Origin of the sequence: Streptomyces sp. Da 82-17, assembly GCF_046098215.1 — a bacterium.
Taxonomy (GTDB): Bacteria; Actinomycetota; Actinomycetes; order Streptomycetales; family Streptomycetaceae; genus Streptomyces.
The window spans coordinates 169,473-279,548 of the sequence record NZ_JBJURH010000005.1 but is presented as its reverse complement, the minus strand read 5'-3'; the positions used below and the strand labels follow the sequence as shown (position 1 = coordinate 279,548).

General features: G+C 72.8%; 109 protein-coding genes (2 of these 109 running past the window's edge). 54 read left to right on the top strand and 55 right to left on the bottom strand.

Translation table 11 applies throughout. From position 1 onward, the window contains the following. Together ACIDOF_RS11090 and ACIDOF_RS11085 are read left to right on the top strand one after the other, a co-directional pair. A protein-coding gene (locus tag ACIDOF_RS11090) for a fatty acyl-AMP ligase (protein ID WP_409005616.1) crosses the window boundary here: on the top strand, nt 1–882 show its 3' end. Its footprint begins 885 nt before the window's first position; the window shows 882 of its 1,767 coding nt (coding positions 886–1,767); its start codon lies beyond the left edge, outside the window; the stop codon is at nt 880–882. Between the two features lie 81 nt (nt 883–963). Further along, nucleotides 964–2,553, top strand: coding sequence for an acyl-CoA carboxylase subunit beta (locus ACIDOF_RS11085; RefSeq protein ID WP_409005615.1), 1,590 nt, complete (start codon nt 964–966; stop codon nt 2,551–2,553). A gap of 139 nt (nt 2,554–2,692) precedes the next feature. Here the strand turns inward: ACIDOF_RS11085 and ACIDOF_RS11080 are convergent, their stop codons facing one another. Beyond that, nucleotides 2,693–3,511: a BTAD domain-containing putative transcriptional regulator gene (locus ACIDOF_RS11080; protein WP_409005614.1), complete on the bottom strand. Its 819-nt coding sequence runs from the start codon at nt 3,509–3,511 to the stop codon at nt 2,693–2,695. A 405-nt stretch (nt 3,512–3,916) separates the two neighbouring features. On the opposite strand from ACIDOF_RS11080, the gene ACIDOF_RS11075 reads away from it, so the two are divergent. Next, nucleotides 3,917–4,528, top strand: a complete 612-nt coding sequence (locus tag ACIDOF_RS11075) for a DNA-binding response regulator (protein WP_409005613.1) — start codon at nt 3,917–3,919, stop codon at nt 4,526–4,528. A 147-nt stretch (nt 4,529–4,675) separates the two neighbouring features. Further along, complete coding sequence (locus ACIDOF_RS11070) at nt 4,676–4,924, top strand: DUF6059 family protein (RefSeq protein ID WP_409005612.1); 249 nt, start codon at nt 4,676–4,678, stop codon at nt 4,922–4,924. Between the two features lie 62 nt (nt 4,925–4,986). Here the strand turns inward: ACIDOF_RS11070 and ACIDOF_RS11065 are convergent, their stop codons facing one another. Beyond that, on the bottom strand, nt 4,987–6,306 hold the full coding sequence (locus ACIDOF_RS11065; protein ID WP_409005611.1) for a PP2C family protein-serine/threonine phosphatase: 1,320 nt from the start codon (nt 6,304–6,306) through the stop codon (nt 4,987–4,989). Between the two features lie 570 nt (nt 6,307–6,876). Between ACIDOF_RS11065 and ACIDOF_RS11060 the strand changes: the two genes are divergently transcribed. Both ACIDOF_RS11060 and ACIDOF_RS11055 read left to right on the top strand, forming a co-directional pair. Then, entirely contained in the window at nt 6,877–7,692 is an 816-nt protein-coding gene (locus tag ACIDOF_RS11060) for a YhjD/YihY/BrkB family envelope integrity protein (RefSeq protein ID WP_409005750.1), read from the top strand. Nucleotides 7,693–7,893: 201 nt separating this feature from the next. After that, nucleotides 7,894–8,976 (top strand): DUF2278 family protein, encoded by a 1,083-nt coding sequence (locus ACIDOF_RS11055; RefSeq protein WP_409005610.1) that lies wholly within the window; start codon nt 7,894–7,896, stop codon nt 8,974–8,976. A 93-nt stretch (nt 8,977–9,069) separates the two neighbouring features. Here ACIDOF_RS11055 and ACIDOF_RS11050 read toward each other — a convergent pair whose 3' ends face one another. Further along, the gene (locus tag ACIDOF_RS11050; RefSeq protein WP_409005609.1) at nt 9,070–9,741 is read right to left on the bottom strand and encodes a ScbR family autoregulator-binding transcription factor; all 672 of its coding nucleotides are present in this window, start codon (nt 9,739–9,741) and stop codon (nt 9,070–9,072) included. A 169-nt stretch (nt 9,742–9,910) separates the two neighbouring features. On the opposite strand from ACIDOF_RS11050, the gene ACIDOF_RS11045 reads away from it, so the two are divergent. Continuing rightward, the gene (locus ACIDOF_RS11045) at nt 9,911–10,780 is read left to right on the top strand and encodes an SDR family oxidoreductase (RefSeq protein ID WP_409005608.1); all 870 of its coding nucleotides are present in this window, start codon (nt 9,911–9,913) and stop codon (nt 10,778–10,780) included. Nucleotides 10,781–10,901: 121 nt separating this feature from the next. On the opposite strand, the gene ACIDOF_RS11040 is transcribed toward ACIDOF_RS11045, so the two are convergent. Next, complete coding sequence (locus ACIDOF_RS11040) at nt 10,902–11,897, bottom strand: ScbA/BarX family gamma-butyrolactone biosynthesis protein (protein WP_409005607.1); 996 nt, start codon at nt 11,895–11,897, stop codon at nt 10,902–10,904. Nucleotides 11,898–12,458: 561 nt separating this feature from the next. On the opposite strand from ACIDOF_RS11040, the gene ACIDOF_RS11035 reads away from it, so the two are divergent. The 3 genes from ACIDOF_RS11035 to ACIDOF_RS11025 all read left to right on the top strand — a co-directional run bounded on the left by ACIDOF_RS11035 (nt 12,459) and on the right by ACIDOF_RS11025 (nt 14,964). After that, nucleotides 12,459–13,094: a ScbR family autoregulator-binding transcription factor gene (locus ACIDOF_RS11035; RefSeq protein ID WP_409005606.1), complete on the top strand. Its 636-nt coding sequence runs from the start codon at nt 12,459–12,461 to the stop codon at nt 13,092–13,094. Between the two features lie 265 nt (nt 13,095–13,359). Then, nucleotides 13,360–14,202, top strand: coding sequence for a BTAD domain-containing putative transcriptional regulator (locus ACIDOF_RS11030; protein WP_409005605.1), 843 nt, complete (start codon nt 13,360–13,362; stop codon nt 14,200–14,202). 72 nt (nt 14,203–14,274) lie between these two features. Continuing rightward, nucleotides 14,275–14,964 carry a ScbR family autoregulator-binding transcription factor gene (locus tag ACIDOF_RS11025; RefSeq protein WP_409005604.1) on the top strand — a complete coding sequence of 230 codons (690 nt, stop codon included), beginning with the start codon at nt 14,275–14,277 and terminating at the stop codon, nt 14,962–14,964. Between the two features lie 80 nt (nt 14,965–15,044). Here the strand turns inward: ACIDOF_RS11025 and ACIDOF_RS11020 are convergent, their stop codons facing one another. Genes ACIDOF_RS11020 through ACIDOF_RS11005 form a run of 4 tightly spaced genes read right to left on the bottom strand, consistent with a single transcriptional unit; the run spans nt 15,045 to nt 18,941 of the window. Continuing rightward, on the bottom strand, nt 15,045–16,598 hold the full coding sequence (locus tag ACIDOF_RS11020) for an FAD-dependent monooxygenase (RefSeq protein ID WP_409005603.1): 1,554 nt from the start codon (nt 16,596–16,598) through the stop codon (nt 15,045–15,047). Between the two features lie 55 nt (nt 16,599–16,653). After that, nucleotides 16,654–17,562 (bottom strand): NAD(P)-dependent oxidoreductase, encoded by a 909-nt coding sequence (locus ACIDOF_RS11015; protein ID WP_409005602.1) that lies wholly within the window; start codon nt 17,560–17,562, stop codon nt 16,654–16,656. A 39-nt stretch (nt 17,563–17,601) separates the two neighbouring features. Next, entirely contained in the window at nt 17,602–18,114 is a 513-nt protein-coding gene (locus tag ACIDOF_RS11010; RefSeq protein WP_409005601.1) for a cupin domain-containing protein, read from the bottom strand. A gap of 44 nt (nt 18,115–18,158) precedes the next feature. Continuing rightward, nucleotides 18,159–18,941: an alpha/beta fold hydrolase gene (locus tag ACIDOF_RS11005; RefSeq protein WP_409005600.1), complete on the bottom strand. Its 783-nt coding sequence runs from the start codon at nt 18,939–18,941 to the stop codon at nt 18,159–18,161. A 128-nt stretch (nt 18,942–19,069) separates the two neighbouring features. Between ACIDOF_RS11005 and ACIDOF_RS11000 the strand changes: the two genes are divergently transcribed. From ACIDOF_RS11000 to ACIDOF_RS10980, 5 genes are all read left to right on the top strand, one after another. Beyond that, the gene (locus tag ACIDOF_RS11000; protein WP_409005599.1) at nt 19,070–19,600 is read left to right on the top strand and encodes a MarR family winged helix-turn-helix transcriptional regulator; all 531 of its coding nucleotides are present in this window, start codon (nt 19,070–19,072) and stop codon (nt 19,598–19,600) included. Between the two features lie 72 nt (nt 19,601–19,672). After that, on the top strand, nt 19,673–20,071 hold the full coding sequence (locus ACIDOF_RS10995) for a hypothetical protein (protein WP_409005598.1): 399 nt from the start codon (nt 19,673–19,675) through the stop codon (nt 20,069–20,071). 51 nt (nt 20,072–20,122) lie between these two features. After that, nucleotides 20,123–21,022: an arylamine N-acetyltransferase family protein gene (locus ACIDOF_RS10990; protein WP_409005597.1), complete on the top strand. Its 900-nt coding sequence runs from the start codon at nt 20,123–20,125 to the stop codon at nt 21,020–21,022. A gap of 150 nt (nt 21,023–21,172) precedes the next feature. Further along, nucleotides 21,173–21,424 carry a hypothetical protein gene (locus ACIDOF_RS10985; protein WP_409005596.1) on the top strand — a complete coding sequence of 84 codons (252 nt, stop codon included), beginning with the start codon at nt 21,173–21,175 and terminating at the stop codon, nt 21,422–21,424. A 3-nt stretch (nt 21,425–21,427) separates the two neighbouring features. After that, nucleotides 21,428–21,805, top strand: coding sequence for a toxin Doc (locus ACIDOF_RS10980; RefSeq protein WP_409005595.1), 378 nt, complete (start codon nt 21,428–21,430; stop codon nt 21,803–21,805). 6 nt (nt 21,806–21,811) lie between these two features. On the opposite strand, the gene ACIDOF_RS10975 is transcribed toward ACIDOF_RS10980, so the two are convergent. Beyond that, nucleotides 21,812–23,611, bottom strand: coding sequence for a pectate lyase (locus tag ACIDOF_RS10975; RefSeq protein WP_409005594.1), 1,800 nt, complete (start codon nt 23,609–23,611; stop codon nt 21,812–21,814). A 144-nt stretch (nt 23,612–23,755) separates the two neighbouring features. Beyond that, nucleotides 23,756–24,280: a GNAT family N-acetyltransferase gene (locus tag ACIDOF_RS10970; protein WP_409005593.1), complete on the bottom strand. Its 525-nt coding sequence runs from the start codon at nt 24,278–24,280 to the stop codon at nt 23,756–23,758. Between the two features lie 46 nt (nt 24,281–24,326). Between ACIDOF_RS10970 and ACIDOF_RS10965 the strand changes: the two genes are divergently transcribed. Next, on the top strand, nt 24,327–24,671 hold the full coding sequence (locus ACIDOF_RS10965; protein WP_409005592.1) for a hypothetical protein: 345 nt from the start codon (nt 24,327–24,329) through the stop codon (nt 24,669–24,671). Nucleotides 24,672–24,834: 163 nt separating this feature from the next. Here the strand turns inward: ACIDOF_RS10965 and ACIDOF_RS10960 are convergent, their stop codons facing one another. Together ACIDOF_RS10960 and ACIDOF_RS10955 are read right to left on the bottom strand one after the other, a co-directional pair. Then, entirely contained in the window at nt 24,835–25,434 is a 600-nt protein-coding gene (locus ACIDOF_RS10960; RefSeq protein ID WP_409005591.1) for a dihydrofolate reductase family protein, read from the bottom strand. Beyond that, a complete protein-coding gene (locus ACIDOF_RS10955; protein ID WP_409005590.1) occupies nt 25,431–26,291 on the bottom strand; it encodes a metalloregulator ArsR/SmtB family transcription factor in 861 nt (286 codons plus the stop codon). Before ACIDOF_RS10955 ends, ACIDOF_RS10960 begins: the two co-directional genes overlap by 4 nt. Before the next feature lie 270 nt (nt 26,292–26,561). Here ACIDOF_RS10955 and ACIDOF_RS10950 point away from each other — a divergent pair, with 270 nt between their 5' ends. Next, on the top strand, nt 26,562–26,897 hold the full coding sequence (locus ACIDOF_RS10950; RefSeq protein ID WP_409005589.1) for an HAD family acid phosphatase: 336 nt from the start codon (nt 26,562–26,564) through the stop codon (nt 26,895–26,897). 119 nt (nt 26,898–27,016) lie between these two features. After that, nucleotides 27,017–27,322, top strand: a complete 306-nt coding sequence (locus ACIDOF_RS10945) for a hypothetical protein (RefSeq protein WP_409005588.1) — start codon at nt 27,017–27,019, stop codon at nt 27,320–27,322. 61 nt (nt 27,323–27,383) lie between these two features. Here ACIDOF_RS10945 and ACIDOF_RS10940 read toward each other — a convergent pair whose 3' ends face one another. Then, a complete protein-coding gene (locus ACIDOF_RS10940; protein ID WP_409005587.1) occupies nt 27,384–28,712 on the bottom strand; it encodes a phytase in 1,329 nt (442 codons plus the stop codon). 213 nt (nt 28,713–28,925) lie between these two features. Here ACIDOF_RS10940 and ACIDOF_RS10935 point away from each other — a divergent pair, with 213 nt between their 5' ends. Both ACIDOF_RS10935 and ACIDOF_RS10930 read left to right on the top strand, forming a co-directional pair. Further along, the gene (locus ACIDOF_RS10935; protein ID WP_409005586.1) at nt 28,926–30,479 is read left to right on the top strand and encodes a glycosyltransferase family 2 protein; all 1,554 of its coding nucleotides are present in this window, start codon (nt 28,926–28,928) and stop codon (nt 30,477–30,479) included. A gap of 124 nt (nt 30,480–30,603) precedes the next feature. Further along, nucleotides 30,604–31,281 carry a DUF4232 domain-containing protein gene (locus ACIDOF_RS10930; protein ID WP_409005585.1) on the top strand — a complete coding sequence of 226 codons (678 nt, stop codon included), beginning with the start codon at nt 30,604–30,606 and terminating at the stop codon, nt 31,279–31,281. A gap of 55 nt (nt 31,282–31,336) precedes the next feature. Here ACIDOF_RS10930 and ACIDOF_RS10925 read toward each other — a convergent pair whose 3' ends face one another. The 3 genes from ACIDOF_RS10925 to ACIDOF_RS10915 all read right to left on the bottom strand — a co-directional run bounded on the left by ACIDOF_RS10925 (nt 31,337) and on the right by ACIDOF_RS10915 (nt 34,005). Continuing rightward, complete coding sequence (locus tag ACIDOF_RS10925) at nt 31,337–31,906, bottom strand: NlpC/P60 family protein (RefSeq protein ID WP_409005584.1); 570 nt, start codon at nt 31,904–31,906, stop codon at nt 31,337–31,339. Nucleotides 31,907–32,097: 191 nt separating this feature from the next. Continuing rightward, complete coding sequence (locus tag ACIDOF_RS10920; protein ID WP_409005583.1) at nt 32,098–33,267, bottom strand: serine hydrolase domain-containing protein; 1,170 nt, start codon at nt 33,265–33,267, stop codon at nt 32,098–32,100. 117 nt (nt 33,268–33,384) lie between these two features. Next, nucleotides 33,385–34,005: a TetR/AcrR family transcriptional regulator gene (locus tag ACIDOF_RS10915; protein WP_409005582.1), complete on the bottom strand. Its 621-nt coding sequence runs from the start codon at nt 34,003–34,005 to the stop codon at nt 33,385–33,387. Between the two features lie 214 nt (nt 34,006–34,219). On the opposite strand from ACIDOF_RS10915, the gene ACIDOF_RS10910 reads away from it, so the two are divergent. The 4 genes from ACIDOF_RS10910 (at nt 34,220) to ACIDOF_RS10895 (ending at nt 37,037) form a co-directional block, all read left to right on the top strand. After that, a complete protein-coding gene (locus tag ACIDOF_RS10910; protein WP_409005581.1) occupies nt 34,220–35,818 on the top strand; it encodes an APC family permease in 1,599 nt (532 codons plus the stop codon). A 49-nt stretch (nt 35,819–35,867) separates the two neighbouring features. Then, nucleotides 35,868–36,086 carry a hypothetical protein gene (locus ACIDOF_RS10905; RefSeq protein WP_409005580.1) on the top strand — a complete coding sequence of 73 codons (219 nt, stop codon included), beginning with the start codon at nt 35,868–35,870 and terminating at the stop codon, nt 36,084–36,086. Between the two features lie 57 nt (nt 36,087–36,143). After that, the gene (locus ACIDOF_RS10900; RefSeq protein WP_409005579.1) at nt 36,144–36,374 is read left to right on the top strand and encodes a hypothetical protein; all 231 of its coding nucleotides are present in this window, start codon (nt 36,144–36,146) and stop codon (nt 36,372–36,374) included. 66 nt (nt 36,375–36,440) lie between these two features. Further along, nucleotides 36,441–37,037 (top strand): hypothetical protein, encoded by a 597-nt coding sequence (locus ACIDOF_RS10895; protein ID WP_409005578.1) that lies wholly within the window; start codon nt 36,441–36,443, stop codon nt 37,035–37,037. 177 nt (nt 37,038–37,214) lie between these two features. Here the strand turns inward: ACIDOF_RS10895 and ACIDOF_RS10890 are convergent, their stop codons facing one another. Further along, entirely contained in the window at nt 37,215–37,424 is a 210-nt protein-coding gene (locus ACIDOF_RS10890; protein ID WP_409005577.1) for a DUF397 domain-containing protein, read from the bottom strand. Continuing rightward, nucleotides 37,421–38,251, bottom strand: a complete 831-nt coding sequence (locus ACIDOF_RS10885; RefSeq protein WP_409005576.1) for a helix-turn-helix domain-containing protein — start codon at nt 38,249–38,251, stop codon at nt 37,421–37,423. Before ACIDOF_RS10885 ends, ACIDOF_RS10890 begins: the two co-directional genes overlap by 4 nt. 339 nt (nt 38,252–38,590) lie before the next feature. Here ACIDOF_RS10885 and ACIDOF_RS10880 point away from each other — a divergent pair, with 339 nt between their 5' ends. Then, the gene (locus tag ACIDOF_RS10880) at nt 38,591–38,806 is read left to right on the top strand and encodes a hypothetical protein (protein WP_409005575.1); all 216 of its coding nucleotides are present in this window, start codon (nt 38,591–38,593) and stop codon (nt 38,804–38,806) included. A 2-nt stretch (nt 38,807–38,808) separates the two neighbouring features. Beyond that, nucleotides 38,809–39,189: a hypothetical protein gene (locus ACIDOF_RS10875; RefSeq protein WP_409005574.1), complete on the top strand. Its 381-nt coding sequence runs from the start codon at nt 38,809–38,811 to the stop codon at nt 39,187–39,189. 19 nt (nt 39,190–39,208) lie between these two features. Here the strand turns inward: ACIDOF_RS10875 and ACIDOF_RS10870 are convergent, their stop codons facing one another. The 9 genes from ACIDOF_RS10870 to ACIDOF_RS10830 form a co-directional block, all read right to left on the bottom strand. Then, nucleotides 39,209–40,039, bottom strand: coding sequence for a glucose 1-dehydrogenase (locus tag ACIDOF_RS10870; protein ID WP_409005573.1), 831 nt, complete (start codon nt 40,037–40,039; stop codon nt 39,209–39,211). Then, nucleotides 40,036–42,144 carry an acetate--CoA ligase family protein gene (locus tag ACIDOF_RS10865; RefSeq protein WP_409005572.1) on the bottom strand — a complete coding sequence of 703 codons (2,109 nt, stop codon included), beginning with the start codon at nt 42,142–42,144 and terminating at the stop codon, nt 40,036–40,038. The genes ACIDOF_RS10870 and ACIDOF_RS10865 overlap by 4 nt, the downstream gene beginning before the upstream one ends. Beyond that, nucleotides 42,141–43,346: a Glu/Leu/Phe/Val dehydrogenase dimerization domain-containing protein gene (locus ACIDOF_RS10860; RefSeq protein WP_409005571.1), complete on the bottom strand. Its 1,206-nt coding sequence runs from the start codon at nt 43,344–43,346 to the stop codon at nt 42,141–42,143. The genes ACIDOF_RS10865 and ACIDOF_RS10860 overlap by 4 nt, the downstream gene beginning before the upstream one ends. Beyond that, nucleotides 43,343–44,995, bottom strand: coding sequence for a thiamine pyrophosphate-binding protein (locus ACIDOF_RS10855; RefSeq protein ID WP_409005570.1), 1,653 nt, complete (start codon nt 44,993–44,995; stop codon nt 43,343–43,345). The genes ACIDOF_RS10860 and ACIDOF_RS10855 overlap by 4 nt, the downstream gene beginning before the upstream one ends. Continuing rightward, a complete protein-coding gene (locus ACIDOF_RS10850; protein WP_409005569.1) occupies nt 44,995–46,152 on the bottom strand; it encodes an acyl-CoA dehydrogenase family protein in 1,158 nt (385 codons plus the stop codon). Before ACIDOF_RS10850 ends, ACIDOF_RS10855 begins: the two co-directional genes overlap by 1 nt. Nucleotides 46,153–46,245: 93 nt before the next feature. Continuing rightward, nucleotides 46,246–47,604 carry an MFS transporter gene (locus ACIDOF_RS10845; RefSeq protein WP_409005568.1) on the bottom strand — a complete coding sequence of 453 codons (1,359 nt, stop codon included), beginning with the start codon at nt 47,602–47,604 and terminating at the stop codon, nt 46,246–46,248. Between the two features lie 7 nt (nt 47,605–47,611). Then, nucleotides 47,612–48,760, bottom strand: a complete 1,149-nt coding sequence (gene dgoD, locus ACIDOF_RS10840; protein WP_409005567.1) for a galactonate dehydratase — start codon at nt 48,758–48,760, stop codon at nt 47,612–47,614. Next, the gene (locus ACIDOF_RS10835; RefSeq protein ID WP_409005566.1) at nt 48,757–49,497 is read right to left on the bottom strand and encodes a 2-dehydro-3-deoxy-6-phosphogalactonate aldolase; all 741 of its coding nucleotides are present in this window, start codon (nt 49,495–49,497) and stop codon (nt 48,757–48,759) included. Before ACIDOF_RS10835 ends, dgoD begins: the two co-directional genes overlap by 4 nt. Continuing rightward, nucleotides 49,494–50,540: a 2-dehydro-3-deoxygalactonokinase gene (locus ACIDOF_RS10830; RefSeq protein ID WP_409005565.1), complete on the bottom strand. Its 1,047-nt coding sequence runs from the start codon at nt 50,538–50,540 to the stop codon at nt 49,494–49,496. The genes ACIDOF_RS10835 and ACIDOF_RS10830 overlap by 4 nt, the downstream gene beginning before the upstream one ends. Before the next feature lie 64 nt (nt 50,541–50,604). Between ACIDOF_RS10830 and ACIDOF_RS10825 the strand changes: the two genes are divergently transcribed. Beyond that, nucleotides 50,605–51,378, top strand: coding sequence for an IclR family transcriptional regulator (locus ACIDOF_RS10825; protein ID WP_409005564.1), 774 nt, complete (start codon nt 50,605–50,607; stop codon nt 51,376–51,378). 234 nt (nt 51,379–51,612) lie between these two features. Here the strand turns inward: ACIDOF_RS10825 and ACIDOF_RS10820 are convergent, their stop codons facing one another. Next, nucleotides 51,613–52,194 carry a TetR/AcrR family transcriptional regulator gene (locus ACIDOF_RS10820; protein WP_409005563.1) on the bottom strand — a complete coding sequence of 194 codons (582 nt, stop codon included), beginning with the start codon at nt 52,192–52,194 and terminating at the stop codon, nt 51,613–51,615. 286 nt (nt 52,195–52,480) lie between these two features. Here ACIDOF_RS10820 and ACIDOF_RS10815 point away from each other — a divergent pair, with 286 nt between their 5' ends. Then, a complete protein-coding gene (locus ACIDOF_RS10815; protein ID WP_409005562.1) occupies nt 52,481–52,981 on the top strand; it encodes a spore germination protein GerW family protein in 501 nt (166 codons plus the stop codon). Nucleotides 52,982–53,050: 69 nt separating this feature from the next. On the opposite strand, the gene ACIDOF_RS10810 is transcribed toward ACIDOF_RS10815, so the two are convergent. The 7 genes from ACIDOF_RS10810 to ACIDOF_RS10780 form a co-directional block, all read right to left on the bottom strand. Beyond that, nucleotides 53,051–53,656 (bottom strand): hypothetical protein, encoded by a 606-nt coding sequence (locus ACIDOF_RS10810; RefSeq protein WP_409005561.1) that lies wholly within the window; start codon nt 53,654–53,656, stop codon nt 53,051–53,053. A gap of 206 nt (nt 53,657–53,862) precedes the next feature. Next, entirely contained in the window at nt 53,863–55,446 is a 1,584-nt protein-coding gene (locus ACIDOF_RS10805) for a class I adenylate-forming enzyme family protein (protein WP_409005560.1), read from the bottom strand. Continuing rightward, complete coding sequence (locus tag ACIDOF_RS10800; protein ID WP_409005559.1) at nt 55,443–57,179, bottom strand: CoA transferase; 1,737 nt, start codon at nt 57,177–57,179, stop codon at nt 55,443–55,445. Before ACIDOF_RS10800 ends, ACIDOF_RS10805 begins: the two co-directional genes overlap by 4 nt. After that, a complete protein-coding gene (locus ACIDOF_RS10795) occupies nt 57,176–58,000 on the bottom strand; it encodes a class I SAM-dependent methyltransferase (protein WP_409005558.1) in 825 nt (274 codons plus the stop codon). The genes ACIDOF_RS10800 and ACIDOF_RS10795 overlap by 4 nt, the downstream gene beginning before the upstream one ends. 72 nt (nt 58,001–58,072) lie before the next feature. Further along, nucleotides 58,073–59,650 carry an AMP-binding protein gene (locus ACIDOF_RS10790; RefSeq protein ID WP_409005749.1) on the bottom strand — a complete coding sequence of 526 codons (1,578 nt, stop codon included), beginning with the start codon at nt 59,648–59,650 and terminating at the stop codon, nt 58,073–58,075. Between the two features lies 1 nt (nt 59,651). Further along, nucleotides 59,652–61,043: a protoporphyrinogen/coproporphyrinogen oxidase gene (locus ACIDOF_RS10785; protein ID WP_409005557.1), complete on the bottom strand. Its 1,392-nt coding sequence runs from the start codon at nt 61,041–61,043 to the stop codon at nt 59,652–59,654. Next, on the bottom strand, nt 61,040–62,020 hold the full coding sequence (locus ACIDOF_RS10780; RefSeq protein WP_409005556.1) for a UbiA family prenyltransferase: 981 nt from the start codon (nt 62,018–62,020) through the stop codon (nt 61,040–61,042). Before ACIDOF_RS10780 ends, ACIDOF_RS10785 begins: the two co-directional genes overlap by 4 nt. Before the next feature lie 396 nt (nt 62,021–62,416). On the opposite strand from ACIDOF_RS10780, the gene ACIDOF_RS10775 reads away from it, so the two are divergent. Genes ACIDOF_RS10775 through ACIDOF_RS10735 form a run of 9 tightly spaced genes read left to right on the top strand, consistent with a single transcriptional unit; the run spans nt 62,417 to nt 71,195 of the window. Next, nucleotides 62,417–62,947: a hypothetical protein gene (locus ACIDOF_RS10775; protein ID WP_409005555.1), complete on the top strand. Its 531-nt coding sequence runs from the start codon at nt 62,417–62,419 to the stop codon at nt 62,945–62,947. Then, nucleotides 62,947–64,158: a DegT/DnrJ/EryC1/StrS family aminotransferase gene (locus ACIDOF_RS10770; RefSeq protein WP_409005554.1), complete on the top strand. Its 1,212-nt coding sequence runs from the start codon at nt 62,947–62,949 to the stop codon at nt 64,156–64,158. The genes ACIDOF_RS10775 and ACIDOF_RS10770 overlap by 1 nt, the downstream gene beginning before the upstream one ends. Beyond that, on the top strand, nt 64,155–65,282 hold the full coding sequence (locus tag ACIDOF_RS10765) for a DegT/DnrJ/EryC1/StrS family aminotransferase (RefSeq protein ID WP_409005553.1): 1,128 nt from the start codon (nt 64,155–64,157) through the stop codon (nt 65,280–65,282). The genes ACIDOF_RS10770 and ACIDOF_RS10765 overlap by 4 nt, the downstream gene beginning before the upstream one ends. Continuing rightward, nucleotides 65,261–66,355 (top strand): Gfo/Idh/MocA family oxidoreductase, encoded by a 1,095-nt coding sequence (locus tag ACIDOF_RS10760; protein ID WP_409005552.1) that lies wholly within the window; start codon nt 65,261–65,263, stop codon nt 66,353–66,355. The genes ACIDOF_RS10765 and ACIDOF_RS10760 overlap by 22 nt, the downstream gene beginning before the upstream one ends. Then, nucleotides 66,345–67,262 (top strand): sugar phosphate isomerase/epimerase family protein, encoded by a 918-nt coding sequence (locus tag ACIDOF_RS10755; protein WP_409005551.1) that lies wholly within the window; start codon nt 66,345–66,347, stop codon nt 67,260–67,262. The genes ACIDOF_RS10760 and ACIDOF_RS10755 overlap by 11 nt, the downstream gene beginning before the upstream one ends. After that, nucleotides 67,255–68,589, top strand: coding sequence for a M20/M25/M40 family metallo-hydrolase (locus ACIDOF_RS10750; protein ID WP_409005550.1), 1,335 nt, complete (start codon nt 67,255–67,257; stop codon nt 68,587–68,589). The genes ACIDOF_RS10755 and ACIDOF_RS10750 overlap by 8 nt, the downstream gene beginning before the upstream one ends. 28 nt (nt 68,590–68,617) lie before the next feature. Next, nucleotides 68,618–69,781 (top strand): Ldh family oxidoreductase, encoded by a 1,164-nt coding sequence (locus ACIDOF_RS10745; protein WP_409005549.1) that lies wholly within the window; start codon nt 68,618–68,620, stop codon nt 69,779–69,781. Next, nucleotides 69,778–70,785: a Gfo/Idh/MocA family protein gene (locus tag ACIDOF_RS10740; RefSeq protein WP_409005548.1), complete on the top strand. Its 1,008-nt coding sequence runs from the start codon at nt 69,778–69,780 to the stop codon at nt 70,783–70,785. The genes ACIDOF_RS10745 and ACIDOF_RS10740 overlap by 4 nt, the downstream gene beginning before the upstream one ends. After that, the gene (locus tag ACIDOF_RS10735; RefSeq protein WP_409005547.1) at nt 70,782–71,195 is read left to right on the top strand and encodes a DUF6917 domain-containing protein; all 414 of its coding nucleotides are present in this window, start codon (nt 70,782–70,784) and stop codon (nt 71,193–71,195) included. The genes ACIDOF_RS10740 and ACIDOF_RS10735 overlap by 4 nt, the downstream gene beginning before the upstream one ends. A gap of 6 nt (nt 71,196–71,201) precedes the next feature. On the opposite strand, the gene ACIDOF_RS10730 is transcribed toward ACIDOF_RS10735, so the two are convergent. Both ACIDOF_RS10730 and pucL read right to left on the bottom strand, forming a co-directional pair. Continuing rightward, the gene (locus ACIDOF_RS10730; RefSeq protein WP_409005546.1) at nt 71,202–72,461 is read right to left on the bottom strand and encodes a nucleotide sugar dehydrogenase; all 1,260 of its coding nucleotides are present in this window, start codon (nt 72,459–72,461) and stop codon (nt 71,202–71,204) included. Nucleotides 72,462–72,625: 164 nt separating this feature from the next. Further along, nucleotides 72,626–73,546, bottom strand: coding sequence for a factor-independent urate hydroxylase (gene pucL / locus ACIDOF_RS10725; protein WP_409005545.1), 921 nt, complete (start codon nt 73,544–73,546; stop codon nt 72,626–72,628). A gap of 308 nt (nt 73,547–73,854) precedes the next feature. On the opposite strand from pucL, the gene ACIDOF_RS10720 reads away from it, so the two are divergent. After that, a complete protein-coding gene (locus ACIDOF_RS10720; protein ID WP_409005544.1) occupies nt 73,855–74,061 on the top strand; it encodes a DUF5988 family protein in 207 nt (68 codons plus the stop codon). 20 nt (nt 74,062–74,081) lie between these two features. On the opposite strand, the gene ACIDOF_RS10715 is transcribed toward ACIDOF_RS10720, so the two are convergent. Beyond that, a complete protein-coding gene (locus ACIDOF_RS10715) occupies nt 74,082–74,732 on the bottom strand; it encodes a 2'-5' RNA ligase family protein (RefSeq protein ID WP_409005543.1) in 651 nt (216 codons plus the stop codon). Nucleotides 74,733–74,970: 238 nt separating this feature from the next. On the opposite strand from ACIDOF_RS10715, the gene ACIDOF_RS10710 reads away from it, so the two are divergent. Beyond that, a complete protein-coding gene (locus ACIDOF_RS10710) occupies nt 74,971–76,047 on the top strand; it encodes a metallophosphoesterase (protein WP_409005542.1) in 1,077 nt (358 codons plus the stop codon). Nucleotides 76,048–76,187: 140 nt separating this feature from the next. On the opposite strand, the gene ACIDOF_RS10705 is transcribed toward ACIDOF_RS10710, so the two are convergent. The 6 genes from ACIDOF_RS10705 to ACIDOF_RS10680 form a co-directional block, all read right to left on the bottom strand. Further along, nucleotides 76,188–77,051, bottom strand: coding sequence for an LLM class flavin-dependent oxidoreductase (locus ACIDOF_RS10705; protein WP_409005541.1), 864 nt, complete (start codon nt 77,049–77,051; stop codon nt 76,188–76,190). Between the two features lie 66 nt (nt 77,052–77,117). Beyond that, entirely contained in the window at nt 77,118–77,708 is a 591-nt protein-coding gene (locus tag ACIDOF_RS10700; protein WP_409005540.1) for a dihydrofolate reductase family protein, read from the bottom strand. A gap of 83 nt (nt 77,709–77,791) precedes the next feature. Next, nucleotides 77,792–78,292 (bottom strand): hypothetical protein, encoded by a 501-nt coding sequence (locus tag ACIDOF_RS10695; RefSeq protein ID WP_409005539.1) that lies wholly within the window; start codon nt 78,290–78,292, stop codon nt 77,792–77,794. 29 nt (nt 78,293–78,321) lie between these two features. Continuing rightward, nucleotides 78,322–79,128: a DUF899 family protein gene (locus tag ACIDOF_RS10690; RefSeq protein WP_409005538.1), complete on the bottom strand. Its 807-nt coding sequence runs from the start codon at nt 79,126–79,128 to the stop codon at nt 78,322–78,324. Between the two features lie 24 nt (nt 79,129–79,152). Further along, entirely contained in the window at nt 79,153–79,515 is a 363-nt protein-coding gene (locus ACIDOF_RS10685; protein ID WP_409005537.1) for an ArsR/SmtB family transcription factor, read from the bottom strand. After that, nucleotides 79,512–80,015: an ATPase gene (locus ACIDOF_RS10680; RefSeq protein ID WP_409005536.1), complete on the bottom strand. Its 504-nt coding sequence runs from the start codon at nt 80,013–80,015 to the stop codon at nt 79,512–79,514. The genes ACIDOF_RS10685 and ACIDOF_RS10680 overlap by 4 nt, the downstream gene beginning before the upstream one ends. Before the next feature lie 246 nt (nt 80,016–80,261). On the opposite strand from ACIDOF_RS10680, the gene ACIDOF_RS10675 reads away from it, so the two are divergent. Genes ACIDOF_RS10675 through ACIDOF_RS10665 form a run of 3 tightly spaced genes read left to right on the top strand, consistent with a single transcriptional unit; the run spans nt 80,262 to nt 82,767 of the window. Continuing rightward, nucleotides 80,262–81,116 (top strand): ABC transporter substrate-binding protein, encoded by an 855-nt coding sequence (locus tag ACIDOF_RS10675; RefSeq protein WP_409005535.1) that lies wholly within the window; start codon nt 80,262–80,264, stop codon nt 81,114–81,116. Beyond that, nucleotides 81,113–81,958: an amino acid ABC transporter permease gene (locus ACIDOF_RS10670; protein WP_409005534.1), complete on the top strand. Its 846-nt coding sequence runs from the start codon at nt 81,113–81,115 to the stop codon at nt 81,956–81,958. Before ACIDOF_RS10675 ends, ACIDOF_RS10670 begins: the two co-directional genes overlap by 4 nt. Next, nucleotides 81,955–82,767 carry an amino acid ABC transporter ATP-binding protein gene (locus ACIDOF_RS10665; protein WP_409005533.1) on the top strand — a complete coding sequence of 271 codons (813 nt, stop codon included), beginning with the start codon at nt 81,955–81,957 and terminating at the stop codon, nt 82,765–82,767. The genes ACIDOF_RS10670 and ACIDOF_RS10665 overlap by 4 nt, the downstream gene beginning before the upstream one ends. Nucleotides 82,768–82,931: 164 nt before the next feature. Here the strand turns inward: ACIDOF_RS10665 and ACIDOF_RS10660 are convergent, their stop codons facing one another. Further along, complete coding sequence (locus ACIDOF_RS10660; RefSeq protein WP_409005532.1) at nt 82,932–83,132, bottom strand: hypothetical protein; 201 nt, start codon at nt 83,130–83,132, stop codon at nt 82,932–82,934. A 335-nt stretch (nt 83,133–83,467) separates the two neighbouring features. Here ACIDOF_RS10660 and ACIDOF_RS10655 point away from each other — a divergent pair, with 335 nt between their 5' ends. Continuing rightward, entirely contained in the window at nt 83,468–85,459 is a 1,992-nt protein-coding gene (locus tag ACIDOF_RS10655; protein ID WP_409005531.1) for an ATP-binding protein, read from the top strand. Nucleotides 85,460–86,080: 621 nt separating this feature from the next. On the opposite strand, the gene ACIDOF_RS10650 is transcribed toward ACIDOF_RS10655, so the two are convergent. Then, nucleotides 86,081–86,533: a phospholipase gene (locus ACIDOF_RS10650; RefSeq protein WP_409005530.1), complete on the bottom strand. Its 453-nt coding sequence runs from the start codon at nt 86,531–86,533 to the stop codon at nt 86,081–86,083. Between the two features lie 555 nt (nt 86,534–87,088). Between ACIDOF_RS10650 and ACIDOF_RS10645 the strand changes: the two genes are divergently transcribed. Then, on the top strand, nt 87,089–87,544 hold the full coding sequence (locus ACIDOF_RS10645) for an SSI family serine proteinase inhibitor (RefSeq protein WP_409005529.1): 456 nt from the start codon (nt 87,089–87,091) through the stop codon (nt 87,542–87,544). A 123-nt stretch (nt 87,545–87,667) separates the two neighbouring features. Here ACIDOF_RS10645 and ACIDOF_RS10640 read toward each other — a convergent pair whose 3' ends face one another. Then, nucleotides 87,668–88,075 carry a hypothetical protein gene (locus ACIDOF_RS10640; RefSeq protein ID WP_409005528.1) on the bottom strand — a complete coding sequence of 136 codons (408 nt, stop codon included), beginning with the start codon at nt 88,073–88,075 and terminating at the stop codon, nt 87,668–87,670. A gap of 186 nt (nt 88,076–88,261) precedes the next feature. Here ACIDOF_RS10640 and ACIDOF_RS10635 point away from each other — a divergent pair, with 186 nt between their 5' ends. The 3 genes from ACIDOF_RS10635 to ACIDOF_RS10625 all read left to right on the top strand — a co-directional run bounded on the left by ACIDOF_RS10635 (nt 88,262) and on the right by ACIDOF_RS10625 (nt 93,242). Further along, nucleotides 88,262–90,322, top strand: coding sequence for a neutral/alkaline ceramidase (locus tag ACIDOF_RS10635; protein ID WP_409005527.1), 2,061 nt, complete (start codon nt 88,262–88,264; stop codon nt 90,320–90,322). 159 nt (nt 90,323–90,481) lie between these two features. Next, nucleotides 90,482–92,275 carry a bifunctional metallophosphatase/5'-nucleotidase gene (locus ACIDOF_RS10630; RefSeq protein WP_409005526.1) on the top strand — a complete coding sequence of 598 codons (1,794 nt, stop codon included), beginning with the start codon at nt 90,482–90,484 and terminating at the stop codon, nt 92,273–92,275. A 178-nt stretch (nt 92,276–92,453) separates the two neighbouring features. Further along, the gene (locus tag ACIDOF_RS10625) at nt 92,454–93,242 is read left to right on the top strand and encodes a mechanosensitive ion channel family protein (protein ID WP_409005525.1); all 789 of its coding nucleotides are present in this window, start codon (nt 92,454–92,456) and stop codon (nt 93,240–93,242) included. A 61-nt stretch (nt 93,243–93,303) separates the two neighbouring features. Here the strand turns inward: ACIDOF_RS10625 and ACIDOF_RS10620 are convergent, their stop codons facing one another. The 3 genes from ACIDOF_RS10620 to ACIDOF_RS10610 all read right to left on the bottom strand — a co-directional run bounded on the left by ACIDOF_RS10620 (nt 93,304) and on the right by ACIDOF_RS10610 (nt 95,904). Continuing rightward, nucleotides 93,304–93,612, bottom strand: coding sequence for a hypothetical protein (locus tag ACIDOF_RS10620; protein ID WP_409005524.1), 309 nt, complete (start codon nt 93,610–93,612; stop codon nt 93,304–93,306). A gap of 213 nt (nt 93,613–93,825) precedes the next feature. Next, a complete protein-coding gene (locus tag ACIDOF_RS10615) occupies nt 93,826–94,476 on the bottom strand; it encodes a DUF4360 domain-containing protein (protein ID WP_409005523.1) in 651 nt (216 codons plus the stop codon). 717 nt (nt 94,477–95,193) lie between these two features. Next, on the bottom strand, nt 95,194–95,904 hold the full coding sequence (locus ACIDOF_RS10610) for an NAD(P)H oxidoreductase (protein ID WP_409005522.1): 711 nt from the start codon (nt 95,902–95,904) through the stop codon (nt 95,194–95,196). Nucleotides 95,905–96,009: 105 nt separating this feature from the next. On the opposite strand from ACIDOF_RS10610, the gene ACIDOF_RS10605 reads away from it, so the two are divergent. After that, complete coding sequence (locus ACIDOF_RS10605) at nt 96,010–97,011, top strand: AraC family transcriptional regulator (RefSeq protein WP_409005521.1); 1,002 nt, start codon at nt 96,010–96,012, stop codon at nt 97,009–97,011. A gap of 25 nt (nt 97,012–97,036) precedes the next feature. Here the strand turns inward: ACIDOF_RS10605 and ACIDOF_RS10600 are convergent, their stop codons facing one another. Together ACIDOF_RS10600 and ACIDOF_RS10595 are read right to left on the bottom strand one after the other, a co-directional pair. Further along, a complete protein-coding gene (locus tag ACIDOF_RS10600) occupies nt 97,037–98,050 on the bottom strand; it encodes a peptidoglycan-binding protein (RefSeq protein WP_409005520.1) in 1,014 nt (337 codons plus the stop codon). Between the two features lie 188 nt (nt 98,051–98,238). Beyond that, nucleotides 98,239–99,162: a DUF2690 domain-containing protein gene (locus ACIDOF_RS10595; RefSeq protein ID WP_409005519.1), complete on the bottom strand. Its 924-nt coding sequence runs from the start codon at nt 99,160–99,162 to the stop codon at nt 98,239–98,241. A gap of 316 nt (nt 99,163–99,478) precedes the next feature. Between ACIDOF_RS10595 and ACIDOF_RS10590 the strand changes: the two genes are divergently transcribed. From ACIDOF_RS10590 to ACIDOF_RS10575, 4 genes are all read left to right on the top strand, one after another. Beyond that, the gene (locus ACIDOF_RS10590) at nt 99,479–100,678 is read left to right on the top strand and encodes a GH25 family lysozyme (protein ID WP_409005518.1); all 1,200 of its coding nucleotides are present in this window, start codon (nt 99,479–99,481) and stop codon (nt 100,676–100,678) included. A gap of 96 nt (nt 100,679–100,774) precedes the next feature. Next, nucleotides 100,775–101,446 (top strand): DUF4303 domain-containing protein, encoded by a 672-nt coding sequence (locus ACIDOF_RS10585; RefSeq protein WP_409005517.1) that lies wholly within the window; start codon nt 100,775–100,777, stop codon nt 101,444–101,446. 177 nt (nt 101,447–101,623) lie between these two features. Then, nucleotides 101,624–102,823 (top strand): S1 family peptidase, encoded by a 1,200-nt coding sequence (locus ACIDOF_RS10580; protein WP_409005516.1) that lies wholly within the window; start codon nt 101,624–101,626, stop codon nt 102,821–102,823. Nucleotides 102,824–103,060: 237 nt separating this feature from the next. Continuing rightward, nucleotides 103,061–104,554: a DUF4246 domain-containing protein gene (locus ACIDOF_RS10575; protein WP_409005515.1), complete on the top strand. Its 1,494-nt coding sequence runs from the start codon at nt 103,061–103,063 to the stop codon at nt 104,552–104,554. Nucleotides 104,555–104,658: 104 nt separating this feature from the next. On the opposite strand, the gene ACIDOF_RS10570 is transcribed toward ACIDOF_RS10575, so the two are convergent. Beyond that, nucleotides 104,659–106,473: an FAD-dependent oxidoreductase gene (locus ACIDOF_RS10570; RefSeq protein WP_409005514.1), complete on the bottom strand. Its 1,815-nt coding sequence runs from the start codon at nt 106,471–106,473 to the stop codon at nt 104,659–104,661. 143 nt (nt 106,474–106,616) lie between these two features. Here ACIDOF_RS10570 and ACIDOF_RS10565 point away from each other — a divergent pair, with 143 nt between their 5' ends. Next, entirely contained in the window at nt 106,617–107,126 is a 510-nt protein-coding gene (locus tag ACIDOF_RS10565; protein WP_409005513.1) for a hypothetical protein, read from the top strand. A 111-nt stretch (nt 107,127–107,237) separates the two neighbouring features. Further along, entirely contained in the window at nt 107,238–108,101 is an 864-nt protein-coding gene (locus ACIDOF_RS10560; protein ID WP_409005512.1) for a lysozyme, read from the top strand. 65 nt (nt 108,102–108,166) lie between these two features. Here the strand turns inward: ACIDOF_RS10560 and ACIDOF_RS10555 are convergent, their stop codons facing one another. Together ACIDOF_RS10555 and ACIDOF_RS10550 are read right to left on the bottom strand one after the other, a co-directional pair. Further along, nucleotides 108,167–109,831: an ABC-F family ATP-binding cassette domain-containing protein gene (locus ACIDOF_RS10555; RefSeq protein ID WP_409005511.1), complete on the bottom strand. Its 1,665-nt coding sequence runs from the start codon at nt 109,829–109,831 to the stop codon at nt 108,167–108,169. Continuing rightward, a protein-coding gene (locus ACIDOF_RS10550) for an ABC-F family ATP-binding cassette domain-containing protein (RefSeq protein ID WP_409005510.1) crosses the window boundary here: on the bottom strand, nt 109,828–110,076 show its 3' end. The gene runs 1,389 nt beyond the window's last position; the window shows 249 of its 1,638 coding nt (coding positions 1,390–1,638); its start codon lies beyond the right edge, outside the window; its stop codon occupies nt 109,828–109,830. Before ACIDOF_RS10550 ends, ACIDOF_RS10555 begins: the two co-directional genes overlap by 4 nt.

Sequence of the window (110,076 nt, the reverse complement as noted above, 5' to 3'; positions counted from 1 at the left end):
GGTGAGCCGGTACGCGCCGGGACGGCCCGCGCGTTCGCCGAGCGCTTCGCCCCGGCCGGCCTCGACGCGGAGGCGCTCACCTCGGGGTACGGGCTCGCCGAGGCCACCCTCCTGGTCACCGCCGCCCCCACGGGCCGGGGCCGCGCCGAGTGCACCGTGGACCCCGAGTGGCTGAGCTGCAACCGGCTGCGCGACCCGCTCCCCGGCGGCCCGGCCCGCACCCTGGTCTCCTCGGGCCCGGCGCCCGACACGGTGCGCATCGTCGACCCGGAGACCCGGCAGGCCCTGCCGGACGGCTCCATCGGGGAGATCTGGGTGCGCGGGCCGAGCGTCGCCGCCGGCTACTGGCGCGACCGCGCGGAGACCGCGCGGACCTTCGCCGCGTGCACCGCGGACGGCGAGCCGGGCTTCCTGCGCACCGGGGACCTGGGCGCGCTGCGGGACGGCCGGCTGTACGTCACGGGCCGCCTCAAGGACGTGATCGTGGTGGCCGGGCGCAACCTCTACCCGCAGGACCTGGAGCACACCGTGCAGCGGGTGAGCTCCCTGCTCGGCGTCGGCACCGCGTTCTCGGTGCCCGGCGAGCGGGAGCGGATCGTCGTGGTGCAGGAGCTGCGCACCCATCACCACTACGACCTGGACCTGGCCGGTCTCACCGGGAACGTGGAACGCCGCCTGGCCGACGAGTTCCAGGTGGCCGTCGGCGGGGTGCTCCTCGTACGGCCCGGCACGGTGCGCCGCACCACCAGCGGAAAGGTCGAACGCGCCACGATGCGCAGGCTGTTCCTGAGCGGGGCGATCGAGCCGGTGCACCAGCTCCTCGACGCCGAGCTCCTCGACCCCGGGCCGCTGGGCCGTGAGGAGTGCACGACGGCGGGCTGACCCGGCCGGGCCGCCTCGCCTCGATCGCCGTGCGGGCCGTTCCTGGAGCGGCGCTCGAGGGGCGCTCCCTACGGTGACGCGATGACGACCTTCGACGAGCTGCTCTCCGACGTCTCCGTCCCCGATCTGCGCCGCTCGACCGACGAGTTGAACCGTCTCAAGGCCGGCACGGGCCCCGCCGCCGACCCGGCGGCCACCGACCGCCAGCACGCGAAGGGCAAGCTCACCGCGTACGAGCGCCTCGATCTGCTCTTCGACCAGGGCACGTTCACCGAGCTGGAGCCGCTGCGCCGGCACCGGGCCACCGGCTTCGGCCTGGACGAGCGCAAGCCGTACGGCGACGGCGTGGTGGCCGGCTGGGGCCTGGTGCACGGGCGCACCGTCTTCGCGTACGCCCACGACTTCCGGGTCTTCGCCGGCGCCCTCGGCGAGGCGCACGCCGCCAAGGTGCACAAGGTGATGGACCTCGCCGAGGCGGCGGGCGCCCCGCTCGTGTCCCTCAACGACGGTGCGGGCGCCCGCATCCAGGAGGGGGTCACGGCACTCGCCGGGTACGGCGGGATCTTCCGCCGCAACACCCGCTCGTCCGGGGTGATCCCGCAGATCAGCGTGATCATGGGGCCGTGCGCGGGCGGCGCCGCGTACTCGCCCGCGCTGACCGACTTCGTCTTCATGGTCCGCGAGACCTCCCAGATGTTCCTCACGGGCCCGGACGTGGTCCAGGCCGTGACCGGCGAGAAGATCAGCCAGAACGGCCTGGGCGGCGCCGATGTGCACGCGGGCGTCTCGGGGGTGGCGGGCTTCGCGTACGACGACGAGGCCGAGTGCCTGGAGGACGTACGCCATCTGCTGTCGCTGCTGCCGCAGAACAACCGCGAACTGCCGCCCGCGGAACGGCCGTTCGACCAGCCGGACCGACGTACCGACGCGCTCGTCTCCCTCGTGCCCGCCGAGCCGGGCCGGGCCTACGACATGCGCGACGTGATCACCGAACTCGTCGACGACGGCGAGTACTTCGAGCTGCACGCGGCCTGGGCGCCCAATGTGGTGTGCGCCCTGGCGCGGCTCGACGGGCAGGTCGTCGGCATCGTCGCCAACCAGCCCGCGGCGCTCGCCGGCGTCCTGGACATCCACGGCTCGGAGAAGGCCGCCCGCCACGTCTCCACCTGCGACGCGTTCAACATCCCGCTGGTCACCCTGGTCGACGTGCCCGGGTTCCTGCCCGGCGTGGACCAGGAGCACGGCGGCATCATCCGGCACGGCGCCAAGCTGCTCTACGCCTACTGCAACGCGACCGTGCCGCGGATCTCGGTGGTGCTGCGCAAGGCGTACGGCGGCGCGTACATCGTGATGGACTCCCGCTCGATCGGCGCCGACCTGTCCTTCGCCTGGCCGACCAACGAGATCGCCGTGATGGGCGCCGAGGGCGCCGCCAACGTGGTGTTCCGCCGGGAGATCGCCGCCTCCGACGACCCGGACGCCACCCGCGACCGGCTGGTCAAGGAGTACAAGTCGCAGCTGATGCACCCCTATTACGCGGCCGAGCGCGGCCTGGTCGACGACGTCATCGACCCGGGGGAGACCCGCTCGGTGCTGGTCCGCTCGCTCGCGATGCTGCGGCACAAGCACGCGCCCCTGCCGGAGCGGAAGCACGGCAACCCCCCGCTGTAGCGGCCCGCCGCGGGGGCGCGGGCGAAGCGGCGCGGCGTCGGGTCGCTTCGCCCAGGCCCCTCCCGTCCACCTGGGCTGATCCCGTACCCGGCCGAGCCGCCCGTCCGTCCATCTCAGCTGCCCGACGTCTGCTGACCGCTCAGCCCGGATACCGGTCGAGCATCCGGCCCGCCGCCCGCTCCGCGAGCAGCCCCGGATCGTCGAGGAGCACGGCCTGGTGCAGCCGCTGCAGCCGTGCGGACGGTTCGATGCCGAGCTCCTCGACGAGCGCGGTGCGCAGCGTCTGGAACACCCGGAGCGCCGCCGACGGCCGCCCCGACCGGTAGTGGGCCACGATCAGCTGGGCGTGCAGGTTCTCGTGCAGCGGATGCTGCGCGGTGAGCGCCGCCAGCTCCGTGACCAGTTCGGCGTGCAGCCCGAGCCGCAGCTCGACCTCGATCCGCCGCTCGACGAGGCCGAGTCTGCTCTCCTCCAGCCGCATCCGCTCCACGGCCAGCAGCGGGCCGGTGCGCAGATCGGCCAGGGCGTGCCCGCGCCACAGGGCGAGCGCGGCACGATAGCGGCGGGCGGCCGCCTCGTCGTCGCCCAGGTCCTCGGCCCGCCGCCCCTCGGCGGTCAGCAGGTTGTACACGTGCAGATCGAACCTGTCCGGTTCGAGCCGCAGTTGATAGCCCTCGTGCCGGGTCGTCAGCAGCTCCTTGGCGCACGCGCCGGCCCGGGGGCCGCCCATGGCCTCGTCGACGCGGCGCCGGATCTGCAGGATGTACGTCTGCAGCGTGGTCGGCGCGCTGCGCGGAGGCGCGTCGGACCAGATCTCCTCCATCAGCCGGGAGACCGGCACCACTTGATTGCTGTGGAACGCGAGCAGTGCGAGCAGCTGGCGTGGCTTGCCGGCCGTCGGCAGAATCGAGCGGCCGTTCAACTCGGCCTCGATGGCTCCTAGAACACGAATGTGCATTCCAACGCCTCCCCCAGTCCTGTCTGGGTCGAACCTCGCACGAGGCCCGTTCCTGCGCCAGTGCCCCGATACCGGTTTCGAGGGGTGTTGATCACGGGTGCAACCGTGAAGAATTCATGGGTCGGACCGGGATTTCCGCACGGGCGTCACCGGTCGATGAAGGAGCGATGAAATGCGTGTGACCGAGCCTCGCCGGCCGAATCCGGAAGTTCGATTCCAGACTTCTCCGGCGGGGTGATGTGCAGTGCACCTGACGTTCTCGGAGTGCTCCCCGGCGCAGCCACTTCGCCAACTTGACGTCGACAAAGGCGAGTTGAGTGGCTGAAATCGGATGGGGTTTCGAGGCCCGGGTATCATTCCGCGGGCAGTTCAACTGAGTACGTCGAGCAAAGGCAATGGGGGATTGTGTTGATCCGAGTCCTGCTGGCTGAGGATCTGCATCTGGTGCGCGGCGCGTTAGGTGCCTTGTTGGCGTTGGAGAGCGACATCGAGGTCGTCGCAAGTGTGAAGCGCGGCGACGCGATCCTGCCCGCGGCAGTGGAGCACAAGCCGGACGTCGCGGTCATCGACATCAATCTGCCCGGGCTCGACGGGCTGAGCGCGGCCGCACTCGTCAACGAGCGGATGCCCGGCACCGGAACCCTCATCCTCGACAACGTCGGCCGCCCCGCGACGCTGCGCCGGGCGATGGCCGCCCGCGTCTCCGGCTACCTGCTGAAGGACGCCCCGCCGGAGGAGCTCGCCGGCACCATCCGGAAGATCGCCTCCGGCCACCGGGTGATCGACCCCGAACTGGCCCTGGCCGCCTGGGACAGCTCGGACACCCCGCTGACCACCCGCGAGTCGGAGGTCCTCACCCTGGCCGCGGGCGGGCACGGGGCGGGCGACATCGCGGCCCGGCTGCGGCTCGCCCCCGGGACCGTACGCAACTATCTCGCAGCCGCGGTCGGAAAGCTCCAGGCGCGGAACCGGGTGGACGCCATCCGCATCGCCCGCGAGTCCGGCTGGATCCTCTGAAGCGCCCCCGCGCCGACCACGCCGACCGGTACTTACCCGTACCCGTACCCGTACCCGTACCCGCCCCCGTCCGCCCCGTCCGCCGCCCGGTCCGCCCCGAGTCGCCTTCGACCGGGGCGCGAGCGGCGCCGGGCACCCTCGGCTCCCATGTCTCCACGAGGGCTCCGCCGTCTGCTGGCCGACCGCATCCTGCACCCCCTCTGGGAGGGCCTGGTGTCCCTCGGGGCGGTCTACCTGGCCGGCGACACGGCACGCGCCGACCACGACCGCACCGCACCACGGCCCACGGGACCCGCCGCGCACCACCCGGAACGCCTCCGCCCCGACCTCCCCCTCACCCCTCAGGAACGCCGACTGTCCCGCCACCTGACCCGGCACGGGACACGCCTCGACTGACGCCCCGCCCGCGAGGCGCCGCACCGACCGGACGTCTGCCGGGTACGGGACGGACGCGGCGGTCAGGCGTCCGGCATCCGCAGAGCCAGGACCGCAAGGTCGTCGTGGCCGTCGCTCGGGTGGTGGTCGGCGAGGGTGTCGACGAACTCCTGCAGAGGCAGGCCGATGTACGCGGTGGCGAGTTCGGCGAGTCTGGACAGGTCGGCGTCGACGGTGTGACCGGGCTGTTCGACGAGTCCGTCGGTGTAGAAGACCACGGTGGCTCCTGGCGGCAGCGGGTGGGTGTGGTCGGGCCTGGCCTCGTCGGGGCTCACCGCGAGCGGGAGGCCGGGCTCGGCGTGCAGAAAGCGGGTCGCGCCGGCCGGCGTGACGACCAGCGGGGGCAGGTGGCCGGCGGTGGACCAGCGCAACAGCCAGCCGTCCGGGCCGGGTTCGATCCGGGCGAGGCAGGCCGTGGTGACGGGCAGGTCGGTGATGGCGTTCAGGGTGCGGTCGAGCTGGTGCAGGACCGCGCTGGGCGGGGTCAGCCGGTCGTACAGGAGGGCGCGGAGCATGCTGCGGGTCTGCGCCATGGCCGCGGCGGCGTGCAGATCGTGGCCGACGACGTCGCCGATGACGACCGCGCAGGCGTCGTCGGGCAGCCAGATCGCGTCGTACCAGTCGCCGCCGAGGTGGCCCGGCGCGGCCGCGGGGCGGTAGACGGCGGCGCCGCGGAAGGGGTGCAGGTCGGGCAGGGTGGGCAGGAGCAGCCGCTGGAAGCGTTCGGCGCTGTCCCGTACCTGTTCGAGCAGGCGGATGTTCTCGATCGCGATACCGGCCGCGCCCGCCAGGGTCACGACGACCTCCTCGTCCTCACGGTCGAAGGGCTCGCCGTCCCGGCGCTCGGACAGGTAGAGGTCGCCGTAGATCGTGCCGCGCACGCTGATCGCCACGCCGAGGAGCGTCCGCATCGGCGGATGGCCGGGCGGGAACCCGACCGACGCGGGATGCGCCCCGATGTCGTTCACGCGCAGCGGCTCGGGGTTGCGGATGACGTGCCCGAGCACGCCGCGCCCGTGCGGGAAGTCGGTCCCGGCCAGGTCGGCGCGCTCGGCGTCCGACAGGCCGGCGGTGATGAACTGCTCCAGCTCCTCCCCGGACTCGTCGAGCACGCCCAACGCCCCGTACCGGGCGCCGGTCAGGTCCATCGCCGTGGTGACGACGCGGTGCAGCACCGCGGGCAGCCCGTCCTCCCGGCTCAGCGCCAGGACCGCGTCGAGCAGCCCGTGCAGCCGGTCCCTGGACGCGGCCAACTCCCGCAGTCCGCCCGCGATCTCGTCGAGCTGGGCGTCCAGCCGAAACCGCAGACCGGGCAACGCCCGCTCGCCCTCGCCCCCGGCCATCAGATCCACCCGAGGCTGCGACGTACGAGGAGCAGGCAGCGGTGCGACAGCGGCGGCAGGGACGGCGGTGGCGGCAGCGGCATGACAGGCATCGTGCCAGCCCACCCACCCGCGCCCGGGCGATGACACAGGAGGCTCGTGCATATGCCGAACCCGTACGGGAGCCTCGGCAGGTCAGAGGCGTACGGGAGAGGCCGGCCGACGTCGGACGACCATTCGGGGCGGAAGCGCCGGGCGAAGTCGGCGAAGTCGCCCCGCAGACACCGCGCGCCGCACGGCTTCAGCCGGATCTGCCGCCGGCCGTCGGCCCACCAGACCTCGAACCGGACGACGGCGCCCTCCACCGGCCGGTCGCCGCTGTGCGACCGGCAAGCCCCCGACCCCGTGGAGCGCCCAAGCCAATCCGGGTGATCGCGTCCCGTGTGCGGCGAGCGGTCCGGGCTCGGCGGGTAGGGCACCCGCATGCGTGAGAAGTCTTCCGGGGCCGACGGGGCTGGTGGGGCCGACGGGGCCGGTGGGGCCGACGGGGCCCCGGGTGAGGGGGCGGCTTCGGTGTCCGTGTGGCGGCGGATGTACCGGGCCACGGTGCGGTCCGCCGCCGCGCGGGGCTGGCGGCGGGCCGGCGAGCTGGAGTTGATGCACCGGTCGATGGGCCTCGCCGCCCTCGGATTCCTCACCCTCGTCCCGCTCCTGATCGTCGTCGCGGCGGTCGACCCGGCGCAGGGGCAGGGCTTCGCCCAATGGCTCGGCCGGGGCCTGGGCGTGTCGGTGAGCGCCCGCGAGGAGGTCGACGAGCTGTTCGCGTCACCGCGCAAGGCCCTGGAGACGACCACCGCGTACGGCCTCGCCGCGCTCGCCGTGTTCGGGCTGACCTTCGGCTCGGCGCTGCAGACCGGCTACGAGAAGGTGTGGGAGCTGACCGCCGCCCGCTGGCACACCATGTGGCGGCACGCCGTGTGGCTGGCCGCGCTGATCGGCTACCTCTTCGCCTCCGCACAGATCACCCAGGACCGCCCGGTCGAGGGCACCGCGTTCGTCACGTCGCTGTGGCACTTCGCGACCGCCGTGCTGAGCGCCGTGCTGTTCTTCTGGTGGTCGCAGCGGCTGCTCCTCGGCGGCCGCGTCGGCTGGCGCGCGCTGCTGCCCGGCGCGGTGGTGACGGCGCTCGGCCTCGTCGGCCTGCGCGTCTTCTCGCAGCTGGTGTTCTCCCCGCTGATCGCCTCCAACGCCGTCACGTACGGGCCGTACGGCACGGTCCTCGTCGTCCAGTCCTGGCTGGTCGGCGTGGCGGTCGTGGTGCACGGCGGCGCCGTCGTCGGCCGGCTGCTGCACGAGGAGCGCCCGCGCCTCGCGCCCTTCCTGCGCCGCCGTCGACGTACCCGCTGAACAGGCGTACGACGCGCGGGAGTTGAGGCCCGCAACCCCCTCCGACCTGGCCCCTTCCGGCCGTTCGCAAGAGCTGCACGCGCAATTCACCGGGCCGACAGCGTGTCAACTCGCGTACGCGGTGCGTCACCGATGTACTCCGGACGGCGCATTCCCGACCCGGAACGCCGCCCGCCCAGACCTCCGGAGGAACCACACCACATGCCGCTGAAGAGCTACGGCGTGCTCGCCGCCCGTGCCGTCGACCGCCGCCGCGAGGGCACCGCCGACGACACTCCCCACTTCCAGATCCACCTCGTCGACGAGGCCGGCACGCACTACCGCGCCGCCGTCAACGTCAAGTCGCAGGAGTCCCCGTCGGAGCTGCTCTACCTCGTCGACGAGAGCTTCGCCCACGCCCTGCTCGACAAGCTCCCCGCCGCGGGCAGCGGCTGGACGGACCTGCCGACGGACGCGGGCGGCGCTGCGCTCGACTACGTACGCGGTGAGATGCTCGCCCGCCCCGACATGAAGAAGCTCCCGGCGGACAAGCCCGGCCCGGACAACGACCTGGCCGACGTCCTCGACGAGCACGTCCAGCGCGCCATCGCCGACGAGAACGCGGCCCTGTACGTCTTCGGTGAGCGCTGGGGCCCCGAGGACGGCACGCCGGACAAGATCTTCGGCTTCGAGCCCGGCAACGGCGTCCACGACGTCCACATGAACCAGGGCAACAGCGAGCGCTTCAAGGACCAGGACGGGGTGTGGCAGGACGGCGCCCTGCTGATCCACCTGCCCGCGGACGAGCAGTGGATCGCCGTCTTCCTCGCCTTCCAGTCCCAGTCCTGGAACACCGACGACTCGACGGGCCACGCCGAGGACGCCGCAGACCGCCCGGGCGAGCCGACAGAACCGACCGAGCCGTCGGAACCGACCGAGCCGTCCGATCCCGCGGGCCCCACGGATCCGCCCCGCCTCCCCGCCGTGCGCATCCACTCGGCCCTCGTCAACCCGCAGGGCCCGGCGCCCGAGCGCGAGACCATCACCCTGGTCAACGCCTCCCAGGCCGCGGTCGACCTCGGCGGCTGGCACCTCGCGGACCGGAACGAGCGCCGCGTACCGCTGCCCGCCCAGCGCCTCGAACCCGGCGCCACCTTCACGTTCGCCGCCGCCGACGGCCTGCAGCTCGGCAACCGCGGCGGCACGATCACCCTCTTCGACCAGGCGGGCACGACGGTCCACACCGTCACGTACTCCGAGAACCAGGCCCGCCAGGAGGGCAGCCCGGTCGTCTTCGACGCGTAGGAGACGGGCGGGAAGGGGCCCGAATCCCTTGGCCCGGCGGGGAGTTCGGTCACGCTCCCGCCGGGCTGCCGCAACCCCGCCGGGCTGCCGCGGTCAGCCGTCGACCTTCTCCAGGACCTTCTCCGGCTCCGCCCGCAGGATCTCCTCCTGGACCAGCCGGCCCCGCTGCGGGCTGATGTCCATCGACGCGAGCGTCGACGAGATCACCACGCTCGGCAGCACGTGACGCAGCAGTTCGGCGATGCGCTCGCCCAGGTCCTCGTAGTTGCTGAGGGCCTGCGACATGGCCTGCACCCCGGCGAACGAACCGACGACCACCCGCGCGGTCTCCTCGGACTTCACGTGCGGGAGGAGTTCGCCCTGCTCCCGGGCGGACTCCAGCAGGTCGATCATCACGCCGCCCCAGCGCTCGAACGGGCCGCTGCGGTCCAGGTCGACGGCCTGCTGGTTCAGCGTCAGCCACACGCTGGCCCGCACGATCGCGTCGGTCTGCAGCCGGTGCACGTGCAGCATGATCACGTCGACGAGCTCCTGCATCTTGCAGGCGCGTGGGGGCACCGGCGCCTGCTGGGCCTGTGCGCCGAGCACGCCGAGGGCCAGGTGCTCCTTGGACTCGAAGTGGAAGTAGAGGGCGCCCTTGGTGACGCCTGCGACGGACAGAATCTCGGAGATGGTCGCTGCCTGGTAACCGCGCTTCTCGAAGACCGAGGCCGCAGCTTCGAGGATCCTCTGGCGGGTACGAATGGCACGATCCTGCTTCGCCATGTCTCCTCCCTCTCCCGTTTGTGCGTCTGTTCTCGTCCGTCGTTGTCCTGTCGTTCGGCGGATCGATCCGGTGAGAACCCTAGAAATAAACCGACGAGTTTGTATCTTACTGCCTCGGAGGGGCGTTCCCTAGAGCCCCGGACCAAGATCGCGACGATTTGGGGTGGACATGACTCGATCAGCTCCGACGATCCTGGTGACCGGAGCGACCGGCACGGTCGGCCGCGAAGTGGCACAGCGCATCCCCGCCCGGTACCGGGTCCGGCTGCTCACGCGCAGGCCGGAGGCGGTCGGCCGCACGGCGGACCACATCGAGGTCGTGGCCGGTGAGTACGCCGACCCGGAGTCCCTCGACCGCGCGCTGCACGGCGTGGACCGGGCCCTTCTCGTCACCGCCGACGTCGGCGGCGACCACGACACCCGCTTTCTGCACGCCGCCCGCTCCGCCGGCGTACGCCACATCGTGAAGCTGTCCGGTGCCTCCGTGAGCGACCCCGGCGCGGACGACCTCATCACCCGCTGGCAGCGCGACTGCGAACGGCAGTTGTGCGCCTCGGGGATGGCGTGGACACTGCTGCGCCCCCGCTCGTTCATGTCCAACACCCTGGCGTGGGCGCCGACGATCAGCTCCGAAGGGCGCGTCCGCGCGCTGTACGGCGACTCCGTCAACGCCTGCGTGGACCCGCGTGACATCGCCGACGTCGCCGTACGCGCCCTGACCGAGGTCGGCCACGAGGGTGAGGCGCATGTGCTGACCGGGCCGAACCCCATCAGCGCCGTCCAACAGACCAAGCTGCTCGCCGAGTTGCTGGGCCAGCAGCTCACCTTCGAGGAACTCGCGGAGGACGAGGTCAGGGCGCAGTACCGGCGCAGACACCCCGGCCCGCTCGCCGACGCCCTGCTGCGCAGCGCCGAACGGCAGCGGGCCGGCGCCAAGTCCCGGGTGGAGAACACGGTGTTGCGCGTCACCGGCCACCCGCCGCGCTCCTACGCCCAGTGGGCCGCCGACCACCTGACCGCCTTCGTGCAGGCGGCCTGACGGCGACGTCGGTGCCGGTGCCGGTGCCGGCACCGACGTCGGCGGGAACGCGAAGGGGCCGGGTTCAGCTCACCTGAACCCGGCCCCTTCCGTGTTCCCGCCGGACGCGCCCGTCGAAGGCTCAGCCCAGTCTTCGGCCCACAGGGTCGACGAGGACCGTGGTGCTGAAGACGGGCTCGCCCTCCTGCTCCCCGGTCACCAGGACGGACACCGGCGCGTTCCCCTCGGCGGGCAGGGCCTCGGCGCGGATGAGACAGGGCGCGTCCAGCTCCGCGTACCGCGAGAACTCGCTGACCATCGTGACCGGCAGGACGGACTCCCGCCCGAGGAGGAGGTGCGCCGCCTGCCGTGCGGCCTCGATCAGGACCATGCCCGGGATGTGGTCCTGGGGGTGGTCGAAGAGGACCGGGTGCCGGGTGTCCGCCCGCAGCTGCCAGCAGTTCTCCTCGCCGATGGGCGAGAGCACCACATCGGTGGGGGAGGTGCGGCCCACGTGCTGCGGCGGCACCGGCGCGGTGAGCGCCAGCGGGGGCCGGTCGCTGTGCGGCCGGTTGCGGCGCAGCCGCTCGTAGGCCTGCGGCGAGGCGCAGGTGTACGAGGCTCCGCCGGTCGCGACGACCTGGCCGTCCCGGCGGAGCACCGTCTCGTACCGCAGTTTCGCGAGCGCCGGGCCGCGCCTGCGCACCTCGACGCAGGTCACGTCGATGTCGATGTTGGCCGGTGCGCCGGACACCTTCAGGTGCTCCGGTACGACGGTGAGCCGCAGGTCCCACATCAGGAACTTCTGGTCCAGCGGCACGTCGAATTCGGTGTGCGCGAGCAGGGCGCCGATCTGGCGGATCGTCTCGGCGACGATCAGCGGGTCGTGATGGCCGTCGACCTGCGTGAAGTAGCTGTGGCAGCGCGGCCATTGGGCCGTCACGCCGAACCGCTCGTCGTCCCTGCGCGCCCAGCCGGTGAGCAGGACCTCGGCGACCGCGGCGCGGTGCACGAACTCCTTCGGGACGGTGGTGGTGAGCTCTGGGAAGCGGGCCAGGAGCTGCCCCATGGAGTCCGGCGTGGTCACGCTCGTCATCGTGTGGGCACTGGGTGTGAGCTGGATGGTGCTCGCAGACATGTGGTCCTCCCCCAATAGCGACGTGCAGACAGCAGTGCATGAGCCAGGAAGAAAGAGGCGGTGGGGCATCCCCTTGGCCAGACAAGATACATACCAACCGGTTTTGTTTCTAGGGGTTCGCTGAACATCCTGAGCGGCCGCTGTCAGGAGATCCACAAAAGATCCACCGCGCCCCTGGTGTCCGGGGCGTGAAATCGACGCTCGGCCTCCGGGGGCGACCGCGGTCGGCGGCCGGAGGGTGAACACGCTGCGTATACGTCGAGATTCCGGCGGGTCGCGCCTGACGGCCGATCAAAACAGCACAGACGACCTGGAATTGGAAGGAACGCCCGGCCGGCCGGGGCGCCCTGGGGTGGCGGCTGAGGGTCTGGAGGCCGGGATCTCGGGATTGGCCTGTTCTGCCATGGCTGTGCGTATACCGCGTAAGCGGTTTGTTAACGCGGGGGTAGGGCGATTACTGTACGTAGAGCACAGCAAAGCGCCACGAGCACCACCCTGTCACCAGGGGGCCGAAGGGGCGGTCGCCCCGTCCGCGGCCCCGAGCGCCCAGGAGTCTCCCCGATGGTCAAGCAGGACCGTGCGGCCCGTACCCGGCAATCCCTCCTTCACGCCGCGGCCGAGATCTTCGCCGAGCAAGGATTCGCCCCCGCCTCGCTCAGCGCGATCAGCAGACGCGCCGGGGTCAGCAACGGAGCGCTCCACTTCCACTTCTCCAACAAGGACTCGCTCGCCCGGGCGGTCGAGGAGGAGGCGGCCGCGGCCCTGCGCCAGGTGACCGAGCAGGCCGCGCTCGGGTTCGACGGCCCGCTGCAGCAACTCGTGGGCGCCACCCGCGTGCTGACCAAACTGCTCGCCGACGACCCCGTCGTACGGGCGGGCTTCGCGCTGGCCGCCGACACGGCGTGGGGCGAGGGTCAGTCGGCGGGGGAGCGGGTCGGCGTGCGCCGGATCTGGCAGGACTGGGTCGGGGCGACGCTGCGCCGGGCCGCCCGTGACGGCGAACTGGCCGAGGAGGTCTCGGCCGCGGCCGCTACCCACACCGTGATGGCCGCCACCGTCGGCATCGGCGTGCTCGGCAACGGTGACGAGCAGTGGTTCTCCGAGCAGATGGTCAACGACTTCTGGGACCTGCTGCTGCCGGGCCTCCTGGGCCGGGGCCGTGCAGCCGGTGGCGATCCGTCCGCCGCGCGGGACTGATCCAAGAACAGACCGTGTGGTCTTGTAACGGTCTGGGTCTCACGCGATGCGGGAGGCCCAGGCCTCTCCCTCGCTGTCCTCCGTGAGCGGGGAGCGCCTCAACTTCCTGGGGTTGTGCAGGCTCTTCCTCGTAGAGTCGGGCTCAAAAAAACAGGTCGAGCGGTTTCATATTGACAAACCGTCCGCCCTGTTTTCTTATGGGTGGGACACAGGACCCGACCCCGGACCGCTCCATCGCCGGGCGACCACCGACAGGGGAGACCACATGGACATCGACGTACTTGGGCCCCTGGCCGTCAGAGTGAACGGAATCTCCGTCACTCCCACGGCCAAGAAGCCCCGCCAAGTGCTCGCCCTGCTCGCCCTGAACCCCGACCGCGTCGTCACCGTCGACACCCTCATCGAGGAACTCTGGGGCGAGAACCCGCCCCGCAGCTCCCGCACGACCCTGCAGACGTACATCCTGCAGCTGCGCGAACTCATCACCGCGGCGCTCGCCCGGACGCCGCGCGGCGACGCCGGACCCCGCACCGCCAAGGACGTCCTGACCACCACCCCCGGCGGCTACATCCTCCACACCGACAACGGCCCCTACGACGTGCGGGAGTTCGAGCGCCTCGCCGGCACCGGCTACCGCTCCATGGACGCCGGGGACTTCCCGAACGCGGCCCGCCAACTCCGCGAGGCCCTCGACCTGTGGAGCGGCAACGCCCTCGCCGACGTCCACGCGGGCCCCCAACTCCACCTGGAGGTACGGAGGTTGGAGGAGGCCCGGCTGTGCGCGCTCGACCAGCGCATCGAGGCCGACCTCCGCCTCGGCCGGCACCGGGAGCTCCTGGGTGAACTCACCGTGCTCGTACAGCGCCACCGCACCCACGAGAACCTGCACGGGCAGCTCATGGTCGCCCTGCACCGCTCCGGCCGCCGCCGCGAGGCACTGGACGTCTACCAGCGTCTGCGCACCGCCCTCGTCCGCGAGTTGGGCCTCGAACCCTCCGCGGGGCTGCGCCGGCTCCAGCGCTCCGTCCTGGTGTCCGGCCCTGACCTCCTGCCCGAGCCCGCCGGGGCCGGCCCCGACCGACCCAGCCGCCTCAGCCGCATCGGCTGAACCGGCGACGGCCCGCGCGACCGCGCATCACCGAGCAAGCGCGCACAACAGAACAGAAGGAGAGGAACCACGATGCAGGCCAGGTCGGCACGGACCCGCAACAAACTGGTCCGTGCGGGTGCCGAGCTCTTCGACCGCAAGGGCTACGCCCAGGCAACCCTCGTCCAGATCGCCACCTCAGCCGGGCTCACCAAGGGCGCCCTGTACTTCCACTTCGCCTCCAAGGACGCCCTGGCCGACGACATCCAGGAACAGGCGCACCTCCTGCTCCAGGAGTTCGTCCGCACCCACCGGCAGCGGTCGACCGCCCCGGTCCAAGCGCTGATCGACCTCACCCACCTCCTCGCGGGCGCTCTGCACGACGACCCCGTCGTACGGGCCAGCTTCCGCATCGCCCACGAAGGCGCCGGCCGCAACCCCTCCACCGCCGGCTTCCACGACCCGTGGATCGCCGAGGCGCTCGCCCTCCTCGACGAGGCCCGTCGCCAGGGCAGCCTCCGCGCCCCCCTGCCCCACGGCAGGGCCGACGTGCTGCTCTCCACCCTGATCTGCGGCATCGGCGTGCTGGCCGCCGCCGCGTCGCCCCGCCTCGAACTGGGTCGCGGAGTGGCCGAGTTGTGGGCCCAGCTGCTGCCGACCCTCGTGCCCGACGACGACGTCGACGGCTACCGCACCCAGCCCCCGCAGGACGTGCCCGTCGCCGCCCCCGCACCGGCCGGTGACCTCGGCGCCCCCGCCCTGAGCACCCACGACGCGGCCTGACCGGTCGGGGCCCGGCGGGGCTCGGGGTTCGGCGGGGCCCGGCGGGGCTCGGGGTTCGGCGTTCGGGGCTCAGGCTGGGCTCAGGCGCCGAGGTACGCGGTCAGCGCCTCCTCCAGCGGCCCGCCGTCACCGGCCCAGGCGATGTAGCCGTCGGGCCGCACCAGCAGGGCGGTGCCGGGCGCCTCGTCCACCGGCTCGGCCCGTACGATCCGCACCGCATGCGCCCGGTCCTGCGCGGCCTTCTCGTACTGCTCGACGGAGCCGTCGGCGGTGTCCGGGCCGAGCAGCAGGAGAAGCATCCGGCCGTCCCGCAGCAGACGGATCACGTCGGTCGGACCGTCCGGCGTGGTCAGGGCGAGGTTCGGCAGGAACGTGCCCTCGACCGCCGAGGCGTCGGCGGAGCGCGGCGGCAGCACGGTGTCCTGGGCGCTGATCATCGCGCCGAGGTACGCCCCGCCCCGCTCCTCGGGGAGCAACGCGCCGAACAGGCCGCGCAGTTCGTCGAGCCGCGCCTCGGGGTGCATGAGGGACACCTGTGCGCGGACGTTGACGACGACCCGTTCGGCGGCGGGGCGCCGCTCGGCGTCGTACGAGTCGAGGAGGCCGTCGCTCGCGGTGCCTCGCACGGTGGCGGCCAGTTTCCAGCCCAGGTTCAGGGCGTCGAGCAGCCCGGTGCTCAGGCCCTGCCCGCCGATGGGGAAGTGCAGATGCGCGGCGTCCCCGGCCAGGAGCACGCGCCCCTGCCGGTAGTCGCGCGCCACTCGCGCGTAGTCACTGAACCGGCTCAGCCACCGTGGGTCGCTCATGCCGAGCTCCCGGCCCATGATCTGCGACGCCTCGTCGCGCAGCTCCGCCAGAGTCAGGGGCCGCTCACGGTCGGCGTGGGTCCGGGAGAAGTTGACCGTACGGATGTGGGTCCTGCCGTCCGGGGCGTCCTTGGTGACGACCCAGCCGCGCGGCGTGCGATGCCATCCGGCCCGCAGCGCGCCCGGCTCGTCCAGGCGGACCAGGCCCATCATGGCGGAGAGGGTGGGCGCGTACGTGTCGCAGGCGAAGCCCGCCTGCTCGCGGACCGTGCTGTGCGCACCGTCGGCGCCGACGGCGTAGGCCGCCTCGACCTCCACGGCACCCTCCGGTCCCTCGGCGAACACCCTTACGCCGTCCGGCAGTTGGTCGATCCCGGTCACGCGGTGCTCGCGCAGCACCTCGGCCCCGTGGGCGCGGGCGCGGTCCTCGAAGTGCCGTTCCAGCTCGACCTGGGCCCGTTTGAGGACGGGTTCGGGCTCGCCCGCGGGCGCGGTGATGCGCAGCCCCGGAATGCCGGCGAAGTGGAAGGCGCTCGCGACCGGTCCCGCCGTGGGCGAGGGCGCGGGCAGATAGCCGCGCCGGGCCAACGTCTGCGTCGTCCGGGCGTGCAGGGTGGTGGCCTTGGGCCGCTCCGACGTGGCGGCCCGCCGTTCCAGCACCACCGCGCTCACGCCGTACGCGCCCAACTCGGCGGCGATCAGCATGCCGACCGGGCCTCCCCCGACGACGACCACATCCGCTCGTACCGGCGCTCGTAGCGGGGACGCCATCCGGAACTCCTCGTCTTCTGGGCTGCGTTGGTCCGGCTTGTGCTGTGACTGATCCACGATCCGCGCCGCGAGTATCGGCCAGAGGGCCTGGCCATGTCAGCCCGTTCGACGATCATTCGGCCCGGCCGGCGCCCGCTCTCTCGCCCAGCCCCTCGCCCAACCCCTCGAACAGCGCCGAGAACCCCTGCCCCCCGAACCCGTCCGCGATGCGGCGGTCCATCAGGGACTTGACCTCGCGCATGCGCGTCGTGTCGGCGCCGACGGACTCGCGGTGGGCGATCAGGTCGTCCATCAGGGCCGCCTGGACGGTGAGCGGGCCGAGGTCGGGGGCGTACGCGCCGTCCCGCACCGCCTCGCCCATCGACGTGAGCAGCGCCGGGTACGCGGGCAGCGAGCCGGCGACGCGGCCGGCGAAGTCGGCGACGTCCATGCCCTCCGCGCGGACGAGCCGGAGCGTGTGCAGGAAGCCGATGAGCAGTTCGTACGAGACCGCGACCTGGGCCATGAACTCCACGGCGGCGAGCCCGGCGTCCTCGCCGTGGTACGCGACGGTGCCGAGCAGCCGCAGCGTCTGCTCGTGGGCCTGGTACGCGCTCCGGGAGCCGCTGAACGGGAACAGGACGCGGTCCGTTCCGACGTACGGCGGGTCGCCCATGATCTTGCCGTCCAGGTACTCGGCGCCGTGCGCCCGGGCCCACTGCTCGACCGCGCGGGCCCGGGCGGGGGAGCCGCTGGTGAGGTTCACGACCACCTTGCCCGCGACCGCGGACTCGACGGCGGGCAGCACCTCGTCGACCGCCGTGCCGTCGAGCAGGCAGACCACGACGAGCGGGCTCGCCGCCACCGCCTGCGCGGCGGTCGGGGCGACCTCGGCGCCCGCCTCGGCCAGGGGCGCGGCCTTGCTCGCGGTGCGGTTCCAGACGGTGGTCGGGTGGCCGTGGGCCAGGAAGGTACGGGCGATCGCCGAGCCCATGGCGCCGAGGCCGAGGACGGTGACGGCGGGTCGGGTCGTGTTCGGCATGAGAGAACTCCCGGTTCAGAGTGAGGGAAGGGTGAGGAGTCAGACGAAGAAGCTGTCGTGGCGCAGGAAGAACTCCGCGCGTTCCTCCTCGGAGAGCTTGTCGAGCTCGGCGACGCCCTCGAAGTACTCCTCGCGGGGTGCGCCGGGGGCGAAGAGCATGAGCATGGAGGCGGGTGCGCCGGACTCGTTGCGGAAGGCGTGCAGTCCGCCCACGGGCACGTACAGGTAGTCGCCCGCGGTGGCGTCGATCCAGCGGCGGCCGTCGAACAGCCGCATGGTGCCGGAGAGGATGAAGAACGACTCCGACATGGCCCGGTGGAAGTGGGTGCTGGGACCGCCGAACTCGGGGCCCATGTCGACCCGGTAGAGGCCGTACTCGCCCTGCGTGGAGAGCGTCGTCGAGAGGTAGTGGTAGGCCGTGCCCGTGGCGCCGGGGGCGTCGTCGGGGGTGCGGCCGGGCGCGGTGACGAAGTCGGGATCGGCCGTGGCGGGCCTGAACTCGGCGTTGATCTCGCCGTTCTCGCCGAAGTAGCGGGGGTCGGGATAGGACACGGTCGCTCCTTGTACGTACGAGGGTGTGCGGGAGGAGTGAGGGCTCAGGCGGTGATGAACTCGCGGGTGAGCTCGACGAGTCGGGAGGGGTCGGCGAACCAGTCCATGTGCCCCTGGCCGGGGATCTCCACGAGGCGGCTGCCGGGGATCGCCGCGTGCAGCGCGCGGGAGCCCTCGACCGGGATCATGGCGTCGTCGCCGAAGCCGATGACCAGGGTGGGCGCGGTGATCGCGGGGAGGACGGCCCTGATGTCCACGTTCCCGCAGAGCTCGATCTGCCGGCCGATGCCCGCCGGGGGCCAGGCGTCGGCCAGCGACTGTTCCAGTCCCGCGTGGCCGAACCGGTCCAGGGCGGCGGCGCCGAACCCGGTCAGCGTGGCGAACCGTTTGAACAACTCCCGGTCCGCGCTGAGGAGTTGACGCCAGGTGTCGAAGTAGAAACGGTCCCGCGGCCCGGTGGAGTGGGTCCAGCCGCCGACGAGTATCAGACGCCGTACGAGTTCGGGGTGGGCGGCGGCGACCGTGGCCGCGCCGACCGCGCCGAGGGAGAAGCCGAGCAGGTCGACCGGGCCGTCGGTCGCGTCGCGGATCGCCGCAGCGATCTGCTCGGCGACGAGGCCGACGGTGAGTGCGCGGCCGTCGTCCTCGGTCAGGCCGCTGCCGCTGAACTCGGGCCGGATGACGGTGTGGGTGTCGGTGAAGTGCCGTACGACGTTGCCGAAGACCTTCTCGGAGTCGCCGCCGGCGCCGTGGACCAGGGCCAGGCCGGGCCCTCGGCCGTCGATGTCGTAGTGGACGCGGGTGCCGCGGACAGGGGTGAACGGCATGACACAACTCCTTGAGCGAGAGCTGATTAAGTGAGCGCTAAGCTAAACGGTAGTTGTGTGAGTGTCAATTAAATGAGCGCTAAGCTATTTGCTCGGACATGCAGTGGGAGCTCGGAGAGGTGGAGGCCATGGCGGACGGCAGGGTGGACGGAGCGGCACCGGTGGACGCGGTCGAGGCGGTGCTCGATCAGTGGCGCGGGGAGTGCCCCGACCTGGACTTCTCACCCATCGGCGTGGTCGGCCGGATCATGCGGCTGTCCCGGATCTGGGACAAGGAGATCAAGGGCTTCCTCGCCGAACACGGCCTGGAACCGGGCGAGTTCGACATCCTGTCGACGCTGCGGCGCTCGGGCGAGCCGTACGAGCTGACCGCCAAGACCTTCCTCAAGGCGTCCCTCGTCACCACCGGCGCGATCACCCTGCGCGTCGACCGCATGGCCGCCAAGGGCCTCGTCACGCGCGTGCCCGACGCCGCCGACCGGCGCTCCGTGCGCATCCGCCTCACCCCTCAGGGGCTGGAGACGATCGACCGCATCCTGCCCCTCCACCTCGCCAACGAGGCCCGCCTCCTGGAAGCCCTCGGCGCCGAGGACCGCGACCGGCTCGCCGGCACCCTCGCCGCGATGCTGCACGCCCACGGCGACACGGCCACGCGCTAGACCGCGGGGCCGGACCGCCCGGCCCCCGACCGCCGTTGACCTCAAGCGCACTTCACGTACAAGGATCGGACCATGACCATGAACACGGCACAGGACCAGACCCTGCTGATCTTCCGCAACACCATGCGCATCACCGACGGCCACCTCGACGGCTTCCGTGCGGCCATCGCCGACGCGGTCGACTTCGCCCGGCGGCACGGGCCGCAGCTCATGGTGGAGACGTTCGTCGACGAGGAGCGCATGCTGGCCCACAGCCTGCAGATCTACCGCGACTCCGACGCGGTCCGGCTGCACTGGAAGCTCGCCGACCCGTACATCCAGGAGGTCATGAAGCACTGCCGCGTCGAGCACTTCGAGGTCTTCGGCGAACCGGACGCCGACGTCCGCGAGGGCCTCCGCACCGGCCTCGGCGACCAGGCCCCGCCCAGTTACGCACCCCGTGCTGCGGGCTTCCTCCGCTTCGGGTCCTGACGGCCGGTGGAACAGTGGAATAGGCGTTCGGCCGCGGAAGTTGCCCCGGACATGTGGAGCAGTGAGCAACTCGACCTCGACGCCTACCTCGGCCACCTCGGCCTCGACACGGACCGCAAGCCCACCCTCGAAACGCTGCGCGCCCTGCAGCGCGCGCACGTGCTGAACCTGCGCTGGGACACCCTGGACAGCTTCCTGTACGGCGAGGTGCGGACCGATGTCGCGTCCGTGCAGGACAAGCTGCTGCGGCGGGGGAGGGGAGGCTACTGCTACGAGCATGTCGCCCTGTTCGCCGCCGTGTTGGAGAAGCTCGGCTTCCGTTTCACCGCCGTCTCGGGCCGCGTGCAGATCGGCGCCGACTCCACCACGCCCCGCCCGCTCACGCACGCCATGCTGATCGTGGAGGCGGACGGCGCCCGCTGGATGGCCGACGTCGGGTACGGCGCCAGCCCGCTGGAGCCCATCGAGCTGGTGGACGGCGCCCGCAGCGACGCGGGCCCGTGGCCGTACCTGCTGCACTGGCAGGACATCACCCACGGCTCGCCGGGCTGGGCCGTGCACGAACTGGAGAAGACGACCGGCGCGCTGGACAGGACGACCGGCGAGCCGGGCCCGACCGAGGGGCCGGAGGGCTGGGCCGTACGCCAGGTCTTCACGGAGACCCCGCAATACCCGATCGACTACGCGGTCGGCAACCACTTCGTGGCCACGCACCACCGCTCCCCGTTCGTCATACGCCCCTTCGTGCAGCGCATACGCACCGACCGGTACGACGCGCTGGACGCGACGGCCTGGACCACGGAACGCCCCGGCGCGGACCCGGTGAAGGAGACCGTCCGGCCGCAGGACGTGCCCGAACTGCTCGCCGAGGTCTTCGGGATCCGCACGGAGGCGGAGGAACGCGAACTGCTCGTCGCGCGCCTCGCCGAGCTGGAGAGGCCCGAGGTGTAGAGGCGCGCGTGACAGTGGCCGCAGCGACCCAAGCGACCGAAGTTCGAGCACTGCACGAAATCCGGCCCGAAAAGTCGATGGGTACCTGATCGGCACCGCTCTGACCAGCAACTATTTACCTCCAGGTACCTGGCGGCGTACCGTACTTCCATGCCCGCACTCAATGTGGAATTCAGCGACCAGGAGCTCGAGGAGCTGCGCGCGCTCGCGCAGGAGCGTGGTCTCACGATGAAGGCCGTCGTCCGCGAGGCGACCGCCGACAAGATCACGCTGCACCGCGCGCTGCGCGAGGCCGCCGGGGTCTTCCACACCACCTTCCACGACCGCGCCCTCGCCGAGGCCATCGCCGCCGCCGGCATCGACGACGGCCCGGCACGCACCACGACGGGACGGGCCGCCTGACCGATGCCGCCGGTCCTCCATGTCGACGTGCCCTGGCTCCTCCAGCAGCACGAGGCCGCCCTGCCCGACCAGCCGTACGTCGCGGACTTCTCCGCGCTCGTCGCCGCCGTCGCCCGGCACCGCGTCGACCCGCCGCGCCTCGGCGTCGACTCGGACGCGGCCTGGCGGGCGGCCGCCCTGCTGCAGACGCTCGTGCTGCTCAAGCCGCTGCCCGCGTACAACGTGCGGTTCAGCTGCGCCGTCGTGATCGCCTACATGCACGCCTCCGGCGAGGGCCTCGACGTGCCGTACGGCGAACTCGTCGAGCTCACCAAGGAACTCCTGGAGCTGAAGGCCGACATCTTCACCGCCGCCGACCGCATCCGCTCCTGGCGGGTCTGACCGCCCTCAGCCCGCGGACTGCTCCACGTACGCGGTCAGCTTCGCCAGGTTGGCGACGAACACCGCCGTGCTGATGCCGAGTTGCCCCTCGCGCGGCTCGTACGGGGGCTCCGCCGGCGGGTCCTGCGGGTTGTACGGGGAGGTGTCGCGCACATCGCCGACGTGCTTGCTCATGTACGCCTTCCCGTCGTACGGCTCCCGGCTGCCCGGACCCTCGTACGGGTTGGTGGTCGTCTCGAGGCGCGTCAGCCAGTGGTCGCGGTCGCCGAGGCCCGCGACCAGCCGGTCCGCCTCCGCGTCCGACACCGCGGGCAGCGGGAGCCGGGCGTCGCGCAGCAGGTCGGACAGCTGCAGGTCGCGTACCGAGAAGAAGCGGGGCAGCGGGATCGGCGCGCCGCCCTCGGCGAGCGGGGACCGCGCGGCCAGCTCGGCCGCCTCGCCCGGGGAGAGCGCGGCCAACTCCTCGTACTCGGCGCGCAGTCGGGGCACGTCCACGGTGCGGCCCGCGGAGTAGTGGCTCAGCGTCTCGCGGTGGTCGTGGTCGTGGTAGTACGCGCCGTTGCGGACGTTGGAGCCGAAGCGGTGCACGAACCGCGGGCGGTTGCTGCCCAGTTCGACGAAGGTCGGGTGGGTGCGCCCGGCGAGCAGCGGGTTCTCCGATATCTGACGCTCGGTCAACTCGCAGCTGTCCAGCCAGTCGAGGGCCTCCGGCACCCGCTCCAGGTAGGTGCGGTCGCCGGTCAGCCGGAAGTAGTGGAACAGCTGCTGGACGTTGGTCTGGGTGGTGTGCGTGGCGAGCGCGCGCGGCTCGTACGAACGGGCGCCCGCGGGTGACCCGGCCGGTCGGCCCCGCCGGTCCCGGGCGAGATGCTGCAGCCCCCAGCCGGCCTGAGGCTTCGCCTGCTGCATCCGCCGCAGACACTCCATGGCCCGCCGGACCGGGGCTCTCAACTCCCGCCTCCCCAGGGCGGATACGCACATCAGCAGAAACTTGATGTTCTCGCCGATCACGTCGTCGTTGAACGTGACGTGCTGCGTGTACTCGCCGTCCTCCATGCCGTGCGTCACGTCGCCCGGCAGCCAGCCGGGCCGCTCCTGTGGCCAGGGCGTGCGGCTGACCGAGCCGTGGTACGCGGGAAAGCGCTGCGGCCAGCCGCCGTCGGCGACCCCGCCCTCGAACTGGGCGTCCAGGACGAACCCGATCGCCCGCTCCAGGGCCCGCCCGATACGCCGGTCGCCGCGCTCCACGTACAGCCGCAGCAGCAGTTGCGCGGCGGCCGACGTGCCCGCGTCGTCGAACGTGGCGTTGCCGTAGTAATGCTGGAACTCCTCCAGGCGCCAGCCGTTCGCGCCGACCGTCTCGTACCACTCCTTCAGCGACTCCTCGCCCGCGAAGTCGTGCACGTAGTTCCAGCCGCCGCAGGGGAGTTGGGCCGCCACGAGCGCGAGCCCGGTGCGCTCGGCGGCCCGGTAGCACGCCTCGTCGCCGGTGGCGTGGTACGCGTCGAGGAGGCTGTGCCCCACGGACGGGGTGCCCGGCGGCTGCACCCAGCACATCGTCCGCCGGGCCCGCATCTCGCCCCATGTCGCGGACAGGTCGGGCAGGTAGTTCCACACGTACCCGCCCCGGTACGACACGGTCCCGTCCATGAACGCGACGGCCCGGCGGATGGCCCGGACGGCCTCGGACCGCCGCGCCTCGGCGGGAGCGGCGACCGCGACGCCCCCGCCCAACTGCGCCGCGGGCAGGGCGAGCAGCGGGGCGGCGGCGAGCCGGTGGAAGGTGCGGCGGGTGGGGTGCTTCATGCGCAGGGCCTTCCGTCCATGGACGTGAACTGGGCTGCGGAGTCCTGGAGTTGACCTAGGGGTCTGGTCCGGGCTCACCTCGGTGGAAGGTAATGGGCTCTGCAGTCCATGGACAAGTATGTGGACAGCATCTCTGTGGAAGAACTATGGCTGGGCGGCGGGCACTTCGAAGACGATCTCCCGCCCGTCCTCCTCGTCCCACTGCTCTCCGATCTCGGCGAAGCCGAAGCCCGCGATCGTCGCCAGGGACGCCGCGTTGTCGGGGGCGATGCTCGCCCGTACCGTCGTGACCTCGGGTTCGGTCGCCGCGCGGCGCAGGAGTTCGGTGAGCGTGGCGCGGGCGTATCCCCGGCGGCGGAACTCGGGGACGACGGCGTAGCCGATCTCGACCATGCCGGCGTCGTCGGGCGGGCCGTGGAACCCGGCGTGTCCGACGACGCGGCCCTCGTCGCCGACGACCGCCTGCCGCACCATCCACCGCGCGTGCGCGGGGTCGGCGGCCATCTGGTCGAGCCGGTACCGCCACAGCCAGCGGGCGCTGTCGGTCAGAAAGTACGCACCGAGCGCCACCCCCGCGACCTCCCCGGCGCGGTCCAGGTCCCCGTCGGACAGCGCGGCCATCGCCGCACCGGACAGCTCGACAAAGCGGATACGTTTCGGACTCGTCATCCGGGGATGCTCGCCGACGGGCGGTGGGGTGTCCAACGATTTGCAGGTGATCGAACCTTCACCCGCCTGCCAGGCCCTCGCCCAGTCGTACACCACCGGTGACGGCCGCACCGCCTTCCGCGTCACCGGCCTGACCATCACCCCGCACCCCGACCGCAGTCACACCCTCACGTACCGACTCGCCGTGTCGGACAACGGACTTGAGGGAGAGCAGTGGGAGTTCACCCTGCTCTGGGACGACAAGGCCTTCGCCGATGTCTTCGACGCCCCCGCCCCCGACCCCGAACGGCTGCGCCTGCTCGTCCACCTCGTCCGGGCCCTGCTGGAGGAGTGGTGGGACACCAAGGGGCACGACCGAGGCTCGGCGAAGATGGGGCGCCGGGTCGGGTGAGGGCTGCAGCACGCCTGCAACTCTCCTCGCCGCCGTTCCCCGCGCGCCAAGTCGGCCGCGCCGCAGTGCTGTTCGCGCCGCGCAGCTTCCAGGGCCCGTCTCCCCGATCTTCGTGGGCCCGCGACGCCCGGCACGCTCCCCCCCCCCAAGCTCTCGGCTCCGCTCAGCGGACGCGGTCGTAGACGAGGGCGATCTCGCCGAGGTCGCCGGTCTCCTGGCGGGCGACCTTCCACCGCGTGCCGGGCAGGCCGTCCTCGAACAGCCGCTGCCCGCCGCCGACGATCTCGGGGAACACCATCAGGTACAGCCGGTCGATCAGGTCGGCCCGCAGCAGCGGTTTGATGAGGCTGGGGCTGCTGTTGACGAGGATGTCGCCCTCGCCGGTGGCCTTGAGGCCGGCGACGACGTCCGCGGCGGGGGCGTTCACGATGCGGGCGTGCTCCCACGGCGCCTCGGCGAGCGTGCTGGAGAACACCAGCTTCTCGGTGTCGACCAGCCACTTCGCGTAGCCGCGGTCGCGCGGGTCGGCGTTCTCGTCGGCGGCGACCGTGGGCCAGTACCCGAGGAAGCCCTCGGCGTTGATCCGGCCGAGCAGGGCCGTCGTCGCGCCCTCCCAGATCCGGGTGAGGTGCTCGCGCGCGACCTCGGTGGTGGTGTACGGGGCGAAGGCGCCGAAGTCGGCGGGCCCGCCCGGGCCGTGGTACCGGCCGTCGAGGCTGAGGGCGATGTTCGCGGTCACGCGGCGTCCGGTGCTGTCGCTCATGTCCTGCTCCTGGTCCGGGAGTTGGGGTCGGTGGGCGGTGCTTCGTCGGCGAGGGCGGCGACGAGCTTGTCGAGGCTCTGCCCGAAGCCGATCTCGATGCCCGCGATGAAGTCGGCGGAGTCGACGGTGCTGTCGGTGATCCGCCAGTACGCGTCGAGGTCCGTGCCGCCGGTGTCCGTGGGCCGCAGGCGCAGTTCGACGTGGGCGGTGAAGGCGACGCTCCCGTCGGGCAGTACGGGCGAGAGCCGGTAGGCGAGGAGCTCGCCGGGCCGCACCTCCTCGACGGCGCCCTCCGCGCGGCCCACGACCTGGTCGGAGCCGTCGGCGTCCTCGGCGTCGCGGTACTCCTGGACGATCCGCCCGCCCGGCCGCGCCTCGAAGACCAGCTCGGAGACGCGCAGGTCGTCCGGCGTCCACCAGCGGGCGAGCAGCGACGTCTCGGTCAGATGGCGCCAGACCGAGGCGGGGCCTTCGGCCGTCGAGCGGTGGAACCGGAACGAGCGGCCGTCGGCCCACCCCGACTCCTCGGCGGCGAGCCGCTCGGCCAGGCGGGCCGTCTCGTACCGCTCGAACGTCGCGCGCGGGCCCTCGTCCTCCTCCACGCTGTCGGCGAGCCCGCTGAGCGCGGCGGCCAACTCCCGCAGCGGGCCCGGCCGGAGCGCGTAGATACGGCGCTGCCCGTTGCGGTGCGAGGTGACGATCCCGGCGCGTTCGAGGGTCTGCAGATGCTTGGTCGTCTGCGGCTGCCGAGCCTCGGCGAGCTGCGCGAGCACACCGACCGGCCGGGGCCGCTCGGCCAACAGCCCGACGAGCCGCCAGCGGACGGGGTCGGCCAGGGCGGTGAGGAGTGCGTCCATGGCTACGAGTATTCCCCGCAAAGAATATTCCTGTCAAGGAATAAGTTCGGATGGCTGGAGCGGTGCGCACAGGTCGGGCGGAAGCGGCCTCCCCGTCGGCGCAACGATCAACCACCCCCGCGCAACGAATGCGTGTTACCGGGCGGCCCCCGGTCCCGTAACCTCACTGCCCACGAGCGGCGGAGATCCCGAGCTCAGCGCTGCCACGGCCCCGTACGAGAGGCGCCGTCGCCCCCCCCCCAACACCCGTCCCCCTCGCAGGGGTTGAGCATGAAGCTGAGCCGAGGAGCACCGTCATGTCCAAGAACGTCGACCGCAGCCGCAGGACCGACCGAGGGCAAGCAGGCCTTCGACGACGAGCTGTGGGACGCCTGGGTCCGCGAGAACGGCCCCACCCCGACCCCCGGCGCCGTCGAGTTCACCCACTACGCGAAGGAGCGCGGCGTCGAGGTCTTCTACGTCTCCTCCCGCGACCAGGGCCCCGACACCCACCGGCTCGGCGTCGCCAACCTGCGCCACGCGGGCCCTAGGCCCTGTCCTCGAACTCCCGCCTGCCCCACGACGCCTGGCACGCACGCTCGCCGCGCCGGACAAAGGCCCAAGTAGCTCCGCTACGAGGACCTTTGCCCGGCACGCCGATCGCACGCACCAGACGCCGCAGGGCCGCCCTCCGGGCGACACCGGGAGTTCGAGGACAGGGCCTGGCCTTCGCCGACGACGCGCACGTGACGATGCTCCGTGACTCCTCCGACAAGGAGCCGGCGCAGCGGGACATCGCCGCCGAGTACGAGGTGATCGCGTACCTCGGCGACAACCTCAACGACTTCGCCCGCCGCTACTACGTCAAGTCCGTCACCGAACGGAAGGCACTCGCCACGCAGGACGCCGACCGCTTCGGCCGCGACTTCATCCTGTTCCCCAACAACACCGACGGCCACTGGATGCGCGCGATCTTCGGCGAGAGCGAGCCGGCCGACACCCCCGCCTACCGCGCCCGCATGCTGCAGGCGGCCCAGGGGCAGGTGACCTGAACTGCCGGTGAGGGGCGGGTAATTGGGGTCGGGGGCTCGGCGGCTCGCTCTCGTGCGCGGCTCAGTTCTCCAGCGCGTCCAGCACGGACTTCAGGTTGACGAACTTGAAGTTCGTGGCGTCCCGGTCCGGCTCGCCCGGCTTGTCGTCGCCGTCCTGGACGACGAGCAGACCGTCGGGGTACTTCGCGCCGAGCGGCTCGTTGAGGACGGCGGCGCCGTCGCTCTCCTCGGCGGCGTCCAGGGTGTCCGAGGCGGCGCCCACGGTGAACCCGCCCTCGTACTCGTTGTCCTCGGTGAGCTCCCGGTCGTAGGCCGCGAAGCTGTTGTCGCCCTGGCTGGAGGCGAGGAGGTAGCCGTCCCCGTCCTCCTCGTGCAGGAGCGTGAGGCCCTCGACGTCGGCGGAGACGCGGGTGCCGCCGTAGCCCGGGTCCTCGCCCGGCGTGCACTCCTCGGTCGCCGGGTCGTACGTGCCGGGCACGCCGAACTCCCGTACCTTGTCGACGAGTTGGGGCGTGCCGCCGAGGTCGGCGTCGATCCGCCAGATGCCGACGTCCTCCTGGCCCGCGTACAGCGTGCCGTTCTCCGGGTCGACCACCATGCCCTCGACCTGCGGCAGCTCGTCCGGCTCGGCGCACGGCGTCCAGGACGTGCCGTTCGGCAGCTTGAACGATGAGGGCAGTTCGAGGGTGCGGACCTTGCGGTACGAGACGGTGCCGTCGGCGGCCGGGGTGAGTTCGAGGAGGGTGACGGCGGTGCGCTCGCGTTGGCTCACCGCCGCGTACGACCGGCCGCTCGTGGGGTCGGTCCAGGTGGCGAGGCCGTACGCGGTGCGCTGCTCGTTGACCTCCTCCTGCGAGGCGGAGAAGACGGTGGGCGCGGAGCCGGCGGTGACGTCGGTGAGCGGGGCGTCGGCCTTCGTGCCGTCGATGCGGTAGATCCGCAGCTTGTCGCTGCCGCGGTCGCTCGTCACCGCCAAGTCGGCCTTGCCCGCGCCGAGTTGGACGCCGTGCACCAGGTCGACGTTGTTGAACCGGCCGGGCGCGTCGTCCGGGCCGGGGGCCGCGGGCGCGGGGATGGACTGCACCTCGCGCGCGTCGAGGTCGTACACCCGCAGCCCGCCCTCCTTGGCGGTCGCGACGACGAGACTGCGGTCCGGGTCGGCCGGGTTGCGCCAGATCGCCGGGTCGTCGGCGTCGGCGTTGCCGCCCGCCTCGTCGTCGTACACGGCCGGAGTCTCCGCGCTCGGGCGCACGCCGGGCAGTGCGCTCCCGGCGGTGGCCGTGGCGGTGGCGACGGCGGCGTTCGGCACGGCCGCGGCGGCGAGCACGGCGAGCGCCGAGACGAGCCCGAGGCGGCCGAGCGTCGTGCGGGCCCTGTGGGGGTGAGCCATGAAAGGTCCTCTCCTGTCGCGAACATGGCAGCCCTCACGCTGCTGTCGCGTTGTGAAGGGCTCCCCTGAGCCGGGCGACGCTGAGGGGCCCGGGGCGTGAACAGGCGGGTGGGGGAGGGGTGTTGGCGGTCACCGGCGCCCGCGTTGCCGCCGACCCCGCCCCACCAGGCAGACTTCGGGGCGGCACGGGGGCGACAACCGAAGAAGGGCCGTATGACCGGGTACGACGACGAGGGTTCCGTGGCCGCGCGGCTGGCGCGGTGCGGGCCCGCGGGGCAGGAGCGGGTGCTGCGGGAGCGGGGCGCGGAGGTGGCCGCCGAGATGGCCGACGGGTTCACGCGCCGGCACCCGGAGATGGCGGCGCGGACGGGGGTCGCGCGCCGGCAGCTCGTCGCACTGGCGGCGTGCGCGGCCGTGCTGCTCGTCGCGCTGGTCGCCGTGCCGTTCGTGCTGCTCATGGTGCTGACCGTGCTGGTCGTCGGACACAGCCTGCTCAACGCGGTGTTCGTGCTGGCCGGACTGGCGGGCGAACGCGACGGGCCGACCGCCGCCCCGCCGCTCCCGGACGCCGAACTCCCCACGTACACCGTGCTCGTGCCCGCCTACCGGGAGGCCGAGGTCATCGGCGGCCTGGTGCGGCACCTCGCGCGGCTCGACTACCCCGCGCACCTCCTCGACGTGCAGATCCTCGTCGAGCGGCACGACCCGGACACCGCGCGGGCGGTACGCGCCGCGGATCCGCCGCCGTACGTACGGATCGTCGAACTCCCGCCGGGGCCGCCGCAGACGAAGCCCCGGTCGGTGAACCTGGGGCTGATGCTCGCCCGCGGCGAACTCGTCGTCATCTTCGACGCCGAGGACCGGCCCGAGCTCGACCAACTCCGGCGTGCGGCGGCGGAGTTCGCCCGTGATCGACGCCAAGGGGGCGGCGGACACGGCGAGTTGGCCTGCGTACAGGCCCGGCTGCTGTTCCAGAACGCCGCCACCAACTGGCTGACCCGGCAGTTCGCCCTCGAATACGCCATGCGGTACACCCTCGCCCTGCCCGGCCTCGCCCGGCTGCGGCTGCCGATCCCGCTCGGCGGCACCAGCAACCACTTCCGCACCCGCCTCCTGCGCGACCTCGGCGGCTGGGACGCCTGGAACGTCACCGAGGACGCCGACCTCGGCATGCGCTGCGCGGCCCTCGGCTGCCGCACCACCACGATCACGTCGGTGACCTGGGAGGACGCACTCGACACCGTCGCCCCGTTCATCCGCCAGCGCACCCGCTGGTTCAAGGGATTCCTGCTCACCGCGCTGGTGCACACCCGCCGCCCCCTCCGGGCCGTACGCCGCTTCCGGCCCTCCGGCATGCTCGTACTCCTCGGCGTGGTGGCGAGCGCGCCGGTCACCGCGATGCTGCAGCCGCTCGTCGCGGCGCTCACCGTCGTCGGCCTGTGCGGCTGGTCCTGGTCGCCGACGGGCGGCGCGCTCCTCGCCCCCGCCCTGGTCGCGCAGGTCGCGTCGGCCGGGCTGTGGATCGGGACGATGTACGTGGCGGCCCGCCGTGCGCCTGCCGAGGCGGCCGTCGCTCCCCGGCACGCCCTGCTCACGCCCCTCTACTCGGTGCTGTGGTGGGCGGCGGCCTGGCGTGCCGCGTACCAGCTGGTGACGTCCCCGTTCACGTGGGAGAAGACCCCGCACAAGCCGTCGGGCCCGGGGGCGACGGTCACAGGTTCGTCCCAGAACCCGTCGAGGGAGGAGCGCTTTCCGCTCGCCGGGTAGCCAACTGGTCGGTAGCGTCAGTGAGTTGGCACGCGTACGACGGCAAGGCATGCACAGCACGCACGGCACCGCACCGCACCGCACCTCCGAACCTCACCGATCGACGACGGAAGAGGAACCGATGATGCGCCCCCACAAGCTCACCCTCACCGCCCTCGCCCTCGCCGCAGGCCTCGCGCTCACCGCCTGCGAGGGCACCCAGGGCGCCGCCGGCACGGGCGACCAGGCCGACTCCCCGGCCTCGTCGGAGCGTTCGACCGACCCGGCGGGGGACGGCGGCTCGTCCCAGGAGAACGAGGAGAACGAGGAGAACCCGAAGAACCCGGAGAAGCCGGGCGGCCAGGAGGACCCGAAGCCCGACGACCCGAGCGGCGACCCCGGCGACGGGAACGGCGACACCGCCCCCACCGGCATTTGCAAGACCGCCGACCTGGACTTCCGCACGGCCCCCGGCATGGCCGAGGGAAACCTCATGGTGGTCCTCAAGAACACCGGCGGCACGTGCACGTTCAAGGGCTTCCCCGGCGTCGACCTCAAGACGGACGGCTCCGGCACCATCAGCGCCGCGCGCAGCGGCATCCCCGCCCCGTCCGTCGTCGTGCGCACCGGCGAGGAGAGCCGCTTCACCCTGCATTTCCCGCGCAACGACTCCGGCGGCTCGGGCGTGCACATCACCGGCCTCGTCGTCACTCCGCCCGACGAGACCCACTCCAAGACCCTCCCGGTCGACCTCACCATCCCTGCCACGGACGGCTCGGGCCGGCCGGTCACGGTCGACCCGGTGGGGACGGGCAAGCAGTGAGGAAGGGGCGGGCGCCCGACCGGACGCCCGCCCCCGCTCACGCCTCCGCGTCGGCTCAGCCGTACTTCTTGGGCCGGTACGCGTCGTACTCGTCAGCGCCGATGCCGTAGCTGCGCACGCTGCGGTCGGTGCCGTAGCCGCCGCGCTGCTCGTAGGCGACGTACGACTTGCGGGCGCTGCTCGTCCACTTGACGAAGATGACGACGTGGCGCGTGGTGTTCGTGCCGTTGGCGTCGATGATCAGGTCGCCCTTGCGCAGCGACGACATCTTGATCTTCCGCGTGTACGTGCTGGAGGCGAGGCCCACCGTGTTCGGCCCCGGCTTCGGCAGCTGCAGCGCCATGCTCACGTACCCCGAGCAGTCGGTGCGGTAGCCGCCCCAGGTCTTCGTCTGGCTGTAGGGCACCCGCTGCCCGTCGTTCGCCGTCAGCCACCGCTTGGCCCGCGCGATGGTCGTGTCCCGGCTGTACGCGGTCGCGCCGACCTCGCCCTGAACGGCGACGGTACGGGCCTTCCCGGCCGGGGCCACGTCCTGCGCCTGCGCCTGTGCCTGCGTCGCGAGCAGCGGGGTGACGAGCGCGGCTGCCAGCCCAACAGGCAGTACCGCGCGAAGAGTTCGCTTCATGAGAGTCCTCGTGGGGGTAGGAAGAACCCCGCCGGGCACGCCGAGCCACCGCATTCCCCCGACGGAGCGGAAGCCTGCGGCGGCCGCTTGTCCATGCGCGTAGAACACTGTCCTGTGTGGGCATGAACGCGTCAAGAGGAATGATGTCAACCACTTGTGCGGCCCGTTTCCGGCCCCATTTCCGGGTGCGGCTACCCCGTGACCGCCTCCACCGCCTCCACCACCGCCCCCGCGAGGGCATGGTTCTCCGGACCCGCCCCGAAGCCCGACGGGAAGCCGAAGCGGCGGCGGGTGTAGGCGTAGGCCAGGCCGTGGGCGGGGTCCGCGAAGGCGAGGGAGCCGGTGGCGCCGCTGTGGCCGAAGGCGTCCGGGCCGAGGAAGGGGTAGCGGCCGGACAACTCCTCGAAGCCCAGGCCGAAGACGTCCTCGTTGCCGGTGACGAGGTCGGTGCCGCGGTAGTGGACGCGGGCGAACTCCCTGACGGTTTCCGGCTTCAGGAGCGGCGGCCTGCCGTCCACCTCGCTGATCGCCGCCGCGTACATCCCCGCCACGCCCCGCGCGGTGCCGACTCCGCCGGACGACGTGGGGCCGAGGGCCCGTACGGCACGGGTGTTGGCGAAGGCGACCACGTCGGTGGGCGGGGTCGCGTGCTGGTTGAAGGCGACGGCCTCGATGCTGTCCGGGGCGGCCCCGCCGGCCACGAGCCGCCGGGCCTCCTCCGCGGTGGGCACCAGCGGCAGCACGTCCGCGTGGCGCGCTTCGAGCTCCTCGGGCAGGCCCAGGTGGAAGTCGAGCCCGTACGGCTTGCGGATGCGTTCCTCGTAGTGCTCCTGGATGGAGCGGCCCGTCGCCCGCCGGACGACCTCGCCGGTCAGGGCGCCGATGACGAAGCCGTGGTAGCCGTACGCCGTTCCCGGCTTCCAGAACGGCCGCTGCCCGGCGAGCCGCGCGGCCATCAGCCGGTCGTCGGCCAGCTCCTCGGTCGTGAAGCCGCCGTCCACGCCGACGACCCCGGAACGGTGCGCGAGCAGCTCACGCAGGGTGAGCCGGTCCTTGCCCTCGGCCCCGAACTCCGGCCAGTACGCGGCCACTCGGCGGTCCAGGTCGAGGACGCCGTCCTGCACCAGGAGCGCGACCACGAGGTGCGCGGCGCCCTTGGTGATCGAGTAGACGCCGGTCAGGGTGTCCGCTTCGGTGCCGGGACCGCCCCACAGGTCGACCACCCGGCGCCCGTCCACGTGCACCACGAGCTGGGCCTCCGGAGCGTCCCGCGCCGCGTCGAGCACCGCCGCGAACGCGTCCCGTACGCCCTCGAAGCCCGCCGCCACACTGCCGTGCACCTGCCCGTCGCCGCCCGCCATGGCCCCGTCCCCTCGTCGTCGTCCACACATCGGCCGAGGGCCACAACAGCGGTACGGGGGAGGGCATTCCCGAGCGAAGAGCGAAGAGCGACGAGCGGGGGCGGGTCCGGTTTCCGCTCAGCGACCGGGCCTGGTCAACTCCTCGCGTTCCACGCCCAGTTCACGTGCCAGTGCCTCGTCCGTCCAGCGGAGCATCGTCGTGCGGGGGAGGGAGCCGGCGTAGGCGGTCATCTGGACGGCGAGGCCGTCGAGGAGGGCGGTGAGGCGCCAGGCCGTGGTCGAGGGGTCGTCGCAGTGGAACTCGCCCGCGGCCACGCCCTCCGCGATGACCTCCGCGAGGGCCGCCTTCCACTGCTGGTCCAGCTCGCGGGCGACGTCGCGCAGGGCCGGGTCGCGCAGGGAGGCCGCCCAGCCCTCGATCCACACCCGCCAGCCCTTGGCCTGGCCCGTCGGCGCGTACCAGCGCACCGCCGCCCGCAGTCGGCGCAGGGCGGTCGTGCGGCGGCCGAGGAGTTTGCGCAGGTGGGCCAGATCGCCCTCGGCGGCGTACGCGTAGGCCGCGGCGACCAGCTTCTCCTTCGTCGCGAAGTGGTAGAGGACGAGGGCGTTGCTCACCGAGAGCGCCGAGGCGACGTCGGCGATGCGCACCGAGGCGACGCCGCGGGTGTCGATCTGCTCGACCGCCGCGCGCAGGATCTCCTCGCGCCGCTGCTCCACACTCAACCGGACTCGTGCCACCCGGCAACCCTACACAGCGCCGCCCGCGCAAGGCCTCGCGTCGGCGCTGCGCGATCCCTTGACAGCGCGCCGCGCCGGGTTCACAGTCCCCTTTACTGACTGGCTGTTCAGTCAGTGCGCAGCGCTGCAGCTTGTACGCACGTCCCCGTACGAACTCCCCCTCGTACGCCCCCGTACGAACCCCCGTACCGCTCGCCGCCGTAGGAGTCAGCCCGTGACCCAAGCAGCTTCCGGACCCGTGACAGGGGCCGCGCCGCAGACGCCCAGAGCCGCCGAGGCCCCGGACCTCTCCGAGGGGTGGGACGAGCAGCGCGGCAGGCTCCGCAAGGACCTGAAACGCCTGGACGTCCTGTTCTTCCTCATCTGCACGCTGGTCGGCCTCGACACCATCGGCTCGGTCGCCGCGCAGGGCCCGCAGGGGCTGACCTGGATGGCGATCCTCGCCGTCGCGTTCTTCCTGCCGTACGGGCTGCTCGTCGCCGAACTCGGCTCCGCGTTCCCGGTGCAGGGCGGGCCGTACGTGTGGACGCGGCTCGCCTTCGGGCGGCTCACCGCGGGCGTCAACCAGATCCTGTACTGGATCTCCAACCCGGTGTGGGTGGGCGGCAGCCTCTGCATCATCGCCCTGTCCACCTGGGAGGAGTTCTTCACGCCGCTGCCCGGGCTGTGGAAGTACGTCGCCGGGCTCGTGTTCATCTGGGGCGGCGCGCTGACGGTCGTGCAGTCCGTACGGGTCGGGAAGTGGGTGCCGATCGCCGGGGCGCTCGCGCGGATCGTGCTGCTCGGCTTCTTCCTGGTGTCGGTGGTGGTGTTCGCCTTCCAGAACGGCGTGCACACCCTTCCCGCAAGCGAGTTCACGCCCACCTACGTCGGCTTCGTCGCCCTCGTCCCCGTCCTCATCTTCAACTTCGTCGGCTTCGAACTGCCCAGCTCGGCCTCCGAGGAGATGAAGAACCCGCGCCGCGACATCCCCCTCGCGATCCTCCGCTCCGGGCTCGCCTCGCTCGTCCTGTACGGCGCGCCGATCCTCGGCATCCTCTTCGTCCTGCCGGGCGACGACATCGGCAGCCTCGGCGGCTTCATCGACGCCTGCAAGGCCGTGTTCACGGTGTACGGGGGCTCCATCGCCGCCGACGGCACGGTCACGCTCACCGGGGCGGGCGCGGTGTTCGGCGGGATCGCCGCCGCGGGCCTCATCATCGGCCTGCTGACCAGCGGCGTCGCCTGGGCCATGGGCGCCCACCGGGCCCAGGCGGTGGCCTGCGCGGACGGGGCGGGACCGGCCTGGCTCGGCGTGATCTCCGAGAAGCACGGCACGCCGGTCCGGGTCAACATGCTCTCCGCCGTCCTCGCCTCGCTGCTGTTCGTGGTCGCGCTCAACCTGACCGAGGGCGACGGCGAGAAGTACTTCGCGGCGGGCCTCGGCCTGACGATCAGCACGACGTTCATCTCGTACGTCATCACCTTCCCGAGCCTGGTGGTGCTGCGCCGCAAGTACCCCGACGTGAACCGTCCGTACAGCGTGCCCGGCGGGCGGTTCGGCGTATGGCTGGTGACGCTGCTCGCGACCGGGTTCGTGGCGTTCACGGTGGTGGTGCTGGTGTGGCCGGGCTTCGGCGTCGGCTGGTTCGGCACGGAGGGCTCACCGGCGGACTCCCTGCCCGAGTCCTTCGCGGGTGAGCGGCTCGCGTACACCCTGACGCAGGTGGTGCCGTTGGCGCTGTTCGTGGGGGTGGGGCTGGCGTTCCACGCGGTGGGTTCGCGCCGGCTGCGGCGCGGCGGCCAGGGCCAGTCGTTCGGACCAGGCTCATGAAGTGACCGCCGGACATGCGCCCGCAATGCCGCTGCCGCAGGCTGGAGGCATGAGCGAGTACGCAGGTCCGGCTGTCGTGGTCTCACCCGTCACCCCCGGCAATCCGCCCCACCGCGTGGTCCAGATCCGCGGCGCGGTTGCAGGTCTCGCACACGACCTGATCGACGTTGTCCGGCTGGCTCACCATGCGGGACTGGAGCATGTGGATCTCGACGACCCGAAGGTCGTGAGATGGGTCGGCGGCGGCAAGTACAAGTGGGCTCCCTAGCCGGGGGATGTGGACGACCGTACGGAGCCGGGCCCCGGGAGGCGCATACTGAGGGCAATGACTAAGCCCGGTGTACCCAAGCGTCATCTGCCCACCAGTCCCTTCAAGGTTCCCGAGACACCGGCCCCCAAGCTCTTCGCCGTGGGCGACCGGGTCACGCACGACATGTACGGCCTCGGCCGGGTCATCGGCGTCGAGGACGGCGTCGCTGTCCTCGTCGACTTCGGCTCGTCGCAGGAGCGCATCCCGAGCCCCTACAGCAGGATGACCGTGCTCGGGGGACGGTGAGGCAGTCGCCGCCCCGGCTCCTCTGGCACAGTGTCCGTTGCAGCGGATCGACAGCCGGGGGAGACGATGGGTGACTACTACGAGCGGATCGTCGACGTGGAGGCGACCGCCGAGGAGGCCGGGCCGCTCGCGGAGCGCATGGTCGACTGGCTGGTCGCGGAGGGCGTCATCACGCGGGAGACGACCCTCGACGGCGTGTTCAGCCAGCTGGTGACCGAGGGCTACGTGCCGGGCCCCCGCTGGGCGCAGGCCGTGGACGACGCCTCGAACCCGGACTGGGTGCCGCGCTCGGTGGCCGTCAACGTCGGCCGCGCCCACCACGTCGGAGGCCAGGGCCTGGACTCGCCGGAGTTCGCCGTTTGCCCGCGGTGCCGGCACAAGACGGTGGTCATCGACTACCCGTACGCGTTCGAGGCGGACGACGAGGTCTGGCAGCCCTTCGAGGACGGCATCACGGCCTGGGAGGAGACGGGCGAGGGGAGCGCCCCCTGCCCCGCCTGCGGCGCCTTGGTCCCGGTCACCGAGTGGGAGTGGGACGGCTCCTTCGCCGTGGGCGCCCTCGCCTTCGACTTCTGGGACTGGCCGGAGCTCTCCGCGGACTTCTGCGCGAGGTTCCGCAGGGAGCTGGGGCACCGCATCGTGGTGCACGGGGGGAAGATCTGACGGGAGCGTCCGTCCGCTCGTGGCCGTCGGTTGCGGTGCTCGGACGTTCAGATGCTGCCCAACTGGCCGCCGTTGCTGCTGTAGGAGGACTTGAACCAGGTACGTCCTCTCGTAGCCGTCGGCCCCGTCGTACCCCCAACTGGGAGGTGCGGCGGGGCCGTTGGGTTGCTCGGGCGTTCAGAGGTTGCCCAGCCGGCCGTCCTTGACGCCTGCGAGGAAGGTCGAGAAGGCGTCGACGTGGACGTGCAGGTTGGGGCCGGTGGGGTTCTTGGAGTCGCGGACGGGTACCACGTTGTGGGTGTCGGCGAGGTTGGTGGCGACCTCAACGCACTGGCCGCCGTTGCTGCTGTAGGAGGACTTGAACCAACGCGGGGATTCGGTCGTCACGGGGTGCCCTTTCGAAACTGTTGGACCATGGCCGCTGATTCCACTTGGGACAGCGCTTCGGCCTGAAGTTGATGGTAGGCCGTCAACAAGGGCTGGACGAACCGCATATCGCGCTCCAGGCGCCCCTGCTGCGCAGACTCTGCGTACGAGATCTGGGATCGGTCCGCCAGGGCCACCAGTGTTACGGGCAGGTCGAACGACCTGCGCTCGCCAAGCGCGTAGGGAGCCACCTGGAAGACGGTGTTCGGCAGCTCGGCGAACGCGCAGAGCCGGTCCAGTTGCGCGGCCATCACTTTGGGGCCACCGACTGGCCGCCGGATGCAGCTCTCGTCCAGAACGACGTGCACCAGCGGGGCGGGGGTTCGGTCTATGGCCGCCTGACGTCGGGCAAGGAGCGTGAGCCGCTCCTCCGCCTGTTGCTCGGTGATCGCTCCCCGACGGACAGCGCCGTACGCGATGGCGGTGGCGTATTCCGGTGTCTGGAGCAGGCCAGGGATGATCCCCAGCTCGAACAGGCGGATCTCGACGGCTTGCGACTCATGCTTGACGAACTCCGGGAACCCCTCCAGTAACGCGCTGCTGCGTACGGCCCGCCCTTGTCGTTCAAGGAGATCGCCCGTGCCCAACGCCCTGTCAGCACTGTGCGAAAAACGGGTAGTTGGAGACCGGCGACCAGTTTCCACGGCAGAAATATGCGTCGCGGAGTACCCCATGCGCTCCGACAAGTCGTCCTGCGTCCACCCCCGTTCCTCCCTCAACGTGCGAAGACGTTGCCCGAACCTCGCCTTCGGGGATTCGTCAGGGTCCAGCTCCTTGCGGTTCACCACGGCACGCACAACTCCCTGTGCAGAATCTGCAGGTTGAAGACATTCCGAGGCTAGGCCACGCTGAGGGCTCCTGGTAGTCGAATGACTACAGAGAGGAGCAATTGTGTGCCCAGCCCACATGCCCACCCCCGCCCCCAGCGTCGGAACGCTTCTCCTCGATGTGCTTCGTGATCAACTCGGCGAATTTCGTGGCGAGTTGGGATCGCGCTGGTCTCTGCGGCCCGCGCTCGGCGGGCGGGAGTGGGAGGTCGCGCCCGAGCACACCCGCGCCGCCACCCCCGAACAGCGCCTGCGCGTAGCGACTGCTCGGGCCAACGCCCGGTCCCGAGGGGAGATGCTGTGACCGACGACAAGAACGCACTGCTGCAGCAGGCGGAGGCGGCGCGCGACGAGCTGAACGCGGCGCTCACCGCAGCGGGCGTCGTCCTGCCGTCCCTGGGCGTCGACGTGCTCTCGTACGCGGACCAACACCCGTTAGTCCTGGTCGAGTTGGGCCGCTGCAACGTCCCCACGGCCAAGGCCCTCGCCGCTGCCCTGAGGGCCGGGGCCACCTGACCATGTACGAGTTCCTGCTCCGTGCGGTGTCCTGGCCGGCCGCCCTGTTCGCCCGGAGGCGGCGGCCCGGCCGGCACAGTGCGCAGTACCTCGCCGCCGCACAGACCCCCGCACCCGATCCCGTACCCGTGTCCCCGTGGGCGCGGCCCTGGAACTCGCCCTCGGCGGCGGAAGTGCGGGCGATCTTCCGGGACGAGCGGATCCTCGCGCTGCCCGCCCTGCAACGCGAACGAGCCTGGGCCGCCGCGTTCGCCGAGCTGGGCGTGGACTACGACCACCCCGCAGAACCACTCGACAGCCTCGTTAGCCCGCCCCCGGCTGTGCGTATCGAGGTGGACGAGGCGCACCGCGGCGACCTCGAAGGGCTCGCTCGCGTCGCTTGACGCCTGCCTGCCGCCCGCTTCACCCCTTGCTCTGCCCGTACACCTGCTTCCCCAGCCACTGCCCCCCGTCCACCGTCAGGCACTCGCCCGTGACGTACGCCGACCGCTCGCTCAGCAGGAACAGGGACGTGTCCGCGATCTCCTCCGGGGTGGCGAAGCGGGCGGACGGGACGGTCGACAGGACGCGGTCGCGGGCCGTCGGCGTGGCCCAGAGTGCCGCACCCGCCCCCTCCGTCTCCGTCGGGCCGGGGGCGATGCAGTTCAACCGGACGCCGAGCGGGGCGAGTTCGACGGCGAGGGTGCGGGTCATGGCGAGCACGCCCGCCTTCGCCGCCGCCGAGTGGACCGTCCCCGGGTGCCCATGCCACGCGTACGTCGCGATCACGGACAGGATCGACCCGCCCGTGCCCTGCTCCCGCAGGTGCCGGGCCACGGCCCGCGTGCAGTAGTACGTGCCGTTGAGCACGATGTCGACGACCGCGTGCCAGCCGTTCGGGCTCAGGTCGATCCCGGGCGCGACGAAGTTCCCGGCCGCGTTGTTGACCAGCCCGTCGAGCCGCCCGAACCGCTCCACCCCGGCCGCCACGAGCGCTTCGACGGCCTCCGGGTCCCGTACGTCCGTCGGCACCGCGAGCGCCTCCCCGCCCGCCTTCCCGGCCAACTCGACCGTCTCCTCCAGCTTCTCCGGCGTACGGCCCGCGACGACGACCCGCGCCCCCGCCCCGACCAGCGCCAGCGCGACGGCCCGCCCGATGCCGCTGCCCCCGCCGGTCACGATGTACGTACGGTCTTCGAAGCCCCAACTCCCGTACAGGGCCTGGCTGTTGGTGTTCGGTACGGCAGTGTTCATCTCAGCAGCACTCCGTGCGCATCGAGGGCGATCGCGCCGCCCGGGTGGACCAGCAGTGGGTTGACTTCCAGTTCGGCCAGCTCGGGGTGGTCCGCTCCGGCCCGTGCGACCGCGCACACCGCCTCGGCCGCCGCGTCCAGGTCGACGGGCGGCGCACCTCGCCAGCCCGTGAGCAGCGGGGCGTGCCGCAGCGAGAGCAGCAGGGCCCGGGCCCGTTCGACGGTGAGCGGGGCGAGCGCCACCGCCGTGTCGGCGTCCAGCTCGGCTCTCGTACCGCCGATGCCGACCATCACGACCGGCCCGAACGCGGGGTCCCGCCGTACGCCGACGATCAACTCGACCCCGTACGACGGCGACACCATCGCCTCCACCGCGTACCGGACCGCCCCCGTCCCCGCCCGCATCCGCGTGAACGCCGTCCGCAGCCCCGCCTCGTCCGCGATGCCGAGAACGACCCCGCCCGCCTCCGTCTTGTGCGCCAGACCCATCGCCTTGAGCGCCAAGGGGAAGCCGACCCTGCGCCCGGCCGCGGTGACCTGTTCCGGGTCTGCGGGAGCGAACTCGGCCTGGGGGAAGGGGAGTTCGTACGTGGTCAGGAGTGCGCGCGTCGTCTCGTAGTCGCCGTTCCGTACGGGCGGGGGTGGCGGGGGCGCGGAAGGCTCCTCCGCCGCCGGAACAGGTGCCGCCAGCCGTGCCGTCGCCGCCAGCGCGCTCGCCGCCTCCTCGATCCGCTCGTACACCGGGATCCCGTGCTCCCGCAGCACGGCCAGCGCGGGCGTGCCCCTGGCCATGGTGTGCACGACCAGGCCGCCGCACCCCGACTCCCCTACAGAAGTGGCCAGTTGGCGGGCGACCTCGCACTCCTCTGCCGTCTGGGCGGGGTTCGCGGACGCGTAGTCGCCGAAGTAGCCGGTGAGGACGACGGTGTCCGCGTCGCCGCCCGCGAGCAGCGTGCGCACGACGCGCGCGTAGCTGCCGAGGTCCGCCTCCCCGGCCCCGGCCAGGTCGACGGGGTTGCCGCACGACGTGCCCGGCGGCAACTGCTCCGCAAGGGCCTGTGCCGTACCCGGGGAGAGTTCCGGCACGTCCAGGCCGCGGGCCGTCAACGCGTCGGCGGCCAGGGCCCCTTGGCCCCCGCTGTCCCCGACGACCGCGACCCGCCGCCCCGGGGACGAGAGCCGCCGGGCCCCGCCCAGCAGACACAGCGCCACGTCCACCAGCTGCCCCGCCGTGTCGAGGAGCAGCGCGCCCGCGTCGCGGCACACCGCCTCGACCGTGGCCCGCGCGCTGACCAGCGCGCCGGTGTGCGAGGCGGCGGCCCGGCCGGACGCCGCGCTGCCGCCGACGGTGAGCAGCAGCACCGGCTTGCCCGCCGCGTGCGCGGCGGCGAGGGTGCGGGCGAGGCGGCGGCCGTCCCGGAAGTCCTCCACGTACGCGGCGATCACCCGGGTCGGCGGGTGGGCGACGAGCGCGTCCAGGGCGTCGGCCGCGTCGATGTCCCGCTGGTTGCCGAGCGACACGAAGCGGGAGAAGCCCTGCCCGGAGCGGGCGAGGAGCCGGCCGATCTCCAGGGCGAGGTTGCCGCTCTGCGAGACGAGGCCCACCGCACCGGCCGGGAACTCGCCCCAGCTGAGCCGGAGTTGAGCGGTCGTGTCGACCACGCCCATGCAGTTGGGGCCGAGCAGCCGCGCCCCGGCCGCGGTGACGTGCGCGGCGAGCCGCCGCTCCTCGTCCGCGCCCGCCCCGCCCGACGTGATGACGGTGAAGCACCGCGCCCCGGCCGTGAGCCCCTGCTCGACCAGCGGCCGTACCTGCGGCGGCGGCACGGCCACGACGACATGCTCGGGCGGCTCCGGCAGCGCGTCCAGGCCCGGCAGGAACGGCACCCCGCGCAGCTCGCCGCCGCGCCGGTTGACCAGGTGCACACCCCGCCGCCCCCGCCCCTCCAGCGCCCCCGAGGCCAGCCAGTACCCCCACTTCTCGGGGTTGGCCGAGGCCCCGACGACGGCGACGGACCGCGGGTCGAAGAGGACGTCGAGCGCGCCGGGCCGTGCGTCGGTGGGCGAGCCGAGCCCGTCCCCCTCCCGTCCTGTCCGGCCCGTCACCTGTACCACCCGAACCGTTCCGCGATCACCGGCAGCCGGTCCGTGACGATCGCGTGCGCGGCGGCACGCGGGGTCGTGCCGTCGGCCGCCGCTCGCGCCAGCATCTGGTCGATCAGCGCCCGCATCGACCGCCGGGTGTACGCGAACGCCTCGTCCGCGTCGGCGCCGATGTCCCCGAACAGCGTCCACCACCACCAGGCGTTCGTACCGGAGTTGACCACCACGTCCGGCAGCACCTGCACGCCGCGCGCCGCGAGCAGCGCCTCGGCCTCCGGCAGCACCGGCATGTTGGCCGCCTCGACGACCCAGCGCGCCGCGGGCCGGATCCGCTCCTGGTTCGCGGCGTCCACGGCGTACGACACGGCCGCCGGCACGAGCACCTCCGCCTCGGCCGACAGCCAGGCGTCGCCCGGCAGTTCCACGTCGGAGGCCCTGAGCGCGCCCCGGTCGACCGCACCGTACGCGTCTCGCGCGGCGAGCAGCGCCTCCACGTCGAGGCCCTGCGGGTTGGCGACCGTGCCCTTCACGTCGGCCACCGCCACCACCCGCAGCCCGGCGCGGGCCAGAAAACGTGCCGTCGCCCCGCCCATCGTGCCGAAGCCCTGCACGGACACCCGGGTGCCCGCGTACGCGACGCCCGCCCGGTCGAGGGCGGCGAGCACCGACTCGGCGACCCCGCAGCCGCCGACCAGCTCGTCGAGGCCGATGCCGTCCACCTCGACGGCGAACGCGTCGGCGAGCCGCTGCCGCGCGGCCCGCTCGTCGTCGAGCAGCGGGTACACGGCCTGGATCGACGAGACCAACCCCGCCTCGGCGGCTGCCTTGTCGACCACGTCCTGGGTGAGGCCGAGGTCCTCGCCGGTGGTCCAGAAGCTCTCGATGTGCGGCCGCATCGCCCGCAGGTAGCGCACCAGCACCCCGTACGCCTCCGGGTCCCGCGGGTCGCAGTCGATGCCGCCCTTCGCCCCGCCGAGCGGCACATACCGGCCCTCCGGGTTGTAGTGCAGGGCCTCCTTCATCGTCATGCCCCGGGCGAGCCCCGCGACCTCGTCGAGCGTGCAGCCCGCGCGCATGCGCAGTCCGCCGCTGGACACGCCGCGCACGAGCCGGTCGACGACGAGGAATCCCTGCCGTCCGGTGACGTGATCGGTCCAGGTCAGGGAAATGAGCGGGGCGGAAGTGGGCGTGGGGGCGGCGATCATGCGGAGGTCTCCTCGGGGACGGTGATGAGGGTCGGGCCGGGGGTGCGCAGCGCCCGCGCGAGGGCCTCGGCGAACGCGCCGGGCGTCGTGACGCGCTCGCCCGCACCGCCGTACGCCCGGCACAGCGCGGGCAGGTCGACGGGCGGCTGGTCGACGGCGGTCGGGCGGTCGCCGCGTGCGGTCATCTCGTCGCGGATCTCGCCGTACCCGCCGTTGTCGAACACCACGACGGGCAGCGGGAGTTGACGCTGCACGGCGGTCGCCAGCTCCTGCACGGAGAACTGCAGTCCGCCGTCCCCGCTGAGCGCGACGACCTGCCGCTCGGGCCGCGCGGCCTGCACGCCGACGGCCGCGGGCAGCGCGTACCCGAGCGTCCCGAACCCGGTCGGGTGCAGATACCGGCCGCTTGGCCCGAGGGGCAGGTGGGGGAGCGCCCCGTAGTAGCAGCACTGCGCGCTGTCGGACGTGAACACCGCGTCCTGTGCGCACACCTCGCGCAGCACCCGCAGATACGGCAGCCAGCGGGCGTCCCGGCTCGCGGTCGCCGCATCGCGCTCGTGCAGCAACTCCCTTACGAGGGCAGGGGTGTCGGGGTCGGCGCTCACTCCGTCGGGCTCGGCGGCCAGCGCCCGCCGGACCTCCCGCAGGCACTCCCGCGCGTCCCCGACCAGCCCGACCTGTGCGGGCACGCCCGCGTACATCTGCGCCGGGTCGACGTCCACCCGGATCAGGGTCTTGCCGAGCGTGGCGGGCGGTGCGGTCCACAGGTCGGACTCGGCGAGCTCGGTGCCCACGGCGAGCACCGCGTCGCAGTCGGCGAGGGCCTTCTGCACGGCCGGCACGTGCAGGGAGACGCCGAGCGACAGCGGATGGCACTCGTCGACGACGCCCTTGCCGTTGGCCGTCGTGACGACCACCGCCCCCAACTCCTCGGCCAGCGCGAGGCATGCGTCCGCCGCACCCCGCGCCCCGCCCCCGAGGACCAGAGCACGCCGCCCGGCCCGCCGGAGCGCCCCGGCCGCCTCCCGTACCGCGGTCGCGTCGGGGCGTCGTACGTCCACCGGGGGTGCGAGCCGGGCCGGGCCCGTCGGGGCGTGCGCCTCCAGGAGGTCGAGCGGCACCTCGATGTGGACCGGGCGCGGCCGTCCGGAGCGGAACAGGGTGAAGGCGCGCGCCACGGCCGCCTCGATCTCCCCGACGCTCGACGCCCGGTGGCTGAACGCGGTGACGCCGCGCATGGCCTCCGTCTGGCTGCGCATCTCGTGCAGCGTTCCCGTCGACTGCCGCGGGTGCCCGAGCGGCATCCCCGGCGACACGATCAGCAGCGGCACGCTGTCGGAGTACGCCTGCCCGGCCGCCGCCGCGATGTTCAGGAGCGCGGGCCCGGTCGTGGTGATCGCGAGGCCCGGCCGTCCGGTGACACGCGCGTACGCGTCGGCCGCGTACCCCGCGCCCTGTTCGTGACGTGGCGTCACATGCCGAATGCCGTACGGCTCCAGGTGCCGGTAGACCTCCAGATTGTGCGTGCCGGGTATTCCGAACGCCGTGTCGACGCCGTGCGCGGCGAGGGCCCGGACCAGGACTCCGCCGCCGCTCATCCGCTCGGCTGACCCGAACTCGCCCTGGCCCAGGGGAAGTTGGCCGGTCATCACACGCTCCGGGAGATGACGAGCCGCATGATGTCCGAGGTGCCCTCTTCGATCTCCTCCAGCTTGGCGTCCCGCATCCACTGCTCGACCGGGTACTCCCGCGAGTACCCCCAGCCGCCCAGCGTCTGCACCGCGGCCCAGGTGCAGTACGCCGCGGTCTCCGACGCGGTGAGCTTCGCCATCGCGGCCTCGGCCGTCGCGTCGAGCCCCGCGTCGAGGCGTCTGGCCGCCCGCCAGGTCATCAGGCGGGCCTGCTCGATCCGGGTGCGCATGTCGGCGAGCCGGAACGCGACCGCCTGGTGCTCGACGATCGGCTTGCCGAACTGCCGCCGCGTCTTGGCGTAGTCCCGCGCGTACTCGTACGCCGCCCGGGCCACGCCCGTCGCCGCCGCGCCGAGCACGGTGCGGGAGATGTCGAACGTCCGCATCAGGCCGACGAAGCCCTGGCCCTCCGCGCCGAGCCGGTCCGACTCCGGCACGAACGCGTCCGCGAAGAAGATCTCCCGGCACACGATCGCGCGCTGCCCCATCTTCCGCATCGGCTCGCCGAACGTCACGCCGGGCGTGCCCTTGCGGAACAGGAACGCGGTCACCCCGCGCGAGCGCTGCGCCGGGTCGGTCTTGGCGAACACGACGTACTGCTCGGCCTCACCGGCGTTGGAGATCCACGCCTTCTGGCCGTTCAGCCGATAGCCGCCGTCGGTACGGGCCGCCGTGGTGGCGATGGACGCGGCGTCCGAACCCGCGCCCGGCTCGGTGGTCGCGAGCGCCGTCATCGGCGTGTCCGGCTTCGCCAGCGGCGTCAGCCACTCCCGCCGCTGCTCGGCGCTGCCGAGTTCGAGCACCGGGTCGGCGAAGAAGCCGTTGGAGCAGAGCAGATTCCCGATCCCGAGGTCCCCGACGCACAGCTCCTCCTGTACGAGGACTTGTGTGAACACGTCGGTGAAGCCGCCGCCCCCGTACTCCTCGGGCAGCATGAACCCCGTGATCCCGACCTCGGCGGCCCGCCGCCACAGGTCCCAGGGCGTCTCGACGTCGGCCTCGTCCACGGCACGCGCCCGCGGCCGGATCTCCTCACGGGCGAAGGCGCGGGTGAGCTCGACGATGTCCCGCTGCTCGGTGGAGAGCGGAACCAGCTCGATGGGCAGGTCAGCCATGAGTGCCTCCAGGCACGACGACATTGCCTTAACTGAATGTTCAGTCAGTATCTGGAGGCGGTGGCGGCGGCGTCAACAGGGCTGCTTACTGAATCACCGATCAGTTTCAGGGGTGGGGTCGGCCGGCTGCGGGCCGTCCTGTTCCGCGACCCGTTCGACCCGGCCCACGAGGAACACGTACGACAGGATGCCCACCACGGTGACCACCGTCATGTACGCGAAGCCCGGGGCGAAGCTGTCGTCCGTGATGATCATGCCGATGACGATCGGGGTGGCGATCGACGACAGGTTGCCGATGAAGTTGAACATCCCGCCGGTCAGGCCGAGCAGCCGCTGCGGGGCCATCGCCGACACCAGGGACCACGTGATCGACGCCAGGCCGTTGCCGAAGAACGCCACGGACAGGATCACGATGACCACCGCCGTCGAGTCCGTGAAGCCCGCCCCGACCATCACCGTGGACAGCAGCAGGCCCGCGATGACCGGCCCCTTGCGCGCCGCACCGAGCGAGACCCCGCGCCGCACCAGGAAGTCCGACAGCACGCCCGAGGCGAGCACGCCGACCAGGGCGGCGACGAACGGCAGCGAGGCCAGGAACCCGGACTTGATGTAGTCCATGCCGCGGTAGTCGACCAGATACGTCGGGAACCACGTCAGGAAGAACCACAGCGTCGACGTCAGACAGAACTGGCCGAGGTAGATGCCCCACAGCTTCCGCCGCCCGAGCACGGTCGCCAGGTCGGAGCGGGTGATCCGGGCCCGCTGCGGCCGCTCCCGCGTCGCGTCCACCAACCCGCCGCCGGCGCGGATGAGTTCGACCTCCGCGGCGTTGGCCCGCGAGTCCCGCGGCTCCCGGAACCCCGCGTACCAGACCGCCGCCCACAGGACGCCGACCAGGCCCGTCGCGATGAACACCCAGTGCCAGGACACCAGGGCCTGCAGCCACGAAAGCACCGGCGTGAGCAGGGCGAGCCCGATGAACTGGCCCGACGTGTAGAAGCCGATGGCGGTCGCCCGCTCCCGCTCCGGGAACCACACCGTCGCGATCTTGCTGTTGATCGGGTACGCGGGCGCCTCGAACACGCCGACAAGGAGACGCAGCACGATCAGCGCCACGAACCCGCCGATGACGCCCATGAACAGCGTCGCCAGGGACCACAGGGTCAGGCACACCGGGTAGAGCACCCGCGGCGGCACCCGGTCCACCAGCCACCCGCCGGGTACCTGCAACGCGGCGTACGTCCAGCCGAACGCCGAGAGCAGCAGGCCCTGTTGAGCCGTCGTCAGGTCGAGCTCGCGGGCGATCTCGGGCAGCGCGATCGACAGGTTGGAGCGGTCCAGATAGTTGATGACGACGGTGACGAACAGCATCACCGCGATCAGGACACGGAAGCGGGAGGCCCGCGCGCCCACGCCGGGGCCGGCCTTCGTCGTCTGTACGGGTTGCGTCATCGTCGGCTCACCACTCCGCGACGGAGCCGTCGGCGTGCCGCCACACCGGGTTGCGCCAGCGATGCCCTTCCGCGGCACGCTCGGCCACGTACTCCTCGTTCACCTCGATGCCGAGCCCCGGCCCGTCCGGAATGGCCACCTGACCGTCCCGGTACGTGAACACCGCGGGGTCCACCAGGTAGTCGAGCAGGTCGTTGCTGGTGTTGTAGTGGATGCCGAGGCTCTGCTCCTGGATCGTCGCGTTGTAGCAGCCCGCGTCGATCTGCAGACAGGCCGCGAGCGCGACCGGCCCCAGCGGGCAGTGCAGCGCCAGGCCCACGTCGTACGCCTCGGCCATGTGCGCGATCTTCCGGGCCTCGGTGATGCCGCCGCAGTGCGACGGGTCGGGCTGCACGATGTCCACGGCGCCGGAGGCGAGCACCTGCTTGAAGTCCCAGCGGGAGTACAGGCGTTCACCGAGCGCGATCGGGATCGGCGAGTTCCGCAGCACGTCCGCGAAGCCGTCCACGTGCTCGGACAGCACCGGCTCCTCGACGAACATCAGCCGGTACGGCTCCAGTTCGCGAAGGAGCACCTTCGCCATCGGCTTGTGCACCCGGCCGTGGAAGTCGACGCCGATCCCCACGTCCGGGCCCACCGCCTCGCGTACGGCGGCCACGTTGGCGACGCACCGGTCCACCTTGTCCCAGGTATCGAGGTACTGTAGCTCCTCCGTGCCGTTCATCTTCACCGCGCTGAACCCGCGCTCCACCACGTCACGCGCGGCCTGCGCCGTCTGAGCGGGGCGGTCGCCGCCGATCCACGAGTACACCTTGATCCGGTCCCGCACCCGGCCGCCGAGCAGCTCGTGCACCGGTACGCCGAGCGCCTTGCCCTTGATGTCCCACAGGGCCTGGTCGATGCCGGCAAGCGCGCTCATGTGCAGGCCGCCACCGCGGTAGAACCCGCCCCGGTACAGCACCGTCCACAGGTCCTCGATCCGCGACGGGTCCTGCCCGACCAGGTAGTCCGAGAGCTCCTCGACCGTGGCGGCCACGGACGCCGCCCGGCCCTCCAGGACCGGCTCGCCCCACCCGGTGACGCCCTCGTCCGTCTCGATCTTCAGGAAACACCAGCGCGGCGGCACCTGATACGTCGTCACTGACGTGATTCTCATGCGTTCCTCACTCCCGGCTCTCCCGGCTCTCCCGGCTCTCCCGGCTCTCCCGGCTCTCCCGGCTCTCCCGGCTCTCCCAGGCCCGTGTCCCTCGGGCCTGTGTCTTTCGTGTGTGCGGCGGCGCCGTCCGCGTCCCGGCCGACGGCCTCCCGCCAGATGCGCCGGAGCTCCCGGGCCCGCGCGCCGACCTCCTCGGCCGGGTCGCCCGGCCGGTACAGGCCGGAGCCGAGCCCCACCCCCGCCACCCCGGCCGCGGCCCACGCGGCGAGGTTCGTCCCGTCGACGCCGCCGACCGGCACGAGGCCGACGTCCGGCGGCAGTACCGCCTGCCACGCCCTGACCCCGGCGATGCCGACCGAGTCCGCCGGGAACACCTTCAACCGCCGCGCGCCCGCGCCGATCGCGGCGAACGCCTCGCTGGGCGTGGCCACCCCCGGGTACGGAGTGAGGCCCGCCCCGACCGCCGCGGCGATCACCTGACGGTCGCAGTTCGGCGCGACGACCATCCGCGCCCCGGCGGCCCGCGCCCGCGCGACGTCGTCCACGCTCAGCACCGTGCCCGCGCCGATCACACACCGCTCGCCCAGCGCGTCGGCGAGCAGCCGTACGCTCGTGAACGGGTCGGGGGAGTTGAGCGGCACCTCGATCGTGGTGACCCCGGCCTCGGCGAGCGCCCGGCCCACGTCCACGACCTCGGCGGGCTCGACGCCGCGCAGAATCGCGATCAGCCCTGTCATCGTCCTGATGTCCCTTCCCTGCGTACGACACGCACGTCCCGTACGTCGTCCTCTCGGCGGCCGAGGAGGCCAGCCCGGTCCGCGATCCGCCACAGCCCCCTGGCGGTGACCTCCTCGCCGAGCACCGTGGTCCGCACGCCGTGCCCGGCGAGCGCCTCGGCGTAGCGGCGGCACAGGTCGGGGGCGCCGCACAGCACGACTTCGGGCGCGGAGGCGGGCGTCGTGTCGGGGAGCGCGTCCGGCAGCAGATGCGCCACCTCGTCGGCGATCAGCACGCCCGAGACGTAGTCGGGCAGCGAGACGGCGTCGAGCAGCCCGTCGAGCACCAGCGGGCGCGCGCCGAACAGCTCGGCCGCGAGCCCGCGCGACCGCCCGGCGGCGAGGCCCCGCGCGAAGGCGGCGTCGTCCCGTACGGCGGCCCCGGCGGGCCCGGCGGTGCGGGCGAGGATGCCGTGCCGGGTGAGGAGGCCGTACAGCTCGCCGGACATCGCGGTGGTGAACCCCGTCACGCGCCGGTCGCCGTCGATCCGCACCCACTTGCTGTGCGTCCCCGGCAGTACGACGGTGAGCGGGGCGGCACCGTTCTCGTCCCCCAACTCAGCCAGAACCCCGACGAGTTGAGTCTCCTCGCCCCGCATCACATCGCCGGGCCGCGCGCCGTCCGAGGCGATCCGCAGTCCCGGTACGAGATGCAGCACGCCGGTGCGGTGCTCCACGCGTACGAGCGCGGTGGAGTCGACCGGCGCAGGCACGGTGCGGTAGCCGCTGTCGGCCCAGCCCTGTGCGCTGCCGACCATCCCGCAGGCGATCACGGGGACGTGCGGGTACGCGGCGAGCCAGTCGCCGCACGCCTCCCGCAGCGCGCCCTCGTACGCGGCGGCCCGCGCGGCCGGGTCGTGGGCGTCGATGCCCTCCGTCGTGGCCAGCAACCCCTGCCCCGACCTGCGGGATTCGAGCACGCGGCCGGCGGCGTCGAGCAGCCAGGCGCGCCGGCCGGTGGTGCCCCAGTCGAGCGCGACCAGGCCCGGTTCGGTGTCCGTCATGGCCGTCACTCTGAGAGACCCATCCCAATAATGCGAACGCCGTCCCTATATGTAGGATGGGGTCATGGCTGACACTCCGGCGCCCACAGCCGCGCCCGGCACCCAGACACTCGCCCGAGGACTCGCGGTCATCCGCGCGGTCGCGGACGGCGCGCAGGACCTCCGTACGGTGGTCGAGCGCACCGGCCTCGGCCGCAGCACGGCCCACCGCCTCGCCCAACTCCTCATCGCCGAGGGGTACTTGAGAGGCGGCCGGGACGGGTACACGCTCGGGCCGACACTCATCGAACTCGGCTTCCAGGCCCTGCACGGCAACCCGCTGCCGGTGGTCGCCCGCCCCGTCCTGGAGGAACTCTCCGCGCAACTGCACGACACGGTGCACCTCGCCGTGCGCGACGGCGACTCCGTCCTCTACCTCGACAAACTCCCCGGCACACGCGGCGCCGAGATGCGCTCCCGCATCGGCCACCGCATGCCGCTCACCCGCACCGGCGTCGGCATGGCCCTGCTCCTCGACTCCGAACCCGAGTGGGCCCCTCTCTATCAGGCCGAGGCCCCCGTCGAGGCGGACCGGGCCCACGCCCAGGACCTGGACGCGTTCCTGACCCGCATGCGGGAGTACGCGCAGGCCGGCGTCGCCAAGGACCTGGAGGACAACGAGCCCGGCATCCGCTGCGTCGCCGCCCCCATCCGGGACGCCACAGCCACGATCACCGGCGCCATCAGCGTCTCCGCCACCCGCCCGTACATGCCGACGGCCCGCATGCGAGGCCTGACGACGGTCATGACGAAGGCAGCCCAACGCATCTCGGAGTCCTTGGGGTACCGGGAGCCGTGACGGCGCCTCGACCCAACAGCCCCTGGTGCAGTCGAAGTTCGTGATGTCGATCTTCACGCCAGCGGCGTCCAGGGCGGTCGGCATCTTGCCCTTGACGGTCTGCCCCGGGAGGACGTTCCCCTCGTGCAGATGCCGTTGGCGACGCGCACGCCTGTCCGGCTGCCTGGCGGCAGTTTCGCCCACACCCGAACCACCAGCAGGGCGACCGGTACGCCTACAGGTGCAGGCCCTCAGCTACTCGCTCGGCGCGAAGCTCTCGACGAGGAGGTCGAGGCGGGCGCGGTCGGCGCGCCGGGGGATGCGGCCCGTGGCCGACAGGGCGGAGATGCCGTGCAGGGCCGCCCACACGAGCTCGGCCACGCCCTCCGGGTCGGCCGTGTCCTCCGGCAGCGCCTTCACGAACTCCTCGAAGCCGTTCCGCAGCGGCGCGGGCGTGTCCTCGTCGGCGAACTTCAGGCGCGTGGGCAGCACGAACATCGCCTGGTAGAGCGCCGGACGCTCGGCGGCGAACCGCAGGTAGGCCCGGCACACGGCCCGCAGCCCACGGTTCCGCTTCGGTCCCCGTGCCCCAGTTCGGGCGCGGCGCAGCAGCTCGGCCAGCTCGGCGAACCCCTCCAGGGCGACGGCCGCGACGATCGCGTCCTTGTTCTCGAAGTGGCTGTACAGCACCGGCTGGCTGTACTCGACCCGCTCGGCGAGGCGCCGCGTCGTCACCGCCTCCCAGCCCTCGGCCTCGGCCAACTCGCGCGCCACGGAGAGGATCAGACGGTGGCGCTCGGCACGTTCCCGCTCGCGGCGGTTCCGGGTGACGGACATGCCCGGATTCTAGCGCCGCTAGCCGAAGGTGACGACAGCGGCTCTAGCGCCGCTAGAAGAAGGAGCGGCCCTTGTCCGGCCCGCCCGGCGCGCGGGTGGGCCTGGTCCGGGCGCATCCCCATGACGGCCCGATGCCCCAGCGGACGCCGACCGCGGGCGGTGGCCAGGCGCGTCGCCGGGCCCGGTGCCCCCGAACCCCCTCAACGCCCCCGGAACCACGCCCAGTTCGAGTGCTCCTCCAGCGCGAGGCTGGCGGAAGCGGACCCGTCCGGCATAGCGTGACAGCGTGTCCGAGCCCGAGACCGCACCCACGGAACCGCCGCCGACGACCGCAGTCCCCTCCGTCCCACCCGCTCCCGCGACCACCACAGCCGCCACCCCCGCCACCCCCGCAACCGACGCCTCCGCGGCCCTGCTTGAGCGTCTCGCCGACAAGCTCGGCGGGCGGGCCTGTGTCGAGGCCGTGTTCGGTGAGCCCGTCACCGCCGAAGGCGTCACCGTGATCCCGGTCGCGCGGATCGGGTACGGGTTCGGGGGCGGCGCGGGCCGCGAGGTCGGCGCCGGCAGGACCGGCGAGGGCGGCGGCGGAGGCGGGGGCGCAGAGGCCCGCCCCCTCGGCTTCATCGAGCTGAGGGACGGCCACGCCACCTACAAGCCCGTACGCGACCCCTGGGCGCAGGCGCGGGACGTGCTCGTCCCGTTGACCGGCCTGCTCGCCGCCGCCGTCGGCCCGAGGATCGCCCACCGCCTCACCCGCCTCCGCGGCCGCCCACGGCGACGCCCGTGAACACACGACAGCGGCCCCGGGGCGTGCACCCCGGGGCCGCTGTCGTACGCCGATGTCCGGCGAGTCCGCTCAGACCGCGCTGACCGGGAACTTCGTGCCCTGGCCGACGACCTTGCCGGTGCTGTCCACCAGGTCCACCGGGTTCTTCAGGTCGAGGATCTGACCCTTCGGCGGGAGCTGGTTGAGGGTGCCGCCGAGCTGGACCGGGTCCTTCGCCGTCAGCTCCTCCGGCGCCGCGAACATCCGGCCCTCGGTCGCCAGCTTCTCGACGGACAGGTCGGCCGTCGCCGTCAGCTCCAGGGTGGCCGGGAACGGCTGCAGGGCGCTGTTGAAGCCGGCGGTGCCGGTGGCCTCGCTCTTCAGCGAGACCTTGCCGAGCTCGCTGTCCTCACCGGTGACCTCGAGCGTGCCGGTGACCTTCGTCTTCAGCTTCGTGGGCGTCGGCGCCTCGATGGTGAGCGACGCCTTGCCGGTGAGGTCGAGCGTGTGGACCTTGTCTCCGATCTTCAGCTCCGCGCCCTTCACGGCCACGTTCAGGTCGGCCTTCAGCGGGGCCTGCGCCTGCGGGACGGCAGCCGCGGGACCAGCGGGGGCTGCCGCGGTGGCGGCGGGGGCGACGGTGAGGAGGGCGGCACCGGCGGCGGCGACCGCGGCGGTGGCGAGTCGGATGTTCACGTGGTCTGTCTCCTTGAAAAGGGGGTGGTGACCGGGCGGGGAAACCGAGGCGTTCGCATCGCCGGGGACCAGCGAGTCGTACGCATCAGCCAGTTCCAAACGGTCGTTCTCATTCATGTCTGCATGCCGGGCCCCGGGATCTCACGCACCGTCACCGCCGAACCTCCGTGTGGCCCACGGATCGCCACTCGATCGGCAGAGCGCTTCTAGGCGGAGCGGGCCCGGCGGGCGAGCGTCGGCCGGCAGATCTTCCCGGTGGCGCCGAGCGGCATCTCGTCCACCCGCAGCAGCAGTTCCGGCAGCTTGCGCCGCTCCAGTCCCCGCTCGGCCTCCAGGAACCCCGTCACGTCGGCCAGGCTGAGCGGCGCGGCGCCGGGCGCCTCCCGGATGCAGGCGCAGAGCCGTTCACCCAGGTCGTCGTCCGGTACGCCGACACAGGCCACCTCGGCGACCGACGGGTGCGTGTCGAGCGCCCGCTCCACCTCGGCGGGGCTGATGGTGTAGCCGCCGCGCACCACGACCTGCTTGAGTCGCCCCACCACGTGCAGCCTGCCGTGCTCGTCGAAGCGGCCGCGGTCGCCGGTGCGGACCCAGCCGTCCGGGGTGCGGTGCCGGGCGTCGAGGTCGGGCCCGGCCACGTAACAGAGCGGAGTCATGGGGCCGCGGGCGCAGATCTCGCCGGTGGCCTCGACGAGGCGGATGTCGGCAACGGCCGGGTCGGGCAGGCCCGTTCCGGCCTCGGGGGCGGAGCCGGTGGCCGCGGTGTGGCAGTTCACGCCGTCGGACGAGCCGTACACGGTGAACACGGGGCGGCCGAAGCGGCGGGCGCAGGCCTCGGCCGTGGCGGGCGGCAGCGCGTCGCAGCTCGACACGACGGCCCGCAGCCCGGACAGGTCCTCGTCGGGCTCCGGGGGCAGCTCGGCGAGGCGCCGCAGCATCGTCGGCACGCCGTACACATGGGTGGGCCGGTGCGCGGAGAGCAGCCGCAGGGCCTGCCGCGGGTCGTAGCCGTCCTGCACGATGAGCGTGCCGCCGAGCGCGGCCACCGTCACGGACGTGCCGAGCGACCCGAACGACGAGGCGAGCGGCACGAGCACGAGGTTGCGTACGGGGCCGGGGTCGCCGCAGGACAGGGCACGGACGTAGTTGGCGCGGCCGCCGCCCATCGCGTTGTGCGAGTAGGCGACCATCTTCGGCTCGGCCTCCGAGCCGGACGACACCAGGATCCGGGCGGGCGCCTCGGCGTCGACCGGCCGCGGCGTGAACGGCCGCCGGGCCGGCTGACGCAGGTCGACGGCGCCGGGGCGGGTCACCCGGCCCCAGCTGAACACGGCCTCCAGGTACGGGAGTTCGGCGCCCGGCACGTCCAAGTCGCGTTCCGCGACGATCGCGCGGGCCCGCGACCGGCCGAGGAGGCTCGCCGGGCCGAGGCTGCCGTGCCCCGGCGGGTAGGGCAGGGCGACGGCGCCGATCGCGGCGACGGCCAGCTCGGCGGCCACCGCCCGCCGCCCGTTGGGGACGCGTACGGCGACGATGTCCCGTTCCCCGAGGCCGTGTTCGGCGAGGCGGGCGGCGATGTGCCGTACCTCGGCGTCGAGTTCGGCGTAGTCGAGGCTGCCGTACGGGTCGGCGACGGCCGTGCGGGTCGGGTGGGCGTGGACGTGGTCGGAGAAGAGGGAGTAGAGGTCGCGGCCGGGGCAGTGGCCCTCGGCGACCCAGGCGCGACGCAGCTCGGCCGGCACGAGGTCGCGGAGGGAGATGCCGTGGGCGGAGGTCCAGGCGGGTGTCATGCGAACTCCCAGGGCGGTCGGATCGACGCGTGGGCGCCGGGGCGGAGTGCGGGGGCGAAGCGCGGGTCGGCGGCGAGGGCGGCGAGGTCCGTGCACACGGAGGTGGCGGGCGTGCCCAAGTCGGCGAGGAGGGACCGGAGTTCGGCACCGGTGAGCCGTCGGGCGCGGTCGGCGAGCGCGGCCGGGTCGGCGGCGGCGCCGAGCGCGCGGGCGGCCCGCCGAGGCTCGGCCCGCGTCTCGGGGGCGAGCCACACATACCCGTCGAGCGTGGCCAACGGCCGCTCCAGCGGGCCCCGCAGGGCGCGCCGCGGCGGGCGGGGCACCAGCGCGGACGCCGAGTAGAGGGACGACACGACGTACCGGCCGCGGCCGGTACGCAGCCGGGCCAGCAGCCCCGCCAGCGCGGCCTGGGCGCTGAGCAGGCCGCCGAGGACGTCGGTGACGGTCAGCAGCGACGGACGCGGCGGCTCGCCCCCGGGGCGCAGCGCGGCGGCCAGCCCGCTGTGCGCCTGCACCAAGTAGTCGGTGCCCAGGGGCGGTCGGGGCCCGAGCGCGTCGCCCCAGCCGGACGCCCACGCGTACACCAGACCGGGCCGTACGCGGTGCAGGTCCGCCGCGTCGAGGCCCAGGTGGGCGGCCTTGCCGGGGGCCCAGTTGTGCAGGAACACGTCGGCGTCGCGGGCGAGTTCGCGTACGGCGTCCCGGCCCGCGGGGGTGGTGAAGTCGATCTCGGCGACGTCCTTGCCGGAGTTCAGGGCGCTGAAGCGGGCCGAGCAGTCGCCCGCCATGGGCGGCACGCCGCGCATCGGGTCGCCGCCCGGCGGTTCGATCCGCAGCACCCGCGCGCCGAGCAGCTGCAGCACCCGCCCGGCGAGCGGCCCCTGCACGCGCCGCGTCGACTCGACCACGCGCAGCCCGGCCAGGGGGAGGTGCGGGGCCGGGGCGCCGTCACCAGCGGCGGGAGCAGGGGCGGGCGGCAGCGGGGCGAGCGTCCAGGGCGCGACGGGCTCCGGCGCCGACGGGTCCTCGCGCACCGGCAGGAGCGCCGCGCCCGACTGCTCCGCCGCCGCGCGGAGCGCCGCGAACGGGACGGCGCGCACGGCCGCCGCGAGCGCCGGGTCGAGGGCGCATACCCCGGTGCCGAACCGGGACTGGAACGGCCGCCAGCCGTCCCGGACGGCCGTACGGGGCGCGTCCAGGCACGTCCAGAAGCGCAGCCACTCCTCCGCGCGGAGCGCCTCGACCTCGACGCGCACCCCGTCGGCGGACACGAACTCCGGTGCGCCCGGCCGGAGTTGCGCCTCGTAGGACGCGGGTGTGCCTGCGGTCGCGGCGGCCAGGTACTGGCCCAGGGCGAACAGCGCGGCCTGGCCGACCGAGGTGCGGACGCCGCCGACGGCACCGCCGCGGCGGCGGGCGACGAGGGCGGCCGTCACGCCCTGGGCGGCCAGGATCCCGGCGGCCGTGGAGGCGAAGTCAACGGCGAGCGGCTCGGGGCGGCCGGCGGCCAGGCCGTGCACGTGCATGACCCCGCAGGCCGCCTGCACCGCCCGCTCCTCGGCGAGCTCGGCGGACGGCAGCCGCAGCGGCCCCGCCCAGTCGACGGCGCACTCCACCTCGCCCGTGTCCGGGTCGCCGAGCAGGCCGACGAGCCGGGCGGCGACACCGGCGGCGACCGGGGCGCCGGAGACGCCCGCACCGGCGGCAGCGGCAGGAGGGGCGGTCGTCGTCATCGCGTCCCCGCCTCCGCCGGGCGCCTGCCCTGCACCGAGTAGTAGACGCTGGACGCCGCGCGGAACGACGGGTCGCGCATCAGCTCCCGCACCCGGTCGAGCTGCGCCCTGGTCAGCCCGGCGCGCAGCAGCCCGTCCTCCAGGTTGTGGGTGTGGTTCAACTGCAGCCGCAGGCCCGGGGTTTCGGCGGTGCGCAGCTCGATCCGGGGGCGCGGGTCGATGTCGACGAGGCCCGCCGCGCGCATCGCCGCAGGCGCCTTCCGCCCCCACTCGGGGTCGCCGCCGCGGGCACGCATCATCGCGCACTTGGCGTCGAGGAACGCCCGGTAGAGCCGCGCGGACTCGTCGTCGGGGGTGAGCAGCGGCGGCTCGTACGAGGTGTCGAACTCCTCGATCTGCAGCCATCCGCCCGGCTTCAGGGCGCGTACGAGCTTGTCGAGGACGGCGGCGCGCTGCGGCAGGTGCTGGAGGACGAGGCGGGCGGAGATCAGGTCGAACTCGCCCTCGGGCAGCGGGTCCTGGACGATGTCGTGGCGCAGCGACGTCAGGCCGGGCCGGGCCGGGATGTGCTGCGGTTTGACGTCGGTGGCGAGGACCGAGCCGCCGGGTGCGACGCGGTCGGCGAGCCAGCCGGCGATGCTGCCGCTGCCCGCACCGACCTCCAGGCAGCGCCAGCCGCGGGTGACTCCGGTCTCCGCGAGCCGGGCGCAGGTGGCCGCGTCGTAGGCGGCAGAGAGGCAGCGGTGCTGTTCGCGGCTGTGCACGCTGTCGTTGTCGAAGACGCAGCCGGAGCCGGGGTCTTCGGCCAGGAGGGGAGGCATACGGTCCTTTCCCGGTGGCGGTGGCGGTGGCGGTGGCGGTAGCGGTGGGGTCGGGGTGAGGGGTGGCGGTGGTCAGGTCCAGCGGCCGGTGCCGCCCGTCGCCGCCGTGCCGGTGAGCTGCTGCAGGAGCGCGGCGCGGCGGACCTTGCCGGTGCCGGTGCGCGGCACGTCGTCCCAGGCGAGCGCCACCGGGTCGGCGAGCGGCGGCAGTTCGCGCACGGCCTCCCGCCACCTCTGCGCGTCGAGGCTGCCGTCGGCGGTGACGACGACGGGCAGGGGCGGGCCGTCCGTGCCGGTGAGGACGATGCACTCCAGGGCCTGCGGCAGCCGGTCCTCGATCAGGTCCTCGGTGCTCAGGCAGCTCAGCCGGTCGCCGTGGTCGACCTCGCGGTCGAGGAGTTCGACGCTGCCGTCGCGGCGGTGCACGCCGATGTCGCCGGTGTTCCACCAGTCGCCGAACTGCTTGGCGGACCACCGGTGTTCCTCGCCGAGATAGGTGAGCGCACGGGCCGCGGTCCGGGCGAGGACGAGGCCGGACTTCCCGCGCGGCACCGGCCGGAGCGTCTCCGGGTCGACGACGCGCAGCCGGGTCTTGACCGGCACGGGCCGCCCGAGGTTGCGCACCCCGGGCCCGCCGAGGTGGCCGTCGGCGGTGCGGGTGTGGAAGCGGAACGTCAGCGGGCCCGTCTCGGTCTGGCCCCAGCCCTGCATCCACAGCGGACTGCGGTGCCGGCTGGCCGTCAGGTAGGCGCGGATCGTCGGCGGGTGCACGGCGTCGTAGGTGCTGGTGAAGAGCCGTACGTCGCGGAACGCGTTGTCGAGGCGCCCGGTCAGCGGCCGCAGCCGCACGTACGCGGACGGCAGGGCCTCGACGACGGTGGGCGGGTGGGCGCGCAGCAGCGGGTCGGCGCGCAGCGGGTCGTCGTCGGTGAGGACGAGGATGCGGGCGGGCGCCAGGCACAGCGCGGTGGCGGTCCAGCAGAACGTGCGCCCGTGGGAGTACGCGTTGGCGTTGAGGACGGTGTCGGTGCGGCGCACCCCGATCCTCGGGTAGCGGACGGCCTCGAAGCGGGCCAGCTTGCCGATGATGGTGCGCGCGGAGTGCACGACCAGCTTCGGGACGCCGGTGGTGCCCGAGGTGTGGTGGACGATCAGCGGCGCGTCGTCGTCCCGCCGCACGGGCCCGGGCGCGCGACCGCCGCGCACGTCGGCGGGGCCGAGCGTGCCGGGCACGCCGTCCGCGTCCACGACGTAGGTGGCGGCGGCAGCGGCGGCCGGGCCGCAGTCCTCGCGCCGGGCGCGTTCCAGGACCCGGGCCGAGGTGACGAGGAGCCTCGGGGCGAGCCGGTGCAGCAGCGTGCCGAGGGCCTCGCCGGACAGGTGCGCGGACAGCTGCGCGGGCACGGCCCCGAGGCGTACGGCGGCGCAGGCGAGCAGGTCGTAGTCCCAGTGGTTGTCCTTGACGATCGCCACCCGGTCCCCGGCCCGCACCCCCGCCGCGGCCAGCCGTCCCGCCGACTCCCGTACGAGAGCGGCGAGTTGGGGCACCGTCCAGTGGGTGCCGCCGTCCGGGGCGATGTCGAAGGGCCGGTCGAGGTGGACGGCGGTGCGGGTGCCACGGGCCGCGCACTCGTCGAACAGGACGCCCATGTCATGCGGTCTCAAGGCGGTCGCTCCTCGGTACGTGGACGGCGGCCGGGCGGGCGGCGGCCGTGGGGGAGGGGTGCAGGCGGGCGAGGACCCGGGAGGCGGCCAGCGCCCCGGACCGTACGGCGGACTCGGAGGCCGGGCACAGCGCCGCCCAGTCGCCCGCGTACTCGACGGGGCGCGGCGCGCGGGCCGCGAAGCCGGGGCGCAGCGCGAGCGCCTCGGGCGTGGCCTCGGGCAGGGCGTGCGCGAAGCTGTGCACGACGTGGCCGCGGAGCGCGTCGGGCAGGCCGGGCAGGTAGCGGGTGGCGGCCCGCACGAGCCGGTCGGCGGTCTTCTCCGGGTCGTCGGCCCGCAGTTCGGGCACCCGGCGGGCGTCGGCGACCAGGGCGACCAGGCCCTTGCCGACGGGCGCGCGGCCGGGGTGCTTGTTGTGGTCGAAGGTGATCCCGGCGAGCATGTCGTCCTCGGGGTCCGGCGTGAACAGCGCGTACAGCGGGCGCGGTGACGGGGCCTGCAGCGGCCGGTCGAGGAGGCAGCTGACCTTCAGGAACGGGGCGAACGTGCACGCGTCGAGGAACGCCCGCTCGTCGGCCGGCGCCCCGGGGTGCAGGCGGGCCGCCACGGGCGCCGGCACGGCCAGGACGGCGGCCCGCGCGGTGACGGCGCCGCCCGGCCCGTGCAGCCGTACCTCCCGGCCGGTGTCGGTGACTTCGTGCACCGGGGTGGCGGTGGCGACGTCGAGGGTCGCGGCGAGGCGGCGGGCGAGGAGGTCCATGCCGTCGTGGTAGGTGCGCCAGCCGGACACCGGACCCGCCTCCCGCATCAGGGCGACCAGCGGGGCCGCCGCGCACCGTGCCACGTCCCAGCCGAAGAACCCGGAGGCGACGGGCTGCAGCAGGTAGTCGTGCAGATCGGGGTGGAAGCGGCGCGCGAACGACGCGACGGTACGGGCGCCGAGCGGGGAGCGCTCCGGCCGGTCGAGGTCGAAGCGGCGGTGGTGCCGGGCCGTCCAGGCGAGCAGCCGGGCCAGGTCGAGCCGGGCCCGTGGGGAGAGCCCGGCGCCGGTGACGAGCGCCGCCGCGTCGGCCATGCCGGGGTGGGCGCGGCCGTCCCGCCACATGCCGAGGCACGCCTTCCCGATCCGCGGCACCTCACGGCCGGTCACGCCGAGCCGGGCGAGCAGTTCCCAGGTGGCGCGGTAGCCGCGCTCGGGCAGCTGCTCGGCGCCCTCGTCGATGACGTAGCCGTGGCGCCGTACGGTGTGCATCCGGCCGCCGACGTACGGCAGTTCCTCGAAGACCCGCACCGTCAGGCCGGCGCGGCGCAGCTCGTGGGCGGCGGTCAGTCCGGCGACGCCGGCGCCGACCACGGCCACGTCCAGGTCGGGGCTCATCGGGACACCTCCAGGGCGGTGAGCAGGTTGGCGGCGATCAGCAGCAGGAAGCACACCCGGTGGGTGCGGAAGCCGAGCCTGCGGGCGCGCAGGATGTCGCCGCGGCGGAAGCCGGTGACGTACTGGCGGACGCGCAGCCCCGTCACCGGCAGCATCAGGAGCACGAACCACCACGGGGCGAGACCGGTGGCCGACGCGGCCGCGCCGAGCAGGAACTCGGCGCAGGACAGCGCCCCCACGAACAGGGCGTTGCCGCGCGGCGACAGCAGACAGGCCGCGGTGGGACGGCCCACGGCCCGGTCGCCGGGGATGTCGTTGGTGTTGGAGTACACCCCGCACAGCAGCGGCCCGCACCCGAACAGCACGGCCTGCACGAGCACGAACCCGGAGAACTCCCCGGCGACGAGCCCGTACGGCGCGAGCACAAGCCCCACCCCGAGCCCGCACAGGAACGCCTCCTGGAACCCGTGGTAGCTGATCTTCAGGCCGTACGAGTACTGCAGCGACACCACGAACAGCGCGGCCGTGACCGCCACCGCCCACCCGGGCCGGTGCGGGGCGGCCGCGACCGCCGCGGCCCACAGGACGGCACCGGTCAGCGCGGTGAGCCAGGCGAAGCCGAGCGCCTCACGCACCGTCAGCGCCCCGGCGACCAGCGGCTTGCGGCGCTTGTCGCGCAGCGGGTCGTCGGGCCCGTAGTTGGTGGTGTCGCTGCCGTCGCGGTAGCCGGTCACGTCGTCGAAGGCCGTGCCCGACATGATCACGAAGACCGCGCCGAGCAGGAACAGCGCCGTGGCCGCGAGCGCCCCGGACACCGTCGCGGGCCGCAGCGGCAGCGCCGCCGAGAGGGCCACGGCCATCGCCGGGTAGTAGTCGTAGACGTCGAGCTTGCCCAGGCGGGCGTAGCTGCGGAGCTTGCTCTCCGCCGCGGGACCGCCGGGTGCGAGGCGCGGGGCCTCCTCGGCGCGGGTCGTCATCGGCCCGGTTCCTTTCCTTTTCCGTACGGGGACTTCTGCGCGCGTGCGGGCATGCGGGCGCCGCGCGAAATTGAAGAGGGAATGCGGATTTCGGTGTGCCGAGCGGAACCTGCCGAATTCCGGGCGGCAGGGGACAGGCCACGGGGGACTCTACGGCCCGGAAGTGCCCGCGTACGGGTGTGGCGGTGCGGTTCGCCCCGATGGGCGAATACGCAGGTCCGGACCCTGTCACGGCCCACGGCACATCCCCGTGTCGCAAGCCGCCCGCATATTTCGGCATCGGTACGATTCGGGCGCCGACGCCGGGTGAATAGCGTTCCTCCGGTGTTTCAGTGAATGGGGTGCCGCATTTCCGGAACGTGACCGGCCCTGCCGCGAGAAAAAAGAGGGAGTGGGATGTACGACCGCGCAGGCGCCCGTCGGCGAGCGGCCCGCGCCGCCCTCCTGCTGCTCGCCGCCGCCCAGGGCCTGCCGGGCCTGTGGGCGCTGCTGTGGCCGGCGCACTTCTACGGCACCTACCCCGTCCCCGGGCACCCGTGGGTCGCCGGGTTCCCGCCCTACAACGAGCACCTCCTGCACGACACCGGCGCCGCCGGCCTCGCCCTCGGCGTGCTCTGCGCCTGCGCCGCGTACAGCGTGCAGCCCCAGCTGGTGCGGGCCGCCGCCGCGTCGACGCTGGTCTTCTGCGTCGCCCATCTCGTGTTCCACGGCGCCCACTTGGGCCGCCCGTTCGGCGCGGAGGAGGCCCTGCAGCTCTTTTCCCTCGCGGCCCCCGTGGCGTGCGCGGCGGTCGCCCTCCTCACGACCTACGGCCCACCGCAGCGAACCCCGCCCACCCGCGCCTCCGACCCCGACTCCGCCCCCGTCCCCGTGTCCCGCCCCGCAGCCTCCGTACGACGACGTCCCGGCAAGGAAGAGACCCCCTGATGACAGCCGCGCCCAGCGCGCACCCCGCGCCCACCGACCGGACACCGGGCGAGCGTCCCGTGCCGTTCTTCAGTCAGGCCGCCACGTTCGAGGAGCTGTGGCCCGAGATCCGCGCCCGGGTCGAAGAGGTCCTGGACGACGGCAAGTTCTCGCACGGGCGGCAGGTCGGCCGCCTGGAGGAGGCGCTCGCCGCGTTCACCGGGGCGCGGCACTGCGTGGCCGTCAACAGCGGCACCGACGCGCTCGTGCTGCTGCTGCGCGCGGCCGGGCTGCAGCCGGGCGACGAGGTGGTGGTGCCCGCGTTCAGCTTCATCGCGACCGCCTCGTCCGTGGTCCTGGCCGGCGGCCGGCCGGTGTTCGCCGACATCGACCCGGTGACGTACGCGATCGACCCGCGGGCCGCCGCCGACGCCGTCACGCCGCGCACCACGACGCTGATGCCGGTGCACCTGTTCTGCCAGATGGCCGACATGGCCGCGCTCGCCCGGGTCGCCGAACGGTACGGCCTCACCCTCGTCGAGGACAGCGCCGAGGCGATCGGCATGCGCTGGGACGGCGTGCACGCGGGCCTGCTCGGCGCGGGCGGCGTGCTGTCGTTCTTCCCGACCAAGACCCTCGGCGCCCTCGGCGACGCCGGCGCGATCCTCACCGACGACCCGCGCATCGCGGAGACCGCCGCCGCGCTGCGCCACCACGGCCGCGCGGGCCGCACCCTCGGCCACTTCCCCGGCATCAACCACACCACCGCGTTCAACGGCGTCAACAGCAAGGCCGACGACCTCCAGGCCGCCGTCCTCCTCGCGAAGCTGCCCCGCCTCGCCGACGCCGTACGCCGCCGCCGCGCCCTCGCCGACGCCTACACCGAACGCCTCCGCGACGTCCCCGGCCTGCTCCGGCTGCCCACCCTCGCCCGGTACGACGCCCCGACCGACCCGGTGTTCTACGTGTACCTCGTCGAGGCCGAGCGGCGGGACGGCCTCGCCGCACACCTCGCGGAGCACGGCGTCGGCACCGAGACGTACTACCCGACGCCGCTCCACCTCCAGCCCTGCTTCGCCGAACTCGGCTACAAGCAGGGGCAGTTCCCGCACGCCGAGACCGCCTGCGAGCGCACCCTCGCGCTGCCGCTGCACCCCGACCTGACGACCGCCGACGTGGACACGGTCTGCGACCTGATCCGCCGCTACTACACCGGGAGGGCCGCGGCATGACCCGGCAGGGAACCATCCCGTTCTTCGCCCCCGACCTGTTCGAGGACGACCGCGACGTGCTGCTCGACCTGGTCCGCGCCACCGGCACCGTCCCCGGGCAGAAGTTCATCCTCGGCGAGCGCACCGCCGCCTTCGAGGACGCCCTGGCCGAAACCCTGGGCGCCGCCCACGTGGTGGCCTGCTCCAGCGGCACGTCGGCGCTCACCCTCGTCCTGACCGCGATGGGCGTGGGCCCCGGCGACGAGGTGATCGTCCCCGCGTACGGCTGCGCCCCGCTCGGCAACACCGTCGTGGAGGTCGGCGCCACCCCGGTCTTCGCGGACGTCGACCCGCTGACGACGGTGGTCGACCCGGCGTGCGTCGAAGCGGCCGTCACGTCCCGTACGAAGGCGTTGATGCCGGCGCACATGTTCTCCGTGATGGCGGACATGCCGGCGATGCGGGAGATCGCCGGGCGGCACGGGCTGCGGCTCGTGGAGGACTCGGCCGTCGCGCAGGGCGGCGTGCTCGACGGCCGGCCCGCCGGGACCTGGGGCGAGGCGGGCGTGTTCTCGTTCGTCCAGGTCAAGACGTTCGGCACGGCGGGGGAGGGCGGCGCGGTCGTGACCGACGACCCGGAACTCGCCCGCGCCGTGAGGGCGTTGCGCAACCACGGGCAGGAGGGGCAGCGGTTCGTGCACCAGCGGATCGGCCGCAACAGCCGCTTCGACGAGCTCCTTGCCGCGTTCCAGTTGCACCGCCTTCCCGGACTGCCGGGCCGTCTGGAACGCCGCGCGCGGATCGCCGAGCACTACACCGAGCGCTTCACCCCGCTCGCCGAGCACGGCATCACCCCGCCGCCGCCGGGCCGCAACGGCCGCTGCCACTACGTGTATTCACTGCTCGCCGACGAACGCGACGCCCTCCAGGCCCACTTGGCGGCGCACGGCGTCGACAGCCACGTCTACTACCCGCAGCCCCTGCCCCACCAGCCGGCGTTCGCCCGCTTCGCACCCGAGGGGCGGACCTGGCCGCACGCGCTCGCCGCGAGCCGCCGCCAGCTCGCCCTCCCCGTCCACCCGCGGCTCACGGACGCGGAGGTCGAGCACATCGCGGACACGGTGTGCGCGTTCGCCGCGCGCTGAGCCACCACCCACCCTCCGACCGCAAGGGACAGCCCTTCGTGCTCCGCACGCTGCTCATCGGACTCGGGCGCGCCGGGACAGGACTCCACCTGCCCGTCCTGCGCCGCGCCCGCACCACCCACCCCCAACTCTTCGCCCGGCAGCCCGTGTTGGGCGTCGACCCGGCCCGCGCACCGGCCGCCGCTGCCACGGAAGGACTGCACGTCGTCGGCTCCCTGCGGGACGCCCGCCGCAGCCTCGACCCGGACGGCACGGTCGTCCACCTGTGCACCCCGCCCGCCGTACGCGGCGCCCTGCTCGCGGAGGCCGCACGGCTCGGCTACCGGCGGTTCCTCGTAGAGAAGCCGATCGCCACCGACCGCACCGCCCTGCGCCAGGTCCTCGACGCGGTGGACGAGCACGGCCTGCACGTCCGTGTCGTGTCGCCGTGGCTGCACAGCGCCCTCACCGACCGGATCGCCGACCTGACCGGCGGCCCGGCGGGCGTCCGCGCGGTCACCGTCACCCAGCACAAGTCCCGGTTCCGCCGCACCCTCACCAACTCCGGCCACACCGACGCCTTCCAGGTGGAGATCCCGCACGCCCTCGGCGTCCTCCTTCGCCTCGCCGGGGACGCCGAGGTGCACTCCGCGACCTGCACCGACCTGCGGTACGGCGGGGACGTCGTCCCGCACATGGGCGGCGCCCGCCTCACCCTCCGGCACGCCTCGGGCCTGCACAGCCTCGTCGACTGCGACCTCACCTCCCCGGTCCGCAGGCGCCGCATCACCGTGCACACCGCCGACGGCACCCGGCTCGTCGGCCACTACCCGGTCGCCCAGGACGACGACATCGCCCAGCTCGACGTCCACGGCCCCGACGGCCACGTACGGGAGCTGCTCGCCGACGACGCCCTGTCGCGGTGCCTCACGCACGCCTACCGGGCGTTCGCCGACGACGACTCGGGGCACGGACGCGCCGACGACCTGCGGCTGCACATCCGTACCGCCGAACTCCTCGGCGACGCCCGGCACTTGGCGCTCGCCGACCCGCCCCGCACCCGCCACCAGGAGGCCGCCCGCCATGCCGGCTGACATCCGCCCGGCCGCCCCGCCGCCCGGCATCCGCTACGCCGGCATCGGCGACGAGGCCGCGCCCGCGCTCGCCGACCAGCTCGCCGCTGTACACCGACTCGGCTGGGACGCCGTCGAGTTGCGCACCGTCGACGGCCGTGCGCTCGCCGACCTCGACGACCTGGCCTTCGGCGCCCTCACCGAACAGCTCGCGGCCACCGGCACGGACGTGGTGTGCGTCGACTCGCGCATCGCCGACTGGAGCCGCCCCGTCACCGGCCCGTTCGCGCGCGACACCGACGAGCTGCACACCCTCGCCCGCCGCTGTCCCGCCCTCGGCACCCGGTACGTCCGCGTCATGTCGTACCCGAACGACGGCCTCGCCGAGCCCGAGTGGGCCCGCCGCGTCGAGCAGCGCATGACCGTCCTGGCCCGGCAGGCGGAGGACGCCGGGCTCGTCCTGCTGCACGAGAACTGCGCCGGCTGGGCCGGGACGCGCGCCGACCGGATGCTCGACCTCCTCGCCCGCGTCGACAGCCCCGCCCTGCGGCTCCTCTTCGACACCGGCAACGGCGTCCCGTACGGCTACGCGGCCACCGAACTCCTCGCCGCCGTCGTCGATTTCGTCGACCACGTGCACATCAAGGACGCCCTGCCCACCGGCCCCGGCGAGGCCGTCTACACCCTCCCCGGGCAGGGCGCCGCCCAACTCCGCGAATGCCTGGGCCTGTTGCTGCGCGGCGGCTGGCGCGGCACCTGGTCCATCGAGCCGCACACCCGCCTCCGCCCGCACGACGGCACCGACAGCCGCGACGCCGACGGCCCGGCGGCGTTCGTCGCGTACGGGCGGGAGCTGGAGCGGTTCGTCGCGAAGGAGGTCGTCGCCGTCGCCGTACCGGCGGCCCACGGGAGTGGCGGGCATGGCTGAGCAGACCCTGACCGTCACGGCCCGGCACGCCGCCCTCACCCCCGCCGACCGCGACCTGCTCCTTTGCCTCCTCGCCACCCCCACCGCGGGCCCTCTGGAGACCGGCGGCGCCACCGAACCCGTACGGCTGTGGGACGCCGGACACCAATACGCCGCCGCTGCCCGGGAGTTGGGGATGACGGTGGTACGGCACGCCGCGCCGTCGGGCGACGTGCTCGCGCGCGATGGCGTCCCCGCGTCCGTGCGGGAGTGCGCGGAGGCGACGCCCGGGTTCCTCGACTGCCAGCCCAGCCTGCTGCTGCGCCTCGGGCCCGCAGGGCTGCCCCGCCGCGACACCGTGATGTTCAACGTGCACCTCGACACCGTGGCCGGCTGGTGGCCGCCCGCCTTCGACGGCGCCCGGTTCAGCGGGCGCGGCGCCATCGACGCCAAGGGCCCGGCGGTCGCCCTGCTCGCCGGGATCCGCGCCGCGTGCGCCGCCGACGACGCGATCGGCTCGCGGGTCGGGGTCCTCGTGCAGGCCGTGGCGGGCGAGGAGGGCGGCGCGATGGGCACGTTCGGCACCCGGCCGCTCGTTCAGGAGGGCCACGTCGGACGCCTCAACGTCTTCTGCGAACCCACCGGCCACCGCTTCCTGCCGCGCACCACGGCCGCCATGACCGCCTGCGTCGAGGTGCACGGCGACGACGCGATCGACGACCGCCCCGAGGCCGGGCACAACGCCACCGCCCTGCTCGGCCACCTCGCCCACCACCTCGCCGTCGCCCTGCCCGCGCGGGCGCACGGGGCGCGGGTGTGCGTGGCCGGCCTGCACACCGGCGACCGGCACAACAAGGTGTACGGAACAGGCCGACTGCTCCTCAACATCGCCTACCCGGACCCGGGTTGCGCCCGCACCGCCGAGGCCGCCCTCCACCGCACCCTCGCCGAGGGCCTGGCCGCCTTCCGCGCCGGAGCCCACCACCTCCCCGCACTCGCCCGCACCGCCCGGGACGCGTCCGCGATCACGTCCGTACGGTGGCTGAAGCGCGGCCTGCCCGCCCTCAACGGGCCGACCGGCGACGGGAGTTGGGCCGAGAAGCTGCTCGAGCGGGACTGCGGGCTGACCCGCTGGCCCGACCGCGAACCGGCCTTCACCTGCGACGCCCTCTGGATGGCCGGCGTCCCCGACACCTACACCGCCGTCCTCGGCCCCGGCGCCCTCGACACCAACCGCGCCCACGCCGACGGCGAGTACGCCGACCTGGCCGAACTCGACCGGTACGCCGGTGAGGTGGCCCGACTGCTCGTGGCGTTCGCCCGCCGTACCGACCCGTCCCGCTCGTGAAGGCCCACTCCTGAAAGGCCCCCGCCCAGTGACGACCACCGCCCCGGCGGCCACCACGCCCCCGACTCCCCTCCCCGACACCGAAGTCCGCGTCCCCTACGCCGGACTCCGGGACTTCGTCACCGCCGTCCTGCGCGCCCGCGGACTCCCCGAGGGCAGGGCCCGTACGGCCTCCGAGGCGCTGTGCCACGGCGACCTGACCGGGTTCACCACGCACGGCGTCACCAACCTCACCCGCCTCTACCTGCCGCTCCTCGACTCCGGCCGCTGCGACCCGGCCGCCGAGCCCGTCCGCCTCAGCGACACCGGCCCCGCCGTCCTCGTCGACGCCCGGCGCGCGCTCGGCCTGTGGTCGGCGGTCGAGGCGATGGAGCTGGCCGTCGAGCGGGCCCGCACGCACGGCATCGGCATGGTGTCGGTGCGCGGCGGCACGCACTTCGGCTGCGCCGGGCACCACGCGCTGCGCGCCGTCGACCACGACATGATCGGCCTCGCCACCGCCAACTGCGGACGGCAGCGCCTCGCCCCGCCGCCCGGCACCGCCGCCCCGATGCTCGGCACCAACCCGCTCGCGCTCGCCGCCCCGGCAGGTCACCACCCGCCGTTCACGCTGGACATGAGCACCACCGTCGTCCCCACCGGCCGCATCCGCGCCGCCGCCCGCGCCGGTGAGCCCGTCCCGGAGGGCTGGCTGGAGGGCGCCGACGGCACACCGGTCACCGACCCGGCGGCGTACGACCGGGGCGAGGCCCGCCTTCGCTGGCTGGGCGGCGACCCCGAGACGGGCGCGTACAAGGGGTACGGGCTCGGCCTGCTCGTCGAAGTGCTGTCCGCGCTCCTTCCCGGCGCGGGCATCGGGCCGCACCACGACACCCGCGACGAGCCGGACGACGACGTCGGCCATCTGCTGCTCGCCGTCGCCCCCGCCCGGCTGCGCTCCGAGGACGCGTTCCTCGGCGCGGCCACCGGCCTGTTCGGCGCGCTGCTCGACTGCCCGCCGCTGGACGCCGACGAGCCGGTCGCCTACCCCGGCTGGTGGGAACACCGCCGCGGCCTCGACCGCCTCGCCCACGGCGTCCCGCTCGCCCCGGCCCTCCACCGCGAACTGCTCGCCCTGGCAGGCAAGTCGGGCCTGCCGTTCCCGGCCGCGGCGCCGAACCCCCGGCCCGTACGCGAAGGAGCCCCCGCATGACCGGCCACCCGCCCCTCAGCCACCCGCCCCTGCGCATCGGCATGATCGGCCTCGGCGTCATCTCCCGCTTCCACCTCGCCGCCCTCGAACGGTCCCCGCACGCCGTCCTCACCGCCGTCTGCGACCGCGACCCCGGCACGTACGACGCACTGCCCGCGCACATCGCGCGCTACGACGACCACCGGGAGCTGCTGCGGGACGAGAACGTGGACGCGGTCGTCGTCAACGTCCCCAACGACGCCCACCCGGCGGTCTGCCACGACGCCCTGCGCGCCGGGCGGGCGGTGTGCGTGGAGAAACCCCTCGCCGTCGACGCCGTCGACGCCCGCCGCCTCACCCGGTACGCGCAGCAGCAGGGCCTTCCCCTCTTCACGTCCTTCCACCGCCGCTACAACGCCCCCGTGCGCGCCCTGCTCGACCGGCTGCCGCAGGACAACCCGGTGGTCGCGCTGACCGTGCGGTACGAGGAGATGATCGAGGAGCACGCCGGGCGCGACACCTGGTACCTGGACCCGGCCCGCTGCGGCGGCGGCTGCCTCGCCGACAACGGGCCCAACGCCCTCGACCTCGTCCGCCTCGTCCTCGGCGACGACCTGCGCGTCGACGAGGCCGTGCTGCGGCGCGACCCGCACGGCGTGGACCGCGCCGCCCGCCTCCGCCTCACCGCCCCCACGACCGGCGCCACGGCCCACGTCGAGCTCGACTGGTCCTACCCCGGCGAGCGCAAGACCCTCCGACTCCGCCTCGCCGACGGCCAGTTGCTGACTGCCGACATGCTCGACGGGCACCCCGAGTTCAAGGGCTCCCTGTGGCACGAGTACGTGGGCGTCCTCGACGACTTCGTCCGTACGGTGCGGGGCGAGGCTCCGCGTACCGGGCCCGCACCCGACGGACTCGCCGTCGCCGAGCTCGTCGCCGAGTGCTACGCCCGAGCCACCGACGCCGATGCCGAAGCCGGCGCCGATGCCGACGCCGACCCGCACGCCCAGGAGGTCCCGGCGTGAACCCCGCGGAGGACGGCGCGAAACGGCCGGTGCACGGCGCGCTCGTGAAGGTCCTGGTGCACCGGCTCGACGCGCGCGGCATGACGCTCGAACCGTACGCGAGCCGCTGTGTGCGCCGCGGCGAGGTGCACGAACTGCTCACCACCGACCACACCGACCCGGCGGCCGGGGCGCGCGTCGACCGGGTCGGGTTCCTCGGGTTCGTGGAGCTGGGCTGCGCCGGGGTGCTCGACCGCGGCGACCGGGTGTTCGCGGGCGGCCGGGAGATCGGCACCGTGCTCGGCTTCGACGCCTGCCACTTCCCCAACCACTACAACGTCATCGTCTCCGCGCCCCACCCGGTCACCGGCCGCGACCTGGACCTGAAGCCGGAGACGGAAATCCGCTTCGAGCAGAACAGCGGCCCGTGAACTGCCCTACAGGCGGGCGACCTTCTTGCCGGTGACCCGGCCCCGGGTGTCGAAGAACAGCCGGGACGCGGTGACGAGCCGGTCGAGCGCGTAGCCGCGGTGCGCCTGCAGCAGCACCGTCACGTCGGCCTCCGCCGCGGCCCGTTCGGCGTCCGGCACGCACCGCAGCAGCCGCCCGCCGATCAACCAGGTTGGCACGTACGGGTCGTGGTACGCGACCTCCGCCCCGGCGGCGGCCAGGCGTTCCGCGACCGCCCGGCACGGCGACTCCCGCTCGTCGGACACGTCCGCCTTGTACGTGGCGCCGAGCAGCAGCACCTTGGCGCCGCGCAGGCTGCGGCCCCCGTCGTTGAGCAACTCGGCGACGCGGCCGACCACATGGCGCGGCATCGAGTCGTTGATCTCCTGCGCCAACTCCGCGAACCGGAACGGGTAGCCGAGCCCGCGCACCCGGTGCGAGAGATAGCCGGGGTCGACGGGAATGCAGTGCCCGCCCACGCCCGGCCCCGGGTGGAACGGTGTGAACCCGAACGGTTTCGTCGCCGCCGCGTCGATCGCCTCCCACAGGTCGACGCCCAACTCGTGGCAGAACACGGCCATTTCGTTGACCAGCGCGATGTTCACCTGCCGGTACGTGTTCTCCAGGAGCTTCGACATCTCCGCCACCTCCGGGGAGCTGACCGGCACGACCTCGCCGACCAGGTCCGCGTAGAACGCGGTCGCCGCGTGCGTACAGCCCTCGGTGACTCCGCCGACGACCTTCGGGGTGTTGGCGAGCGTGAACGACGGATTGCCCGGGTCGATCCGCTCCGGCGAGAACGCCAGATGGAAGTCCACGCCGACCTGCCGGGCCCCGCCGGCCTCCAGTAACGGAAGCAGCACCTCGACGGTGGTGCCCGGGTACGTGGTCGACTCCAGCACCACCAGGGCGCCCGGCCGCAGCCGTTCCGCCACCGCCGACCCCGCCGCGCACACCGCCGTCAGGTCGGGCACGGACTGCCGCAGCGGGGTCGGCACGCAGATCACGACGACGTCGGCGGACGCGAGGCAGGCGCTGTCCGAGGTCGCGGTGAAACCCCGGCCGAGGGCCTCCCGTACGTCCGCGTCGCCGACGTCGTCGACATGGCTGAGGCCGAGCGAGAGGCCGCGCACCCGCTCCGCGTCGCTGTCCAGGCCGTGCACCCGCCACCCGGCCCCGGCGGCCGCCACGGCGAGCGGCAGTCCGACGTACCCGAGCCCCACGACGACCAGCGAACGGCGTTCCATGCGTGTTCCCACTCTTCCTCTCCCCGTCCGAGTGGTGCTGCCCTCGGAGCCGACGCTGTCGCGGTGACCATGGTGCACTCCAGTACGGATAAATCCGCATATGCCGGGCCGGGTCACGTCGGGTCAGACGGGAGAAAAGGCGAGGTGGGGGAGGGGAAGGACGGTCAGGCGGTGATCCAGTCGCTGGTGGCGATGACCGGGGCGATGCCGTCGCGGTGGACGGTGGCCTCGATCAGGCCGTACATGCGGTCCGCGGCGAAGTACACCTCGTTGTCGTTCTTCAGGCCGAACGGCTCCAGGTCCACGAGGAAGTGATGCTTGTTCGGCAGGTTGAGGCGGACCTCGTTGATCTGCGGGCAGTGGTCCATGATCCGCTCGGCCATGGCGTTGAGGGTCTGCTGCAGCGAGTAGCTGTAGGTCTCCGCGAACGCCTCCAGCATGTGCTGCCTGGCCTTCCGGTAGAGCCGGTCCCAGTCGGTGTCCGGGTCGGCCGCGGCGGCCGCGGAGTAGGCCCAGCGGGCGGTGACCTTGGTCGCGAGGATCCGGTCGTACGCCTCCTGCAGCGTCGTGTACTCGTCCTTGATGTAGCCGTGGAACTCGGAGCCGGTCGAGTTCATCACGGTCAGGTCCTTCAGGCCCGAGACGATCTGCAGCTGCCCGGTGTGCTTGTTGAACGTGACCTGACTGGTCCGCACCTCCCGGCCGCTGCGCACGAACGAGTGCTGGTCCCTGCGCGTCGGCACCGGGATCCGGTCCCAGGCGAACTCCTCGACGCGCACCTGCGATTCGTGGATGACGCTCTGCGAGCTCGCGAAGTGCCGGGCGAGCCGGGTGCCGAAGTCCTCCGGCGAGGACACACCGTGCTCCTTGGCGAAGGCGTACACGGTGTTCTTCGTGGTGTCGGTCGGCAGGCAGTTGCCGTTGTCGCCGGTGAGGTGGACGTCGCGGAACTCGCCGCGCAGGGCGACGGACACGTTGAGGTCGCGGACCTCGTGCCAGGACCCCTCGTTGCCCTTGCGCTCGATCCTGACGATGCGGTTCTCGGCCTTGCCGTACTGGTTCTGCCCGAGCACGTACTTGCTCATGGTGCGATTCCTTCGGGTACGTGGATTCCTGTGGTGTCCGGATCCCGTACGCCCGGCGTCCAGCGCCCCCGCAACAGGAGCCGCTCCCCGCCGTCCGGCCCGCGCAGAACGGGCCGCCCCGGGACTGACTGGCATCCCGGTCCGTAGGTGTCGGCGTCGATTGGAGCACAACGGGTGCGGTTCCGGGAAGGGTTCGGGCCCTGGAACTGCGCTTTCGCCCGCGCCGGCGCCCCGCGCGCGCTGGCCCACACGACTGATCTTCCGCCCGGTCCGCGACGCCGTGTGACGCCACGGGAACCCGTGAGGGCATGACCGAGACAGACAAGGCACTCCTCGAGGGCGGCCCGCAGGAACTGCCCGAGCGGATCGTCGAGATCAGCACGCCCGGCGAAGACCTGAAGATCGAGTTCCGCAACGGCTACGAGCACTTCCGCCCGACCCGGCGCGAGGCGGACACCGCGCAGGGCCGGCTCCCCGTGTACGAGTGGTGGGAACGCACCGAGATGGCCTCGTAGGGGCAGGGCGGGTACGGGGGTCAGTCCGCCCGCGCGTCGAGCCGCGCCTGCGCCCGCCGCGCGACGTCCTCCGCGTCCGCGTCCCCTTCGTACGTACGCACCTCTCCGCTGCCCAACGCGACCGTGGCCCGCGGGCGCATGGGACCCTCGCCGCGCCGGGACAGCAGGACGAGTTCGTCGACCTCCGTGGTCATGGCGTCGAGCCGGGCCGTGCACGCGGCGACGACGGGTCGCGGGTCGCGGGCCCGGCCGAGCGAGAGGTGCGGCGTGAAGCCCCGGTGCCGTCCGCGGCACCGGGGAAACCGCTCGACCAGCGCCTCGTACACCCCCTGCCAGGGCTCCCGCCCCGCGGCGGCCGGGTCGAGCCAGACAGTTGAGTACGCCCGGTGCCGGAACATCCGTACGCCGGACAGTCGCGCCCCGAACTCCCTTGTCTCCGCGGCGACTTGGGCGAGGAGCGGGAGCGCCTGCGGGAAGTCGTCCTCCGGTACGAAGCCGAAGAGCACGTTGACGTGCGGGGGCCAGCGGCGGATCTGCGGGTCGTACTCCTGCCGGAGGCCCTGGATCGCGGGCCACGTCCCGAGCGGCGGAATCCACGCGAGCGCGGTGCGCGCGGTCGGCGCGACGTCCAGGGGGCCGAGGGGCGTGCGGGGGGTCGTGCGGGGGTCCATGCCTCCATGGTGGGGCCGAGCCTCCCTGGTGGCGGGAGCTGGCCGAGGCGACACCGCAGAACCCTGACGGCCCGTCAATTCGTACGCGACGTGCCGGTTTGCCCCGGACCGGCGCCCGACGGGATTCACCGAGCCACCCCACGACAGTAGAACAATGTTCACCTTCCCGGGATCATCTGTGCGACGACCGCTCACGAAGGGCGCAGGGATGAAGGGCGCAGGGATGAAGGGGACGGGAATGCCGGTACGGGGAATCAGCAGGCGCGCGATGCTCGCGGGCGTCGGCGGGGTGGGCACGGCGGTCGCGCTCGGCGCGGTCGGACGGCAGGCGGTGGCCGCCGAGAGCGGCACGGGCAAGTTCCCGATACCCGACAAGCGCGAGCTGAACGTGCTGCTCACCGGGGACGCGGGCACGGGCAAGCCGGAGCAGTACGCGGTCGCCGCGGCCGCGCGCAAGCTGTGCGAGGAGCGCGGCGTCGACCTCGCGATCGGGCTCGGCGACAACATCTACGAGAACGGCCCCGAGGACGTCCTGGACGACGAGTTCGCCACCAAGTTCGAGGAGCCCAACCAGGGCATCGACGTGCCGTGGCTGATGGTGCTCGGCAACCACGACACCAGCGGCGTCATCCCCGGCAGCGGCGGCCGCCCCTCCCGCGGCGACCACGAGGTGGCCTACCACCACCACTCGGCCCGCTGGTACATGCCCGACCGCCACTACTCCGTCGCCGTCCCCCGACAGGCCCCGGTCGCCGAGTTCTTCGCCCTCGACACCACGCCGCTGTCCTCGTACGTCCTGCAGACCGACCCCGAGTACTACTGGAACGGCCCGTTCGCGCAGAAGCAGCGCGCCTGGCTGGCCGAGTCCCTCGCCGCGTCCAAGGCCCGCTGGAAGTTCGTCTTCGCCCACCACCCGCTGCGCAACAACGGCACCCACGGCAACGCGGGCGCGTACGAGGGCATCACCTGCGGCGACTACCTCAGCGGCAAGCACGTCAAGAAGCTGTACGAGGAAGTGGTGTGCGGGAAGGCCGAGTTCATCCTCTCCGGCCACGACCACACCCTGCAGATCCTCGACACGGGCGCCGACTACCGGGGCACCCAGCAGATCGTCTGCGGCGCCGCCGCCAAGTCCAAGGGCCGGGCAGCCGACGCGCAGAACAAGGCGTTCTGGGAGGCGTACGACACGCTGGGCTTCATGATGCTGTCGATCGACGCCGACCGGGTCGTCACCGACGCGTACACCGTCGACCCGGAGTCGGGGGCGTACACGCATGCGTATCGGCATGTGCGGAGGGACCGGGTCGGGGGCTGAGCGCGGTCGGTCGCCGCCGCGAGTGCAGCGACCGAAGCGACCCAAGCGACTGAAGTTCGGGATTCAAGAACCGTGGCGCCGGGGCGCGTTCGGCCGCTGCCGTGCGGGTCGTCGGGCCGACTTTCAGGCCGTGCGGACCGTCAGAGCCTCGGCGGGCCCGCCTCCACGCGGTGCAGGACCGGGGCCAGGCGGTCCAGGTCCGGGCCTGTCTGGATCTGGCGCTCGTCCCACCAGGTGGCGCCCGCGTCGTGCAGGGGCCCGATCACGTCCCTGGCCCTGGCCGGGTCGGCGGGGGTGGCGCCGCCGAGGACGAGCTCGAAGGGGTGCGGGGTCTCGGCCGTACGGTGCTCGCGCACGTACGCCACGAGGTCGCGGACCTCCGCCACGTCCGGTACGTGCCCGTGCCGGGCCGTCTCGAAGAGGGGCACCGCGCCGTCCCAGCGGGCGGCCCGCCGCATCGGTGGCCGGCGCGGCCAGAATCCGCCGATCCACACCGGCGGGCGGGGCCGCTGCACGGGGGCGGGGAGGAGCGTCACGTCCCGGGCCGCGTAGTGCGGGCCGCGGTGGTCCACCGGCTCGCCGGACCAGAAGCGGGCCAGCAGGCCGAGGCCCTCGTCGAGCCGTTCGGCGAGGATGCGCGGGTCGGCGGTGTCGCCGAAGGCGGCGTACTCGTCGTCGATCGGGCCGCCCAGACCGGCGGCGAAGGTCACCCTGCCGCCGCTGAGCCGGTCCAGGGTGGCCACTTGGCGGGCGAGTTGCTGCGGGCGGTAGCGGGGGACCGGGGTCAGGAGCGGGCCGAGCCGGATCCGGGAGGTCGCGAGCGCCGCCGCGGTCAGCAGCATCCACGGGTCGCCGAACGGCCGCCCCTGGTGCTGCCGGTGCAGGACGTGGTCCCAGACGAACAGCCCGTCCCACCCCGCCTGTTCGGCGGCGGCCGCGACCGTCGCGACGTTGCGGGGGTCCGCGAAGTCACCGAAGTTGGGGATGTTGACGGAGAAGCGCATCACAGCAGGATGGGCGACCGCCACGGGCGGGACAATCGCATTCCCGGCCGCGCTCCGCCGACGGGCCTATTCCGCCCGCCGCACCCGGAACCGCAGATGCGTGGCGCCCTTGCCCTGGACGACGACCGGGTCGTCGAAGTGGTGCGGTGCGCCGGTGAGTTCGGCGAAGTAGGGGATGCCGCGGCCGAGCAGCACGGGTACGAGGCTGACCTGCACCTCGTCGACCAGGCCGAGGTCGACCGCCTGCCGTGCGATGTCGGCGCTGGCGATGCTGACGTCCTTGCCGCCCGCGATCTCCTTGGCCCGCGCGACGCCCTCCTCGACGCTGCCGGCGAACGTCGTACGCGGCCACTTCTTCGTGTCCTCGGGTGGGCGGTGGGTGACGACCACGACCGGGGCGCCGACCGGGTGGTTGTCGTTCCAGCCGTCGGTGATGTCGAAGAGTCGGCGTCCGCAGACGAGGGCGCCGGTGCCGGAGACGAAGCCGCGCAGCACCTCGGCGCTGTCCGGGTCGACGCGGAGCGTCAGACCCTCGTCGGCGGTCGGCACGGCGACGTCGCCGGCCTGGTACCAGCCGAACAGCTCGTCGATGCCGTCGTCGGGGTCGGCGATGTAGCCGTCGAGCGACATCGTCATGTGCGTGTACACGGTGCTCATGCGGTCCTCCTGGATGCTCCTACAGGTCAGACCGCGCGGACGGCACGAACTCATCGGTGCCCGCCCGCGCACCGCGTCGGCGCTCAGCTCGGCTTCTGATCGTCCGGCAGGAGCGCCAGGAGCTGTCGCGTGTGGCCGGGCAGTTCGGCCTCCGCGAGGCCGGTGAGGATGTCTCTGAGGGGCAGCGGCCGGTCGACGAGGACCTTGCCGTGGGACAGGAGCAGCGCGGGCACCGGAGTGTCGAGTTCGGTCTCGCTGAGCATCGGCCCGCCGAGCGCGCACAGGGCGTCCGCCTGGTGGCGGATGCGTTCGCGGAGCCCCGCGTTGCCGCCGGAGAGCGTGATGACGCGGTCGAGGGTCCAGGCGTCCTGCGCCGCCCGGTTGTCGTACGTCGTGACGGCCCCGCCGGCGGCGGAGGAGACGGCGTTGACGGTGGCGGCGTTGACGAGGGCGACGTGCGCCAGGATCTGGTCGGCGTTCCACTCGCCGTCCGGCGGGGCGGGGTTCGGGTCACCGGATCCGGCGACGGTGGCGGCGGCGTCGAGCAGCGCGGTGCAGGCGTCGCGGAGCGCGGTGGTGTCCATCGTGGCGGTTCTCCTTCTTCGCGGACCGGTCAGTGGCAGCCGTGGGGCTTGCGGTCCGCCGACGGCTCCTGGGCGGCGCCGAGGTCGTCGGAGTGCCCGGCCGCGAGCCGGGACCACTGCGGGATGGGCCGTCCGTCAGTGCGCAGCTCGTGCTCCGGCGGGGTGGACGGGACGCGCGGCCAGCCCTCCGGGGAGTCCTCCCACAGCTCCTGCCGCCCGTACACGGTGAGGTCCATCAGCGCGTAGCTGTAGTCCATGGCCTCCACGCCGCGCCGGGTCGTCCAGTACGTCTCGAAGACGCGGTCGCCGTCGCGCAGGTAGCCGACCAGGTGCATCATGCCGACGTGCCGCCCCACGAGCAGCCGCTCCTGCGACGGGAGGGCCGAGTACCAGGGCACCTCCCAGCCCATGAAGTCCCGGTAGCGGCGGCTCTCCTCGTACGGGCCCTGGCAGAAGACGGCGTACGTGATGTCGCGGGAGTGCAGATAGGACAGCTCCTGCACCTGGCTCGTGACCCAGGTGCAGCCCTCGCACTGCCCGGCCGCGTCCTGGCCCTCGTGCCACATGAGGTAGTACGCGACGAGCTGGCGGCGGCCCTCGAACGCGTCGAGGAGGGTGACCGGGCGGCCGCCCGGGCCGGTCAGTTCGAGGCTCGCGTCCACCTCGACCATGGGCAGCCGCCGCCGGGCCGCGGCGATCGCGTCGCCCTCCCGCGTGTGCGCCTTCTCGCGTTCCCGCAGCTTGTCCAACTCGGCCTGGAACACGGCCCGTTCGACGACGGGCGGAAGAGCGGAGCTGTTCCGGGCGGAGGTTGTCCCGCTGTCGTACTCGGACATGATGGGTCCAATCCTGGTAGGCCGTCAGGGGGTCGGGCTGTCCTCGTCCTCGTTGTCGTTGTCGTTGTCGTGGGGCGGGCGTTCCGCCAGTTCCTTGATGCGCAGGAGGCGGGTGTCCCAGGAGCGGCCTATGCGGTCCAACTCCCGGGCGAGCGCGCCGAGTCGGGCGCCGACGGCGAGGTGGACGACCTCCCGCCCGCGCTGCTCCGACTCGACCAGGCCGACCTCGCGCAGCACCTCCAGATGCTTGCCGATCGCCTGCCGGCTGACCGGCAGCACCCGGGCCAGCGCGGACGCCGACATGGGGCCCTCGCCGAGCCGGGTGAGGATCTCCCAGCGCATCGGTTCGCCGAGTGCGGCGCACATGACGGGGAGCTGTGTGTTCATGGGCGGGCCTGCTGCCGCGCGTCCGGGGCGCCCTTCTCGACGTACGTCTTCGCGGCCTCCAGCTCGACGAGCCAGCCCTTGTCGTTGCCCTCGCGCTCCTTGAGCCAGGCGGCCGGGTCGTCGGCGAGCCCGGAGAAGCCGCTCTCGACGACGCGCAGCGTCACGCCGCCGCCATCCCGCTCGTCGATCCAGAACTCGACGAGGGTGGAGGGCGTCGAGCCGTCGCGGTACGGGGTGCCGATCCAGCGGAACGCGGCGTAGCGCGGCTTGTCCAGGGTGACCGTGCGGAACCGGAACTCGCCGAGCGTGGGGTGCCGGACGACGGCCACGTCGTCCTCGTACCGCAGGTCGGGCTCGGCGTCGACGGCGCCGTCGTTGATGTACCAGCCGGGGCGTGCGACCAGGTCCCAGACCCGCTCGGCGGGTGCGTCGATGTCGATCTGCCGGGCGATCCGGTCCAGCTCGTCGAGCTCGGCCTCGGTGTAGGCGGTGTCGCTCATGGCGTCCTCCGTGAGTCGTCCTCGGGTTTCGTCGGGGTGCGGGCCGCCCCCGACCTCAACCTGCAACTCAACGATTGCACATCGGGAGGCGATCCTGCAACCGGAAGGTTGCACATCAAGGCTGGACGGCCGGCGGCCCCGAGCCGCTTAGGCCGTACGGCCCGCTTCTCGGCTTGCCTGAATTGCGAGGTATGCGTAGCCCCTCCCCATAATCGGAGCTCAGAGTTCCGTCACGGGAGGACACAAGTGAAGACGACGCTCCACGGACGCCGGACCCGCCCGCTCGTCGCCGTCGCCGCGACGGCCGGGCTCGTGCTCGTGGCGGCGTGCACCTCCACCGACGACGGCGGCAGCGGGAAGAAGACCGCCGCGGGCGGCGTCGAGCTCGTCAAGGGCGGGAAGCTCACCACCTGCACCCACCTGCCGTACCCGCCGTTCCAGTCGGAGATCGACGGCAAGGTGCAGGGCTTCGACGTGGCGCTCATCGACCTCGTAGCGAAGGACCTGGGCGTCGAGCAGGACATCCTCGACACGCCCTTCGAGAACTTCAAGACCGGCGCGTTCCTCAACTCCGGCGAGTGCGACCTGGCCGCCGCCGGCATGACCATCACCGAGGAGCGGAAGAAGAACGTCGACTTCTCCGCCCCCTACTTCAACGCCACCCAGGCCCTCCTCGTCGACAAGAAGAGCGGCGTCCGCTCGCTCGCCGACCTGAAGGCCAAGAAGGTCAAGCTGGGCGCGCAGGCGCAGACCACCGGCGAGGACTACACCAAGAAGCAGGGCTTCGACCCGGTCTCCTTCGAGTCGTCCGACGCCGTCCTCAACGGCCTGCGCACCGGCCAGGTCGGCGCCGTCGTCATCGACTACCCCGTCGTGCAGGGCTGGCTGAAGGACAAGGCCAACGCCGCCGCCTTCCGGGTCGCCGCCAACATCAACACCGGCGAGCAGTACGGCTTCACGGTCAAGAAGGGCAACACCAAGCTCCGCGAGGCCATCGACAAGGCCCTCGCTGACGCCAAGGCCGACGGCACCTACAAGAAGCTGTACGAGAAGTGGATCGGCCCCTACGACGAGTCCGCCGCCTCGCCCGCCGCCTCATGACCCAGGCGGACGCCGACCCGGACACCGAGCTCCAGCCGAGGCGGAAGGGCCTCAGCAGACGGCAGAAGCGCAGCCTGTCGCGGGGCGTGCAGTACGCGGTGTTCGTCGCCGCCGTGGTCGCCTTCGCGGTCGCCGCCGACTGGGAGCGGCTGCAGAACCAGTTCGCGCAGGGCGAGATCGCCGGGCGGATGCTCCCCGACGTCCTTACGCTCGCCCTGAAGAACACCGTGATCTACACGGTCACCGGCTTCGTCGTGGGCCTCGCCCTCGGCATGGTCATCGCCCTGATGCGGCTGTCGTCCGTCGGCCCGTACCGCTGGCTCGCCGGGGTCTACATCGAGATCTTCCGCGGCCTGCCCGCCCTGCTGATCTTCATCTTCATCGGCGTGGCCGTGCCCCTCGCCTTCCCCGGCACGGAGATCGTCGGCGGCACGTACGGGAAGGTCGCCCTCGCGCTCGGCCTGGTGGCCGCCGCGTACATGGCGGAGACGATCCGCGCGGGCATCCAGGCCGTGCCCAAGGGGCAGATGGAGGCGGCCCGTTCGCTCGGGTTCTCGCCCGCGCGCGCGATGGTCTCGATCATCATCCCGCAGGCCTTCCGCATCATCCTGCCGCCGCTGACCAACGAACTCGTCCTGCTCTTCAAGGACTCCTCGCTCGTCCTGTTCCTCGGCGTCACCCTGGAAGAGCGCGAACTGTCCAAGTACGGCCGCGACCTGGCCAGCCAGACCGCCAACTCCACGCCCATCCTCGTCGCGGGCCTGTGCTACCTGCTGATCACGATCCCGCTCGGCTTCGTCGTACGCCGTATGGAGGCCAAGGCGCAGGAGGCGGTGCGGTGACGAACGAGACGACCGGAGCCGGGCGGCCCGAGATCCGGCTGCGGGACCTGCACAAGTTCTTCGGCGACAACCACGTCCTGCGCGGCATCGACCTGGAGGTCGCCCGCGGCGAGGTCGTCTGCGTCATCGGGCCGTCCGGATCGGGCAAGTCCACGCTGCTGCGGTGCGTGAACCTCCTGGAGGAGCCCGGCAAGGGGCAGGTGTTCGTCGGCGGCACTGAACTCACCGACCCGGACGTCGACATCGACGCGGTGCGCCGCCGGATCGGCATGGTCTTCCAGCAGTTCAACCTGTTCCCGCACCTGACCGTCACCGAGAACCTGACGCTGCCGCAGCGCCGCGTGCTGCGGCGGGACAAGGCCGAGGCGGCGCGGGTGGCCGCCGAGAACCTGCGGCGGGTCGGCCTCGCCGAGAAGGCCGGCGCGTACCCGGCGTCCCTGTCCGGCGGGCAGCAGCAGCGCGTCGCGATCGCCCGTGCCCTTGCGATGGGGCCCGAGGTGATGCTGTTCGACGAGCCCACATCGGCGCTCGACCCCGAGCTGGTGGGCGACGTGCTCGCGGTGATGCGGATGCTCGCCGACGAGGGCATGACGATGATGGTCGTCACCCACGAGATGACCTTCGCCCGCGAGGTCGCCGACCGGGTCGTGTTCATGGACGGCGGCGTGATCGTCGAGGACGGCGCCCCCGAACAGGTCATCACCGCCCCCCGCCACGAACGCACCCGCCACTTCCTGTCCCGCCTCCTCGACCCGGCGATGGCGGATGTCGAGGAGGAGACGTCGGACCAGGTGGGGGAGAAGGAGTAGCGCGTACGGGACTCGGGGCCGGGCACGCCGCACGGGGGTGAGCCGCAGGCCCCGCGACGGGGGTGGCGCGGGGCCTGCGGTGTCCGGGTGCCCCCCTCGCGACGGGGCGCGCCTCGCTGCGGATGCGCTCGCTACCGATGCCGCTCGCTACGGGGTGCCCCCTGCTACAGGGTGTCCGCCGCGATGCGCTGGGCGCGGGTGCGCGTCACCGTGAGCTCGTCCGGTCTGTCCGCCGGCCATGCCTCGCGGCCGTCCGCGCGGAGCCAGACGACTCCCTCGCGGATGTCCGTGACGATCGCCAGCGCACGGCCGTCCGACACTTCGTCACCGACTTCCGGTAGCTGCGCCCCGCCCGTTGCGGTCATGTGCCTCATCCTCGGTTCTGCGTATGCGCGTTGCATCAGAGAAACGTTTCCCCCGGATGCGTGAACCGTATGCACGGAGCGTGCCCGCGAGGTCACCGGACCCGTCGGACGTCGCCGCGCGCCTCTACCACCAGCACCCCACCGCGCGTAGGGAAAGCGGCACCCGACGGCCCGATCGAGTGATCGGTTTCGGCTGTCGCGTCACTGGAGTGGCCGGTTTGCGTTGGGGTGGCGTCGGTCCCGCAGCAGTGACGGTTCTGCACCTCCCGGGCACGTGCCTGAGCCACCGCCGCAGCGGACGACGTCGATGTCATCAACGGGGAAAGGCCATACGGGTGTTGAGGTGGGGCGGCAGGCGCCGCGGAGCGCTGGAGGACGTCGACGTACGGGAGGAGGGGCTCGTCGGGCGGGAGCAGGAGCTGGCGCTGCTCGAGCAGGCCCTGGCGGAACACCGGCTGGTGACGGTGTGCGGGCGGGCCGGGGTCGGGAAGAGCCGGCTGGCCGCGGAGGCGCTCGGCGCGGTGCGCGGGGCGGAGGTGGTGCGGCTGCGGTGGCAGGGCGGGCCCGGCACGCCCGAGACCCTGCTCGCCCGGGTCCGGCAGGCGTTCACGGGCGCCGCCACCACCGCCGCGGCACCCGGCCGGGACCCCGGACCCGCCGAGACGGCGTCCGGCGTACGGGGCGGGCTGCTGTTCCTCGACGACATCGACCCGGTGCACCGGGCGGGCATCCAGGTCGTGCAGCACCTGCTCATGTCCGTACCGCGGTTGAGGATTCTGGTGACCTCCCGGCGGGCGCTCGGGCTCGGGGACGAGCGGGTGCTGACCCTCGCGCCGCTGACCGTCGAGGCGGCCGACGCAGCCGCGGAACCGGAGGCCGGGGCGGCCGTGGAGCCGGAGGCGGGGGCGGCCGTGGAGCTGTTTCTGCGGCGGGCCCGGGAGGAGGGGGCGGACTGCGCCGGGTCGGGCGCCGATCTGCGGGCGGTCGGGGCGATCTGCCGTGCGCTGGAGGGCGTGCCGCACGCCGTCGAACTGGCCGCCCGGCAGGCCGCGCGCATGGGCCTGCACCGGCTCGCGGAGGTCGTGCAGCGGCGGCAGTGCTGGCTCGACCGGAGCGGGGGCGGGCTGCGGCGGCACCGGTCCGTGCGGGCGGCCGTCGGCGCGAGCTACGGGCTGTGCGAGCGCCCCGCGCGGATGGTGTGGAGCCGGGCCGCGATGTTCGGCGGCGCCTTCGACCAGACGTCGGCGGTGCTGCTGTGCACCGGCGGGGAGGTGCTGCCGCACCAAGTGCCGTCCCTGCTCGCCGAGTTGGCGTCCGTGCACGTCCTCGAGCCGGTCGACGACCCGGGCGGCCCGCGGGTGCCCCGTTACCGGATGACCCGCGCGGCACGGGAGTTCGGCGTCGAGTGCCTCCGGGAGGCGGGGGAGTGGGAGGCGACGGCGGAACTGCACCTGGCGAACTGCCGGAAGACCGCGGCGGTCGCCTCGCACCTGTGGCTGACGGGGCATCAGCGGCAGGCCGTGCGCCTCGTGCACGAGCAGCACGACGACCTCGCGGCCATGGTGCGGTACGCGCAGGACGACCCGGCCCGGGCCGAACCCGCCCTGGGCATCCTCGTCGGCGTCTGGTTCTGGTGGGCCGCGTACGGGCGCGCCGAGGAAGGGCTCGACCTGCTGCAGCGCCTGCTTCCGCTGTGCCCCGCCGACAGCGAGGTCACCCGGCGCGGCCGGTGGCTCGCCGCCTGGCTCTGCGCGGGCAGCGACCCGGACGCGGCCCGTCAACTCCTCAGCGGCGCCTGGGAGTTGGCGGTCGTGGCGGGCGACGACGCCACGGTCGGGCAGGTAGCCCACGTGGAGGGCGTGCTGGCCTTGTACGAGGGCGACCACCGCACCGCGGCCGCCCACTTCCACGCCGCCGCGCACACCACGCCCCCCGACTCCCCGGCCGGGCCGTCGCACGCCGTCAGCATGGCGGCCCTGGCCATCGCACAGTCCGGCCACGACCCGCGCGCCGCCCACCGCACCGCACGCCGGGCCCTCGCACAGCCCGGCGTGCGCGACGACCCGTGGGCGGGGGCCCTCACGCACTACGCGCGGGCGTTCGTCGAGCACCGCAACGGCCGCAGCGGACGCGCCCTGCACCGCGCCCGCCGGACCCTCGCGGCACTCGACACGGCCGCACCCCGGCCACTCGTCGGCGAGGCCCTGCGCTGCCTCATCTCCGACATCGAGGCGCACGCCGTCGGACATGTCTTCGTGCCGAAGGTCTCCCTGCCGACCTCGCTCCTGCCCTGGACGGCGACGCTACGGGCCCAGCCGGTGCGGTGACTCACGGGCGCGGGGCGTCGCGCCTCGCTTGGCCGGACGGGCCGCCGGGGCTCGCCGGGTCGGTCGGGCCGTCGGGGCTCGCAGGGTCGAGTCGCCGTGGTGCACGGGTGGGGCCGGGCGGGCCGCCGTGACTCGTCGTAGGGCCGGGCGGCCGTCGTGACTCGTCGTAGGGCCGGGCGGCCGTCGTGACTCGTCGTAGGGCCGGGCGGGCCGTCGTCGATTCGTCGGGTTGGTCGGGTCGTCGTGTGTTGCTGGGACGGGCCGCCGGCATGACCCGCAGGGGGGCGAGCCGCCGTGCCCCGTCGCGGTGGGCCGTCCGTTGTGGCTCGCGGGTCGTGTCGGCGTGACTTGTCGGGTTGGTCGGGTCGTTGTGGCTGGCAGAGGCGGGGCGCCGTCGGCCGCAGGGTCGGCGGGCTGTCGTCGTCGCGCAGCGCAGGGCCGGTCGGAACGCCGTGACTCGTCGGGGCTGCCGGTGTGGGCCGTCCATTGTGGCTCGCCCGGCGGGTCGTCGTGACCCGCCGGGGTGGGGCGTCCGTCGTGGCTCGCCGGGTGAGCCGCCGTGACTCGTCGGGGTGGACGGGTCGTTGGGGCTCGCCCGGTGTGTGGGGCGGTGGCGTCGGGTCAGCCGAGTGCCTTCACCGCCTGGTAGTACGTCCATGCCAGGCCGTTGCAGGAGGAGAGCTTCGCGCCCGTGTAGCGGGTGCAGACGCGCTTGAGGTCCTCGTAGAAGGCGCTGTCGAGACGGGCCTTGTTGGCGTCGAAGGTGCCCATCGCCTTGTAGTTGCGGTAGCCGAAGTCGTGGCGCTGGCAGGACTTCTGGAACGGGAAGCCGAAGGGGTTGTCGGGGGAGCTGCTGCAGTAGTCGGTCGACCAGTTGAACGCGTACGCCGACCACGCGGAGCGGTTGGCCTCGGCGGCCGCCCAGGTGTTGTAGCTGGTCGCGCTGGTCTGGGTCCAACTGGCGAGGACGGCGGCCTTGTCGGCGGGGACGGCCTCGGCCGACGAGGCGGTGACGAACACGGTCGCGGCGGCGGCCGTGGCGGCGACCAGACCCTTCAGAGCGGTGCGAGCCATGGAAACTCCTCACGCGGGTGCACCGGGTCGCGGCGCACGGTCTGAATGAGAGTCAACTGCCGTGAGATTGCGGGCAGTTGGCTGCGAAGCGACGCCGACGCTATGCGCGTAGCGTGACTCGGAGAGGACTTTCTCTTGACATGAACCTGAAGGGCAAGAGGGCGGAGGTGTCCATTCGGGGTCGGGGGCCGGAACGCCTCGGCCCGTCCGCCGTCGCGCCACAGCCGGTTTCCGGCCGACTGCCGTGACCGTTGATCGACTTGCTTGAGAACGGAACCTTTATCGCCGCAGGTCAGGCGGTGATTAGCCGTTGAACTACCGCTGGAGGGAGGGGAGTTGGGGTCCCGCCCGGCGCCGCTCGACGCGTCCCACCAGAGGCGCTTGCCGGTTGTTCATCCGTCGGCGGATGTGACTGTCCGGTAATGGCTCGCTCACGTGGCGCACACTCTCCGCACACGTAAGACTCCTCACCGCGACGACCGCTCGCAGCTACCACAGACCTCGGCGATCCCGAGGAACCCAGAGAGGGGCACCCGCATGCGTCACATCGGCCACATGCGTTCCGGACGAGGACTCCTGGTCACGGCGGCCACCGCCTGCCTGTTGGCCGCGACGTCCGCACCGGCGACGGCGCAGGACGACGGCAGCCGGACCGTGACCGTGGGCGCGCAGAGCCTGTACGCGCCGAGCGACCTCGTCCTCGCGTACGGCCCGGGCGCCGACGTGGCGAGCGCCACCGTGTCGCACTCGGTCACCCTCAGCTGCGCGCCCCGCCCCGCCGGCACGCACCCCGACGCGTCCGCCGCGTGCGCCGAACTCGCCGCCGTACAGGGCGAGTTCGGGGAGCTGTCGCGCCCGGACTCCGCCGCTCTCTGTACCAAGGAGTGGGCGCCGGTCACGGTCTCGGCGACGGGCGTCTGGGAGGGCAGGCGGGTCGACTGGTCGGCCACGTACGCCAACGCCTGTGCCATGGAGGCCGAGTTGGCGCAGAGCGCGGCCCTGGCGTTCTGACGCGGCGGGAGCCGCACCTCGGTCCCGCCGCCGCGCGGCCGTCCGTGGGGGACGGCGTCGCGGCGGCGACAAGGGCCCTGCGCTCCAGGCTCCGGGCGCAGGGCCCTTCCCGGGAGCGGAGGGCTACCACTGGACCTGGTGGAACTCCATCGTGCCGAAGGTCGTGACGTCCATCGCGTAGCTCCACAGCGCGTACCGCTGCTCGTCGGCGCGGCGGTACGTCTTGCCCCAGCCGTTGTCGAGGATCTCGGTCCAGCCGTCGCCCTGGCCGTAGTGCGCGAACAGCCGGTCGTTCCGCCGCGCCGCGTCCTCGGCGGACTCGGCCGGGGTCTGGTAGATCACCTCGTGCAGCCGGTCGTGCCAGAAGGTGAGGAGCAGCCGGCCGCCGTCGACCGCGTACCCGTCCACGACCGCGTCGGCCGCCTTCTCGTGCGGGTGCGAGAACTCGAGCGTGCCGGGGGCGTGCATGCGTACGGCGTCGGCCGCGCTCAGCAGGTCCAGCAGGGGCAGGTCTTCCAGAAGGTCATCCACGAGCGGCCACCCTAGTCACCCGGTGACGTGCCGGGCCGGAAACCGCTGTTACCGCAAGTTCGGTACGAAGTCTTGTGGGGCGGATGGGGGCGGTGTACCAATGGGCAAACCTGAGCTTTGTTCACGTTGCTCGGGGTCGTGGTCGCACGCGTTTCTGCCCCTCAACTCCTCCTCCCGGAGCAGCAGATGACACACTCCGCCCCGAGCCGGCGCACCGTCCTCCGCGTGGGGGCCGGAGCCGGACTGGCCGTCGGCGCGCAGGCGACGGGTCACGGCCCGGCTGTCGCGGACTCGGCGGACACGCGTTCCGAACGGTCCGGATACCTGGTCGGACGCGGCCTCGCGGACGCCACCGGGGAGATCGCCGAGGTCGGCATGATGGGCTACGGCCGCACCGACCAGCAGGCCGCCGGGCTGCACACCCGGCTGCGGTCGCGGGCCTTCGTCGTCGCCGAACCCGCGGGCGGGCGACGGGTCCTGCTGATCGTGGCGGACTCCCCGATGATCTTCGAGAGCGTCCACCAGGCCGTGCTCCGCCGCCTCGCCGAACGCTACGGCGAGCTCTACACCGTACGGAACACGCTGATCACCGCCACGCACACGCACGCCGGGCCGGGCGGCTACTCGCACCACTTCCTCTACAACGCCACCACCTTCGGCTTCCACGCCAAGACCTTCGAGGCGGTCGCCGACGGCCTCTTCGAGTCGGCGGTACGCGCCCACGAGGACCTCGCGCCCGCCCGACTCACCCTGTCCCGCGCCGAGTTGACCGGCGCCAGCGTCAACCGCTCCCGCACCGCCTTCGACCGCAACCCCGCCGCCGACCGGGCGCACTTCCCCGACGCCGTCGACCCGCTGAGCACGCTGCTGCGGATCGAACGCGACGGGCACACGGTCGGCGCCGTCAACTGGTTCGCCACCCACGGCACCAGCATGTCCGGCGACAACCGGCTGATCAGCGCCGACAACAAGGGCTACGCGGCCTACCACTGGGAGCGCCTGGTGGAGGAGGTCGACTATCTCGCCGACGGCGCACCCGAGTTCGTCGCCGCCTTCGCGCAGACCAACGCGGGCGACATGTCCCCCAACCTCGACCTGCAACCCCCGACCACCCCCGAGGACTTCGAGAGCACCCGCCGGAGCGGCCTTCGCCAGTACGAGGCCGCCGCCGGGCAGTTGACCGCCTCGGGCACCGAGGTGCGGGGCGCGGTGGACGCCCGGCTGGTGTACGTCGACCTGTCCGACGTGACCGTACGCCCCGAGTTCACCGGCGACGGCCGTACGCACCGCACCTCCACGCCCTGCGTCGGCGCCGCCATGGCCGCGGGCAGCCTGGAGGACGGGCCGGCCTTCCCCGGTTTCACGGAGGGCGAGAACCCGTTCTGGGACGCGGTGTCCGACTCGCTGATCTACCAGGTGTCCCCGGAGCTGGCCGACGCGCAGGCGCCCAAGGACGTCTTCGTACCGGTCGGGCTGATGAACAAGGTGTACCCCTGGGTGCAGGAGAAGGTGCCCGTCCAGCTCGTCCGTATCGGGCAGCTGTATCTGATCGGCGTTCCCGGCGAGGTCACGATCACGGCCGGACTGCGCCTGCGCCGCACCGTCGCGCGGATCGTCGACGCCCGCCTGGAGGACGTCCTGGTCGTCGGCTACACCAACTCCTACTTCCACTACGTCACCACGCCCGAGGAGTACGACGCCCAGCAGTACGAGGGCGGCAGCACCCTCTTCGGCCGCTGGCAGCTCCCCGCCCTCCAGCAGGTGGTCGCCGACCTCGCGGGCGCGCTCCGCGACGGCACGGACCTTCCGCTCGGCCCGCAGGCCCCCGACCTGTCCGGCAGGCAACTCTCGCTGCAGCCCGGAGTGGTGCTCGACGCCCCGCCGATCGGGAAGCGGTTCGGCCAGGTCGTCGTGCAGCCGCGCGAGACCCATCGGGCCGGGGACCGCGTCGAGACGGTGTTCGTGGGCGCCCACCCCGGCAACGACCTCCACCGCGGCGGCACCTATCTGGAGGTCCAGCGCGAGCAGGACGGGGCCTGGGTCACGGTCGCCGACGACGGCGACTGGTCCACCCGCCTGCACTGGAAGCGCGACGGCGTCGCCGCCTCGGAGGTCACGATCACCTGGGACGTCCCCGAGGGCACCCCGGCCGGCACGTACCGGGTGCGCTATCACGGCGACGCCAAGCAATTCGTCGGCGGAGTACGGGAGTTCACCGGCACGTCGCGGGAGTTCACGGTGCGCTGAGCCGCTCGGCGGGCCCGCGACCAGCGCGAACTTGACGTAATCGCAACCCACTTGGTCTGGCCGGGTTCAGTGGCCTCGTGCAGAATCTACGCGCGTCAAGCAGTCGCGCGGACGCGTCGCCGCAGGTGACACACCCCCGCAGGCCCGAGGAGAACACCCATGCCGTTGAACCGCCGTACGTTCCTGGCCCGATCCGCCGCCGTCTCCGCGGGCGTGGGCCTCGCGGCGGGCGCCGCGCCCGCCACCGCGGCTGCCGAAGAGCCCGGGAAGCGGTACGCGTTCACGGTGATGGGCACCACCGACCTGCACGGCAACGTCTTCAACTGGGACTACTTCACCGACGCCGAGTTCACCGACAAGGCCGGCAACGACGTCGGCCTGGCGAAGATATCGACCCTCGTCGACCGCATCCGCGCCGAGCGCGGCGCCGGCAACACCCTCCTCATCGACGCGGGCGACACCATCCAGGGCACCCAACTCTCGTACTACTACGCCAAGGTGGACCCGATCACGGCCGCCGAAGGCCCCGTGCACCCGATGGCGCAGGCCATGAACGCCATCGGCTACGACGCGGCCGCCCTCGGCAACCACGAGTTCAACTACGGCATCCCGGTGCTGCGCAAGTTCGAGGAGCAGTGCGAGTTCCCGCTGCTCGGCGCCAACGCCCTGGACGCGAAGACACTGAAGCCCGCCTTCCCGCCGTACTCGATGCACGTGCTGCGCACCCCGCGCGGCCGGGACGTGAAGGTGGCCGTCCTGGGGCTCACCAACCCGGGCATCGCCCTGTGGGACAAGGCCAACGTGCAGGGCAAGATGGTCTTCCCCGGCCTGGAGGAGCAGGCCGCGCACTGGGTGCCGCGGCTGCGGTCGATGGGCGCGGACGTGGTCGTCGTCTCGGCCCACTCCGGCTCCAGCGGCACGTCCTCGTACGGCGACGCGCTGCCGTACGTGGAGAACGCCGCGGCCCTCGTCGCCGAGCAGGTGCCGGGCATCGACGCGATCCTGGTCGGCCACGCGCACACCGAGATCCCCGAGTACAAGGTGGCCAACAAGGAGACCGGCAAGGAGGTCGTGCTCTCCGAGCCGCTGAAGTGGGGGCAGCGCCTCACCCTCTTCGACTTCGAACTCGCCTGGCAGGGCGGCCGCTGGGTGGTGGAGAGCGTCAAGGCGTCGGTGCTCAACTCCAACACGGTGGACGAGGACCCGCGGATCACGGGGCTGCTCGCGGACGAGCACGAGAAGGTCGTCGCGTACGTCAACCAGGTCATCGGCACCAACGAGGCCGAGATGAAGTCCGCCGAGGCGCCCTGGCGGGACGTGCCGATCATCGACCTGATCAACCACATCCAGGCGGACACCGTGCGGGGGGCCCTCGCGGGCGGCGCGCACGCCGGACTCCCGGTGCTCTCCCAGGCCTCCTGCTTCTCGCGCACCGCGCTGATCCCGGCGGGCGAGGTGACCATCCGGGACGTGGCGGGCCTGTACCCGTTCGAGAACACCCTGGAGGCGCGCGTCCTGACCGGCGCGCAGCTGCGGGAGTACCTGGAGTTCTCCGCCCGCTACTACGTCCGGACCGCGGCCTCCGACCCGCTGGACCTGTCCAGGATCACCAACGCGGACGGCATCCCGGACTACAACTACGACGCCGTCAGCGGGATCTCGTACGAGGTCGACATCGCGCAGCCCGCCGGTTCCCGGATCAAGAACCTGACCTTCGAGGGCGCGCCCCTCGACGACGCCGCCCGGTTCGTCCTCGCGGTCAACAACTACCGCGCCAACGGCGGCGGCAACTTCCCGCACGTGGCCGCGGCCGAGCAGGTGTGGGCCAATTCCGACGAGGTCCGCAACACGATGATCGCCTGGGTGAAGGAGAAGGGCTCGATCGTGCAGGCCGACTTCGCGGCGGAGAACTGGAAGGTGACGCGCGACGGGACGCCGGTGGTGACGCGGTAACCGCCCCGACATCGCGCGTCCGGAGGCGCCGACTTCCCTCCGGCGGAGGGGAATCGAGCAGAGGTGCGCCTCCCACCCCGTTCGGCTCATGTGCGTGCGCCCGCCGCGTCCGGCGGCGGGCGGCCGCGTTAGCGGTAGTCGTACACCCCCATGGGCATCGAGACGAAAGGGGCCGGTGATGACGGTCTTGTCCATCGACTTCGTACAGGGCCTGGACGACGCCTGGTCCAAGGTCGCGCAGTTCGTGCCGAAGCTCGCCGCCTTCCTGGTCATCCTGGCCATCGGCTGGTTCGTGTCCAAGATGGTCCGCCGGGTCCTCGACCGCGTGCTGCGCAAGGCCGGTTCGGAGAAGCTCGCGCAGCGCGCCGGGGCCGCCGAACTGCTCAAGAACGCGTCCTTCGACCTGACCGGACTCGTCTGCAGAATCGTTTACTTCGCGATGATGCTGATCACTCTGCAGCTGGCCCTGGGCGCCTTCGGGCCCAACCCGGTCAGCGCGATGATCAACAGTCTGGTCGCCTGGCTGCCGAAGGCGATCGTCGCGGTGGTGCTGATCGTCATCGCGATGGCCGTCGCCAACGCCGTACGCGGCCTCGTCGAGGGCGCCCTGTCCAGCACGTCGTACGGCCGGACCGTCGCGACCGTCCTCTGGGCCGCGATCGTCGCGCTCGGCGCCATCGCGGCGCTCGGCCAGGCCGGGATCGCCACGACCGTCACGCAGCCGGTGCTGTACGCGATCCTCGCGAGCGTGGCGGGCATCCTGGTCGTCGGCGTGGGCGGCGGACTGATCATGCCGATGCGGCAGCGCTGGGACCGCTGGCTGAACACCGCCGAGCAGGAGGCCGCCCGCAACCGCGGCGCCGCCGCCCCCGGCCCGTCGGCGTACCAGGCCGGCCACCAGGACGCCCGGGCACACGGCTACCAGCACGGGTACAACCAGCAGCAGCCCGGGGCGGGTTGGCAGTAGCAGCCGGGGGAGGGGCGGGCCCGGGGCCGACGGCACGGCCGGTCCCGGGCCCGCCCCGTCGCTACTGCGATGGCCGCTCCGATGGCTGCTCCGACGCCTGCGGCGGTCGGCCGGAGACGCCCACGTACCAGTCGTCGGCCTCCGTCATGCCGTCCATGCTCGGGTAGTAGGGCTTGACGACGTCGTCGGCGTCCTTGAAGTAGACGGTGGCGCAGAGCGGATACGTCTCCCCCGTCGGAGCCGTCACCGTGCCCCGGGGTTCCACCCACACGAACTTGCCGGGTTGCGCCCATTTGCTGCGGGCGAAGGTCAGGGAGGGGTCCTCCGTCCCGCGCCGCAGCAGTTCCGACCAGCTCATGTACGTCGTCACCTGTAGAGCGTATGACGTCAACTCGGCGTAGAGAAAGGGGAGTTGACGGTGATCGCCGCCGAAGTCCACGCGTTCGGGTGCGCTACCGGTGTCCTGTTCGAGCGGAGGTTCGTCGGTCCCGGCACGGGCGTACGGTCCTTCGGTCGGCGCGGTACGGCTCGGGGCGTACGGCTCCGAAGGCCACGAGCCGTACCGCGTCACCCGGAGCGGGGGCTATGTGCGCGGGCACTCCTTCCAGGCCAGGTGGTACTTGGTGCTGATGTCCCCGTCGGTGGAGTCCATGGTCATGAAGCTCGTCCTGGCGGGGTCCGACGTGCCGGCGTCGACCCGGAGTTCGGTGTTGATGTTGAAGTTGCGCTCCTCCCCGCACGGCTTCCACACCAGTTGCGCCCACTCGGTCTCGTCGGTGGCCTGCCAGTTGTCGGCGTACGGACCGGCGAAGTCATGGCTGATGGAAGCCGTGTTCTCGGAGCCCTGGAAGTAGTACGAGGCCTTCTCCGTGCCCTTCGCTCCGGGCTGGAGGGAGGCGAAGCCCCGGTAGTCGGCGCTGGCGATCGCGTAGGTGAAGCCCTGCGGGACGTGCACGATCAGGTTGAGCTGGCAGTTCTTGCGGAACGCGGTCGGGTCGGAGGAGCCGCCGACCTGGGCGAGGTAGTCGCTGTACGTCACGGTGAACGCGGTGTTGTCCTCGGACACGGCGACCGCCGCGGTGCCCTGCGGGCAGCCCGAGCCGTTCACCGTGGCGACCTCGATCACGATCTTGTCCGGCGGCGGGTCGACGATCGCCGAGCTGTGCTGCGGAGCCGGAAGCGTCGCGGCGAAGAGCGCGGCCATCGCGCTGCTCGCCAGCAGTCCACCAGCCATCTGTCTCCCATTCCAGTGCGTCGGGCCGCGGGGCGTGATCCGCCATGTCGGCATGGCGGAGCGCCGCGGAGGTGGGGGGTGCAGCGATACGCACGCGTCGCAGGGATCCCGATGCGGTGCTCGTGTGGTCGCGTACGCATCGATTCGATCACTTGGCCCTGCCCCGTCGAGGAGCGACGGGGAACGGGAACTGCCCGAATGGTACGGGCCAATCGGGGGGTCGTCTGGGCGGTATCCGGTCGCCTTCGGGAGGTGGCGGCACCGTCGCCGATCTCGTGACCTGCGATCGCGGGTGCTGCGTGACGCTCTGTCGACGCCGGCCGAGCCTCGGCCGCGAGTCTCCCCGCGTAGCTGTCCGTTCCGGGGGCCTTGCGGGGCCTTCCGGGGCGGCATTCCTGACGGAGCGTCATCGACGGGATGCTGTACGCCCGTTGGCCTGAAGGCGCAACGCCGGACCGCACCCACGGCACAACACCCCACGAGACGGCGCGAACGCCGACCGCACGACGCCGGACCGTCGAGCGCGAGGCGGCGGCGGACCGGCGGACGCGGAGGCCAGGCGCCGATGGCCGTGCGCCGGGGCGGCCGGGCGAGGCCCCGGCCGCCCCCGCGCACGGATGGCCGACCAGGAACGCAACCGAAGCCCGATGGCCGTATCCGCACGCTCCGCCCAGGCCTGGGCGGAGCGTGCGGAGCATGGAGCATGGAGCGTGGGCGCTAGGGCTGCGTCGGGGCCCCCGCCGTCAGGAACTCCGTGACCGCCTTCTCGGCACGGCGGTCGAACTCGGCGTAGTGGGCCTCGCGTTCGGCGCCCGTCACGGCCTCGCCGACGACGAGGTTGCCGTCGGCGTCCACCCGCTGCGGGCGCTCCTCGGCGTCGGGGAGGAGGGCGACGGCGGAGTGCGCGAGCCCGCAGTAGTACGCGATGCCCTCGTTGAGGGACGCCTCCAGGACGGCCTGCATGCCCTCCGTGTAGGGGTCGTCGGAGGATGCGCCGGCCAGGCCCAGCCACAGGATGCGCTTCCCGGCGAGACGCGGCTTGCTGCGGCCGTACGCGAAGCCGTAGTTCCACACCCGGTCGATCCAGCCCTTGAGCAGGGCGGGCACGCTCTGCCAGTACACCGGGAAGACCGCCACGACGACGTCCGCGGCGAGCAACCGCCGCATGTGGGCCCGCACTTCGTCCGAGTACGGCTTCTCCCGGTCGCCCCACTCCGGTTGGTCCTCGACCGTCATCCGCGGATCGAAGCCCTCGGCGTGCAGGTCGAGCAGATCGACGGTGTGACCGGCGGCCTCCAGCTGCGCGACCGTACGACGGGTGGTGTGCGCGGTCAGGGAATCGGCGCGGTGGTGCGCCATGACGACGAGGGCGGTGCGGGTGGGGCTGTTGCCGGCGTTGTCGGGGCTGCTGGTGGGCTGGGTGGTCATGGTCGCTCCGTCTCTCCCGGCGGTCCGGGGTCGCTCGCGTACGTTCCGGGCGGGCCGGGGTTCGCTCGATCGACTCCAGTACAGCCGGGGGTGTTTGGATGATCCATGGGAGAAACGCTCCCCTGCATAGGAGATCGTCTACGCTCGGTGTGCGTGGACCCCTTGAGCTCTCTCCTCAGCGGCATCCGGGCCGAAGGCTCGGTCGTCACCCACGCCGTCCTCGAAGCCCCCTGGACCATCCGCTTCGCCGACCGCGCGCCCCTCACGATGCTCAGCGTCCTGCGCGGCACGGGAACCCTGCTCCTGCCGGACGGCACGACGCAGACCGTCGGCGCCGGCGACACCGCGATCGTCCGCGGCCCCGACCTCTTCCACCTCGCCGACCACCCGGACTCCGTCCACCGGCCGCACGAGCAGTACGAGATCGCCTGCTTCACCGAACCGGAACCGGAGCCCTGCGCCACCGAAGGCCTCGACGGCATCCGCTGGTACGACGACCCCGCCCACGGCCCTTCCTCCAACGGCGCGACCTCGCTCATCGTCGGCGCCTACCGCGCCTCCGGCCACCGCCACCGACGGCTGCTGCGCGCCCTGCCGCCCGTACTCGTCGTGCAGGAGGACACGGAGGTGTGCGCCTGGCTGGAGGCCGCCGCCGTCGACGCGTCCCGCCGTACCGCCGGGTCCCAGGCCCTGATGGACCGGCTCCTCGACTGGGGCCTCGTCTGCACCCTGCGCACCTGGTTCGAGCAGGCCGGCCACGAGGCGCCCAGCTGGTACCGGGGCCTCGCCGACCCCGTCCTAGCCCCCGCCCTCCTCGCCTTCCACGCCCGCCCCGCCCGCGCCTGGACGGTCGCGTCCCTCGCCGCCGAAGCGGGCGTCTCCCGCGCCGCGTTCGCCAAACGCTTCACGGACACGATGGGCAGCCCGCCCCTCGCGTACCTCACCGAATGCCGCATGGACGAGGCGGAGACCCTCCTCGCCGACACGGACCTGGCCCTCGCCCAGATCGCCCGATCCGTCGGCTACGCCGACGCCTTCGGCTTCAGCACCGCCTTCAAACGGCACCGGGGGGTGAGCCCTACGGCGTTCCGCACGCAGGCGGCCTGACCCGGCCGGCGGCGTACGTGTGCGCTCAGCGCGGCCAGGCGCAGTGGACGTGGCGGGTGTGGCCCGGGTCGCCGGGGCCGAGTACCTCTGTCGCGCCGAGGCTTCGGCAGGCCGACATCAGGGCCTCGTGCGGGGCGCCCTCGCCGACGTGGCGGCCGTTGATGTAGTTGACGTCGAAGGCGAGCCCCGCGTAGTGGCGGGAGTTGGAGCTGTGGTCGCCGCCGACGATCTCGGAGACGGAGAGCGTGAAGCCGTGGCCGGTGCGCAGTTGCAGCAGGCCGCGCAGCATCCCGGTGTCGAGGTCCACGCGCCGGCCGGGCACGTCGCTCCACGGGCTGGTCTGCGCGCCCTCGCCCCTGGACGTGTCGACGAGGTTCTGCCGTGCCGTCGACCCGGCGTGCGTGCCGCCCGGGTGGACGGTCGCCGGGTCGATGCCGTCGTCGGCGAGGATCTGCGCGGCGAGCTTCGCCCGGTCGCCGGACGGGGCGCCGGAGCCCGCGGCGAGCAGCGCGGGCCAGCTCTCCGGCCCCACCACACCGTTCGCGTCGAGCCCCTTCGCCTTCTGGTACGCCCTGACCGCGCCCGCCGTCGCCGGGCCGAACTCCCCGTCCACGGCGACCGATTGACCGCGGGCCGACAGCAGCGTCTGCGCCGCCTTCACCGCCGCGCCCTTCGCGCCCTCGCGCAACGTCGGGGTGAGCTTCCCCCACGTGTCGGGGCCGACGACACCGTCGACGCTCAGTCCCTTCGCCTTCTGGTACGCCTCGACCGCGCCCGCCGTCGCCGGACCGAACCGTCCGTCCACGTCCAGGGACCGGCCGCCCGCGACCAACAGGTGCTGCAGCGCGGTCACTTCGGCGCCGGACGCGCCTTCCTCGAGCGTCGGCCAGGAGGAGGCTGCGGTGGATACGGCGGTGGATGCGGTGGTGGTGGCGGACGCGGCGGTCGTGCCCGCCGAGGCGGGCTCCGGCGGCGACGCGGTGGCCACGGTCACCAGCCCCGCACAGCCCAGCACCCCGACAGCGACGGCGACGGCCATCCGGGTCCGGCGCGGACGAACGGGGCGAGCGTGACGGGTCGTACGTACGGACATGCTGAGCAACTCCCTTGCCTCGACTCGGCGTTGGAGAGCCCACTCTGCACGGCCGCGGCCGCCCTGGCCCGGTGGTGCGGGGGTGCATTCATGCATGCATACGCCGACCGTCATGCACGCCCTCGGACCTGCGGTTATGCAGGCGGCGTGCCAGGCGTCCCAGACGTCTCGGGCGCCCCCGGTGTGACGGCTTTCGTGGCGCACACCTCCCCGCGCGGCGTACGGGCGCACGCCTTCGCGTCGTCCGGGCTGACCGCCTCCACCATCGTGGTGTGCGCGTCGCGCCCCCACTGCTGCGTGTAGTGCCGGCTGCGGCCCGCGTTGTTGGTGACCCGTACGACATCGCCCTGCGAGGTGCCGCTCATCTTCGCCCACGCCGCCCGGCAGACAGGGCTGAACCGCAGCTCCACGAGCACGCCGTGCGCGCGGCCCGCGTAGTACGTCTCCGCGTCGTCCTGGCAGATCGCGTACTTGGCGTCGATGCCGTAGCAGGACGCGCCGCGGCACTCGGCCGGAGGCTGCGTACTCGCCGACTCCTGGACGGTGGGCGTGGCGGAGGGCGTCGCCCTGGGCCCCGGCGGGGAGGCCTGCCGCTCGTCACCGCCGCCCAGCGTCATGAAGGCGGTGAACCCGGTGACGCCGACGAGCGCGGCCGCGGCGACCGCGATCCACGGCCACTTCTTCCGCGTGGGGGCGGGGATCGGGCTGTCCTCCCCGGCCGCCGTCTCCGCCGACTCCGGCGCATCGTCCGCGACCGGAACTCCCGCCGCAGCCCCCGCCGCCCGCTCCTGCAACTCCAGCGCCGCGTCCAGCTCCTGCGGCGCCCGGCGCAGTACCTCGTGCATGGTGCGGATGACGTCGGGGCGGGCCGTCGTCGGCCGGGTCCTGTTCAGGTAGCGGGACAGCATCTCCTGGCTGATCCGTACGCCCCGCTCCGTGATCCGGCGGGCCAGCGCCTCCTGCGTGATCCTGTCGGGGTGCTCCTGCCACCAGCTCCGCAACAGCAGGGCGAGCTCCCGCTTCGCCGCCTGCCTCTGCTCGTCGCGTGCAACGCCCATTGATGCGTCTCCCCAGGTTCGACGTGCATGACGGCAGCTCAACCGCCATGCATCAGCGGGGCCTTGTGCATGAATCAGCCGGCCAGCCGAAAGTGTAGGACTCACGCGTCACACGTGTGCATGGTTGCCCCATCCGTCCGTCGCCTCAACTCCGGCCGCAGAGCGCCGACTTGAGGCGACACGACCTCCGCAACCTCCACACGTACGCCACCGCTCGTGGAAAGGGGCCCCCATGCCCGTACGCCGCTCATCCCCCCGGAACCCCGACCGGACCCCCGCCGGGCACCGGCGTCGCCGCAGCGGGGCGGTGCTCGCCGTGGCGGCCGTGGCAGCGGCGTCGCTGGTCGGCGGCGTGCTGCTGTCGACCGCGGACGAGAGCGCGGCCGCGCCGCCGTCCACGTACGCGGTCAAGGGCATCGACACCAGCCACCACAACCACGACGCGACCGGCGAGCCCATCGACTGGAAGCGTGTGGCCGAGTCGAACTCCTTCGCGTTCCTCAAGGCGACGCAGGGCACCGGCTACCAAGACCCCTGGTTCGCAAGGGACTTGGCGGCCGTGTCCGGTACGGGGATGCTGCGGGCCCCGTACCACTTCTTCGACCCGGAGAGCACCACGGACGGCGGCGCGCAGGCCGACCACTTCATCCGCACCGCCCGCGCGGCCGGCTACACCGGGCAGCAGGAGGGGGAGCTGCCGCCGGTCCTGGACGTCGAGACGTGCCCGGACACGTTCCGCGCCGAGCAGCTGACCGCGTTCCTCGACCGCGTGGAGGCGGAGTTCGACGTGACGCCGGTCGTCTACACCCGGGCGTCGTTCGTGAACGAGTGCATGTCCGGCGACGGCGGCGTCTTCAAGGGCCACCCGCTGTGGCTCGCCCGGTACGAGAGCGGGGCGAACGAGCCGCAGGACGTGCCGGGCGCGGGCGCCTGGTCGCTGTGGCAGTACACCGAGACCGAGGAGATCCCCGGCCTGCCCGGCAGCGGCGGCGCCGTCGGCAAGGGCGACCGGAACGTGTTCCGCGGCACCCCCGACGAGCTGCGCGGCCTCGGCCGGGGCGGCGCCACGCCCACCGATTCCCCGCAGCAGCCCGGCCCCGGCACGTCCTGGCCGACCCTGAAGCAGGGCGCGCAGGGCGTCGACGTGACCACCGCCCAACTCCTCCTCGCCGCCCACGGCCACGCGACGACGGCGGACGGCGTGTTCGGTACGGGGACGACGGCGAAGGTGAGGTCCTTCCAGAAAGCCGAAGGGCTGGACGCGGATGGCGTGGTCGGCCCGGCCACGTGGTCGAAGCTCGCCGTCACCCTGAAGCAGGGCGCACGAGGCGAAGCCGTCAAGGCCCTCCAACGCCAACTCGCCGCCCACGGCCACGACATCACCGCCGACGGCGCCTTCGGCACGGGAACGACCGCCGAGGTGAAGGCCTTCCAGAAGGCCGAAGGCCTGGACGCGGACGGGGTGGTCGGCCCGGCCACTTGGACGGCGCTGGTGGGTGCGGACGTCACAGGGTGATTGCGGTCGGCCTGCCCGGCCTCGGCTACTGTGCACCAGCCCACCAGCCCACCAGCCCACCAGCCCAGCAGTCCCAGGCGACCGGGAGGACCGACCGTGCCGAGTGAAGCCTCGAGTGACGCTCTGAGTGACGCCCTGAGCGACGCCGCGATGTCCGCGCTGCAGGAGCGGATCGTCGCCTCCCTGTGTGCGACGGTCGGACCGCTGCTGCGGGGCCGTGCCGCCGAGGAGTTGTACGCGCTGGCGCTCACCACGGACAGCGATGTCGTCACGCTCCGCCTGGTGGCCCACACCGAGGAAGCCCTCGCCGCGCTCCTCGCCCACGCCGGGGTCGGCGCGGCGGACGAGGGCGGGGACGACGACGCGGACCACTACCGCTGGTGGCCCGACGAGTGGGCGGAAGTCCCCGGCGCCTCGGACGACTTCGTCACGCCCGAGGGCGGCGTCGAGTCGACCGGCGACCTCTGCGACGCCCTGTACGCGGCCCACGCCTCCCTCGGGGAGAGGGACGACGAGGACGAGGACGATGTCCTCCACGACGCCTGGTGCGCCCGCGCCCGCGCCGTCCTCGACGGCGCGCTCGGCGACCCGCGCGTACGGGCCGCCCTCGCCGGGATCAACCCCGCCTGGCGCCCCGTCCTGTTCGTCACGGACACGGACGGCGACATGCGCGAGACCGTGCACAGCATCGACACGCTCAACTCCGTCCACCCCGCCCCCGCCCCGGCCCTGGTCGCCTCCGCACGCTCCTACTTCGACCAGGACTGACGCGCCGAGGTCGACCAACTCGGCCTGCCTGCCGTGCAGTTGGGGCCGTGTCCGTACCCTGGACACACCTGTATCCGTACCCCTAAGCTCCGCCTCGGCCAGCTCTGAGAGCGCTCTCACCGACCTGTTCCACCCACGTTCCACCCCACCTCCGGGAACGACGAAAGGGTCCTCATCGTGAGACGCACGATCGTGAGACGCACGTCCGCAGCGCGGACAGCCCTGTCCTCCTTGCTCGTCGCCGGCGCCTGGGCGGGCGCCGCGCTCGTCCCCAGCGCCTCCGCGGCGAGCCCCGCCCCGACCGCGACCGCGGCTCGGCCCGCCTCCGCCCAGCCCGCCTCCGCCTCGCTCCTCCAGGCACTGCAGCGCGACCTCGACCTGACGCCGGCCGAGGCCCGTACGCGGCTCGCCGCCGAGCGGGACGCCGCCCGGGTCGAACGCGCCGCGAAGAAGGCCGCCGGGGCGGCGTACGGCGGTGCCTGGTTCACCCCGTCGAAGAGCGGCGCCGACGGACGCCTGACCGTGGCCGTGACCGGCGAACGCGAGGCCGACGCGGTGCGCGCCACCGGCGCCGAGGTCCGCCTCGTCCGGCACAGCGCGCGGCAGCTGGACGCCGCCAAGGCCCGCGTCGACAAGCTCGAGGCGCCTGCGGGCGTGGGGAGTTGGCGGGTCGCGCCCGAGAAGAACAGCGTCGTCGTGAGCGTCGTCGAGGGCGAGCGTTCGGACAACGATGTCAGGGAGTTCGTGGAGCGGGCGCGCGACGTGGCGCCCGTACAGGTCGAGAGCGTGCCGGAGGCGCCGCGCACCTTCGCGGCGGGCACGGTGGGCGGCGACCCGTACTACACGGGCAACGTCCGCTGCTCCATCGGCTTCTCCGTGCACGGCGGCTTCGTGACGGCCGGGCACTGCGGACAGACCGGGGCCGGGGTGCGCGGCTGGGACGGCAGCGACATCGGCAGCTTCCGCGGCTCGTCGTTCCCCGACAACGACTACGCGTACGTGAGCGTCGGCAACGGCTGGTGGACGGTGCCCGTCGTGCTCGGCTGGGGCACGGTCCCCGACCAGCTGGTGCGGGGCTCGGCGGAGGCGCCGGTCGGGGCGTCGATCTGCCGCTCGGGTTCGACGACGCACTGGCACTGCGGGACGCTGCTCGCCAAGAACGAGACCGTCAACTACAGCCAGGGCGCCGTGCACCAGATGACGAAGACCAGCGTGTGCGCCGAGGGCGGCGACTCCGGCGGCTCGTTCATCAGCGGCGACCAGGCCCAGGGCGTGACCTCGGGCGGCTGGGGCAACTGCTCCGGCGGCGGCGAGACCTGGTTCCAGCCGCTGAACGAGATCCTCGGCCGCTACGGGCTGACCCTGCACACGGCCTGAGGGTTCGGTCCGCAGAGGTTCCGGTCCGCAGAGGGTGCGGTCCGGTCCGCAGAGGGCGCGGGTGCGGGTACGAGGCGCGGGGCTCCGCGGCACGGCGGGCCCCGCGTCTTCGCGTGCCCGCGCCCGCGCGCCGTGTCGCGTGAACCCGCGACGGCGGCCCGGGGCGTTGTCAGTGCCCTCGACTAGCCTTCCGAACACACACTCGCACCACCGCACCACTCGGAAGGAACAAGAGAGTTGACCGACCTGGCCCCGTTCCCCCTGCCCTTCACCGTCGGGTACGCGATGCCGACGGCGCAGCCGAAGACGCGGCGGGAGCTGGAGATGATCCAGTGCAGTGCCCGGATACGGGAGAAGGCGGACTGGACCGCCAAGATGCGGGACCCCGAGATCGTCGCCAGGTGGACGCGGGAGGCGGCCGAGCAGGGCATGACGGAGGCGCAGATCGCGTACGTGCTGGCGGAGCTGGCGCACTACGCCGCGCTGCGGGACGCGCGTACGGGCATCGAGGTGTCCGCCGTCGACGGAGTGTGGCAGTCGGACACGCTGGTCGACGACGCGCTCACGGCCCGGCTGCGCGCCGCCGTCCGGGTCCTGGAGGACGTCCCGGAGGCGGAGCTCGACTGGCACCCGGGCTCCGACCGGCAGGTCCTCGACCTGGTCCACCCGTCCCTGTTCTGCAACGTGCGGGAGGCGAGCGGCGGGCCCGAGCGCGCCTGGCAGAGCCCGGCGGACCGGGAGTGGACGAAGTACCAGTTCTCGGAGAAGTTCCAGTGGCTGCCGACGGACGTCGAGGTCGACGCCGAGGGCAACGCCACGTTCCTGTCGTACGTCAACAACGTCCACCCGGAGAAGCACCGCGAACTCGCCGCCGTCCTGCCGGAGTTGTTCGGCCGCGTGCTGCCGCTGTTCGAGAACGTGCTGACGGACCTGCGCCACCCGCGCCCCCTGCGCATCAAGGCGGACCCGTGGGGGTGGTACGAAGACACGGAGCCGGTCCGCCCCGACGGGGACGACGAGGAGACGTACACGGCGTACGACGAGGCGTGGGAGGAGTGGTGGGAGAACCGCCGCCCGACCCTCCCCGACGCCCCGGAGTTCACGGCCCCCGAGGTCCCGGACGCGGCCGAGCGCGTCGACCTGCGCGGCCGGCGCCTGCAGGTCATAGCGAAGCTCGCCACCATCCACCTCACGCCGGACCGGCCGGAGTACGCGGGCGGCTCCTGGCACGTCGAGGGGATGATGAACGAGCGGATCGTCTCCACGGCCCTCTACTACTGGGACAGCGACAACATCACCGAGTCCCGCCTGGCCTTCCGGACCGCGCTCGACGACCCGGAGTACGAGCAGAACGACGACGCCGGCATGCGCGACGTGTACGGCCTGAACGACGAGGACCCGCTCAACCAGGTCCTCGGGTCCGCCGCCACCCCGGCCGGCCGCTGCCTGGCGTTCCCGAACGTCCTGCAGCACCGCGTCAGCCCGTTCCGGCTCGCCGACCCGAGCCGCCCGGGCCACCGGAAGATCCTCGCGTTCTTCCTCGTCGACCCGTCGCAGACCATCGTCTCGACCTCCGACATACCGCCCCAGCAGCCCTGGGCCGAGACGTCGACCATGACCCTGGAGCAGGCCGAGGCGTACCGCGAACAGCTCATGCACGAGCGAAAGTTCTTCGTCGACGAGCACAACGAGCAGCTGTACGAGCGGGAATTCTCCCTCTGCGAGCACTGACCGCCCCGACGCCCGACGCCCGACGCCCGACGCCCCGCGCAGCGGGCCCGGGGGCGGGGTCCCTGGGGGGCGCTCGGGGGCTCGGCTCCCGGGGGTGACCTCCGTCAGGCTGCCCGCCCCAGGACCCGGCCGAGCGCGTCGCGCAGTGCGCTCTCCGGGTCGTCGGGGAGGGTGGCCGAGCGCCAGGCGATGTGTTTGTCCGGGCGTACCAGCAGGGCGCCGCTCTCCTCGGTCTCCCGGAGCTTGGCCCAGTCGTAGTAGAGGTCGGTGACCTCGCGGCCCGGGCCGATCACCACGGTCTCCAGGGGGAGTTGCAGCTCTTCGGCGACCTTCGCGGCCGCGTGCTCCCAGGCCTCGCCGGCGACACCGGTCAGCAGCGTCCAGCGCGTGTACGGGGCGAGGTCCATCAGCGCGAGCCGCCGCCGGTGGTCGCCGACCCAGGCGTGCGGGAGATGCGAGCCGGGGACGGTGGACATCTCGTAGTAGAGGTCGGGGTCGCGGGTCGGCGTGGGCGGCGGCCCGTCGGGGACGATCGCCGTCGACGTGTAGAACTGGCCGAGCTCCACGCCGTGCGCGTTGAACTCGTAGTTCTTCTGCTCCATCGCCGCGACCAGCGCCGCCCGCTTGCGGGCCCCGGCCTCGGTGTTGGCCTTCCGCTCCTCGATCCGCTCGGCCATCTCCGCCTCGGTCCGCGCCGAGGTCACGCCGAGCGCCTCGAAGAGCCCGGCGAACTCGCGGCCGGACCGGTTGGCCCGCTTCACGATCCGCTCCGCGACGGGGGCGCGTTCCGCCGAGTACGTGTCGAGGAGCGCGGGCCCGGCCTGCCCGCGCAGCACGGCGGCCAGCTTCCAGGCGAGGTTGTACGAGTCCTGCACCGAGGTGTTGGAGCCCAGGCCGTTGCTCGGCGGGTGCCGGTGGACGGCGTCGCCGACACAGAAGACCCGGCCCTCGTGCAGGCGGGTCGCGTACATCTCGTTGTTGCCCCACAGCGAGGTGCCGGTGATCTCCACGTCGAGGTCGGGCATGCCGAGCAACTGCCGGACGATCTTCGTGGCCTCCGCCTCGTCGACGACCGGGGGCTCCTCGGCGATGTCGTACCCCCAGACGATCAGCCACTCGTTCCACGGCCGCACCATCCGCACCAGGCCCGCCCCGATGCCGCCGACGTCGGCCCCCGGCTGGATCACCCAGTACAGGACGGAGGGCCGGTGGTCCACGTACGCGGAGATGTCGGCCTTGAAGGTGATGTTCATGGAACCGGCGATGTCCATCCGCCCCTCGAAGGGCAGCCCGAGGTCGGCGGCCACCCGCGAGCGGGCGCCGTCGGCGCCGATCAGATACTTCGCGCGCACGGTGAAGTGCGCACCGCTGAGCCGGTCCAGGCAGCGGACGGTGACGCCGTCGGCGTCCTGGGTGTGGGACACGTACTCGGTGGAGAACCGCGTCTGCGTCCCGCGCGCGGAGGCGTTTCTGACGAGGATCGGTTCGAGGTACGTCTGCGGGATGTCCACGGTCAGACAGGGCGAGGCGAGCCGGTAGTCGCCCTCGCGGTCGGGCCGGGTGCCCCAGGTGCGGATCCGGCCTATCTCCTCGCCGGCGATGCTGGTGCAGAAGACGGTGTCGCCGACCAGGGAGTGCTCGGTGGCCTCGGCGAGCACCTGCTCCTCGATGCCCATGTCCCGGAAGATCTCCATGGCCCGCTGGTTGGTGATGTGCGCGCGTGGAGTGTGCGCGGTCCAGCGGTACTTGGTGATCATCAGGTTCGGTATGCCGAGCGTGGCGAGAAAGAGCGCGGCGGCGGCGCCGGCGGGGCCCGAGCCCACGATGAGTACGTCGGTCTCGATCCCGGCTTCGATCCCGGCTTCGATCCCGGCTTCGATCCCGGCCTCGGCCTCGGCTCCGGCTCCGTGTTCCTGCATGTTCCGAACGCGCCTTTCGAAAGTTGAAACTTGCATTAAGTATGGGTCGCGTGGGAACGCTGGCGCAAGGTGAGGTGTGAGTGGTCTGCTGTGGCGCGAGGGCGCGAAGTCCTTTTCGTGCAGCCTGAATTGAGGAGAAGCCCATGCGCCGCACGCTCGCCGTACTGCCCGCCCTGCTCGCCGCGTCGGCCCTCGCGGCGACGGCCGTACCCGCCCACGCCGAAGCAGGCTGGGAGCCCGCACCCTCCGCGCCCTGGGACACGGCGGCGGGGGAGCGCTGCGACTTCCCCGTGCACGGCGAGCCCGTCGTCGACGAGGTCGTCCGACAGGTCCTGGAAACCCACCCCGACGGCACCCCGAAACGCGTCGCGTACAAGGGCGCCCTCGTCGTCCGCCTCACCAACACCGCGACCGGCGCCTCGTACGACGCGGACGCGGGCGGCCGGGCCCTCGTCGAGTACCGTGCGGACGGCTCCCAGTTCTGGGACGTACGCGGCCCCGTCCTCGTCGGCGTAGCCGAGAACGGCGGCAACCTGCCGCGCGGCCTGCACCTCGTGGACGGCGTGTACACCCTGCACATCGGCCCCGACGGCTACAAGACGGTGACGATGCAACAGGGCGGGCGCGACGATCTGTGTGCGCGGGTGGACTGACCGCGGGACGCCACATCCCGCAGCGCGCCGGGCGTTGACCGGCCCCGCCCTCAACACCGTCTGGCCTACTGCGAGATGCGAGGTGGCGTGACGGGAGGTCAGATGTGCCCCATGCACCACACAAAGGCCTCAGCATCCACGAACTCCCGCCGACTCCTCGCCTCCGGCGCCCTGGCCGCCTCCCAGTTACTGCTGTTCACCCTGCCCGCAGCGGCCGTGACCGCCGACGACCCGGCCCCGGCCACCGGCGAGACGCGTACGGCCGAGCACGCGCGGGGCTCGGCCCAGATGGGCGAGGGGATCCTCGCGTACGAGGGCGTCCAGGGCGTGCCCGCCGACACGCGCGTCGCCCGGACCCGGGGCGTGGACGTGTCCAGCCACCAGGGCAACGTCGCCTGGAAGAAGCTGCGCAAGAGCGGCGTGCGCTGGGCGTACGTCAAGGCGACCGAGGGCAGGTCCTACCGCAACCCGTACTTCGCGCAGCAGTACGTCGGCTCGTACAGGAGCGGCATGATCCGCGGCGCGTACCACTTCGCCACCCCGGACACCTCGTCCGGCGCCGCCCAGGCCGACTACTTCGTCAAGCGCGGCGGCGCGTGGTCCAAGGACGGCAGGACGCTGCCGGGCGTGCTCGACATCGAGTACAACCCGTACGGCTCGACCTGCTACGGCAAGTCGCCGCGTCAACTCGTCGGCTGGATCCGGGACTTCCTCAACCGGTACGAGAAGCGCACCGGCCGCGACGCGGTGATCTACACCTCCACCAACTGGTGGAAGAAGTGCACCGGCAACTACCGCGGTTTCGCCGCCACCAACCCGCTCTGGATCGCCCGCTACGCCTCGACCGTCGGGCCTCTCCCGGCCGGCTGGAAGTGGCACACGATGTGGCAGTACACGGCCAACGGCCGCATCGTCGGCGACCACAACCGCTTCAACGGAGCCCTGGACCGGGTCAAGGCCCTCGCCAACGGCTGACCCCACGCACCGGCCTCGGGGCCCGCCCGCACGACACGTCCGCGCGGGCCCCGAGTCCGCGGCTCTCACCGCAACTCCACCTCCCTCCCGCCCCACCGTCGGCGGAGCAGGCGGTCGTGGGTGGTGAGGACGATCGCGCCGGGGGCGGTGGGCTCGGCCAGGGCTTCCTCCAGCTCGTCGCAGAGGCTGGGGGAGAGGTGGTTCGTCGGCTCGTCGAGGAGGAGGAGCCGGGGTGGGCGGGCCGTCAACAGGGCCAGGGCGAGGCGTCGTTGCTGGCCGACCGACAGGCGGCCGACCGGTTGGTCCTCGTCGGCCGCGTGCAGCAGGCCGAGCGAGCGGAGCGGCACCCGCTCGGCGCGCTCCGCCCCGACTGCCGCCTCGTACGTGGCGCGTACGGTACGCCCGGGCCGGGCGAAGCGCGTGTCCTGGGCGAGCAGCCCCACCGTGAGGCCGGGGCGGCGGAACACCTCGCCCTCGGCGGCTAAATGCCCGGCGAGCACGGCGAGGAGCGTCGACTTGCCGGTGCCGTTGCCGCCCGTGACCAGAAGCCGCTCGCCGACCGGCACCTCAAGGCCGACGGGTGCGAGCCGCCCCGGCACGTACGCCCCGCGCAGCGCCGCCAACGGCCGCGTACCGTCGTCCGCCGCGTCGAGCAGACCCGGCTCCTCGGTCCCCGACACCAGTGCCGTACCGCCGAACCGCAGGGGGCGCGGCGGCTCGGCGACGGCGGTGCGCTCCAGTTCGGCGACCCGGCGGGCGGCGTTGCGCACGCGGCGCGAGATCTGGCTCTGCACGCGCCCGGCCCGGTGCCCGTACCCCATCTTCTCGTTGTCGCGCGGCCCCCGGTCGGGTGCGACGCGGTGCGCCGTCACGCCCGCCGCGCGCCGCAGTTCCGTCAACTCGGCCTGTTCGTCGGCGAATCGGCGTTCCCAGCGGGCGCGTTCGGCCCGTTTCCGGTCGACGTACGCGCTGTACCCGCCGCCGAAGCGCACCGGCCCGTCGGCGGCCGGGTCGAGGTCGAGGAGGTCCGTGCAGACCGCGTCGAGGAACGCCCGGTCGTGGCTCGCCACGACGACCGCGCCGGGCTGCGAGCGCACCTGCTGCTCCACGAACTCCGCGGCGGCGTCGTCGAGATGGTTGGTGGGCTCGTCGAGCAGCAGCGCGGCGGGCCGGCGGACGAGCAGCGCGGCCAGGGCGAGCCGCCCGCGCTGCCCGCCGGACAGCGAGCCGAGGGTGCGCGCCGGGTCGAGGGCGCCCAGGCCGAGCCCGTCGAGCATGAGCTTCGCGCGGCGGTCGGCGTCCCAGGACTCGCGGTCCTGGGCCTGTTCGAGGCGCTCGCCGTACGCGGTGAGCAACTCCCCGTGGCCCGGGGCGTGTTCGGGTGTACGGGCGAGTTCCGCGCCGAGCCGTTCGAGCTCGGCGAGGTCCTCGCGGGCTTCGCGCAGCGCGTCGTCCAGGACGTCGGCGAGGGTGGCCGCCGGGTCGAACGGCATCTCCTGGTGCAGAAACCCCAGGTCGTCGGGGCGGGTGACGGTGCCCGCGTCCGGGGTGTCGGCCCCGGCGAGCAGCCGCAGCAGCGTCGACTTGCCGACGCCGTTCTCCCCGATCACCCCGACGCACCGGCCGGGCGCCACGGTCACCGACACACCGTCAAGAACCCTTCTTCCGGCGAGACTTCGTACGAGATCCGAGCCGATCACGGCAGCACCAGCATCAGCATCTCGGCTCATCGTCCCGGCCCGCCCGCCTCCGTGAGCGTGCCCTCCGCGAGCCGCAGCCACCGCTCCACACCGATCTCGGCGAGAAACCGCTCGTCGTGGCTGACCACGAGAAAAGCGCCGCGGTACGCGTTCAGCGCACTCTCCAACTGGCCCGCGCCGGCCAGGTCGAGATTGTTGGTCGGCTCGTCGAGGAGCAGCAATTGCGGGGCCGGTTCGGCGCACAGCACGCACGCCAGCGTGGCGCGCAACCGCTC

Bases quoted from the DNA above. Each gene is read 5' to 3' on its own strand.
- ACIDOF_RS11050 (WP_409005609.1), bottom strand. From the start codon at position 9,741: ATGGCGAAGCAGGATCGTGCCATTCGTACCCGCCAGAGGATCCTCGAA.
- ACIDOF_RS10960 (WP_409005591.1), bottom strand. From the start codon at position 25,434: ATGAGCGACAGCACCGGACGCCGCGTGACCGCGAACATCGCCCTCAGC.
- pucL (WP_409005545.1), bottom strand. From the start codon at position 73,546: ATGAGCAAGTACGTGCTCGGGCAGAACCAGTACGGCAAGGCCGAGAAC.
- ACIDOF_RS10800 (WP_409005559.1), bottom strand. From the start codon at position 57,179: ATGACGACGACCGCCCCTCCTGCCGCTGCCGCCGGTGCGGGCGTCTCC.
- ACIDOF_RS10680 (WP_409005536.1), bottom strand. From the start codon at position 80,015: ATGAGCGACACCGCCTACACCGAGGCCGAGCTCGACGAGCTGGACCGG.
- ACIDOF_RS11005 (WP_409005600.1), bottom strand. From the start codon at position 18,941: ATGCCGTTCACCCCTGTCCGCGGCACCCGCGTCCACTACGACATCGAC.
- ACIDOF_RS10790 (WP_409005749.1), bottom strand. From the start codon at position 59,650: ATGGGCGTCCTGTTCGACGAGTGCGCGGCCCGTGGCACCCGCACCGCC.
- ACIDOF_RS10695 (WP_409005539.1), bottom strand. From the start codon at position 78,292: ATGGACACCACCGCGCTCCGCGACGCCTGCACCGCGCTGCTCGACGCC.
- ACIDOF_RS10700 (WP_409005540.1), bottom strand. From the start codon at position 77,708: ATGAGCACCGTGTACACGCACATGACGATGTCGCTCGACGGCTACATC.
- ACIDOF_RS10985 (WP_409005596.1), top strand. From the start codon at position 21,173: ATGCCCGCACTCAATGTGGAATTCAGCGACCAGGAGCTCGAGGAGCTG.
- ACIDOF_RS10830 (WP_409005565.1), bottom strand. From the start codon at position 50,540: ATGACGGACACCGAACCGGGCCTGGTCGCGCTCGACTGGGGCACCACC.
- ACIDOF_RS10670 (WP_409005534.1), top strand. From the start codon at position 81,113: ATGACCCAGGCGGACGCCGACCCGGACACCGAGCTCCAGCCGAGGCGG.
- ACIDOF_RS10925 (WP_409005584.1), bottom strand. From the start codon at position 31,906: ATGAAGCGAACTCTTCGCGCGGTACTGCCTGTTGGGCTGGCAGCCGCG.
- ACIDOF_RS11085 (WP_409005615.1), top strand. From the start codon at position 964: ATGACGACCTTCGACGAGCTGCTCTCCGACGTCTCCGTCCCCGATCTG.
- ACIDOF_RS10940 (WP_409005587.1), bottom strand. From the start codon at position 28,712: ATGGCTCACCCCCACAGGGCCCGCACGACGCTCGGCCGCCTCGGGCTC.
- ACIDOF_RS10600 (WP_409005520.1), bottom strand. From the start codon at position 98,050: ATGGCCGTCGCCGTCGCTGTCGGGGTGCTGGGCTGTGCGGGGCTGGTG.
- ACIDOF_RS10660 (WP_409005532.1), bottom strand. From the start codon at position 83,132: ATGACCGCAACGGGCGGGGCGCAGCTACCGGAAGTCGGTGACGAAGTG.
- ACIDOF_RS10820 (WP_409005563.1), bottom strand. From the start codon at position 52,194: ATGTCCGTCACCCGGAACCGCCGCGAGCGGGAACGTGCCGAGCGCCAC.
- ACIDOF_RS10770 (WP_409005554.1), top strand. From the start codon at position 62,947: ATGACAGCCGCGCCCAGCGCGCACCCCGCGCCCACCGACCGGACACCG.
- ACIDOF_RS10710 (WP_409005542.1), top strand. From the start codon at position 74,971: ATGCCGGTACGGGGAATCAGCAGGCGCGCGATGCTCGCGGGCGTCGGC.
- ACIDOF_RS10990 (WP_409005597.1), top strand. From the start codon at position 20,123: ATGTGGAGCAGTGAGCAACTCGACCTCGACGCCTACCTCGGCCACCTC.
- ACIDOF_RS10905 (WP_409005580.1), top strand. From the start codon at position 35,868: ATGAGCGAGTACGCAGGTCCGGCTGTCGTGGTCTCACCCGTCACCCCC.
- ACIDOF_RS10835 (WP_409005566.1), bottom strand. From the start codon at position 49,497: ATGACAGGGCTGATCGCGATTCTGCGCGGCGTCGAGCCCGCCGAGGTC.
- ACIDOF_RS10875 (WP_409005574.1), top strand. From the start codon at position 38,809: ATGTACGAGTTCCTGCTCCGTGCGGTGTCCTGGCCGGCCGCCCTGTTC.
- ACIDOF_RS10870 (WP_409005573.1), bottom strand. From the start codon at position 40,039: ATGAACACTGCCGTACCGAACACCAACAGCCAGGCCCTGTACGGGAGT.
- ACIDOF_RS10750 (WP_409005550.1), top strand. From the start codon at position 67,255: ATGGCTGAGCAGACCCTGACCGTCACGGCCCGGCACGCCGCCCTCACC.
- ACIDOF_RS10995 (WP_409005598.1), top strand. From the start codon at position 19,673: ATGACCATGAACACGGCACAGGACCAGACCCTGCTGATCTTCCGCAAC.
- ACIDOF_RS10635 (WP_409005527.1), top strand. From the start codon at position 88,262: ATGACACACTCCGCCCCGAGCCGGCGCACCGTCCTCCGCGTGGGGGCC.
- ACIDOF_RS10690 (WP_409005538.1), bottom strand. From the start codon at position 79,128: ATGTCCGAGTACGACAGCGGGACAACCTCCGCCCGGAACAGCTCCGCT.
- ACIDOF_RS10605 (WP_409005521.1), top strand. From the start codon at position 96,010: ATGGGAGAAACGCTCCCCTGCATAGGAGATCGTCTACGCTCGGTGTGC.
- ACIDOF_RS10685 (WP_409005537.1), bottom strand. From the start codon at position 79,515: ATGAACACACAGCTCCCCGTCATGTGCGCCGCACTCGGCGAACCGATG.
- ACIDOF_RS11035 (WP_409005606.1), top strand. From the start codon at position 12,459: ATGGTCAAGCAGGACCGTGCGGCCCGTACCCGGCAATCCCTCCTTCAC.
- ACIDOF_RS10740 (WP_409005548.1), top strand. From the start codon at position 69,778: ATGACCGGCCACCCGCCCCTCAGCCACCCGCCCCTGCGCATCGGCATG.
- ACIDOF_RS10795 (WP_409005558.1), bottom strand. From the start codon at position 58,000: ATGCCTCCCCTCCTGGCCGAAGACCCCGGCTCCGGCTGCGTCTTCGAC.
- ACIDOF_RS10855 (WP_409005570.1), bottom strand. From the start codon at position 44,995: ATGACCGGCCAACTTCCCCTGGGCCAGGGCGAGTTCGGGTCAGCCGAG.
- ACIDOF_RS10625 (WP_409005525.1), top strand. From the start codon at position 92,454: ATGACGGTCTTGTCCATCGACTTCGTACAGGGCCTGGACGACGCCTGG.
- ACIDOF_RS10850 (WP_409005569.1), bottom strand. From the start codon at position 46,152: ATGGCTGACCTGCCCATCGAGCTGGTTCCGCTCTCCACCGAGCAGCGG.
- ACIDOF_RS10755 (WP_409005551.1), top strand. From the start codon at position 66,345: ATGCCGGCTGACATCCGCCCGGCCGCCCCGCCGCCCGGCATCCGCTAC.
- ACIDOF_RS10645 (WP_409005529.1), top strand. From the start codon at position 87,089: ATGCGTTCCGGACGAGGACTCCTGGTCACGGCGGCCACCGCCTGCCTG.
- ACIDOF_RS10980 (WP_409005595.1), top strand. From the start codon at position 21,428: ATGCCGCCGGTCCTCCATGTCGACGTGCCCTGGCTCCTCCAGCAGCAC.
- ACIDOF_RS10825 (WP_409005564.1), top strand. From the start codon at position 50,605: ATGGCTGACACTCCGGCGCCCACAGCCGCGCCCGGCACCCAGACACTC.
- ACIDOF_RS10560 (WP_409005512.1), top strand. From the start codon at position 107,238: ATGCACCACACAAAGGCCTCAGCATCCACGAACTCCCGCCGACTCCTC.
- ACIDOF_RS11070 (WP_409005612.1), top strand. From the start codon at position 4,676: ATGTCTCCACGAGGGCTCCGCCGTCTGCTGGCCGACCGCATCCTGCAC.
- ACIDOF_RS10615 (WP_409005523.1), bottom strand. From the start codon at position 94,476: ATGGCTGGTGGACTGCTGGCGAGCAGCGCGATGGCCGCGCTCTTCGCC.
- ACIDOF_RS10895 (WP_409005578.1), top strand. From the start codon at position 36,441: ATGGGTGACTACTACGAGCGGATCGTCGACGTGGAGGCGACCGCCGAG.
- ACIDOF_RS10730 (WP_409005546.1), bottom strand. From the start codon at position 72,461: ATGGAACGCCGTTCGCTGGTCGTCGTGGGGCTCGGGTACGTCGGACTG.
- ACIDOF_RS11080 (WP_409005614.1), bottom strand. From the start codon at position 3,511: ATGCACATTCGTGTTCTAGGAGCCATCGAGGCCGAGTTGAACGGCCGC.
- ACIDOF_RS10630 (WP_409005526.1), top strand. From the start codon at position 90,482: ATGCCGTTGAACCGCCGTACGTTCCTGGCCCGATCCGCCGCCGTCTCC.
- ACIDOF_RS10715 (WP_409005543.1), bottom strand. From the start codon at position 74,732: ATGGACCCCCGCACGACCCCCCGCACGCCCCTCGGCCCCCTGGACGTC.
- ACIDOF_RS10720 (WP_409005544.1), top strand. From the start codon at position 73,855: ATGACCGAGACAGACAAGGCACTCCTCGAGGGCGGCCCGCAGGAACTG.
- ACIDOF_RS10565 (WP_409005513.1), top strand. From the start codon at position 106,617: ATGCGCCGCACGCTCGCCGTACTGCCCGCCCTGCTCGCCGCGTCGGCC.
- dgoD (WP_409005567.1), bottom strand. From the start codon at position 48,760: ATGAGAATCACGTCAGTGACGACGTATCAGGTGCCGCCGCGCTGGTGT.
- ACIDOF_RS10860 (WP_409005571.1), bottom strand. From the start codon at position 43,346: ATGATCGCCGCCCCCACGCCCACTTCCGCCCCGCTCATTTCCCTGACC.
- ACIDOF_RS11065 (WP_409005611.1), bottom strand. From the start codon at position 6,306: ATGGCCGGGGGCGAGGGCGAGCGGGCGTTGCCCGGTCTGCGGTTTCGG.
- ACIDOF_RS11045 (WP_409005608.1), top strand. From the start codon at position 9,911: ATGACTCGATCAGCTCCGACGATCCTGGTGACCGGAGCGACCGGCACG.
- ACIDOF_RS10570 (WP_409005514.1), bottom strand. From the start codon at position 106,473: ATGCAGGAACACGGAGCCGGAGCCGAGGCCGAGGCCGGGATCGAAGCC.
- ACIDOF_RS10955 (WP_409005590.1), bottom strand. From the start codon at position 26,291: ATGGACGCACTCCTCACCGCCCTGGCCGACCCCGTCCGCTGGCGGCTC.
- ACIDOF_RS10765 (WP_409005553.1), top strand. From the start codon at position 64,155: ATGACCCGGCAGGGAACCATCCCGTTCTTCGCCCCCGACCTGTTCGAG.
- ACIDOF_RS10920 (WP_409005583.1), bottom strand. From the start codon at position 33,267: ATGGCGGGCGGCGACGGGCAGGTGCACGGCAGTGTGGCGGCGGGCTTC.
- ACIDOF_RS10650 (WP_409005530.1), bottom strand. From the start codon at position 86,533: ATGGCTCGCACCGCTCTGAAGGGTCTGGTCGCCGCCACGGCCGCCGCC.
- ACIDOF_RS11055 (WP_409005610.1), top strand. From the start codon at position 7,894: ATGCCGCTGAAGAGCTACGGCGTGCTCGCCGCCCGTGCCGTCGACCGC.
- ACIDOF_RS10780 (WP_409005556.1), bottom strand. From the start codon at position 62,020: ATGACGACCCGCGCCGAGGAGGCCCCGCGCCTCGCACCCGGCGGTCCC.
- ACIDOF_RS10595 (WP_409005519.1), bottom strand. From the start codon at position 99,162: ATGGGCGTTGCACGCGACGAGCAGAGGCAGGCGGCGAAGCGGGAGCTC.
- ACIDOF_RS11015 (WP_409005602.1), bottom strand. From the start codon at position 17,562: ATGCCGAACACGACCCGACCCGCCGTCACCGTCCTCGGCCTCGGCGCC.
- ACIDOF_RS10935 (WP_409005586.1), top strand. From the start codon at position 28,926: ATGACCGGGTACGACGACGAGGGTTCCGTGGCCGCGCGGCTGGCGCGG.
- ACIDOF_RS10555 (WP_409005511.1), bottom strand. From the start codon at position 109,831: ATGAGCCGAGATGCTGATGCTGGTGCTGCCGTGATCGGCTCGGATCTC.
- ACIDOF_RS11060 (WP_409005750.1), top strand. From the start codon at position 6,877: ATGTACCGGGCCACGGTGCGGTCCGCCGCCGCGCGGGGCTGGCGGCGG.
- ACIDOF_RS11030 (WP_409005605.1), top strand. From the start codon at position 13,360: ATGGACATCGACGTACTTGGGCCCCTGGCCGTCAGAGTGAACGGAATC.
- ACIDOF_RS11025 (WP_409005604.1), top strand. From the start codon at position 14,275: ATGCAGGCCAGGTCGGCACGGACCCGCAACAAACTGGTCCGTGCGGGT.
- ACIDOF_RS11040 (WP_409005607.1), bottom strand. From the start codon at position 11,897: ATGTCTGCGAGCACCATCCAGCTCACACCCAGTGCCCACACGATGACG.
- ACIDOF_RS10785 (WP_409005557.1), bottom strand. From the start codon at position 61,043: ATGAGCCCCGACCTGGACGTGGCCGTGGTCGGCGCCGGCGTCGCCGGA.
- ACIDOF_RS10805 (WP_409005560.1), bottom strand. From the start codon at position 55,446: ATGACACCCGCCTGGACCTCCGCCCACGGCATCTCCCTCCGCGACCTC.
- ACIDOF_RS10705 (WP_409005541.1), bottom strand. From the start codon at position 77,051: ATGCGCTTCTCCGTCAACATCCCCAACTTCGGTGACTTCGCGGACCCC.
- ACIDOF_RS10970 (WP_409005593.1), bottom strand. From the start codon at position 24,280: ATGACGAGTCCGAAACGTATCCGCTTTGTCGAGCTGTCCGGTGCGGCG.
- ACIDOF_RS10950 (WP_409005589.1), top strand. From the start codon at position 26,562: ATGAAGCTGAGCCGAGGAGCACCGTCATGTCCAAGAACGTCGACCGCA.
- ACIDOF_RS10775 (WP_409005555.1), top strand. From the start codon at position 62,417: ATGTACGACCGCGCAGGCGCCCGTCGGCGAGCGGCCCGCGCCGCCCTC.
- ACIDOF_RS11000 (WP_409005599.1), top strand. From the start codon at position 19,070: ATGGCGGACGGCAGGGTGGACGGAGCGGCACCGGTGGACGCGGTCGAG.
- ACIDOF_RS10845 (WP_409005568.1), bottom strand. From the start codon at position 47,604: ATGACGCAACCCGTACAGACGACGAAGGCCGGCCCCGGCGTGGGCGCG.
- ACIDOF_RS10900 (WP_409005579.1), top strand. From the start codon at position 36,144: ATGACTAAGCCCGGTGTACCCAAGCGTCATCTGCCCACCAGTCCCTTC.
- ACIDOF_RS10930 (WP_409005585.1), top strand. From the start codon at position 30,604: ATGCGCCCCCACAAGCTCACCCTCACCGCCCTCGCCCTCGCCGCAGGC.
- ACIDOF_RS10975 (WP_409005594.1), bottom strand. From the start codon at position 23,611: ATGAAGCACCCCACCCGCCGCACCTTCCACCGGCTCGCCGCCGCCCCG.
- ACIDOF_RS10610 (WP_409005522.1), bottom strand. From the start codon at position 95,904: ATGACCACCCAGCCCACCAGCAGCCCCGACAACGCCGGCAACAGCCCC.